Annotated in this window: 100 protein-coding genes, 1 tRNA gene, 3 pseudogenes and 2 riboswitches (1 of these 106 cut by a window edge); of the genes and pseudogenes, 62 read left to right on the forward strand and 42 right to left on the reverse strand. The window is 71.0% G+C overall.

Annotated elements, in window-relative coordinates; translation table 11 throughout:
• From A3Q37_RS11335 to A3Q37_RS11345, 3 genes and pseudogenes are all read left to right on the forward strand, one after another.
• Positions 1-1,325: pseudogene (locus A3Q37_RS11335) on the forward strand (hypothetical protein); the annotation flags it as partial.
• Entirely contained in the window at positions 1,322-3,376 is a 2,055-nt protein-coding gene (locus tag A3Q37_RS11340; protein WP_255311782.1) for a hypothetical protein, read from the forward strand. The pseudogene A3Q37_RS11335 and the gene A3Q37_RS11340, both read left to right, overlap by 4 nt.
• On the forward strand, positions 3,373-5,382 hold the full coding sequence (locus tag A3Q37_RS11345; RefSeq protein WP_065481857.1) for a hypothetical protein: 2,010 nt from the start codon (positions 3,373-3,375) through the stop codon (positions 5,380-5,382). The genes A3Q37_RS11340 and A3Q37_RS11345 overlap by 4 nt, the downstream gene beginning before the upstream one ends.
• Positions 5,383-5,442: 60 nt before the next feature.
• On the opposite strand, the gene cobN is transcribed toward A3Q37_RS11345, so the two are convergent.
• The gene (gene cobN, locus A3Q37_RS11350; protein ID WP_065481858.1) at positions 5,443-9,048 is read right to left on the reverse strand and encodes a cobaltochelatase subunit CobN; all 3,606 of its coding nucleotides are present in this window, start codon (positions 9,046-9,048) and stop codon (positions 5,443-5,445) included.
• A 94-nt stretch (positions 9,049-9,142) separates the two neighbouring features.
• Positions 9,143-9,228: riboswitch (cobalamin riboswitch) on the reverse strand.
• A gap of 268 nt (positions 9,229-9,496) precedes the next feature.
• Here cobN and A3Q37_RS11355 point away from each other — a divergent pair.
• The 3 genes from A3Q37_RS11355 to A3Q37_RS11365 are packed head-to-tail and all read left to right on the forward strand — an operon-like array spanning position 9,497 to position 12,993.
• Positions 9,497-10,795: a cobalamin biosynthesis protein CobG gene (locus tag A3Q37_RS11355; RefSeq protein WP_065481861.1), complete on the forward strand. Its 1,299-nt coding sequence runs from the start codon at positions 9,497-9,499 to the stop codon at positions 10,793-10,795.
• Between the two features lie 42 nt (positions 10,796-10,837).
• A complete protein-coding gene (locus A3Q37_RS11360) occupies positions 10,838-11,464 on the forward strand; it encodes a precorrin-8X methylmutase (protein WP_065481865.1) in 627 nt (208 codons plus the stop codon).
• Positions 11,464-12,993: a precorrin-2 C(20)-methyltransferase gene (locus A3Q37_RS11365; RefSeq protein ID WP_176711396.1), complete on the forward strand. Its 1,530-nt coding sequence runs from the start codon at positions 11,464-11,466 to the stop codon at positions 12,991-12,993. The genes A3Q37_RS11360 and A3Q37_RS11365 overlap by 1 nt, the downstream gene beginning before the upstream one ends.
• A gap of 103 nt (positions 12,994-13,096) precedes the next feature.
• On the opposite strand, the gene A3Q37_RS11370 is transcribed toward A3Q37_RS11365, so the two are convergent.
• The gene (locus A3Q37_RS11370; protein ID WP_065481871.1) at positions 13,097-13,864 is read right to left on the reverse strand and encodes a cobalt-precorrin-6A reductase; all 768 of its coding nucleotides are present in this window, start codon (positions 13,862-13,864) and stop codon (positions 13,097-13,099) included.
• A gap of 26 nt (positions 13,865-13,890) precedes the next feature.
• On the opposite strand from A3Q37_RS11370, the gene A3Q37_RS11375 reads away from it, so the two are divergent.
• The 3 genes from A3Q37_RS11375 to A3Q37_RS37205 all read left to right on the forward strand — a co-directional run bounded on the left by A3Q37_RS11375 (position 13,891) and on the right by A3Q37_RS37205 (position 16,228).
• A complete protein-coding gene (locus A3Q37_RS11375; RefSeq protein ID WP_065481878.1) occupies positions 13,891-15,000 on the forward strand; it encodes a cobalt-precorrin-5B (C(1))-methyltransferase in 1,110 nt (369 codons plus the stop codon).
• Between the two features lie 57 nt (positions 15,001-15,057).
• Positions 15,058-15,993: a MerR family transcriptional regulator gene (locus A3Q37_RS11380; protein WP_065481883.1), complete on the forward strand. Its 936-nt coding sequence runs from the start codon at positions 15,058-15,060 to the stop codon at positions 15,991-15,993.
• An 85-nt stretch (positions 15,994-16,078) separates the two neighbouring features.
• Positions 16,079-16,228, forward strand: coding sequence for a hypothetical protein (locus A3Q37_RS37205; RefSeq protein WP_176711397.1), 150 nt, complete (start codon positions 16,079-16,081; stop codon positions 16,226-16,228).
• Positions 16,229-16,238: 10 nt separating this feature from the next.
• Here the strand turns inward: A3Q37_RS37205 and A3Q37_RS11385 are convergent, their stop codons facing one another.
• Both A3Q37_RS11385 and A3Q37_RS11390 read right to left on the reverse strand, forming a co-directional pair.
• The gene (locus tag A3Q37_RS11385) at positions 16,239-16,853 is read right to left on the reverse strand and encodes a hypothetical protein (RefSeq protein WP_065481887.1); all 615 of its coding nucleotides are present in this window, start codon (positions 16,851-16,853) and stop codon (positions 16,239-16,241) included.
• Positions 16,854-16,911: 58 nt separating this feature from the next.
• Positions 16,912-17,279 (reverse strand): annotated as a pseudogene (locus tag A3Q37_RS11390) (NUDIX domain-containing protein).
• Between the two features lie 66 nt (positions 17,280-17,345).
• On the opposite strand from A3Q37_RS11390, the gene A3Q37_RS11395 reads away from it, so the two are divergent.
• The 3 genes from A3Q37_RS11395 (at position 17,346) to A3Q37_RS11400 (ending at position 18,824) form a co-directional block, all read left to right on the forward strand.
• The gene (locus A3Q37_RS11395) at positions 17,346-17,759 is read left to right on the forward strand and encodes a hypothetical protein (RefSeq protein ID WP_065481892.1); all 414 of its coding nucleotides are present in this window, start codon (positions 17,346-17,348) and stop codon (positions 17,757-17,759) included.
• Positions 17,756-17,893, forward strand: coding sequence for a hypothetical protein (locus A3Q37_RS37210; protein WP_176711398.1), 138 nt, complete (start codon positions 17,756-17,758; stop codon positions 17,891-17,893). Before A3Q37_RS11395 ends, A3Q37_RS37210 begins: the two co-directional genes overlap by 4 nt.
• Before the next feature lie 109 nt (positions 17,894-18,002).
• Positions 18,003-18,824 carry an aminoglycoside phosphotransferase gene (locus tag A3Q37_RS11400; RefSeq protein WP_065481896.1) on the forward strand — a complete coding sequence of 274 codons (822 nt, stop codon included), beginning with the start codon at positions 18,003-18,005 and terminating at the stop codon, positions 18,822-18,824.
• A gap of 163 nt (positions 18,825-18,987) precedes the next feature.
• Here the strand turns inward: A3Q37_RS11400 and A3Q37_RS11405 are convergent, their stop codons facing one another.
• Positions 18,988-19,476, reverse strand: a complete 489-nt coding sequence (locus A3Q37_RS11405) for a hypothetical protein (RefSeq protein WP_065481903.1) — start codon at positions 19,474-19,476, stop codon at positions 18,988-18,990.
• A 120-nt stretch (positions 19,477-19,596) separates the two neighbouring features.
• A complete protein-coding gene (locus tag A3Q37_RS11410; protein WP_369691448.1) occupies positions 19,597-20,046 on the reverse strand; it encodes a tyrosine-type recombinase/integrase in 450 nt (149 codons plus the stop codon).
• Between A3Q37_RS11410 and A3Q37_RS11415 the strand changes: the two genes are divergently transcribed.
• Complete coding sequence (locus A3Q37_RS11415; RefSeq protein ID WP_141693560.1) at positions 19,982-20,473, forward strand: hypothetical protein; 492 nt, start codon at positions 19,982-19,984, stop codon at positions 20,471-20,473. The genes A3Q37_RS11410 and A3Q37_RS11415 overlap by 65 nt on opposite strands.
• A gap of 68 nt (positions 20,474-20,541) precedes the next feature.
• Positions 20,542-20,717: pseudogene (locus A3Q37_RS35570) on the forward strand (GntR family transcriptional regulator); the annotation flags it as partial.
• Between the two features lie 79 nt (positions 20,718-20,796).
• Here A3Q37_RS35570 and A3Q37_RS11420 read toward each other — a convergent pair.
• Positions 20,797-20,883, reverse strand: a tRNA-Ser gene (locus A3Q37_RS11420).
• A gap of 471 nt (positions 20,884-21,354) precedes the next feature.
• On the opposite strand from A3Q37_RS11420, the gene A3Q37_RS11425 reads away from it, so the two are divergent.
• Both A3Q37_RS11425 and A3Q37_RS11430 read left to right on the forward strand, forming a co-directional pair.
• Positions 21,355-22,008, forward strand: a complete 654-nt coding sequence (locus A3Q37_RS11425; RefSeq protein ID WP_255311783.1) for a hypothetical protein — start codon at positions 21,355-21,357, stop codon at positions 22,006-22,008.
• Positions 22,005-22,541 (forward strand): hypothetical protein, encoded by a 537-nt coding sequence (locus A3Q37_RS11430; RefSeq protein WP_065481918.1) that lies wholly within the window; start codon positions 22,005-22,007, stop codon positions 22,539-22,541. Before A3Q37_RS11425 ends, A3Q37_RS11430 begins: the two co-directional genes overlap by 4 nt.
• Before the next feature lie 83 nt (positions 22,542-22,624).
• Here the strand turns inward: A3Q37_RS11430 and A3Q37_RS11435 are convergent, their stop codons facing one another.
• A complete protein-coding gene (locus A3Q37_RS11435; RefSeq protein ID WP_065481922.1) occupies positions 22,625-24,412 on the reverse strand; it encodes a S1C family serine protease in 1,788 nt (595 codons plus the stop codon).
• 203 nt (positions 24,413-24,615) lie between these two features.
• Between A3Q37_RS11435 and A3Q37_RS11440 the strand changes: the two genes are divergently transcribed.
• The 3 genes from A3Q37_RS11440 to A3Q37_RS11450 all read left to right on the forward strand — a co-directional run bounded on the left by A3Q37_RS11440 (position 24,616) and on the right by A3Q37_RS11450 (position 27,345).
• Positions 24,616-25,452, forward strand: a complete 837-nt coding sequence (locus tag A3Q37_RS11440) for a glycerophosphodiester phosphodiesterase (RefSeq protein ID WP_176711399.1) — start codon at positions 24,616-24,618, stop codon at positions 25,450-25,452.
• 84 nt (positions 25,453-25,536) lie between these two features.
• Positions 25,537-26,214: an ATP-binding protein gene (locus A3Q37_RS11445; protein WP_079137747.1), complete on the forward strand. Its 678-nt coding sequence runs from the start codon at positions 25,537-25,539 to the stop codon at positions 26,212-26,214.
• Between the two features lie 165 nt (positions 26,215-26,379).
• Positions 26,380-27,345 (forward strand): DUF5926 family protein, encoded by a 966-nt coding sequence (locus A3Q37_RS11450; RefSeq protein ID WP_065481926.1) that lies wholly within the window; start codon positions 26,380-26,382, stop codon positions 27,343-27,345.
• Between the two features lie 1,023 nt (positions 27,346-28,368).
• On the opposite strand, the gene A3Q37_RS11455 is transcribed toward A3Q37_RS11450, so the two are convergent.
• Positions 28,369-29,070 (reverse strand): bifunctional DNA primase/polymerase, encoded by a 702-nt coding sequence (locus A3Q37_RS11455; RefSeq protein ID WP_065481928.1) that lies wholly within the window; start codon positions 29,068-29,070, stop codon positions 28,369-28,371.
• A gap of 554 nt (positions 29,071-29,624) precedes the next feature.
• Here A3Q37_RS11455 and A3Q37_RS11460 point away from each other — a divergent pair.
• Complete coding sequence (locus A3Q37_RS11460) at positions 29,625-31,112, forward strand: PP2C family protein-serine/threonine phosphatase (protein WP_176711400.1); 1,488 nt, start codon at positions 29,625-29,627, stop codon at positions 31,110-31,112.
• A 115-nt stretch (positions 31,113-31,227) separates the two neighbouring features.
• Complete coding sequence (locus A3Q37_RS11465) at positions 31,228-32,709, forward strand: aminopeptidase P family protein (RefSeq protein WP_065481932.1); 1,482 nt, start codon at positions 31,228-31,230, stop codon at positions 32,707-32,709.
• Between the two features lie 49 nt (positions 32,710-32,758).
• Here the strand turns inward: A3Q37_RS11465 and A3Q37_RS11470 are convergent, their stop codons facing one another.
• Positions 32,759-33,253 carry an ATP-binding protein gene (locus A3Q37_RS11470; RefSeq protein ID WP_079137749.1) on the reverse strand — a complete coding sequence of 165 codons (495 nt, stop codon included), beginning with the start codon at positions 33,251-33,253 and terminating at the stop codon, positions 32,759-32,761.
• A 294-nt stretch (positions 33,254-33,547) separates the two neighbouring features.
• Here A3Q37_RS11470 and A3Q37_RS11475 point away from each other — a divergent pair, with 294 nt between their 5' ends.
• The 9 genes from A3Q37_RS11475 (at position 33,548) to A3Q37_RS11515 (ending at position 43,536) form a co-directional block, all read left to right on the forward strand.
• A complete protein-coding gene (locus tag A3Q37_RS11475; RefSeq protein ID WP_065481938.1) occupies positions 33,548-34,414 on the forward strand; it encodes a hypothetical protein in 867 nt (288 codons plus the stop codon).
• 150 nt (positions 34,415-34,564) lie between these two features.
• Positions 34,565-35,329: a YcnI family protein gene (locus A3Q37_RS11480; RefSeq protein ID WP_065481941.1), complete on the forward strand. Its 765-nt coding sequence runs from the start codon at positions 34,565-34,567 to the stop codon at positions 35,327-35,329.
• A 44-nt stretch (positions 35,330-35,373) separates the two neighbouring features.
• Positions 35,374-36,033 (forward strand): SCO family protein, encoded by a 660-nt coding sequence (locus A3Q37_RS11485; RefSeq protein WP_065481943.1) that lies wholly within the window; start codon positions 35,374-35,376, stop codon positions 36,031-36,033.
• Positions 36,030-36,491: a copper chaperone PCu(A)C gene (locus A3Q37_RS11490; protein WP_065481946.1), complete on the forward strand. Its 462-nt coding sequence runs from the start codon at positions 36,030-36,032 to the stop codon at positions 36,489-36,491. Before A3Q37_RS11485 ends, A3Q37_RS11490 begins: the two co-directional genes overlap by 4 nt.
• Positions 36,492-36,505: 14 nt before the next feature.
• A complete protein-coding gene (locus A3Q37_RS11495; RefSeq protein WP_065481951.1) occupies positions 36,506-38,434 on the forward strand; it encodes a copper resistance CopC/CopD family protein in 1,929 nt (642 codons plus the stop codon).
• Positions 38,435-38,438: 4 nt separating this feature from the next.
• The gene (efeB, locus tag A3Q37_RS11500) at positions 38,439-39,779 is read left to right on the forward strand and encodes an iron uptake transporter deferrochelatase/peroxidase subunit (protein WP_065481954.1); all 1,341 of its coding nucleotides are present in this window, start codon (positions 38,439-38,441) and stop codon (positions 39,777-39,779) included.
• 79 nt (positions 39,780-39,858) lie between these two features.
• Positions 39,859-40,794 (forward strand): prephenate dehydratase, encoded by a 936-nt coding sequence (pheA, locus tag A3Q37_RS11505; RefSeq protein WP_065481957.1) that lies wholly within the window; start codon positions 39,859-39,861, stop codon positions 40,792-40,794.
• Positions 40,795-41,437: 643 nt separating this feature from the next.
• The gene (gene serS, locus A3Q37_RS11510; protein WP_065481963.1) at positions 41,438-42,715 is read left to right on the forward strand and encodes a serine--tRNA ligase; all 1,278 of its coding nucleotides are present in this window, start codon (positions 41,438-41,440) and stop codon (positions 42,713-42,715) included.
• Complete coding sequence (locus tag A3Q37_RS11515) at positions 42,712-43,536, forward strand: HAD family hydrolase (RefSeq protein ID WP_065481966.1); 825 nt, start codon at positions 42,712-42,714, stop codon at positions 43,534-43,536. The genes serS and A3Q37_RS11515 overlap by 4 nt, the downstream gene beginning before the upstream one ends.
• Before the next feature lie 69 nt (positions 43,537-43,605).
• Here A3Q37_RS11515 and A3Q37_RS11520 read toward each other — a convergent pair whose 3' ends face one another.
• The 5 genes from A3Q37_RS11520 to A3Q37_RS11540 form a co-directional block, all read right to left on the reverse strand.
• The gene (locus A3Q37_RS11520; protein ID WP_065481969.1) at positions 43,606-44,301 is read right to left on the reverse strand and encodes a hypothetical protein; all 696 of its coding nucleotides are present in this window, start codon (positions 44,299-44,301) and stop codon (positions 43,606-43,608) included.
• Positions 44,302-44,609: 308 nt separating this feature from the next.
• The gene (locus A3Q37_RS11525) at positions 44,610-45,329 is read right to left on the reverse strand and encodes an ABC transporter permease (RefSeq protein WP_065481976.1); all 720 of its coding nucleotides are present in this window, start codon (positions 45,327-45,329) and stop codon (positions 44,610-44,612) included.
• A 30-nt stretch (positions 45,330-45,359) separates the two neighbouring features.
• Positions 45,360-46,271 (reverse strand): ABC transporter ATP-binding protein, encoded by a 912-nt coding sequence (locus A3Q37_RS11530; RefSeq protein WP_065481980.1) that lies wholly within the window; start codon positions 46,269-46,271, stop codon positions 45,360-45,362.
• Complete coding sequence (locus A3Q37_RS11535) at positions 46,268-47,176, reverse strand: ABC transporter permease (protein WP_065481983.1); 909 nt, start codon at positions 47,174-47,176, stop codon at positions 46,268-46,270. The genes A3Q37_RS11530 and A3Q37_RS11535 overlap by 4 nt, the downstream gene beginning before the upstream one ends.
• A complete protein-coding gene (locus A3Q37_RS11540; RefSeq protein WP_065481984.1) occupies positions 47,166-48,170 on the reverse strand; it encodes an ABC transporter ATP-binding protein in 1,005 nt (334 codons plus the stop codon). The genes A3Q37_RS11535 and A3Q37_RS11540 overlap by 11 nt, the downstream gene beginning before the upstream one ends.
• A 260-nt stretch (positions 48,171-48,430) precedes the next feature.
• Here A3Q37_RS11540 and A3Q37_RS11545 point away from each other — a divergent pair, with 260 nt between their 5' ends.
• The 4 genes from A3Q37_RS11545 (at position 48,431) to A3Q37_RS11560 (ending at position 52,821) form a co-directional block, all read left to right on the forward strand.
• Positions 48,431-49,291 (forward strand): M24 family metallopeptidase, encoded by an 861-nt coding sequence (locus A3Q37_RS11545; protein ID WP_065481990.1) that lies wholly within the window; start codon positions 48,431-48,433, stop codon positions 49,289-49,291.
• Positions 49,288-51,060 carry an SDR family oxidoreductase gene (locus tag A3Q37_RS11550; protein WP_065481992.1) on the forward strand — a complete coding sequence of 591 codons (1,773 nt, stop codon included), beginning with the start codon at positions 49,288-49,290 and terminating at the stop codon, positions 51,058-51,060. The genes A3Q37_RS11545 and A3Q37_RS11550 overlap by 4 nt, the downstream gene beginning before the upstream one ends.
• 158 nt (positions 51,061-51,218) lie before the next feature.
• Entirely contained in the window at positions 51,219-52,130 is a 912-nt protein-coding gene (locus tag A3Q37_RS11555; RefSeq protein WP_065482538.1) for a MerR family transcriptional regulator, read from the forward strand.
• A 148-nt stretch (positions 52,131-52,278) separates the two neighbouring features.
• Entirely contained in the window at positions 52,279-52,821 is a 543-nt protein-coding gene (locus tag A3Q37_RS11560) for an RNA 2'-phosphotransferase (protein WP_065481994.1), read from the forward strand.
• Positions 52,822-52,880: 59 nt separating this feature from the next.
• On the opposite strand, the gene A3Q37_RS11565 is transcribed toward A3Q37_RS11560, so the two are convergent.
• Positions 52,881-53,783: an LLM class flavin-dependent oxidoreductase gene (locus A3Q37_RS11565; RefSeq protein WP_065481996.1), complete on the reverse strand. Its 903-nt coding sequence runs from the start codon at positions 53,781-53,783 to the stop codon at positions 52,881-52,883.
• 151 nt (positions 53,784-53,934) lie between these two features.
• On the opposite strand from A3Q37_RS11565, the gene A3Q37_RS11570 reads away from it, so the two are divergent.
• Positions 53,935-54,804 (forward strand): Cof-type HAD-IIB family hydrolase, encoded by an 870-nt coding sequence (locus A3Q37_RS11570; RefSeq protein WP_065482544.1) that lies wholly within the window; start codon positions 53,935-53,937, stop codon positions 54,802-54,804.
• 60 nt (positions 54,805-54,864) lie between these two features.
• On the opposite strand, the gene A3Q37_RS11575 is transcribed toward A3Q37_RS11570, so the two are convergent.
• The 5 genes from A3Q37_RS11575 to hisC all read right to left on the reverse strand — a co-directional run bounded on the left by A3Q37_RS11575 (position 54,865) and on the right by hisC (position 64,167).
• Positions 54,865-56,571: a GAF domain-containing sensor histidine kinase gene (locus tag A3Q37_RS11575; protein WP_065481998.1), complete on the reverse strand. Its 1,707-nt coding sequence runs from the start codon at positions 56,569-56,571 to the stop codon at positions 54,865-54,867.
• A gap of 88 nt (positions 56,572-56,659) precedes the next feature.
• Positions 56,660-60,184 carry a thiol reductant ABC exporter subunit CydD gene (cydD, locus tag A3Q37_RS11580; protein ID WP_065482001.1) on the reverse strand — a complete coding sequence of 1,175 codons (3,525 nt, stop codon included), beginning with the start codon at positions 60,182-60,184 and terminating at the stop codon, positions 56,660-56,662.
• A gap of 87 nt (positions 60,185-60,271) precedes the next feature.
• Complete coding sequence (gene cydB / locus A3Q37_RS11585) at positions 60,272-61,273, reverse strand: cytochrome d ubiquinol oxidase subunit II (protein WP_065482009.1); 1,002 nt, start codon at positions 61,271-61,273, stop codon at positions 60,272-60,274.
• 16 nt (positions 61,274-61,289) lie between these two features.
• The gene (locus A3Q37_RS11590) at positions 61,290-62,801 is read right to left on the reverse strand and encodes a cytochrome ubiquinol oxidase subunit I (protein WP_065482014.1); all 1,512 of its coding nucleotides are present in this window, start codon (positions 62,799-62,801) and stop codon (positions 61,290-61,292) included.
• A gap of 286 nt (positions 62,802-63,087) precedes the next feature.
• The gene (gene hisC / locus A3Q37_RS11595) at positions 63,088-64,167 is read right to left on the reverse strand and encodes a histidinol-phosphate transaminase (RefSeq protein WP_065482017.1); all 1,080 of its coding nucleotides are present in this window, start codon (positions 64,165-64,167) and stop codon (positions 63,088-63,090) included.
• Between the two features lie 404 nt (positions 64,168-64,571).
• Between hisC and A3Q37_RS11600 the strand changes: the two genes are divergently transcribed.
• From A3Q37_RS11600 to A3Q37_RS11610, 3 genes are all read left to right on the forward strand, one after another.
• Entirely contained in the window at positions 64,572-65,684 is a 1,113-nt protein-coding gene (locus tag A3Q37_RS11600; protein ID WP_006126041.1) for a LacI family DNA-binding transcriptional regulator, read from the forward strand.
• A 174-nt stretch (positions 65,685-65,858) separates the two neighbouring features.
• A complete protein-coding gene (locus tag A3Q37_RS11605; RefSeq protein WP_304364739.1) occupies positions 65,859-67,040 on the forward strand; it encodes a metallophosphoesterase in 1,182 nt (393 codons plus the stop codon).
• Positions 67,041-67,244: 204 nt separating this feature from the next.
• Positions 67,245-68,075: a hypothetical protein gene (locus A3Q37_RS11610; RefSeq protein ID WP_065482027.1), complete on the forward strand. Its 831-nt coding sequence runs from the start codon at positions 67,245-67,247 to the stop codon at positions 68,073-68,075.
• Positions 68,076-68,163: 88 nt separating this feature from the next.
• Here A3Q37_RS11610 and A3Q37_RS11615 read toward each other — a convergent pair whose 3' ends face one another.
• Positions 68,164-68,520, reverse strand: coding sequence for a DUF805 domain-containing protein (locus A3Q37_RS11615; RefSeq protein WP_065482032.1), 357 nt, complete (start codon positions 68,518-68,520; stop codon positions 68,164-68,166).
• Positions 68,521-68,761: 241 nt separating this feature from the next.
• Positions 68,762-69,190 (reverse strand): helix-turn-helix domain-containing protein, encoded by a 429-nt coding sequence (locus A3Q37_RS11620; protein ID WP_255311784.1) that lies wholly within the window; start codon positions 69,188-69,190, stop codon positions 68,762-68,764.
• Here A3Q37_RS11620 and A3Q37_RS11625 point away from each other — a divergent pair.
• A complete protein-coding gene (locus tag A3Q37_RS11625) occupies positions 69,182-69,646 on the forward strand; it encodes a DUF4440 domain-containing protein (RefSeq protein WP_065482550.1) in 465 nt (154 codons plus the stop codon). The genes A3Q37_RS11620 and A3Q37_RS11625 overlap by 9 nt on opposite strands.
• A 14-nt stretch (positions 69,647-69,660) precedes the next feature.
• Here the strand turns inward: A3Q37_RS11625 and thiC are convergent, their stop codons facing one another.
• Entirely contained in the window at positions 69,661-71,451 is a 1,791-nt protein-coding gene (gene thiC, locus A3Q37_RS11630) for a phosphomethylpyrimidine synthase ThiC (RefSeq protein WP_065482036.1), read from the reverse strand.
• Positions 71,444-71,578: riboswitch (TPP riboswitch) on the reverse strand. It overlaps the preceding gene by 8 nt.
• 70 nt (positions 71,579-71,648) lie before the next feature.
• Here thiC and A3Q37_RS11635 point away from each other — a divergent pair.
• Entirely contained in the window at positions 71,649-73,001 is a 1,353-nt protein-coding gene (locus A3Q37_RS11635) for a YibE/F family protein (RefSeq protein WP_065482039.1), read from the forward strand.
• Positions 73,002-73,066: 65 nt separating this feature from the next.
• Here the strand turns inward: A3Q37_RS11635 and A3Q37_RS11640 are convergent, their stop codons facing one another.
• The 4 genes from A3Q37_RS11640 to A3Q37_RS11655 form a co-directional block, all read right to left on the reverse strand.
• Complete coding sequence (locus A3Q37_RS11640; RefSeq protein ID WP_024263706.1) at positions 73,067-73,504, reverse strand: SsgA family sporulation/cell division regulator; 438 nt, start codon at positions 73,502-73,504, stop codon at positions 73,067-73,069.
• Positions 73,505-73,605: 101 nt separating this feature from the next.
• Positions 73,606-74,382 (reverse strand): IclR family transcriptional regulator, encoded by a 777-nt coding sequence (locus A3Q37_RS11645; RefSeq protein ID WP_304364740.1) that lies wholly within the window; start codon positions 74,380-74,382, stop codon positions 73,606-73,608.
• A gap of 371 nt (positions 74,383-74,753) precedes the next feature.
• Entirely contained in the window at positions 74,754-74,963 is a 210-nt protein-coding gene (locus A3Q37_RS11650; protein WP_065482553.1) for a DUF5326 family protein, read from the reverse strand.
• 178 nt (positions 74,964-75,141) lie between these two features.
• Positions 75,142-75,459 carry a cupin domain-containing protein gene (locus A3Q37_RS11655; RefSeq protein WP_065482047.1) on the reverse strand — a complete coding sequence of 106 codons (318 nt, stop codon included), beginning with the start codon at positions 75,457-75,459 and terminating at the stop codon, positions 75,142-75,144.
• An 87-nt stretch (positions 75,460-75,546) separates the two neighbouring features.
• On the opposite strand from A3Q37_RS11655, the gene A3Q37_RS11660 reads away from it, so the two are divergent.
• From A3Q37_RS11660 to A3Q37_RS11680, 5 genes are all read left to right on the forward strand, one after another.
• The gene (locus A3Q37_RS11660; protein WP_065482049.1) at positions 75,547-75,924 is read left to right on the forward strand and encodes a phage holin family protein; all 378 of its coding nucleotides are present in this window, start codon (positions 75,547-75,549) and stop codon (positions 75,922-75,924) included.
• Between the two features lie 138 nt (positions 75,925-76,062).
• Complete coding sequence (locus tag A3Q37_RS11665) at positions 76,063-77,199, forward strand: cystathionine gamma-lyase (RefSeq protein ID WP_065482052.1); 1,137 nt, start codon at positions 76,063-76,065, stop codon at positions 77,197-77,199.
• A 63-nt stretch (positions 77,200-77,262) separates the two neighbouring features.
• Positions 77,263-77,742, forward strand: a complete 480-nt coding sequence (locus A3Q37_RS11670) for an NUDIX domain-containing protein (protein WP_065482055.1) — start codon at positions 77,263-77,265, stop codon at positions 77,740-77,742.
• 119 nt (positions 77,743-77,861) lie between these two features.
• Complete coding sequence (locus A3Q37_RS11675; protein WP_065482058.1) at positions 77,862-78,413, forward strand: DUF2269 domain-containing protein; 552 nt, start codon at positions 77,862-77,864, stop codon at positions 78,411-78,413.
• A 4-nt stretch (positions 78,414-78,417) separates the two neighbouring features.
• The gene (locus A3Q37_RS11680) at positions 78,418-79,347 is read left to right on the forward strand and encodes a GNAT family N-acetyltransferase (RefSeq protein ID WP_065482061.1); all 930 of its coding nucleotides are present in this window, start codon (positions 78,418-78,420) and stop codon (positions 79,345-79,347) included.
• A gap of 103 nt (positions 79,348-79,450) precedes the next feature.
• On the opposite strand, the gene A3Q37_RS11685 is transcribed toward A3Q37_RS11680, so the two are convergent.
• On the reverse strand, positions 79,451-80,662 hold the full coding sequence (locus A3Q37_RS11685; RefSeq protein ID WP_065482064.1) for an MFS transporter: 1,212 nt from the start codon (positions 80,660-80,662) through the stop codon (positions 79,451-79,453).
• Between the two features lie 140 nt (positions 80,663-80,802).
• On the opposite strand from A3Q37_RS11685, the gene A3Q37_RS11690 reads away from it, so the two are divergent.
• Positions 80,803-81,261: a MarR family winged helix-turn-helix transcriptional regulator gene (locus A3Q37_RS11690; protein ID WP_030707398.1), complete on the forward strand. Its 459-nt coding sequence runs from the start codon at positions 80,803-80,805 to the stop codon at positions 81,259-81,261.
• A 76-nt stretch (positions 81,262-81,337) separates the two neighbouring features.
• Positions 81,338-81,790, forward strand: a complete 453-nt coding sequence (locus tag A3Q37_RS11695; protein WP_065482556.1) for a GNAT family N-acetyltransferase — start codon at positions 81,338-81,340, stop codon at positions 81,788-81,790.
• A 72-nt stretch (positions 81,791-81,862) separates the two neighbouring features.
• On the opposite strand, the gene A3Q37_RS11700 is transcribed toward A3Q37_RS11695, so the two are convergent.
• Together A3Q37_RS11700 and A3Q37_RS11705 are read right to left on the reverse strand one after the other, a co-directional pair.
• On the reverse strand, positions 81,863-83,239 hold the full coding sequence (locus tag A3Q37_RS11700; protein ID WP_065482067.1) for a serine hydrolase: 1,377 nt from the start codon (positions 83,237-83,239) through the stop codon (positions 81,863-81,865).
• Positions 83,240-83,303: 64 nt separating this feature from the next.
• Positions 83,304-84,089, reverse strand: coding sequence for an alpha/beta fold hydrolase (locus tag A3Q37_RS11705; RefSeq protein ID WP_065482559.1), 786 nt, complete (start codon positions 84,087-84,089; stop codon positions 83,304-83,306).
• A gap of 143 nt (positions 84,090-84,232) precedes the next feature.
• Here A3Q37_RS11705 and A3Q37_RS11710 point away from each other — a divergent pair, with 143 nt between their 5' ends.
• Positions 84,233-84,952 (forward strand): dienelactone hydrolase family protein, encoded by a 720-nt coding sequence (locus A3Q37_RS11710; RefSeq protein ID WP_079137750.1) that lies wholly within the window; start codon positions 84,233-84,235, stop codon positions 84,950-84,952.
• 31 nt (positions 84,953-84,983) lie between these two features.
• On the opposite strand, the gene A3Q37_RS11715 is transcribed toward A3Q37_RS11710, so the two are convergent.
• From A3Q37_RS11715 to dnaB, 3 genes are all read right to left on the reverse strand, one after another.
• Positions 84,984-85,826, reverse strand: coding sequence for an alpha/beta fold hydrolase (locus tag A3Q37_RS11715; protein ID WP_065482071.1), 843 nt, complete (start codon positions 85,824-85,826; stop codon positions 84,984-84,986).
• Entirely contained in the window at positions 85,819-86,415 is a 597-nt protein-coding gene (locus A3Q37_RS11720) for a TetR/AcrR family transcriptional regulator (protein WP_065482073.1), read from the reverse strand. Before A3Q37_RS11720 ends, A3Q37_RS11715 begins: the two co-directional genes overlap by 8 nt.
• 134 nt (positions 86,416-86,549) lie before the next feature.
• Positions 86,550-88,025, reverse strand: a complete 1,476-nt coding sequence (gene dnaB, locus A3Q37_RS11725) for a replicative DNA helicase (RefSeq protein ID WP_006126016.1) — start codon at positions 88,023-88,025, stop codon at positions 86,550-86,552.
• Between the two features lie 457 nt (positions 88,026-88,482).
• Between dnaB and A3Q37_RS11730 the strand changes: the two genes are divergently transcribed.
• Entirely contained in the window at positions 88,483-89,820 is a 1,338-nt protein-coding gene (locus tag A3Q37_RS11730) for an MATE family efflux transporter (protein WP_065482075.1), read from the forward strand.
• A gap of 189 nt (positions 89,821-90,009) precedes the next feature.
• On the opposite strand, the gene rplI is transcribed toward A3Q37_RS11730, so the two are convergent.
• From rplI to rpsF, 4 genes are all read right to left on the reverse strand, one after another.
• Positions 90,010-90,456: a 50S ribosomal protein L9 gene (gene rplI / locus A3Q37_RS11735; RefSeq protein ID WP_030576021.1), complete on the reverse strand. Its 447-nt coding sequence runs from the start codon at positions 90,454-90,456 to the stop codon at positions 90,010-90,012.
• Between the two features lie 18 nt (positions 90,457-90,474).
• Positions 90,475-90,711 carry a 30S ribosomal protein S18 gene (gene rpsR, locus A3Q37_RS11740; protein WP_003967857.1) on the reverse strand — a complete coding sequence of 79 codons (237 nt, stop codon included), beginning with the start codon at positions 90,709-90,711 and terminating at the stop codon, positions 90,475-90,477.
• Between the two features lie 43 nt (positions 90,712-90,754).
• The gene (locus A3Q37_RS11745; RefSeq protein WP_065482077.1) at positions 90,755-91,357 is read right to left on the reverse strand and encodes a single-stranded DNA-binding protein; all 603 of its coding nucleotides are present in this window, start codon (positions 91,355-91,357) and stop codon (positions 90,755-90,757) included.
• 74 nt (positions 91,358-91,431) lie between these two features.
• A complete protein-coding gene (rpsF, locus tag A3Q37_RS11750) occupies positions 91,432-91,722 on the reverse strand; it encodes a 30S ribosomal protein S6 (RefSeq protein WP_006126011.1) in 291 nt (96 codons plus the stop codon).
• Positions 91,723-92,055: 333 nt separating this feature from the next.
• On the opposite strand from rpsF, the gene A3Q37_RS11755 reads away from it, so the two are divergent.
• From A3Q37_RS11755 to A3Q37_RS11765, 3 genes are all read left to right on the forward strand, one after another.
• Complete coding sequence (locus tag A3Q37_RS11755) at positions 92,056-92,367, forward strand: hypothetical protein (protein WP_006126010.1); 312 nt, start codon at positions 92,056-92,058, stop codon at positions 92,365-92,367.
• Positions 92,368-92,539: 172 nt separating this feature from the next.
• Entirely contained in the window at positions 92,540-93,658 is a 1,119-nt protein-coding gene (locus tag A3Q37_RS11760) for a peptidoglycan bridge formation glycyltransferase FemA/FemB family protein (RefSeq protein WP_006126009.1), read from the forward strand.
• A gap of 78 nt (positions 93,659-93,736) precedes the next feature.
• Entirely contained in the window at positions 93,737-94,768 is a 1,032-nt protein-coding gene (locus tag A3Q37_RS11765; RefSeq protein WP_065482078.1) for an alanine racemase, read from the forward strand.
• A gap of 22 nt (positions 94,769-94,790) precedes the next feature.
• Here A3Q37_RS11765 and A3Q37_RS11770 read toward each other — a convergent pair whose 3' ends face one another.
• Positions 94,791-96,302, reverse strand: a complete 1,512-nt coding sequence (locus A3Q37_RS11770) for a glycosyltransferase family 87 protein (RefSeq protein WP_176711402.1) — start codon at positions 96,300-96,302, stop codon at positions 94,791-94,793.
• 169 nt (positions 96,303-96,471) lie between these two features.
• Entirely contained in the window at positions 96,472-98,895 is a 2,424-nt protein-coding gene (locus tag A3Q37_RS11775) for a transglycosylase domain-containing protein (RefSeq protein ID WP_065482082.1), read from the reverse strand.
• 676 nt (positions 98,896-99,571) lie between these two features.
• Here A3Q37_RS11775 and A3Q37_RS11780 point away from each other — a divergent pair.
• The 3 genes from A3Q37_RS11780 (at position 99,572) to A3Q37_RS11790 (ending at position 102,857) form a co-directional block, all read left to right on the forward strand.
• A complete protein-coding gene (locus A3Q37_RS11780) occupies positions 99,572-100,279 on the forward strand; it encodes a PadR family transcriptional regulator (protein ID WP_065482083.1) in 708 nt (235 codons plus the stop codon).
• Positions 100,280-100,338: 59 nt separating this feature from the next.
• A complete protein-coding gene (locus A3Q37_RS11785) occupies positions 100,339-101,421 on the forward strand; it encodes an inositol-3-phosphate synthase (RefSeq protein ID WP_065482086.1) in 1,083 nt (360 codons plus the stop codon).
• A 167-nt stretch (positions 101,422-101,588) separates the two neighbouring features.
• The gene (locus tag A3Q37_RS11790; RefSeq protein WP_065482089.1) at positions 101,589-102,857 is read left to right on the forward strand and encodes an MFS transporter; all 1,269 of its coding nucleotides are present in this window, start codon (positions 101,589-101,591) and stop codon (positions 102,855-102,857) included.
• A gap of 114 nt (positions 102,858-102,971) precedes the next feature.
• On the opposite strand, the gene A3Q37_RS11795 is transcribed toward A3Q37_RS11790, so the two are convergent.
• A complete protein-coding gene (locus A3Q37_RS11795) occupies positions 102,972-104,414 on the reverse strand; it encodes a CCA tRNA nucleotidyltransferase (protein ID WP_065482092.1) in 1,443 nt (480 codons plus the stop codon).
• A 180-nt stretch (positions 104,415-104,594) separates the two neighbouring features.
• Between A3Q37_RS11795 and A3Q37_RS11800 the strand changes: the two genes are divergently transcribed.
• The 7 genes from A3Q37_RS11800 (at position 104,595) to trxA (ending at position 114,337) form a co-directional block, all read left to right on the forward strand.
• Positions 104,595-106,895, forward strand: coding sequence for a DUF6049 family protein (locus A3Q37_RS11800; protein ID WP_065482095.1), 2,301 nt, complete (start codon positions 104,595-104,597; stop codon positions 106,893-106,895).
• Between the two features lie 50 nt (positions 106,896-106,945).
• Positions 106,946-109,111, forward strand: a complete 2,166-nt coding sequence (murJ, locus tag A3Q37_RS11805; protein WP_065482102.1) for a murein biosynthesis integral membrane protein MurJ — start codon at positions 106,946-106,948, stop codon at positions 109,109-109,111.
• A 129-nt stretch (positions 109,112-109,240) separates the two neighbouring features.
• Positions 109,241-110,971 carry a protein kinase family protein gene (locus tag A3Q37_RS11810; RefSeq protein ID WP_065482105.1) on the forward strand — a complete coding sequence of 577 codons (1,731 nt, stop codon included), beginning with the start codon at positions 109,241-109,243 and terminating at the stop codon, positions 110,969-110,971.
• 208 nt (positions 110,972-111,179) lie between these two features.
• Complete coding sequence (gene sigM / locus A3Q37_RS11815) at positions 111,180-111,896, forward strand: RNA polymerase sigma factor SigM (protein ID WP_065482108.1); 717 nt, start codon at positions 111,180-111,182, stop codon at positions 111,894-111,896.
• Positions 111,893-112,861 carry a hypothetical protein gene (locus A3Q37_RS11820; protein WP_065482111.1) on the forward strand — a complete coding sequence of 323 codons (969 nt, stop codon included), beginning with the start codon at positions 111,893-111,895 and terminating at the stop codon, positions 112,859-112,861. Before sigM ends, A3Q37_RS11820 begins: the two co-directional genes overlap by 4 nt.
• Before the next feature lie 125 nt (positions 112,862-112,986).
• Entirely contained in the window at positions 112,987-113,958 is a 972-nt protein-coding gene (gene trxB, locus A3Q37_RS11825) for a thioredoxin-disulfide reductase (RefSeq protein ID WP_065482114.1), read from the forward strand.
• Between the two features lie 46 nt (positions 113,959-114,004).
• A complete protein-coding gene (gene trxA / locus A3Q37_RS11830) occupies positions 114,005-114,337 on the forward strand; it encodes a thioredoxin (RefSeq protein WP_018957328.1) in 333 nt (110 codons plus the stop codon).
• 97 nt (positions 114,338-114,434) lie between these two features.
• Here trxA and A3Q37_RS11835 read toward each other — a convergent pair whose 3' ends face one another.
• Positions 114,435-114,493, reverse strand: partial view of a GNAT family N-acetyltransferase gene (locus A3Q37_RS11835; protein WP_065482117.1) — the 3' portion only. 559 nt of this gene lie beyond the right edge of the window; 59 of the gene's 618 nt are visible here — the last part of the coding sequence; its start codon lies off the right edge, out of view — the gene reads right to left on this strand; the stop codon is at positions 114,435-114,437.

Raw genomic sequence — 114,493 nt, forward strand, 5'->3', positions numbered from 1 at the left:
CGGTCGCGTACGCCGCCGAACCGCCGCTCTGGCTCGGCGGGGCCGGGCTGCTGGTCGGTCTCGGGCTCACCGCCGAGGCGGTCCGCAGGCTCTGGCGGGACGCGGCGGACTCCTGGGCCGCCGGGCGCGGCACGACGGCGCTGCGTACCGCGCTGGACGGGCTCGACGCCCTGCTGGCGGAGCTGGTCCGCGAGCATTGGGCGGCCGAGGAGCGGCTGTACTGCGCCGACGCCGCCCGCTCGGTGGCCGGGATGCTGCGGGCGACCGCGGCGGCCGCCGACGCCCAGGCCGCGCCGGAGCCCATCGCCCCGGCGGGGGCGGGCGGTTCCGATCCGTACGGGGACGACGACTGGCTCTCCGCGCCCTCCGCGCTGGAGACCCTGGAGTCCGGCACCGCCGACGGGGGCGCGGACGACGGCGACTGGGCCGCCGCCTACGCCTGGGACAACAGCCCGCTCCAGAACGGCGAACGGGCCGACGGCCGCCCGGATGACCGGCCCGCCGACCGGGGCGGGGACGGGTCCGGCTACGGCGATCGATACGGGAACGGAGACGCGTACGGCGAGGACCCCGGCCCGTACGGCGCACCCGCCCCGGCCGCGTACCCCGCCGGTCCCGACGACGCCCCGTGGGCCGACGGCGGGAGCGACCGCGCACCGCGCTGGCTCGAACGGGAGATCGGCGAGGGCGGCCCGGACCTGGTCGCCACCCTCGCCGGGGACCTCCGCAACACCGCGATGGCCGCGATGGCCCCCTACTGGGGCGCCGTCGAACGCGGTCAGGCCGGGGCGCTCGCCGTCGCGCGGACCGAGGAGCGGGTCCGCGAACTGCTGTCGGCCGCCCGCCACCACCTGTGGCGCTACGGAGTGCTGGCCCCGCCGCCGTACCCGGCCGAGCACCGGGCCCGCACCACGGCCGCCGGGCTGCTGGGCACCGATTCGCTGCGGGTCGCCGAGCTGGTGGGGCGCGAGGCCGACCGGGGAGCCGTCGTGCAGTTGTCCTCGCCGGAACAGGGGGCGCTCCTCAGCCGTGATCCGGAGGCCGCCCTGTGGATCCGGTTCGCCCCGGCGACCCTCCAGGGCGAGGTCGAGGCCGCCTGGCGCAAGAGCGGTTCGCCGCCGGTCGAGGACGCCCTGTGGACCTCCTCCGGCCGGTACGCCGGGCTGATCCGGCTCACCCCGCTGCGGATGGGCGTGGTCGACACGGTCCTGCCCCGGCAGAGCACCGGCACCCCCCGGACCGGTACTTCCCGGACCGGCGGCGGCGACACCGACCGCGCCGAGACCACCGTCCACGCCGAGTTCAGGGAGGACGACCGGTGGTGAGCACCACGCCGCTGAGTCGGCCCACGTCACCGGGGGCACCGCGTCCCCATCTCGTCTTCACCGACCCCACCGGGCGGCGGCGCACGGCCCCGGCCCGCTTCGGCCGCCCTTCGCGCCGCGATCCGGCGCTGCCGCAGCAGATCCGCAACGGGCTGCTCGACGACCAGGGGCAGCAGTGCGTCCAGGTGTTCCTGTCGGCGGCCGACGCCGCCCACCCGGCGGCCCGGGCCCTGCTGGACACCGAGGCGGGCACCGCGCTCCACCTCGACCGGACCCTGGAGAACACCCCGTACGCGTATCTGTTCCCGACCGTCATCGGCTACGAACTGGACACCGCCGAGCCGTTCCTGCTGTACGCCGCCCCGCGCGGCACCGCCGCCGGGCGGACCCATGTGATGTCCGCGACCGACCAGCGGGTGTTCGCCCGGGATCTGACGCTGGCCCTGTGCCTGCTGGACGGCCAGGGTCTCGTACCGCGCGGGATCTCCCCCGCGACGGTGCTCTGGGACGGAACGTCAGTGCAGCTCTGGGGACTTGAGGGCGTCGCCCGCGCCGGACGGCCCCGGACGCCGTGGGGCCGCGCCCCGTTCGCCTCGCCCGAGCAGCACCGGGGCGAGGGCATCGTCGACTCCCGGGACGCCGTGTGGAGCGCCGCCCAGGTGCTCTACCAGCTGGTGACCGGCCACCCCGGCCCCGCCGACCGGGCCCCGGCCGACCTCGACCGGCACCGGGTGCTCGCCGGGACGCTGCCCCGCGCGTTCGCCCCCACGGCGGCCGGACGGCCCACCCCCGGGACGCTGCTGGAGCTGCTGGCCCCGGAGGAGGCGCGACGGCTGAGGCCCGCGGCCCCCGGTGACGGAACCCGTCCGCACCAGGAGGCGTTCGCCCGGGCGGTGGACGCCAAACGGCGAGCGCCCGCCCCCGCCGAGGACGCGGCGGACGGGTCGTCCGACGGCCGGGCGCCCGGCGAGGTGCTCTGCCCGTACTGCCTGGAGAGCATCCAACTCGACCTGGAAAAGCTGTATGTGACGGACGACCAGATGCAGTACCGCTCCCTGGACCTGTCCCGGATCGGCAACCCGGTGCGGCGCGAGGACGTCATGCGGGGCGCGGTCCAGCAGTGCACGGCCGATCCGGACTTCCCCGAGCACCACATCCCGGTGCCCTACCTCACCCACGGCCGCCCGCTGACGGTCGCCATGATCGGCCAGTCCAGCACCGGCAAGAGCCATCTGCTGACCCAGATGATCGCCGAGATCACCGACGGTGGCCTGGAGCGGTACGGGGTGGGCTGGCAGTCCGTCAACCCGGAACAGCACAGCCGCTTCGTCCGCGAGCGCGTGCAGCCGCTGCGCAGCGGCAAGGTGCTCGACCACACCAGCGGGGTCGGCCTGGACGGCTTCGCCCGGTTCGTCGAATCGCTGCTGCTCACCGACGCGCGCGGACGGGTCCGCCCGGTCGCCTTCTTCGATCTCGGCGGCGAGGATCTCGTGCGCACCGACGGGGCGTTGCGCTTCCTGCTCGGCATCGACGCCCTGGTCTTCGTCGTCGACCCGGCGCTCGCGCTGCCGCTGCCCCAGCTCGACGAGGTGCGCAAGCGGTGGGGCACCGAGGTGGACCGGGACGGCGACGCGGCGTTCAGCACGGTGCTCGACCGGCTGCCGCGCACGGGCCCCTATCTGGAGACCCCGGCGGCGATGGTGCTCGGCAAGTCCGATCTGCTCCGGTTCCAGCCGCCGGTGGACCGCTGGCTGGGCGAGGGGCCGCCCGCCGCGATCGGCCCGGACCAGTTCCTGGAGGAGAGCGGGGACGTCTACGCGCTGCTGCGGCAGCACGCCGGAGCTGCCTGGCTGCGCCCCTTCGAAGCGTTCCGCCGCTGCACCCTGCACATCGCCTCGGCCACCGGTGGCCAGGAGAGCCAGGGCCGCTACCCGGCGGGCACCGGCCCGCGCCGGGTGCTGGAACCCCTGGTGTCGCTGCTGGCGATGCACGGGATCATCGAGGCGCCCGGGAGCGCCGCATCATTCGGCGTGGGAAGGGAAACGCAGTGAACGACGACGCCCTCGACCGGCGCCCGGAGAGCGACCGGCCCGGCCGACCCGACGGCTTCGACCGGCCCGGCCCTTCCGACCGGCTCGATCAGGTGGTCTTCCGCTGGGACGGAAACCAGGGCCGCTCCAGTACGGGCATGGCGGCGGTGGCACACTCCTGCTCCGCCGAGCGCGCGGAATCCCTCCGCTATGAACTGGGCCCGCTCCTCTGGGTTCCGGGCCACGGCCCGGAACCCCGCCCGAGCAGCGTCCGCGTCCCGTCCCGGACCGGCGGAACCGTGCTCCTCCAGCGGTGGCCCACCCTGGACCGGGGCGGCCGGCCCAGCACGGCCTGCCACGCGGTGTTCGGCGACCCGGACACCCTGACACCGCTGCACTGCCTGGGCCTCGGCGGCAGCGCCTGGAGCGACCGCGCCGTCGCCAAGACGGTCTCGGGGACCCTGCCGCCGCTGGACGGGGCGGTACTACGGGCGACGGCGACCGAGCGGCTGCGCACGATGACCCACGAACTCCCGGCGGTGAAGAAGCCGTTGATGGTGGTCACCGCCGAGTGGCTGCGCGACCCCTCGCGGCGGCTCTCGCTCCTCGCCGAGGAGCACGAACTGCCCGGCTGGCCACGCCTCAACACCGCGCCCCTGCTCTATCTCGGGCTGCTCTCGGTCTTCGGCGACTGGTTCGGTACGGAGTGGAGCTACGCGACGTACGACACGGTGGACACCCACCCGTTGCGCCTCACCTGTGTGCCGCGGTGGACGTCCCAGGCGGCGGGGGCCCGGTCGCTGGCCCGTATCCGGCTGCGGCTGCCCGCCGAGGGGGACGTCGAGATGGCCGCGGCGAAGGAGATGGTCGAGTACGTGCTCGACCGGCCCGACGCGCCTCCGGGCGTGCCCCACCTGACCGGCGAACTCCTCTCCGGGGCCCGTATGTCCGGGCAGGAGCGGCGCGATGCCCTGCGCCGGATGCTGAACACCCGGCATGCGCCGTCTCCGGCGTATCAGGACGGACACGAACGGGAGAACCGGGCGGAACACCGGAACGACGACCACCACCAGAAGCAGCAGCACCAACAGGAGCACCGCCAACAGGAGCACCGCCAACAGGACCGCCAGCAGCAGGAACTCCGGCTGCTGCACGACGACCTACTGGCCCACCAGACCGCCGACACCGCCCGGTCCGCACAGCTGGCCGCCCGGCTCCAGAACCTCCGGGACTCCCAGCTGCTCCCCCTCCTGCGCTCCGACCGGCTGCCGTGGGCCTCCCGCGATCTCGTCCTCGCCGAGCTGGGCCACCCCGACCGGCTGCGGTCCCGGGACCCGGAGACCGCGCACGCGCTGTGCACCGAAATGCTGCGGCACAACCTGTACTTCAGGCCCGCCCGGCCCGAACCGGGCAGTCCGTCCACCGCCGAGGTGCGGGAGCGTGCAGCGGATCTCTTCTCCTGGGCCGTCGCCCCGCTCGTACGGGACCCTCACCAGGCCCCCGATCTCCGGCCGCTGTTCAACATCTTCCTCAAGGACGGTCGCGGCACCGGCATGGAGTGGCTGCGCCGCGTCCTGGTCGCGCCCCCGGGCGGCCGGGCGCCGGACCTGCCCCCGGAGCTGTGGCAGCAGATCGTGACGGACCTCCTCGCCCACCCGACCCAGACCGCCGCCCCACCCACGGCCCCGGCCCCGGCCTCCGCGCCCGCACCCGCACGGCCCGCCACCGTCCCCGCCCAGGCGAAGCCCCCGGTCCCGCTCCCGCCCTCGTACGCGGCGGCGTCGGCCACCACCACACCGCCCCCACCACAGGCGCCTCGGACGACGACCGTGTCCCCGCCCCGGCCGGCACCGTCCGGCCCGTCCGCCCCGACGGCCCCGGCGTCGCCGCAGACGGCACAAGGCGGGCACGCCCGGTCCTCGTCCGGCTTCTCCGACCTCCTCTACAAGACCTGGTTCGTGCCCACGTTCGCCGGGGTGGTCGGCGTCGGGATCCTCGGCATCCTGCTGATGATCGCCCTCAACTGACCACCGCGGTACGTCACTCCAGCGCGTCGACCTCGGTCCGCACGGCCCCCGGCCGCCGCCTCAGTCCTCGCCCTCCAGGTTGCCTTCCGTCTCCAGGTACACCTGGCGCAGCGCTTCCAGGACCGCCGGGTCCGGCTTGGCCCACATGCCGCGGGACTCGGCCTCCAGGAGGCGTTCCGCGATGCCGTGGAGAGCCCAGGGGTTGGCCTCCTGGAGGAACTGCTTGTTCTCCGGGTCCAGGACGTACGTCTGGGTGAGCTTGTCGTACATCCAGTCGGCCACCACGCCGGTCGTGGCGTCGTAGCCGAAGAGGTAGTCCACCGTGGCGGCCAGCTCGAACGCTCCCTTGTAGCCGTGGCGGCGCATCGCCTCGATCCACTTGGGGTTGACGACCCGGGCGCGGAAGACACGGGACGTCTCCTCGACGAGCGTGCGCGTGCGGACCGTTTCGGGGCGGGTGGAGTCGCCGATGTACGCCTCCGGGGCCGTGCCCTTCAGCGCGCGTACCGTGGCCACCATGCCGCCGTGGTACTGGAAGTAGTCGTCGGAGTCCGCGATGTCGTGCTCGCGGGTGTCGGTGTTCTTCGCGGCGACCTCGATGCGCTTGTAGGCGCTCTCCATCTCCTCGCGGGCCGGGCGGCCGTCGAGTTCGCGGCCGTAGGCGTAGCCGCCCCAGACCGTGTAGACCTCGGCGAGGTCGGCGTCGGTGCGCCAGTCGCGGGAGTCGATGAGCTGGAGGAGGCCGGCGCCGTACGTGCCGGGGCGCGAGCCGAAGATGCGGGTGGTGGCGCGGCGTTCGTCGCCGTGTTCGGCCAGGTCGGCCTGGGTGTGCGCCCGTACGTAGTTCTGCTCGGCCGGTTCGTCGAGCGAGGCGGCCAGGCGTACGGCGTCGTCGAGGAGGCCGACCGTGTGCGGGAAGGCATCGCGGAAGAAGCCCGAGATGCGGAGCGTGACGTCGATGCGAGGGCGGCCCAACTCGGCGTACGGGATGGGCTCCAGGCCCGTCACACGACGTGAGGCGTCGTCCCAGACGGGGCGGATGCCGAGCAGCGCGAACGCCTCCGCGATGTCGTCGCCCGCCGTGCGCATCGCGCTGGTGCCCCAGAGGGAGAGGCCGACCGAGGTGGGCCAGTCGCCGTTGTCGGTGCGGTAGCGGGTCAGGAGGGAGTCGGCCAGGGCCTGGCCCGTCTCCCACGCCAGCTTCGAGGGGACCGCCTTCGGGTCCACCGAGTAGAAGTTGCGGCCCGTCGGGAGCACGTTGACCAGGCCGCGGAGCGGGGAGCCGGAGGGGCCCGCCGGGACGAAGCCACCGTTCAACGCGTGGACGGCGTGGGTGAGTTCGTCCGTTGTCGCCGCCATGCGCGGGACCACCTCGGTGGCCGCGAAGGTCAGGATGTCCGCCACGGCGTCGGGGAGGCCTGCGGCGACCCCGGCCACTGCCTCCGGGTTCCAGTCCGCGTCGTCCATCGCCTGGACCAGGGCGCGCGCCTGCTCCTCGATCGCGTCCGCGTCCGTGCGGGTGGCCGCCGACTCGTCCAGGCCCAGCGCCTCGCGGAGGCCCGGGAGGGATGCCGTACCGCCCCAGATCTGGCGGGCGCGGAGAACGGCCAGGACCAGGTTGACCCGGTCGTTCCCGGCGGGCGGGTTGCCGAGGACGTGCAGGCCGTCGCGGATCTGGACGTCCTTGATCTCGCAGAGCCAGCCGTCCAGATGCATGATGAAGTCGTCGAAGCCCTCGTCCTCCGGGCGGTCCTCCACCCCGAGGTCGTGGTCGAGCTTCGCGGCCTGGATCAGCGTCCAGATCTGGGCGCGGATCGCGGGCAGCTTCGCCGGGTCCATCGCGGCGATCTGCGCGTGCTCGTCGAGGAGTTGCTCCAGGCGCGCGATGTCGCCGTAGCTGTCGGCGCGGGCCATCGGGGGGACCAGGTGGTCGATGAGGGTGGCGTGGACGCGGCGCTTGGCCTGCGTGCCCTCGCCCGGGTCGTTCACCAGGAACGGGTAGACGAGAGGAAGGTCGCCGAGGGCCGCGTCGGGGCCGCAGGCGGCGGAGAGGCCCGCGTTCTTGCCGGGCAGCCACTCCAGGTTGCCGTGCTTGCCCAGGTGGATCATCGCGTCCGCGCCGAACCCGTTGTCCTCGGCGGAGGCGGCGATCCAGCGGTAGGCGGCCAAGTAGTGGTGGGACGGCGGGAGATCGGGGTCGTGGTAGATCGCGATCGGGTTCTCGCCGAAGCCGCGCGGCGGCTGGATCAGGATGAGGAGGTTCCCGCGCCGCAGGGCCGCGAGGACGATGTCGCCCTCCGGGTTGGCGGAGCGGTCGACGAACATCTCGCCGGGGGCCGGGCCCCAGTGCTCCTCCACCGACTCCCGGAGTTCCTGGGGGAGTTGGGCGAACCAGCGGCGGTAGTCGGCGGCCGGGATGCGGACCGGGTTCTTCGCCAGCTGCTCCTCGGTCAGCCACTCCTGGTCGTGGCCGCCCGCCTCGATGAGGGCGTAGATCAGCTCGTCGCCGTCGCCGGAGACCAGGCCCGGGATCTCCTCCTCGGGCCCGAAGTCGTAGCCCTCGGCGCGCAGTCGGCGCAGCAGGGCCACGGCGCTGGCGGGGGTGTCGAGGCCGACCGCGTTGCCGATGCGGGAGTGCTTGGTCGGGTAGGCGGAGAGGACCAGCGCGATCTTCTTCTCCGCGTTGGGGATCGAGCGGAGCTTCGCGTGGCGTACGGCGATGCCCGCGACCCGGGCCGCGCGCTCGGCGTCGGGGACGTACGCCGGGAGCCCGTCCTCGTCGATCTCCTTGAAGGAGAAGGGGACCGTGATCAGGCGGCCGTCGAACTCCGGCACCGCGATCTGGGTGGCCGCGTCCAGCGGGGAGACGCCCTCGTCGTTCTCCTCCCAGGCGCTGCGCGGGCTGGTGAGGCAGAGCGCCTGGAGGATCGGCACGTCGAGCTGGGTCAGCGCGCCCGCGTCCCACGACTCGTCGTCGCCCCCGGCCGAGGCCTCGGCGGGCTTGGTGCCGCCCGCCGCGAGGACGGTGGTCACGATGGCGTCGGCGGCGCGAAGCTGGTCGATGAGGTCGGCCTCCGGGGTACGGAGAGACGCGACGTACAGCGGGAGCGGGCGGCCTCCGGCGTCCTCGACCGCCGTGCACAGCGCCTCCACGAACGCGGTGTTCCCGCTCATGTGGTGGGCGCGGTAGTAGAGGACGGCGACGGTCGGCGCGCCCTCGGGCACCTCGCGGGCCTCCCGCTCCAGCGGGCCCCACGCGGGGGCCGGGGCGGGCGGCTCGAAGCCGTGGCCGGTCAGCAGCACGGTGTCGGAGAGGAACCGGGCCAGCTGCTCCAGGTTGGCGGGACCGCCGTGCGCGAGGTAGGCGTGCGCCTCGGCCGCGATGCCGATCGGCACGGTGGACGCGGCCATCAGCTGCGCGTCCGGGGCCTGCTCACCGGTCAGCACGACGACCGGGCGGCCGGTGGCCAGCACCGCGTCGAGCCCCTCCTGCCATGCCCGTACGCCGCCGAGAAGCCGTACGACGACGAGGTCGACGCCGTCCAGCAGCTCCGGCAGTCCGTCCAGGTCGACGCGGGAGGGGTTGGCGTACCGGTAGCTGACGGGTCCCTCGGAGGCGCGGGCGCTCAGGAGGTCGGTGTCGGACGTCGACAGGAGCAGGATCATGCTGCGTCAGGCCTTCCTCGGGGTGTCCACGCCCCGGGCGGGTGTCGGAGGGTCTCCCCGGGCGGACCGGCGGCTACCGGGTGCTCGGAGAAGGGAGTTCCTGACTCGTCCGGCAGCCGGTGGCGGCGGCGACCGGACTCACAGTGGCGGGACCGCGCCGGAATCGCACCGGGCTTCCTCCCCTGTCGCCGTCTGGCGATGGCGGCCTGAACGGACCACCGCCTGCATCCTAAGCGGCGGGGGTGGGGGCGGGGCAGGGGGCGTGGGTGCGGTGGTGATCACTGTTTGGGGGGTGGCGGCGCGGGGTGTGGTGGCCTCCGCCCGGTGCGCTGTGGTGGCCTCCGCCCGGTGCGCTGTGGTTCCTGTCGCGAGGCGGGCCGTTCCCCCCGTGACCCGCTGTCCCGCAGGTCACAGCCGCGGGCCCACCGCCGGGACCGGCCCGGTCGGTATGCTCGCCGCCATGCCCGATTCCGCCCCCTCGCCCCTTTCCGCGGGCGGCCCAGCCCTCCGCGGCGGCGGCGACGCCTGCCCGGGGACGCTGCGGCTGCACCGGGCCGACGACGGTGCGCTGGCCCGGGTCCGGGTGCCCGGCGGGGTGCTGAGCGCGGACCGGGCGGACGCGCTGCTCACGGCGGCCGGGCGGTTCGGGGACGGTGAGCTGCATCTCACCTCGCGGGGCAACGTCCAGCTGCGCGGCCTCGACGCGGCGTGCGCGGGCGCTCTCGCCGAGCTGCTCACCGCCGCCGGGCTGCTGCCGTCCGCCGCGCACGAGCGGGCCCGCAACATCGTGGCCTCGCCGCTCGCCGGGCTGGACGGTTCGCCCGCGCTCGGCCATCGGCTGGCCGAACTGGACGGCCTGGTCTGCGGATCGGCCGCCGCCGCCTCGCTCTCCGGCCGCTTCCTGTTCGCCCTGGACGACGGCCGCGGTGACGTGGACGCGCTGGGCGCGGATGTGACCCTGATCGCGGCGGGCGACAGCTGCCTCCTGCGGATCGGGGCCGAGGACGAGGTGTTCCGGGTGCCGGGCGGGGAAGGCCCGCGCGCCGCGCTCCTGGCCGCCGAGGCGTTCCTCCGCGCCGCCCGGGACTCCGGCGCGTGGCGCGTGAAGGACCTGCCCGACGGCGTACGGGCCGGAGTGCGCGCCGACGTACGGGCCGAGCTGGTCCGGACCGTCGGGGCGGCGGCCGGTCCGGCCATGCGCCGGCCCCGGCCGCGTACGGCGACTCCCCCCGCCCCGGGACCGTACGGCTCCACGAACGCGATCGGCGTCGACGTACCCCTGGGGCGGCTCACCCTTGCCCAGTGGCGGCTGCTCACCGAAACGGCCCGGCGGTACGGGAACGAGCTGCGGCTCACCCCGTGGCGCGGGATCGTCGTCCCCGGGCCCTTCGCGCGCGACGAGGCGGCGGAGGCACTCCGCACGCTGGGCGCGGCCGGGCTGATCATCGCCCCCGACTCCCCGTGGACCGGCGTCGGCGCGTGCATCGGCCACCCCGGCTGCGCGAAGTCGCTGTCCGACGTGCGGGCCGAAGCGGGGACCGCCGTCGGGCCGGTCGGGCGGCTCCCTGTGTACTGGTCCGGGTGCGAACGCCGCTGCGGCCACCCCCACGGGGAGTGGATCGACGTGGTCGTCACGCCCGACGGGCACCGGATCTCGCATGTGCGGGGCGAACGCCGGGACCCCCAGGCGACGGTCCGGAACGGCCCGGCGGCACTCGCGGCGGCGGTGGCCGCGGCCCGCGCCTGAGCACGCCCCCCACCACCAACGGCAGAAGAAAGCGACAGCACAGTGCACCAGTACGAGAAGGACGGACCGGCGATCTACCGCCAGTCCTTCGCCACCATCCGCGCGGAGGCGGATCTCGCCGGGCTGCCCGCCGATGTCAGCCAGGTCGCCGTCCGGATGATCCACGCCTGCGGCATGGTCGACCTCGTAACGGACCTCGCCTTCTCGCCGAACGCCGTGGCCGACGCCCGCGCCGCCCTGCGCGCCGGCGCACCGATCCTCTGCGACGTGGCGATGGTGGCCAGCGGGGTCACCCGCAAGCGGCTGCCCGCGGACAACGACGTGGTGTGCACGCTGTCCGACCCGTCCGTGCCCGGGCTGGCCGCGAAGATGGGGACGACGCGGAGCGCGGCGGCGCTGGAGCTGTGGCGGGACCGGATGGAAGGGGCGGTGGTCGCGGTCGGCAACGCCCCGACGGCCCTGTTCCGGCTGCTGGAAATGATAGAGGAGGGCGCCCCACGCCCGGCCGCCGTGATCGGCGTCCCGGTCGGCTTCGTCGGCGCGATGGAGTCCAAGGAGGCCCTGGCCGCGCACCCGTCGGGCCTGGAGCACCTGATCGTCCGCGGCCGGCGCGGCGGCAGCGCGATAGCGGCGGCGGCGCTCAACGCCATCGCGAGCGAGGAAGAGTAGTGAACTCTCCAGTGACTTCCCCGGTGAAGGACGCCGGCACCGGCCGCCTCTACGGCGTCGGGCTCGGCCCCGGCGACCCGAACCTCATGACCCTGCGGGCCGTCCAGGCCATCGGCGAGGCGGACGTGATCGCGTACCACAGCGCCCGGCACGGCCGCTCGATCGCCCGCTCCATCGCCGCCGCGCACCTGCGGCCCGACCACATCGAGGAGGCCCTGGTCTACCCCGTCACGACGGAGACCACGGACCATCCGGGCGGCTACCGGGGCGCGTTGGAGGAGTTCTACGAGAAGGCCGCGGCCCGGCTCGCGGCGCATCTGGACGCGGGGCGGACGGTGGCGGTCCTCGCCGAGGGCGACCCGATGTTCTACGGCTCGTACATGCACATGCACAAGCGGCTGGCCGACCGGTACGCCACCGAGGTCATCCCGGGCGTCACGTCGGTGAGCGCGGCGGCGGCCCGCCTGGGCACGCCCCTCGTGGAGGGCGAGGAGATCCTCACGATCCTGCCCGGCACGCTGCCCGAGGAGGAGCTGACGGCCCGTCTCGCCGCCACCGACACGGCGGTCGTGATGAAGCTGGGGCGTACGTTCCCGGCGGTGCGCGGCGCGTTCGAGGCGTCGGGCCGGCTGGCGGAGGCACGGTACGTGGAGCGGGCCACGATGGCCGGGGAGCGTACGGGCGAACTGGCGGACATCGACCCGGAGTCGGTGCCGTACTTCTCGGTGGCGGTGCTGCCGAGCCGGGTCGACGCGCCGCGCCCCACGCCTTCGGCCTCCGGCGAAGTGGTCGTGGTCGGCACCGGCCCGGCGGGCCCGCTGTGGCTGACGCCGGAGACGCGGGGCGCGCTGGCGGCGGCGGACGCGGTGGTCGGCTACACCACCTACCTGGACCGCGTCCCGGTCCGCCCCGGCCAGGCGCGGCACGGCTCGGACAACAAGGTGGAGTCGGAGCGGGCGGAGTTCGCGCTGGACCTGGCCCGGCGGGGCCACCGCGTCGCGGTCGTCTCGGGCGGCGACCCCGGGGTCTTCGCGATGGCGACGGCGGTGCTGGAGGTGGCCTCGCAGGAGGAGTACGCGGAGATTCCCGTACGGGTCCTGCCCGGGGTCACCGCGGCCAACGCGGCGGCGGCGCGCGCCGGCGCACCGCTCGGCCACGACTACGCCACGATCTCCCTCTCGGACCGGCTCAAGCCGTGGGAGGTCATCGCGGAACGCCTGCGCGCGGCGGCCTCGGCGGACCTGGTGCTGGCGTTGTACAACCCGGGCTCCAAGTCCCGTACGTGGCAGGTCGGCAAGGCCCGTGATCTGCTTCTGGAGCACCGCTCTCCGGACACGCCGGTGGTGCTGGCGAGGGACGTCGGCGGCGCGACGGAGTCCGTCCGTACGGTGCGGCTGGCCGATCTCGACCCGGCGGAGGTGGACATGCGGACGCTGCTGATCGTGGGCTCGTCGCAGACGCGGTGGGTGAAGCGGGGCGAGGACGGCAGGTCCATCGTGTGGACACCGCGTCGCTACCCGGAGGCGTAGAGCTTCCGGGACCGCTAGCTGGAGCCACGGAGGCGACGCCCGGCGGGCCGCTCCCAGGAGGCGCTGGCCCGCCGGCCGGAAGCGCAGAGCTCCCGGGCACCCGCTACCCGGAGGCGTGGAGGCGGCGTACCCAGCGCGCGGCCTCGTCGGGCGTACGGGCCACCGGCACCCCTTCCGGCACCGGTGGCCGCCGCACCACGACGACGGGAATCCCGGCCTCGCGGGCAGCGGTGAGCTTGGGGGCGGTGGCGTCCCCGCCGCTGTCCTTGGTGACGAGGACGTCGATGCGGTGGCGCCGGATGATCTCCCGCTCCCCGTCGAGGCCGAACGGCCCCCGGTCGAGGAGGATTTCCATCCGGGCCGGGCAGGGCGGCTCCGGCGCGTCGACGGACCGTACGAGGAACCACAGCGCGTCCAGGTCCGCCCCCGCGAAGGCGGCGAGTCCCATCCGCCCGGTGGTGAGGAAGACCCGCTCGCCGAGCGCGGGCAGCAGCCCGGCGGCCTCGGCGAGCGATCCGGCGGAGTGCCAGCGGTCACCGTCCTGGGCCACCCAGCCGGGCCGGCGGAGGGCGAGGAGGGGAACATGGGCCAGGGCGGCGGCCTCGGCGGCGTTCCGGCTCATGGCGGCGGCGAAGGGGTGGGTGGCGTCGACGAGGGCGTCCACGTCGTGCTCACGTACCCAGGCGGCGAGCCCCTCGGGTCCTCCGAACCCACCGACGCGGACCTCGCCCGGCGGCAGCCGGGGGGCGGCGACGCGACCGGCGAGCGAGGTGGTGACCCGGACTCCCCGGTCACCGGCAAGGCTCTCGGCCAGCCGGCGCGCCTCGGTCGTACCCCCCAGAACAAGAACATGCACGGCAGACGCGGGCATCGCAGGCATCGGAACGGACTCTTCTCATGAACGCTGAGGCGCAGGGCGGTCGCAGTGCACAACTCAAGCACACCGGTCTGCGCCCCGGCTGGACGACCGGCGCCTGCGCGACGGCGGCGACGACGGCCGCGTACACGGCGCTGCTGACCGGCGACTTCCCGGACCCGGTGTCCATCACGCTGCCGAAGGGCCAGACACCGGCGTTCGCGCTGGCGGTGGAGGAGCTGACGGCACAGGGGGCGTGCGCCGGGGTGGTGAAGGACGCGGGCGACGACCCGGACGTGACGCACGGGGCGCTCGTGCGGTCGACCGTACGGAAGCTGCCGCCCGGCTCCGGCGTGGTGTTCCGGGCCGGCCCGGGCGTGGGTACGGTGACGCTCCCCGGTCTGCCGCTGGACGTCGGGGAGCCCGCGGTGAACCCGGTGCCGCGCCGGCTGATGCGGGAGCACGTGGAGCGGGTGGCGGCGGAGCACGGTGCGGCGGGCGACGTGGAGATCACGGTGTCGGTCGACCACGGCGAGGAGATCGCCCGCTCGACGTGGAACGGCCGCCTGGGCATCCTGGGCGGGCTGTCGATCCTCGGCACGACGGGCGTGGTCGTCCCCTACTCCTGCTCGGCCTGGATCGACTCGATCCGCCGGGGCGTGGACGTGGCGCGGGCGGCGGGCCTGACGCATGTGGCGGGCTGCACGGGTTCGACGTCGGAGAAGACGATGGTCGCGGAGTACGGCCTGCCGGACATAGCCCTCCTGGACATGGGCGACTTCGCGGGCGCGGTCCTCAAATACGTACGCCGCCACCCGGTCGACCGCCTCACGATCTGCGGCGGTTTCGCCAAGCTCTCCAAGCTCGCGGCGGGCCATCTGGACCTCCACTCGGCCCGCTCCCAGGTGAACAAGCCGTTCCTGGCCGACCTGGCCCGGACGGGCGGCGCGACCGAGGCCCTGGCCTCCCGGATCGCCACCGCCAACACGGGCCTGGAGGCCCTGCGCCTGTGCGAGGCGGCGGGCGTCCCCCTGGGCGACCTGGTCGCGGCCCGCGCCCGGGACGAGGCCCTGTCCGTGCTGCGGGGCGCGCCGGTCGCGGTGGACGTGCTGTGCATCGACCGGGCGGGAGCGGTGGTGGGGCGGGGTTAGAGCGTGTCCGCCCTGAGGGCTTGAGTCTCCCGCAGGGGGAGACCCAAGGATGGGGGCATGGAAGGCGACACGCTTCACTCGATCGGCGAGCTCGCTCGGCGGACCGGTCTCACGGTCAAGACCATCCGGTTCTACTCCGATCGCGGCATCGTGACGCCGACGGACCGCAGCCCGGCCGGCTACCGCCTGTACAGCACCGACGCCGTCGCACGCCTGGGCCTCGTACGCACGCTGCGCGAACTGGGCCTGGACCTCCCCACGATCCGCAGGGTCGTGGACCGGGAGCTCTCACTCCCCGAGGTCGCCGCGGCGCACGCCGAGGCGCTGGCCGTGCAGATCCGCGTCCTGCGCCTGCGGCGCGCGGTGCTGACCGCGGTGGCCGAGCGCGGGTCCACACCGGAGGAGACGGAACTCATGCACCGGCTGGCCCAGCTCTCCGAGGACGAGCGCCGACGTCTGATCGGCGATTTCCTCGACGCCGTCTTCGGCGGCCTCGACGCGGCTCCCGCGTTCGCGGCCGCCATGCGCTCGATGACCCCCGAACTGCCCGACAACCCCGAGGCCGAGCAGGTCCGGGCGTGGGTGGAGCTGGCCGAGCTGTCCCAGGATCCGGATTTCCGCGCGGGCGTGCGGCGGCTGGCCGAGGACCACGCGGCCGAGCAGGCCGGGAGCGGCACGGTGGGCCCGCGCCGCGACCTCGCCGCGATCGTCCATGACCAGGTCGCCCCGGCCCTGGCCGCCGGTATCGACCCGGTCGCACCCCACGCCGAACCGATCGTCGCGGTGCTCACAGCGCACTACGCGCACCTGCTCGGCCGCCCCGACGACACCGGGCTCCGCCACCAACTGGCGACGCGGCTCGAGAACATGAACGACCCCCGCAGAGAGCGCTACGGCCGGTTGCTCGCGGTGGTGAACGGCTGGCCGGCCCCTGAGAGCCTGGCCCCGGAGTTCGACTGGTCCGTCCGGGCCCTGCGAGCCCGGGCGGAGTGACGACGGTGCGGCACTGAAGCTCATCCCGAGGTCGGCCCTGCCGACGACCCTGCCGGGCGAGGAACCACCCGCGCTCCCGGCTCCGGTGGCGTACATCGTAACGGTGCGCGACCTGGCCCCGGCCCGGGACCTGCTCCACCGCAACGACGTCCCGGTACGGGAAACACCGTCCGGCGACCTCTTCGTACCGGCGAGGGCGCCACTGGGCACGGCGGTCGTCTTCCGCGCGGGGTAAGACGCCCCGCTCAACCACCGCTGAGGGGCAAGCCCCAGCCGGAATCGTGCAGGGCCCGCCGCTCCAGATGGCCGAGCAGATGACCGGCCGCGCGCCCGACGGTGCCCTCGGGTGCCCCGACCGCGACCAGAGCGGCAACGATCCGCTCCCGGACCACCTCACCCGACCACTCTCCACTCAGGAGAGGCAGAAGCAACAGGAAGCGACCGGAGACGTCCCCGACACCGTCGGCCGGAGGCTCGGGGCAGTCGGCGACCCGAATCAGCTCACGCCAAGAAAGCCCCGAGACCGGGCCCGAGCTCAAGCCCGCGCCCGTGCCCGGAGCGCCGGGGAGGTAGTCGACCCCGAACTCGTCGACCAGATTGCGGTAGACGACGACAACACCGAGAACAGGGTGCCCGTCCGGTACCAAGACGCGGAACACCGGCCACTGTTCGGGATCGAAGAGCACCTCGGCGAGGGCGTCGGCATCGGCCCCGTCCCCACCGAACCACTCGGGAACGGCCCGCTCGACACACGTCCCGTCACCGCACATGGCCAACAGATGGCTGGCCCAGAAGCCACGCCGCCCCACGAGCGACTCCCCCGCCACGACCGGCCCGTGGCCGTACCCCTCGATCAGCACCCGTGGATTCTGTCAGCGGCCACTAACACGGCCGGCTCCGAAACCAGCGGTTCATGCATCACGCGAGCCTTCGACCGTCATGGGTACGCACGCGGGGCGCACCGTCCAGCAGGGCATCGGTGACCCGAACCGCATAGACCTCGGCCATGCGGCTGGTCACCTCGTCCGGGGTCAGCCATTCAACTGCCGATGCCTCGTCCGTCAGTTGCTCGTGACCGCCTTCGATGCGACAGCGGAAGACCAGGGCGACGATGCCTCGGGAGGTGTTCTTGTAGACGCCGGTCAGCCGGTCCACCTGGACCTTGACGCCGGTCTCCTCGTAGACCTCGCGCCGGACGCCGTCCTCGGGGGCTCGGCGAGTTCGACGCGCTCACCCGGAAGCCGGGGGCGTTCAAGCTGGTCGAGAAGGGGCTCGTCGCGACACACGGGGCGGGCATCGCACTGGAGCTGGCGCTGATCATCACCCGACTCAACGCCCATGAGCTGGACGCCATGCGCGCCCTCGCCAAGCGGTATGGGGCAGGCCGCCAGGAGTACGGCACGATCTCCCCCACCTACACCGGCACCCCCGAACCGCTGGCCGCGCAGGCCCCCGGCTTCCTGGACAAGACCAGCGTCTTCAAGGGCTGCCCCGCCGGCCGCGCCTTCTTCCACGTCGACCCGCACGGCCTGGCGACCATGTGCAAAGTCGGCCGCGAGCACCCCATCGACCTCATGACCGAGGTCCTGGACGGACTCCTCCGTCTGCCCGGCATCGCCGATGCCCAGATGCTTCGCACCGGCGGCTGCGGCGACTGTCAGCTCTCCGGCACCTGCCGGGTCTGCCGACCGCTCGCCAAGGCCTACCAGGAGGCGAAGGCACCACTGAACACCTACTGCCAACACGGAAGCGAGGAAGCGTCATGACCGCTGTCATGGTGGAGATCGGCCCCCGGCCGCAGGCCCAGGAAGAGCCCGAGGGAGTGATCCTCCTGGAGGACCTGGAGGTGCTGACCGAAGGCGCCACCCCCGGCTGCAACGACGACAACCCCTACCGATAGACACCCGGCCTCACAGAACGGCGGGGGTTCCCGAACATTCTTCCGTCCGGAAGCCCCCGCACCACTGCCCACCCACACCCGCACCCGCCTCCGTGGAGGAGTGAAGCCCATGGCAACCACCCGCATCGGCCTCGACCGACTGCCGCCCGCCTCCCGCGCCGCCGTCGAGAAGCACACCGGCCCCCTCCTCACAGTCAAGGAGACAACCGAGGGCTTCAACAGCGAGATCGCCGCCCACGTCACCTCCGCCACGGGCACCTGGCACATCAAGGGACTACGTACCAACCACCCCCGAGCCTGGACCCAACGCCGCGAAGCCACCGTCGCCCCCTTCCTCACCGACCTGGCCCCCACCCTCGACTGGCACGTCGAAACAGCAGGCTGGGACCTCCTCGGCTTCGAAGCCCTCGACGGCCACCACGCCGACTACACCCCCAACTCCCCCGACCTGCCCGAAGTCGCCGCCCTCCTGCGCCGCCTCGGCGAAACCCCCTGCCCCGGCATCGAACTCCGCCACGCCGAACAACGCCTGGCGCACTACGCCACCCACCCCGCCGACCTCCACCACTTCTCCGGGCCCCATCTCCTCCACACCGACCTGAACAACACCAACATCCTCATCAACGACCAAGCCCCCCAGGGAAATCGCGCCCGCCTGGTCGACTGGGCCTGGGCAACCCGCGGCGCGGCCTGGCTCGACGCCGGCTACTGGACCATCTGGCTCATCGCCGCCGGACACACCCCCGCATCCGCCGAACACTGGGCCGCCGAAATCCCCTCCTGGCACACCGCCCACACCGAAGGCATCACCGCCTTCGCCACCGCCAACTCCAACCTCTGGTCCGAGATCAGCACCGCCGACCCCGCCCCGTGGACCCTGCGCCTCGCAACAGCTGCTGAGTGCTGGCACACACACCGGATGAGCCTTTAGTCGCGCCTCTTCCCGTCCAGGACGCGAACGGCCCCCGACCGAAACTCCTGGCCGAGGCCGTACGCCTGGCGGTGGGTGCGGGATGTGAACCCACGGTGACATCGCTGCCACGACGGTCCTCAAAACCTTTTGGCAGTCCGGCGGCCTCTGCTCTCCGTCCCGGTCAGAGGCTTGTGGACGCCGAGCTCCGACCGTCCTCCTCGGCGTCGTGCCCGCTACGTGCCCCAGCGTTCGACCGGCTCTCTCGTCGCACTCGGCGCACCTCTCTGAGAGCCAAGGCCCCAGTTACGGCTCCCCCCAGGATGGGAAGCACTGGCATCAGCACGTGGACGCCCCATGAGACGAAGCTGCGATCCACCGGCGTGTAACCACCCCAGGGTGTCCGGACAGCCTTGACGATCTCTCCTTCGCGACCGTCGTACCTGATCTTGAGCGTGTGCGCCTCGTTACCCACCTGCGGTCCGCTGCACACGGAGTAACTGCCGCCGCGTCCTCCGCCCTTGCTGTGGCACTCCACGATGCGGACCTGAACCACGTCCCCCACCAAATCCAGCCGCGCGAGCCCGCTCATCAGAGCCCAGGCTGTGGCTGCCGCGGCCATCAGTGTGAGCGTGCAGTAGCCGGCAATGGCGCGTTTACTCCCCCTGGTCATGGCCCCAGCATCCCTTGCGTGCAACCAAGTCGGTAGTCGCAGCTGGCCGTCCACAAGACGAATGCCCCCAAACCGATTTCGGCCTGAGGGCAATCCGGGCGCAGGGGGGTTGACGCCAGATCATGTACGAGCAGGCACCGCAGCGGAGCCGTCGTCATCGTCTTCGGGGCCACTGAGCCAGGAGTCCGCCGCTTCGGCGACCTGTTCGTCACGGCCGACAACCGGCCGGGCGTAGTGCCGGGTCGTAACGCTCGCGTTCGAGTGCCTGAGGCGGTGAGCAGCGGTCATCACGCCGTGCCGGTCCGCGACCCACGTCCCGTGCGAGGCGCGGAGATCGTGCGGCGTGACGTCGGTGAGCCCGGCCGTCGCCACAGCGGGGTTGAAGTAGGCCTCGCGCCACTGGTTGTAGCCCCGCGGCTTGCCACCAGGCGTGACGAAGAGGAGAGCGTCCTCCCTGCCGGGCAGCGTCTCCAGGCGTGAGGGTGCGTCCTGGCATTCTGTGCGGATGAGCGAGACCATTGAGCGATGGGACATCCCGAAGGACCGTTGGGTCTTTGGTCTGGAGGAGATTCCTGCGTCCGAGAGAGGCGAGGACGGAGCAGTCCAACATGTTGCCCCCGCCTTTGGTACCACCGTCATCAGCGCGCCCGAAGGCACTCCCAAGGCGCTGTGCTGGGCGGCGGAGGAGATCGTCTCCCAGTGCGGACCGGACTGGGCAGTGTCGTCGGCCCTCCTGCAGTGGCTGAGGATCGAGGCCGGCGATGAACTTCGGCTGGGGGTGGAGAGCTGTGAGCTGGAGCGCGTCTCCCACGATCGGATCTGCCTGAAGGCCCATTACAACCAGTGGGACGAGCTGGTGGTGCCCATCGCAGACGTTCGCCGCATGCTGATCGACATGATGGACTTCCTCACCGGGGAAGCCCGTCACCCCCTGCCGAGCTGGCGAATCCGGCGCCTCGGGGAACGGAGCTGGACGCAGAAGCGCATCGTCGAGTAGCTGAGATTCGGCCGCCAGCCCCGTACAGGCCGTTAGCGCCCTTGGTGGCTACGCAGTCGCTCTTCTGCCAAGGCGTGCTGGAAGGCGGGGCCGGATAAGGACCTACGTCGCCGAGTCCCGGGAGCGCGTGAGAGTCGTCCGGTCGTCGGCGCGTGAGCGGCCCAGTGGATCCCCGTTCCGCCATGACATGAAGGCCCTTCGCCGACAGGGCGACTGGGAGAGCCGGACCGACGCGAAGGTGCCGGGGGAACAGCGGTGCCCGGCGGGCAACGGACAAGGCAGAGGCCCCCGACCATACGTACGGGTCAGGGGCCTCTCGCCTGCGGTGGGTGTGGGATTTGAACCCACGGTGACATCGCTGCCACGACGGTTTTCAAGACCGTTCCCTTAGGCCGCTCGGGCAACCCACCCTCCGCCCCGCTTCACCTGCTGCGGAGCGGGCTACAGCCTACCGGCTCGGCGCCTCGTGCTGGGCAGTCCGGCCACAGGTTGGTCGGGGTCGGTGGAGTCGACCGTGGACGTGGCCCCGACGAGTCCGTCAGGTCGTGTTCCGGGGGCTGCTCGCCGGGCGTGAGGGCAAAGGCGGGCGAAAGGCTTTCCGTTGGTCACGTACGGCGACCGGGGGCTTCATTTCCCCTTGGTGGGCAGAGCCGTCCCACCCTGAGGTTCTCTTGAGCTAACTCCCTTCCCGTGGCGGACCATTCGGACCTCGTGCGTGATCTGCGCCACTCAGCGATTGCTCTTCTCGACCGCAGCGCGGTAGGAACGGCGCAAGAAGATCACCCAGAGCATCCAGAGCCTTCTCTGAAAACATCGCTCAGCGTGACGGGTCTTGGCTCCCTGACCAGGAGCCCTTTCGGCCCACTAAGAAACGGGGACACTTGAACCGCATCGTCATACGTACCGCATTGCCTCTCATCACCGCCGGCGCCGTCCTGCTCGCCGGAGCCGGCATCACGGCCGCCGCTCCGGCCGACGAGCCGGTTCCGGCTGACGGGGTGACGATCGTTCTGAACGACGGACGTGTTGTCGGCGTCGACGACACCGTCACCTTCAGCTTCGAAGGGGAGAAGCCCAAGGCGGGCAAGGGCGAGTTCAGCGCGATGGCCTGCCCGGAGGTGAACGACCCGCCGAAGTACACCGTCAAGGGGTCGCCCCACTTCATGCCCGACAAGAAGAAGCCGCAGTCGACCTGGCTGCTGCCCCGTCAGACCGTGTCGTGGGCCGTGTCCGGCAGCCACACCTTCACCTGGGAGATAGGCGCCGGCGCCGAGGCGGAGGCAGGCGCGATCCTGGCCAAGGCCAAGGTCAGCGTCGACACCTCGATCAGCAACTCGTGGACGTGGAACGGGACGCAGACCGTCACCGACACGAACACCACCTCGAAGGGGTACCGCGCGGTGCTCGGTCAGGTCGGCTGGAAGCTCACGGGCGTGAAGACCTGGATCGCCGCGCCCTGCAACGTAAAGAAGAAGACCATCACCGTCGTGGCCCCGCGGAAGGGTGACATGTCGATCGGTCGGCAGAACTCATGACGGGCGCCAGGGGTACGGGCGGCCGGGCGGCTGTCCGGCGCGTCGCCGTCGTCCTGTCCGTGGCGGCGCTGCTCGGTGCGGGGGCGTGCGGCTCGGGCGACCAGTCCGGATCGCCCTCGGAGAGTCCGAGCGTTACGGGGGCGGCCTCGGCCACTCCGGACCCGTCCGGCGCCGAAGCGGCGAAGGCCGTGCTGGACAAGGGCATCGTGAACATGGAGTCCCTCGGCGAGGGGGACGGTGAGCTGCGGAAGCAGTTCGGCAACACCCTGGCCTCCGTGCCCGAGGACGTGCTGAGCGTGTCGTTCGCGTTCACCTGCACGGGTGGCGCCGAGGTGGCACTGGCCTTCCGCCTCGGGGGCAAGGAGGTGGCGTCGGCCGCAGGCACCCACGTGTGCGACGGCTCCACCATCTTCCAGCGGAGTATCGAGACGGCCGGGGCAGATCATCCTCTTGGCTTCTCTGCCGTCGCCACCGGTGTGGGCAGTGGCGGTTACGCCTATGCCTTCTACTCCGAGAAGAAGCAGCTTCCGTAGGCAGCCTTGTCAACCAGTCGACGGAGCCCCCGCAGCTCTGTGCGGGGGCTCCGTCGAGGCCGGAACCGGAGCAGCCCAGTCCGTCAGCTGTCGCCCTCGCGCTGGCCCAGCGTGACGTCCGCCGTGGCCTCCTTGCCGTCGCGTTCGTACGTCAAGGTCACCTTCTCGCCCGGCTTGCGGGTCCAGATCTCGCCGATCAGGGTCGGGCCGCTGTCGATCACGGTGTTGTTGAACTTCGTGATCACGTCGCCCGCCTTCAGGCCCGCCTTGGCCGCCGGGCCGTTCGGGGTGACGGCGGGGGTGCCGCCCGCGCCCTCGGCGGAGATCGCCGCGCCGCCCGTCTTCTCCTCCATCGTCACCGTCGCACCGATCACCGGGTAGACCGGCTTCCCGGTCTTGATCAGCTGCTCGGCGACGTTCTTGGCCTGGTTGATCGGGATCGCGAAGCCGAGGCCGATCGAGCCGGCCTGGGACTGGCCGAGGCCGCCGCCGGTCGACTGGATCGCCGAGTTGATGCCGATGACCGCACCCGTCGCGTCCAGCAGCGGGCCGCCGGAGTTGCCCGGGTTGATCGAGGCGTCGGTCTGGAGCGCGCTCATGTACGAGTTCTTGTTGCTCGACCCGTCCCCGGACGCCACCGGGCGGTTCTTCGCGCTGATGATGCCCGTGGTCACCGTGTTCGACAGGCCGAAGGGCGCGCCGATCGCGATCGTCGAGTCGCCCACCGCGACGCTCTCCGAGTTGCCCAGGGGGAGAGGGGCCAAGCCCTGCGGCGGGTTCTTCAGCTTCAGGACCGCCACGTCGTAGCCCTGCGCCCGGCCGACCACCTCGGCGGCGTACTTCTTGCCGTCGGAGAAGGTCGCCGACAGTTCGCCGGACTCCGCGGCGGAGGCCACCACGTGGTTGTTGGTGAGGATGTGGCCTTCCTTGTCGTACACGAAGCCCGTGCCCGTGCCGCCCTCGCCGTCGCCGCCCTGTGCGTCGATCGTGACCACGCTGGGGAGCGCCTTCGCCGCGACCCCGGCCACCGTGCCCGCCGGGCGCTTCAGGTCCCTCGGGGTGTCCGACGCCGAGACCGTGGTCGAGCTGCCGGAGGTGCCGTTGTCGTTGCGGTCGGCCGCCCAGTAGCCGAGGGCTCCGCCGATGCCGCCCGCGACGAGCGCCGCCACGGCAACGGCCGCCACCAGGCCGCCGGCCCGGCCCCTGCCGTTCTTGCCGCCCGCGGGGTCGGTGCCGGGCGGGACCGGAGCGCCCCAGACCGGGCCGTGGCCGCCGCCGTTGCCGATACCGCCGGACGCGTGACCGGACCCGTGACCGGATGCGTGGCCGGACGCGTGACCGGCGTCCCCGCCGGCGTACGACGGGACGGCCGGCGGAGGAGGCGGCCAGGAAGCGGCGCTCGCGGGGAGGTCGGGCTCCGATCCGTATCCGGGGGCCGTGCCGTGGCCGCCGGGGGCCGTTCCGTAGTCGGGACCCGTTCCGTACGGGGAGGGCTGCGGCGGCTGCGACGGCTGAGGCGGCTGGTTCGAGGCCGGGTGGGCGGCGCCCTGGCCGTACGCGGGCGCGCCCGAGGATCCCTGGTGCGCCGGAGCGCCCTGATGCGTCGGGTTGTGGCGCGGTGCCTCCACGTGCGCCGGAGTTTCCGCGTGCGCCGGAGCGGCAGCCGTGGCCCCCGCGCCGGACTCGTCGGACGCGCCGGACACGCCCTCAGCCCCCGAAGCGGCAGCAGCGCCCGAAGCGCCCTCCGTCACGTCGCCGGTAACCGGTCCAGTGGCCGGTTCAGGAGTGTCGGCCGGCACGGGAGGTGCGGACGGAACGGCCGGCACGGCCGGTACCGCGCGGTCCTCGTTGCCCTCGTTCTCGGTGCTCACAGCTCTTTTGCTCCTCGGTTCCACTCGGCATCCAGTCGGCATTCGGCAAGAAAATCCGCTGTGCACGTGTCTGCGGTCAGCTTTTCCCACAACACGTCGGGCCACTGTAAGCAGGACCTGTGCATCCGCACACCAATCTTTACATCCGACAAAACAGACCTCCAGGGTGACATGTGCTCAGCCATCCCCGCGGCGGTGACACCATGGCGCGGGTGACCCACGCACGGCAGCGCAGCGCGCACACCTCCATCCAGGTCATCGCCCATCGCGGGGCCTCCGACGACGCCCCCGAGCACACCCTCGCCGCCTACCGCAAGGCGATCGAGGACGGTGCCGACGCCTTGGAATGCGATGTCCGGCTCACCGCCGACGGCCATCTCGTCTGCGTCCACGACCGGCGGGTGAACCGCACGTCCAACGGGCGCGGTGCCGTGTCCGCCCTGGAGCTCGCCGACCTCGCCGCCCTCGACTTCGGCTCCTGGAAGGACCGCGAGGAGTCGCCCGACTGGGATCCGGTGCCGGGCGAGCTCACCTCCGTACTCACCCTGGAACGGCTCCTGGAGCTCTTCACCGAGGTACGGGCCACCGGACGGAATCTCCAGCTGGCCATCGAGACGAAGCACCCCACCCGCTGGGCCGGGCAGGTCGAGGAGCGGCTCCTCCAGCTGCTGAAGCGCTTCGGGCTGGCCGATCCGCCCGTCGATGAGCCCTCGCCCCTCCGCATCATGAGCTTCTCCGCCCGCTCCCTCCACCGCGTCCAGGCAGCCGCGCCCACCCTGCCCACGGTCTATCTGATGCAGTTCGTCTCGCCCCGGATGCGCGACGGGCGGCTGCCCGCCGGGGCCCGGATCGCGGGGCCCGGCATGCGGATCGTGCGCAGCCACCCCGGATACATCGAGCGGCTGCACCGCGCCGGGCACCGGGTGCACGTGTGGACCGTGAACGAACCGGCCGACGTCGAGCTGTGCGCCGAACTCGGCGTCGAGGCGATCATCACCAACCGCCCGAAGCAGGTTCTGTCCCAACTCGGCCGCATTTAGTACGGATAAGACCCCGCCAGGCCTCCGACCTCGGCCGTTACGGGGTGTGCTCCGGCGCATTCGCTGCGCGTCCGATCGTTACGAGTGCGTCACCGGCAGCGCATCGGCCGGTTTCCGGTCCAGCCCAGTGGGGCATCCAACCCGTGGCGTGGGGCAAAGGAGGTCTCGGGGGTGGCGTTGGTGATGGCACAAGAGGTGCCCGCGTCGTCGAGCATGGCCGTTCCTCATGGTCCTGCCGGCGTGGGGCAGGCACGACACCGGATGCGTGAGCAGTTGCGCGGCAACGGGGTGTCGGACGCGGTCGTCGACGACGCTGTTCTGATCCTTTCCGAACTTCTCAGCAACGCCTGCCGGCACGGCAGGCCGCTCGGACGGCACACCGACGTCGGCGACGGGGACATCCGCGCCGCCTGGCGGGTGGACACCGGCGGCGGGCTCACGGTGGAGGTCACGGACGGCGGCGGACCGACCCGCCCGGTTCCGGCCACCCCTTCGGTGACGGCACGCGGCGGCCGCGGCCTCAACATCATCAGCGCCCTGGCCCAGGACTGGGGCGTACGGGACGACGCGCCCGGCGAGGTCACCGTCTGGGCCCTGGTCTCCTCGACGAAGCCGCCCGGCATCGGAGGCAACGGCTCCGCCGCGAACGGCGGGAACGGCGGGAACGGCCGCGGTACGAACGGTGTCTCCGCGAACGGGGTCGGCGGGCTCACCGGATTCGAGGGCCTGGACTTCTCCGACGTCCTCGACGACGTGGGCTGAGAGCGGGAGCGAAGAGGCTTCGCCCGTACGTCGGCGGGGCCGGGCCGAAGGGCGGCGCCGAAAGGCCTCCTCAACGGGCTTCTCGCGCACGTGGGCAAGGCAGGGCTCCCCGGGCCGCTAGGCTCGCGCCGAGTCCGCACTGTCGCAATCGGGAGAATGCCCACCATGGCCAAGAAGCGCCCTCAGTCCAAGGCCGGGAAGCAGCAGCTCAAGGACGGTGAGATCCCGGTCGTCGGGGCCCGTGAGCCCTGCCCGTGCGGATCGGGCCGCCGTTACAAGGCGTGTCACGGGCGCGCCGCCGCCCAGGCCGTGACCGAGCTCGTGCATCGCCCCTTCGAGGGACTGGCGGGCGAGTGCGACTGGGTCGCGCTGCGCGAGCTGGTGCCCGCCGCCACGGTCGAGCTGACCCTCAAGGACGGGCTGCCCGAAGGGGTTCCGTCGGTGAAGCTCGCGACGGTCCTGCCGATGGCCTGGCCGGCGCTGCGCCGCGACGACGGTTCCGTCCTGCTCGCCCTTCAGAACGACACCTCCTCCGGCGACCTCAGCCGCGACCTCGCGGACACCCTCCAGCGCGCCCTGGAGGCCGAGCCCGGCTCCCCGGTCGCCGCCCGCCGCGTACCGGCCGACGGTCCGCGCCTCCAGGACCTCCTCGCCCCGGACGCCACCTTCGAGCCGGAGGTGCACTCCGGGTTCGAGTTCTGGGTGCCGGACGCGGAGAACGCCACCTCCGAGGTGTCCGCGTCGCTGGAGCGCGCGAACGCCGCCGCGATCCCGACGACGCTGTTGTCCGGCGTCGACGCCGCGTACTGGTGCGAGACCCCGGAGAAGAACCACCTGCGCTGGGTCATGCCGCACCCCGAGGAACAGCTCCTCGACGCGCTCGCCCGGCTGCACGCCGCGGGCACCTCCTCGCTCGGCGACGACACCCGGCTCGTCGGGTCGTTCCGGGCGCACGGTCTCGTGGTGCCCGTCTGGGACCTGCCGAGCTCGATGGGGGCCGAGGCGTGCGAGAAGCCCGCCGTCGCGTTCGCCGAGCGACTGACCGCGGCGCTCGCGTCCGACGCCCCGCTCACCGCCGAGGAACGCCGCGCCCGGGGCGGTCTCACCAACCGTCAGGTCACCCTCAGCTGACGGTGACGACGAGGTGCCGCAGAGGGTGACCCGCGTCACAACTCACCGTACTCGTAAGTAAATACGCGTCCCTACAGGCGAGATCGAATTTGCGAACAGCAGATCTCTTGTTACGGTTCTAGAAGCTCGGTCGCTGGTGCATCCCCCGTCGCCAGCGACCGGGCGTCCTCGTTTCCGGCTGCGGCCCGCCCCGTGACACCCCCGGGCGCGGCCCTCAGCCCCCCCGGCGACCGGTGCCCGTTCCGATCCGGCGCGCAGCAGCAGCGGCGCCTCCTCCGCCGGCCCCGCGCCCGTGAACTCCGCGACCGCCGTGGCGGTTCCGGGAGCGCCCGACGAGGGAACGCCCGGCGTCTCGCAGCTGCCCGGCTCGTCGTGCGCGGCCGGTGCGCAGTGCAGCTCCACGGTCCGCCCGCCCGGCCCCAGCAGCGTGAGCACGGAGCGGAGTTCCTCGCCGGTCGTGTTCCGGAAGTAGACGCGCGCCCACACCGTGCCGCTCCGGGTCATGACACAGGTCTGGGCTTCGACCCCCTCCGGTGCGACCAGCTCGGGTCCGCACCGGGCCGCAGCACCCGACCGCCCCAACGCCGCCTCGCCCGAACGGTCAGACTCGGGCAGGGAACCGGCTTCCGCGCTCATTCCCGATGGCGATTTCGGCAATCCCGAAGAAAGGGCGGCGCCATCTTCTCCGGACAGCCGATCAGAAACCTTTGGCCTATGACTTTCTGTCGGTCCGACAGATGATTTCCCGGCGAACGGATCGGCCGATACGGCATCCGGAGCAACGGCGGGGTGCGCGGAAGCAACCAGGGGAACAAGACATCCGCACACCACGGCTGCCGTGAGACCGATCATGCGGAGATTCATGGTGGCCCCACCTGGCAACTGCGCGGAATTCCTGACGACGGCCGACGATATCGACGGAATGCGTGCCACCGGGGCGCCCGGCACCCGATTACCTCGGATCCTGCCCGGCTCACACCCGTTCGAGTGAGCCGGACGCCGGGCCTCCCCCCGCGAGAGGCGTCAGTACGCGAGCCGGCTGCCCCCGCCCGGCGCACCGGTGCTCGCCTCGACCAGAGCGTCCAGGACCGCTTCGACATCCGGAAGCCAGGGAGCCGCGGCGGAAGCGGACGTTCCGAGCGGCGCCCCGCGCCGCTCCCAGCGGACCTGGCCCGCGCCGGTCCGGGACGGCGGCAGGAGAAGATAGCCGCCCTCGCCGTGGAACCGGAGCGAGCTGGGCACCCAGTCCTTCGCGTACAGCAGTTCGCCGAGCCGTTCCAGGCTGTACGGGGCCACCAGCAGCGACCACCGGGTGGGCGTCGCCACGACGGGGCCGAGCCGCATGCCCAGCGCGTCGAGGGCGCTCAGCGCTCTGGCGCCGGCCACGGCGGGCAGGCTCACCGCGCAGGGCGCGCGGCCGCCGGTCGCCAGCAGCACAGGGGCGGCGGGGCGGTTGGTCCACCACCAGCGCACCATGCGCTCGTCCGTGGTGGCCGCCAGCAGGCCGGGGTCGAAGGGATGTGCGCCCGGTACGGCGCAGTCCGGTTCGGGGCAGGCGCAGCCGGGGCCGACGCTCTCGCCGTACGGGGACGCCTGCGCCGTCCCCACTCCGGGAAGCACGGGCCATTGCCAAACAGTGGCGCAGGTCAGGGCCGCGTCGAGCCGGGCGGTCGCCTCCTTGCGCCGGAGCCGGAGCCTGCGTCGCCTTCCGAGGATCTCGCGCATGAGCGCTCGTTCCTTTCCGTTGAACGCCGAGTCCACATGACACCACGCGTGCGTGACACCACGTGCGTATCTCTTCGCTGTGCGTACATGCTCGTCAGTTCCGCGGTACGGGCGTGCCGTCGATCACCGAGCGTGAGCCGAGCCGAGCGTGAGCCGAGTGGAATCGAATCGATCCGAGGAGAACCGATCCGGGATGGAACAGAGATCTGGGTCGAACCGAGCGGTCGAGCCGGGCCGGCGTGCGCCGGGCGAGGGTGGCCTGCGCCTCGCCTGCCGTCCCTGGTGCGAACCCCGCCGTCCGGGGCGGGGGCGTCACGTTCACGGGGTAGGACGCCGGAACCCGCTGCCGGGTTCCTGGGCGATCACAACTGCACCCGCGCATCACCGTTTACGTACCCAGCATGCCCGGGATGACGCTCCTCCGGCGACCTGACCCCGGAGGTACCCCCTGTCGAGCAGCCCCAGTCGATCGCAAATAGCGTCCATAGGGTGCATTTTTTGGCCAAGTTAACCGACACTGGGATAGCACGAATCGTCCGAGGCCCGAAGGGACAATGCTGGACATCGGGTTACTTGTGCGTGTACATGTGGATGCACTGATAGTGGCGCAGAATCACATGGGGGTTTGCGATGCTATTCGACGAATCGCACCGGTCGGAAAGCTGGCTGCCATGAGCGCCCCACACCTGCCGAAAGTGGCTGGAATCGATCCAGAGGTTCCGGTTTCAACGCACACTCGCTCGCCTCTGACGGAGGTCCCGGGACCGCCCGGAGCCTTCATCCAGGACCGCCTGGCGGGCTGGGTCTCGGACCTCACGACCCTGCACGAACTCACCGAGCGGCTGGCCGCGACGAGCGCCCTCGACACCGCCCTCGACGAGCTGCTGCACGCCGGAGCTGCCCTCGTCGGAGCCCGCCGCGGACTTCTCGTTCTGGAACCGGCGAACGGCGAAGGCCCCTCCGCCACGCTCGGCCTCGGGCTCACCCACTCCGAGCTCGGGCACCTCGAGACCGTGCCGCGCGCCGCCACGGCGCTCGGCCGCGTCCTCGACGGGCTGCCGGACACGGCCGACGGGATCGCCAGCCCCGACCTGCTCGGCGAGCCGGACCTCGACCCCCGGCACCGCGACGTCGCCACCCGGCTCGGCTACGCCGCGAGCTACGCCCTCCCCCTCGCCTCCGAGGCGTCCGGCCGGCTCGGCGCGGCGCTCTGGCTCTACGACGAACCGGCCGAGCCCGCGCAGAAGCAGCGCCATCTCGCCGGCCTCTACGCGCGCTACGCCACCGAGCACCTGGCCCGCCTGATCGAGCTGGAGCGCGCCCGGGCGGACGTCGCCGCCGTCGCCGAGGAACTGCTGCCCAGCCGGCTCCCCCGGATCCCCGGCGTCCAGCTCGCCGCCCGGCACCGCACCGGACCCCGCGGCGGCGGCGACTGGTACGACGCGCTGCCGCTGCCCGACCGCACGCTCGGCCTCTCCGTCGGCTCCGTGGGCGGGTCCGGGCCGAGCGCGATGGCCGCGATGGGCCGGCTCCGCGCCGGCCTGCGGGCGTACGCGGTGATGGAGGGCGAGGACCCCGTCGCCGTACTCTCCGACCTGGAACTGCTGCTGCGGCTCACCGAGCCCGCGCGCACCGCGACCGCCCTGTTCGCCTACTGCGAGCCCGCCGCCCGCAAGGTCGTGCTGGCCGGGGCCGGGCACACCCCGCCGCTGGTCCTCGGCGAGCGGCGCTGCGAGTACGTCGAGACGACGCTCTCCGCCCCGCTCGGGATGCTCGCCTGCTGGGAGGCGCCGAGCGTGGAGTTCAGCCCCGCGCCCGGCGAAACGGTGCTTCTCTACACGGACGGGCTGCTGCGCCGCACCGGGGACGCGATGGACCGCGCCTTCGCCCGGCTGCACTCCGCCGCCGCCTCCGTACCGAAGGCCGGCCGGCACGATCCGGCGGCCGTGGCCGACCACGTCCTGCGCACGATGCTCCCCGACGGCCTCGACCGGAGCGACTCCACCGAGGACGTCGTGATCCTCGCCGCCCACTTCGACTGACCACCGGCCGACGTCCGGCGGCTCTCCCCGGTAACAGGTCCTTCGGCCCTGGGCCCCCTTCCGTACGCCCGTACGATGGGTGATGGTCCAGTGTCGTATCAAGGAGAGACAAATCGTGTCTGAGGAGCTCATTCCGGAGACCCCGGAGCAGGAGACCGAAGAGAACGACGCCGCGGAGGCGATCAAGCAGCGGAAGAACGGCCTCTACCCGGCCGTCTCCGACGAGCTCGCCGAGAACATGAAGTCGGGCTGGGCCGACACCGAGCTGCACGACCTCCGGCCGATCCCCCAGGCCGAGCACACGGCGAACCGCCGCGCCGCGCTCTCCGCCCGCTTCCCCGGCGAGCGCCTGGTCATTCCCGCGGGCAACCTGAAGACCCGCTCCAACGACACCGAGTACGCCTTCCGCGCCTCCACCGAGTACGCGTACCTCACCGGTGACCAGACCCAGGACGGCGTCCTCGTCCTGGAGCCGACGGGCGACACCGGCCACGAGGCCACGATCTACCTGCTGCCGCGCTCCAACCGGGAGAACGGCGAGTTCTGGCTCGACGGCCAGGGCGAGCTGTGGGTCGGCCGCCGCAACTCCCTCACCGAGGCCGAGCAGCTGCTGGGCATCCCCGCGAAGGACGTCCGCGAGCTGCCCGCCGCGCTGGCCGAGGCCACCGGCCCCGTCCGCAACGTCCGCGGGCACGACGCCTCCATCGAGGCCGCCCTCACCGACAAGGTCACCGCGGAGCGCGACGAGGAGCTGCGCGTCCACCTCTCCGAGGCCCGCCTGGTGAAGGACGCCTTCGAGATCGCCGAGCTGCAAAAGGCGTGCGACGCCACCGCGCGCGGCTTCGAGGACGTCGTGAAGAGCCTCGACAAGGCCGAGGCGACCAGCGAGCGCTTCATCGAGGGCACGTTCTTCCTGCGCGCCCGCATCGAGGGCAACGACATCGGCTACGGCTCGATCTGCGCCGCCGGCCCGCACGCCACCACCCTGCACTGGGTCCGCAACGACGGCGCGGTCCGCGCGGGCGAGCTGCTGCTCCTGGACGCCGGGGTCGAGACCAACGACCTCTACACCGCCGACGTGACGCGCACGCTGCCGATCAACGGCACGTTCTCGCCGCTCCAGCGCAAGATCTACGACGCGGTGTACGCGGCCCAGGAGGCGGGCATCGCCGCCGTGAAGCCCGGCGCCGCCTACCGCGACTTCCACGACGCCGCGCAGCGCGTGCTCGCCGAGAAGCTCGTCGAGTGGGGTCTGCTCGGCGACCTGTCCGTGGACAAGGTCCTGGAGCTGGGCCTCCAGCGCCGCTGGACCCTGCACGGCACCGGCCACATGCTCGGCATGGACGTCCACGACTGCGCCGCCGCGCGCACCGAGACGTACGTCGACGGCACCCTGGAGCCGGGCGTCTGCCTGACGGTCGAGCCCGGTCTGTACTTCCAGGCCGACGACCTGACCGTGCCCGAGGAGTACCGGGGCATCGGCGTCCGGATCGAGGACGACATCCTCGTCACCGAGGACGGCAACCGGAACCTCTCCGACAAGCTGCCCCGCCAGGCGGACGAGGTCGAGGCCTGGATGGCACAGCTGAAGGGCTGACCCCGGCCGCGTATCCGCACGTGCCACAGCGCCGAGGGCGCGCCGCTCACTACACCGTGAGCAGCGCGCCCTCGCGCCATTTCAGGACCTTGTCGAAGCTCACCACCGCGCCGCGGCCCGGCCGGTTGCCGAACTGGACGTGGTCGGAGAGCTGCTGGATCAGGTCGAGGCCCCGGCCGCTCTCGGCCTCGGCCCCGGCCCGGGGGGAATGCGCGGCTGGGCGAAGCGCGCGCCGGGCGGGAAATCCCGGCCCCGAGTCGCTGACCTCGATACGGCATTTCTCGCCGTCCAGATAGGCCGTGACCCGGTACTGCCCGGAGTCCGCGGAAGGGCGTCCGGTCCCGGAGTCCCCGGGCTCCCCGAGCGCCGTCCGGTCGCCGCCGTGCTCGACGGCGTTCGCACAGGCTTCGCTGAGCGCGACCGACAGGTCGAAGGAGATGTCCGGATCCACCCCCGCGGTTTCCATGGTGCCGAGCAGAAAACGACGGGCGAGCGGAACGCTCGCAGCTTCGCGCCGCAAATGGAGAGACCACCAGATGCTCATCTTTCAGCCTCCTGGCTGCGGCTCGACGTATCGATACGTATTGCCGCCCTGGGCACTTCGTAAGCACGGATCGGGTGGGAGAGCCCTCGTTCGGCGGATGCGGATATTCGGCCGCCCGGTGTATGGACCGGCCCGGTCGCAGGTCACCGGGGTCCCGTCCCGGTGACCTGGAGTGCGCGCCCCCGGTCCGTACATCCCCCGCGAACAGGCGCAACAAGCACGGTTGGGGACGGAGGCTGATCTTCCGGACCTGCCGTACGGGGCACGGGGGCGCAGTGCGATGATGTCCCGGCCATGTCCACGCCTCGCGCACGCGCCGGAGCCGGTCTGCGGCTCATGAGGGCCGCGGTGTTCACCGCGGTCTGCGTCGTGCTGTCCGCGGCCGGACACACGCTCGCCGCCGGTACGGCGGTTCCCGCGTGGACGCTGCTCGCCGGATTCCTCGGCGTCCTCGCCGTCGCCGCCCTCCTCGCCGGACGGGAACGTTCCCTTCCGGGCATCGTGGGCGCGCTGGCCGGCGGGCAGATCCTTCTGCACGTGCTCTTCGCGAACGGCAGCCACGGCGGCGCCCGGGCCGGTGCCGGGACCACGGGCGGCGACAACCTGCTCATCCGGTTCGCCTCCGGGCTCGTGTGCGGCGAGGGGCCGGGCCGGCTGAACGCGGCCGAGGCCCACCGCATCGTCTCCTCCGCGGGCATCGACCCGTCGACGCTCCCGGGGGGCCACGTCCATCCCGGGGCGGGCGGCGCGTCCGGAGCGGCCCAGGCCGCGGCTTCGGCGGGACCGGACGGCGCCTCGGGCATCGCCCAGGTCTGCGCCGCGGTCACCGCGATGCTGCCGAGCCTGCCGATGTTCCTGGCGCACGTCCTCGTCGCGCTCGCCACCGGCTGGCTGCTGCGCCGCGGCGAGATCGCCCTCTTCGCGCTGGCCCGGCTCTCCGCCCACAGCGCCCAGGCGCTGGCGGCCGGGGCCCGGCTCCGGTCCCTGCGCGCCGCGCTCGCCCTCGTCCGCGCGCTGCGGGCCGGGGAGCGGGAGCGGCTGGTGGCCGGACCGCGCGCCCCCCGGCACTCCGACGACGTACCCGTGCCGACGGCCGGGGATCCTCTTCAGCACCTGGTGATCAGGCGCGGGCCTCCGGCCCCGTACGCCCTCGCAGCCTGACGCGACGCCTCCACCGGGCCCCGCGGGCCGCTCGCGCACGTCCCTGTGCGCGCGACCGTCCGCATGGAACCGCACCCCGAGGTGTCGTGATGCCGCCGCGCACCCGCGCGCCGGACCACCGCGTTCCGTTTCCCTGTGGAGATTCCTGCCATGAAGCTTTCCCGTATCGCCCTCGCCGGCGGCGTCGCCGCGTCCACCGTTCTGCTGATCGCCGGCCCGGCCGCCGCACATGTCAGCGTCCAGCCGGTGGGCGAGGCCGCCAAGGGCGGATACGCCACGCTCAACTTCAAGGTCCCCAACGAGCGCGACCAGGCCTCGACGGTGAAGCTCGAAGTCAACTTCCCGGCCGACCACCCGCTCTCCTCCGTCACCCCGCAGGCCGTCCCCGGCTGGAAGATCAAGATCGACAAGAGCAAGCTCGACAAGCCTCTCGAGGTGCACGGCCGGAAGATCACCGAGGCCGTCTCCAAGGTGACCTGGACCGCGGACGACAGCGAGATCGCCCCCGGCTACTTCCAGCAGTTCCCGGTCTCCGTCGGCGCGCTCCCCGAGGACGCCGACCAGCTCGTCTTCAAGGCGATCCAGACGTACGACAACAAGGAAGTCGTCCGCTGGATCGAGGAGCCCACCGAGGGCGGCGACGAGCCCGACAGCCCCGCCCCGGTCCTGAAGCTGTCCGCCGCGGCCGACGGCCACCACGGCGGCGCGGCCGACGACGCGAAGAAGACCGACAGTGCCGAGGAGGCCGACGACCACAAGGCCGACGGCACCGACGCGTCGGCCAAGGAGAGCAGCACCGCCGCGTCCTCCTCCTCCAGCGACACCACCGCCCGCACCCTGGGCATCATCGGCATCGTCATCGGTGTCGCAGGTGTCGCGTTCGGCGTGCTCGCCGGACGCCGCCGCTCGGCCTGACCGGCCGGTTCCCACACCCGCACCACGTTCAGGACATCTCTTTCATGCGCAACAACAAAGCAGTGACGGCCGTGGCGTTCGCCGCCGCGGCCGCACTGGCCCTCTCCGCCTGCGGCACCGGTGACGACAAGGCGGGCTCCTCGGCCGTCGCCGACATCAGCGCCGCGCCGAAGGACAAGGCCGCGACCGTTCTCGACCAGCCGTTCACCAAGCCGAACCTCGTCCTCACCGACACCCACGGCAAGGAGTACGACCTGCGCGAGGCGACCAAGGGCAAGCCGACGCTCATCTACTTCGGCTACACCAACTGCCCCGACGTCTGCCCGCTGACCATGAGCAACATCTCCCTCGCCAAGCGGGAGCTGCCCAAGGCCGACCAGGAGAAGCTCCAGGTCGTCTTCGTCACCACCGACCCCGAGCGCGACACCCCCGCCTCGCTCGGCAAGTGGCTCGCCGCCCAGGACCCCACCTTCACCGGCCTCACCGGCGACTTCCCGACCATCCAGGCCGGGGCCCGGCAGATCGGCATCGGGATCGACGCGCCGAAGAAGGAGAAGGACGGGACCGTCGTCTCGATGCACGGCGCCCAGGTCATCGCCTTCTCCCCGAAGACCGACGAGGGCTATGTGCTCTACGGCGAGAACACCTCCGCCGAGGAGTACGCGAAGGACCTCCCCAAGCTGATCAAGGGGGAGACCCCGTGAACCGCCGCCGTACGGCTCTCGCCGGCGTCCTCGCCCTCACTACGGGGCTGACGCTGGCCGGGTGCTCGTCGGACAGCGGGCCGGGCGGCGCGCCGGAGCTCAAGGTCGTCGGCGCGTTCATGCCGCAGCCGGTCAGCGACATGGCCGCCGGATTCCTCGTCGTACGGAACAGCGGCGGCGTCGCGGACCGGCTCACCTCGGTGACCAGCCCGCTCTCCGACGACGTCACGATCCACGAGACGAAGAACCAGAAGATGCGCGAGGTCTCCTCGTTCGAGGTGCCCGCGAACGGCGAGCTCGATCTCGAACGCGGTGGCAACCACATCATGTTCATGAAGCTCAAGCAGAAGCCCCAGCAGGGCGAGAAGGTCTCCGTCGAGCTGCACTTCGAGAAGGCCGACCCCATCACGGTCGACCTGCCGGTGAAGGAAACCACCCACAACCCGAAGAAGCAGTGAGGGACTGAATCCAGATGTCTGCCACCGCCCCTGCCGCCGGGCCCTCCCCGATACGACGGCCGCTCGCCGCCGCCGCGCTCCTCGCCGCGCTGCTCAGCCTGGTGGTCGGGCTGCTGCTGGCCGGCGCGGGCCCGGCGTCCGCGCACGCCGCCCTCACCGGGAGCGACCCGGCGGACGGGGCGGTGGTGGACACCGCGCCCAAGGAGGTCACCCTCAGCTTCTCCGAGGCGATCGCCGTGGGCGACGACTCCATCCGGGTCCTCGACCCGAGCGGCAAACGCGCCGACACCGGGGCCGAGCCGAAGAACCTGACCGAGGGCTCCACCGTCCGCTACGGCGTATCCCTCCACTCCGGACTGCCGGACGGCACCTACACGGTGGCCTGGCAGGCGATCTCCGCCGACAGCCACCCGATCTCCGGCGCGTTCACGTTCTCCATCGGCGCCCCCTCGGAAACCACGGTGGCGCTGCCCTCCCGGGAGGCGGGCGGCGGCCCGGTCGGCGTCGCCTACGACATCGCGCGCTACGCGGCGTACGGCGGATTCGTCCTGCTCGTCGGCGGCAGCGCGTTCGTCCTGGTCTGCTGGCGGGGCGGCGCGACCGCCCTGCCGATGCAGCGGCTCGTGGTCCGCGGCTGGCTCACCCTGACGGCGGCGACCCTGGCCATGCTGCTCCTGCGCCACCCGTACACCGGCAGCGGGAAGTTCGCCGACGCCTTCGACCTCGCCGGACTCCAGTCCGTCCTGGACACCAAGCCCGGCGCCGCCCTCGTCTCCCGGCTGCTGCTGCTCGGGGCCGCCGCCCTGTTCATCGCCGTGCTGTTCGGTACGTACGCGCGGCGCGAGGACGAACGCGAGAAGAAGGACCTCACCTTCGGGCTGGCCGTCGGGGGCGGGGTCGTCGCGACCGGTATCGCCGCCACCTGGGCGATGTCCGAGCACGCCTCCACCGGCATCCAGGCGAACATCGCCATGCCGGTGGACGTCCTGCACCTGCTGGCCGTCGCCGCCTGGCTCGGCGGGCTCGCCTCGCTCCTGGTCGCCCTGTACCGGACGCCGGACATCGGGAGCGCGGCGGTACGGCGGTTCTCCACGGTCGCGTTCAGCAGTGTCGTGGTGCTGGCGGCGACCGGGATCTACCAGTCCTGGCGGCAGGTCGGCTCCTGGTCGGCGCTGACCGGTACGCGCTACGGGCAGCTGCTGATCCTGAAGGTGGCGCTGATCGCCGTCCTGCTCGCGGTCGGCTGGTACTCCCGGCGCTGGACGGGACGGCTGACGGACCCGGCGGCCGCTTCGGAAGAGGCTGCCGAGGACGAGGCTCCCGAGGAAGCGGCCGGGGAGGCCGACGACGTAACGGAAGACGCCGACCCCGAACGTGCCGCGCAACTGGCCCGGCAGCGGGCCCTCCTGACCGCGACCAGGAAGAAGCGGATACGGGACGCCGACCCGGAGCGCTCCGGGCTGCGCCGCTCGGTCCTGGCCGAGGCCGCCGTCGCCGTCGTCCTGCTGGCCGTCACCACCATGCTGACGTCCACCGAGCCGGGCCGTACGGAGGAGGAGGCCGCGAACGGCACCCCGGCGGCGAGCGCTCCCGCCGCGGGCGGCCCGGTCAACCTGAAGATGCCGTTCGACACCGGTGGCCAGAACGGCAAGGGCACCGTCCGCATCGACATCGAACCCGGGCGGACCGGCTCCAACGATCTGCACGTGTGGATCGACGGCAGCGACGGCAAGCCCATGGACGTCCCCGAGCTGAAGCTCGCCCTCACCCTGGAGGCGAAGGACATCGGCCCGCTGCCGGTCATCCCGGACCGGCTGGCCGAGGGGCACTGGTCGGCGAGTGCTGTACAGATTCCGATGGCCGGGGACTGGAAGATCGACGTGACGGTACGGACGTCGGACATCGACCAGGTCACCATCGACAAGAACGCGAAGATCGGCTGAGCACGTGAGCAAGACCAGGAAGCAGGGACCGGCCGGGGCGGCCACGGCCGTCGCCCCGGGCGGCGGCGGGGGGGCCGCCGAGGACCGTGCCGCCCCCGCCGGCGTCTCGCGGCGGCGGCTGCTGGGTGCGGCGGGCGCCGCCGGTGCCACCGGGCTGGTGCTGGGCGTCGGAGGCGGGGCCGCCGGGTATGCCGCCACCCGCCCCGAGGAGCCGGCCGCACTGACGACAGTGGGGGCGACCGAGGCAATGTTTCACGGGAAACATCAACCGGGGATCACCACTCCGCTTCAGGCCCGGGGCCATCTCACCGCCTTCGACCTGGTGGCGGGCGCGGGACGCAAGGAAGCGGCGGCGCTGCTGCGGCGCTGGTCCGCGGTGGCGAAGGAGCTGATGGCGGGCCGCCCGGCGGCCGGTGCGGCCGACGGCCCCGGGCACGACACCGGGATCGCCCTGGACGCGGGCCCGTCGTCCCTGACCGTCACCTTCGGCTTCGGCCGTACGTTCTTCGCCCGCACGGGCCTGACCGACCGCCTGCCCGCCGCGCTCGACCCGCTGCCCGCGTTCTCCGCCGACGCCCTCGACGCCAAGCGGTCCAACGGCGATCTGTGGGTGCAGATCGGCGCGGACGACGCGCTGGTCGCCTTCCACGCGCTGCGGGCGCTCCAGAAGGAGGCCGCCGGAACGGCACGGGTGCGGTGGCAGATGAACGGCTTCAACCGCACCCCGGGCGCGACCGCCCGGCCGATGACCGCCCGCAATCTGATGGGCCAGATCGACGGGACCGGCAACCCGAAACCGTCCGACGAGGACTTCGACCGGCGCGTCTTCGTGCCCGCGTCCCCGGGGAAGCCGCAGGAGTGGATGGAGGGCGGTTCGTACGCCGTCGTCCGCCGGATCCGGATGCTCCTGGACGACTGGGAGAAGCTTCCGGTGGAGCGCCAGGAGCGGGTCATCGGACGGCGGAAGGCGGACGGGGCGCCGCTGAGCGGGGGGACCGAGACCACGGAGATGGACCTCGACAAGGCGGGCCCGGACGGCAGGCTCGTGATCCCCGACAACGCGCACGCCCGGATCTCCTCGCCCGAGAAGAACGGCGGGGCCGCCATGCTGCGCCGCCCGTTCTCGTACCACGACGGCATCGCGGAGGACGGCACTCCGGACGCCGGGCTGCTGTTCATCTGCTGGCAGGCGGACCCGTTCCGGGGCTTCGTGCCGGTGCAGCGCAAGCTCGACCGGGGCGACGCGCTGTCGCCGTTCCTGCGGCACGAGGCGAGCGGGGTGTTCGCGGTCCCGGGCGGGGCGGCGGAGGACGAGTACGTGGGACAGCGGCTTCTGGAGTCGTAGGCGCGCGTACGGTCCAGGGGCGCTCGACCGCATTCTGAGACAGCGCGGCGGGCCTCGCGGGGCGCATTAAGGTGACCGTATGTCAGCCACGCGCTACGCCTATCTCGGCCCCGAAGGCACCTTCACCGAGGTCGCCCTCCGTACGCTCCCGGAGGCCGCCACCCGGGAACTCGTCCCGATGCTGTCCGTCCCGGCCGCCCTGGACGCCGTACGCAACGGGGAGGCGGCGGCAGCGCTCGTACCGATCGAGAACTCCGTCGAGGGCGGTATCACCGCGACGCTGGACGAGCTGGCCGGCGGGGAACCGCTGATGATCTACCGCGAGGTGCTGCTCTCCATCACCTTCGCGCTGCTGGTGCGCCCCGGGACCAAGCTGTCGGACATCAAGACGGTCACCGCTCATCCGGCCGCCCAGCCGCAGGTGCGCAACTGGATGGCGGAGAACCTCCCGGGGGCTCTGTGGGAGTCGGCCGCGTCCAACGCGGACGGGGCCCGGCTGGTCCAGGAGGGGCGGTACGACGCCGCGTTCGCCGGGGAGTTCGCTGCCGCCACCTACGGCCTGGAGTCGCTGGTGACGGAGATCCACGACGCGGAGAACGCCCAGACCCGCTTCGTCCTGGTGGGCCGGCCCGCCCGGCCCTCCGCACCGACCGGCGCGGACAAGACCTCCGTGGTGATCTGGCTCGGCGACGACCACCCCGGCGCCCTGCTCGAACTGCTCCAGGAGTTCGCGGTGCGCGGTGTCAACCTGATGCTGATCCAGTCCCGCCCGACCGGTGAGGGCATCGGCAACTACTGCTTCGCCGTGGACGCGGAGGGGCACATCGCGGACCGGCGGGTCGGGGAGGCGCTGATGGGGCTGAAGCGGATCAGCCCGAAGGTGCGGTTCCTCGGCTCGTACCCGCGGGCGGGGGTCTCGCCGGACGAGGTGCGGCCGCTGCGGGCGGGTACATCGGACGCGGCGTTCACGGAAGCCTCCGACTGGCTGGCGCGCAGCCAGGACGGCCGGATCTGACGGAAGAGCGGGGAGCGGCCCGGCACGAAGGCTGCCGGGGGCCTCCTCGCGCGCTCCGCAGCGGTGCGATCTACAGATAGTCACGCACTCCGGAGAGTTATCCACAGGAGCCACTCTCGACCTGGGGACAAGTCGACACCCCAATGCGACATCGTCGACAAATCAATCCAGTCACCCCAGAGCCGTCCACAGAAGCGCGAGGGGGCACAAGGCATCGCCTGTCACCTCAATTCCCTTGATCAACTCTTCGAGGGGATGAAATACCCTCCGAATGAGTGCGCGGGACAGGTTTGAGCGGAGATTCCACGGGACTTCGTCCAGCTTCCGGAACAATGCCCTCCGGCATCCACAGAACTTCCACACAGCCTGTGGATAACCATTCGGACACCGACCCTCCTGTGGACAACGGCGACCAGGCCATCCCCAACTCCCGCTCCGTCCAAGGTCGGTACGTCAAGGCGAGCCGCACCTTCTGCCCTGTTCAGGGGAGTTAACCGCCGTTATTGACGCCTCCTCTCCGCACTCCGGCTCCATCGCCGTCCACGATTCCCCCCAGAAATATCAATTCCGGCAATTCGGTCATAGAGACACGCTCGGCAATATCGGTTCGAGTGCCAGAACCGCGCACCGGTAGCCTGGTGGGGTGATTGACCTTCGCCTGCTCCGTGAGGACCCCGACCGTGTTCGCGCCTCCCAGCGCGCCCGTGGAGAGGACGTCGACCTCGTCGACGCCCTGCTCTCCGCCGACGAGCTGCGCAGGTCGTCCGGCGTCCGCTTCGACGAACTCCGCAACGAACAGAAGTCGCTCGGCAAGCTGATCCCCAAGGCCACTCCCGAGGAGCGCGCCGAGCTCCTCAAGAGGGCCGAGCAGCTCAAGACCGACGTCAAGGCGGCCGACGCCGCCCAGGACGAGGCCGACGCCGAAGCCAAGCGGCTACTGCTCCAGCTCGGCAACATCGTCCACGAGGACGTGCCGGTCGGCGGCGAGGAGGACTTCGTCGTCCTGGAGACGCACGGCACCATCCGCGACTTCGGCGCCGAGGGCTTCGAGCCCAAGGACCACCTGGAGCTCGGCGAGGCGCTCGGCGCCATCGACATGGAGCGCGGGGCGAAGGTCTCCGGCTCGCGGTTCTACTACCTCACGGGCGTCGGCGCGCTCCTGGAGCTCGCCCTCGTCAACGCGGCGATCGCGCAGGCCACCGAGGCCGGCTTCACCCCGATGCTGACCCCGGCGCTGGTCCGCCCCCGCGCCATGGAGGGCACCGGCTTCCTCGGCCAGGCCGCGGAGAACGTGTACCACCTGGAGAAGGACGACTACTACCTGGTCGGCACCTCCGAGGTCCCGCTCGCCGCGTACCACATGGACGAGATCATCGACGCCGACAAGCTGCCCCTGCGGTACGCCGGGTTCTCCCCGTGCTTCCGCCGCGAGGCCGGCACGTACGGCAAGGACACGCGCGGCATCTTCCGCGTCCACCAGTTCGACAAGGTCGAGATGTTCTCGTACGTCGACCCGGCGGACGCCGAGGCCGAGCACCGCAGGCTCCTGGAGTGGGAGAAGCAGTGGCTCACCGGTCTCGAACTGCCCTTCCAGGTGATCGACGTCGCCACCGGTGACCTCGGCGCCTCGGCCTCGCGGAAGTTCGACTGCGAGGCGTGGATCCCGACCCAGGGCAAGTACCGCGAGCTGACCTCCGCGTCGAACTGCGACGGCTTCCAGGCCCGCCGCCTGTCCGTCCGGATGCGCGACGGCAAGAAGGTCCAGCCGCTGGCCACGCTGAACGGCACGCTCTGCGCCGTACCGCGCACGATCGTGGCGCTCCTGGAGAACCACCAGCTCCCGGACGGTTCGGTCCGCGTTCCCGAGGTGCTCCGTCCGTACCTGGGCGGGCGCGAGGTCCTGGAACCGGTCGCCAAGTGACCTTCCCGTACAAGCTCGTCGCGACCGACCTCGACGGCACACTGCTGCGCGGGGACGAGACGGTCTCCGAGCGCACCCGCGAGGCCCTGGCCGCCGTCACGGCGGCCGGTGCCGCGCACATCATCGTCACCGGACGCGCGGTCCCCTGGACCCGGCACATCCTGGACGACCTCGGTTACGAGGGGCTCGCCGTCTGCGGTCAGGGCGCGCAGGTCTACCACGCGGGCGAGCACAAGCTGCTGACCTCGCTGACCCTGGACCGGCAGCTCGCCGGTCTCGCCCTGTCCAAGATCGAGGCGGAGGTCGGCCCGCTGCACCTGGCGGCCAGCCGCGACGGTCTTGAGGGCGAAGTGCTGGTCGGCCCCGGCTACCAGGTGCAGGAGGGGCCGCTTCCGTATCTCTTCGTGGACGACGCCAGCGAGATGTGGACGGCTCCGCTCAACAAGGTCTACATACAGCACCCGGAGCTGGACGACGACGCGCTGGCCTTCGCCGCGCGGGCGGCCGTGGGCAGCCTGGTCGACGTGGTCATGGCCGGGGCCGGTGTGGTCGAGATCCTGCCGCTGGGCCTGAGCAAGGCGACCGGCCTCTCGCTGGCCGCCCGCCGGCTCGGGGTGAAGGCGGCCGACACGATCGCCTTTGGCGACATGCCGAACGACATCCCGATGTTCGGCTGGGCCCAGCACGGCGTGGCCATGGCCAACGCCCATGACGACCTGAAGGCCGTCGCCCACGAGATCACGGCGTCCAACGAGGCCGACGGCATCGCGGTGGTGCTGGAGGAACTGCTCCGCTCGGCGCCTGTACAGCCCGTGCGGTAGGACGCCCCCGTACCCCGGAAAGCGCGACAGCGGCCCGGCACCGTTTCCCACGGTGCCGGGCCGCTTCACTCAGCGCTGCCCGTTACGGCGGCGCAGATCCTTCAGCTGCCCGGCGAAGGTGTCCATCCGCCCGTCGAGCCGCACGACGTCCTGCTGCACATCCGTCAGCCGCAGACTCATCGCGCCGACCACCTGGTGCGTCATCTCCACCTTCCGGTCCAGGCTGTCGAGCCGCTCGGACATCCGCACCAGCACCGGCCCGAGCTCCTGCAACGCACTGCCGACTCCGGTGAGGCAGCTCTCGATGCGCGTGACGCGGTGGTCGAGGGAGGCGTACTGCGTGCGGAGCGACTCCTCGGCGTCGAGGAGGTACGTGCGCACGCAGCGGGCGATGTCGCTGTCGCGAAGGAGCATCGCGACGTTGAGGACGGTGCGGCGGGTGTAGAGCCGCAGTTGAGTGGCCGCCTGTGGATAACTTTCCACCCCGTCGCCTGCCCATAGCGACATCATGTCGCTATGGAAGGACCGCAGGTCAGCGCCGCGCAGCACGCGCATGCCGTTCTCGGTGAACTCCTCCTGATGCCGGTCGGTCAGCCTCCTGACCGCCCCTGTGGATACTTCGAAGTAACGAGCCACGTCCTCTGTGCGAACGTGAATTCCGTCCGGGAGCATGACAAGGCTCTTCACCTTGTCGAGGACATCGACGCGCCCCATCTGCTCGCCGCGCAGCGCGCGCGATTCGAGCAGGGCGACTTCCGTGGGCATGGGTGTGCCTTTCGTACGAGGGAATGACGAGGACGGCCCATACCCCGGGCTTCAGGGGTGGAGGACGCTCACGGTTGCCACTCACTCGATGACCGGTCCGGTGGGCTGAGCCTCACCCGGTGCCGGCATTCCCCGATTTCACGATCGCTACGACGCCACGGATTCCAGTTGCCCCCACGCACCCTGCCCAACGACCCGATAAACGTATGGTTACGCGGACGTCTGTCCGGTCATACGACGACCTCCGCCCTTGTCCAGAACAAGGGCGGAGGTCGTCGGGGCGCGGCACGGGGCTCAGGCCGGAAGCCTCACTCCTCGCCCGCCAGCTTCAGGGCCCGCAGCTTCTGGCCCGCGTACCAGGTGGCGGCCACCGTGACCACGACCAGCAGGACCGTGGCGAGCGGCAGGCCGACCTCCGAGGTCACCGCGCCGTCGCCCGCGGTCTTCTCGGCGACCGCCAGGGCCCACTGCCGGACGCTGAGCGTCCGCGCACCGGCCACCATGCTGCTGAAGAGGGCCTCCCAGACCAGCGCGTAGACCAGGCCGAGGACGACCGCGTGCCGGCTGACCGTGCCGAGCAGAAGGAACAGGGCGCTGTACGCGATCGAGGCGACCAGCGCCGCGACCGTGTAGGCGACGGCGATCTGCTGGCCGTTGCCGTTGAGGATCAGGCCCGCGACCAGCGTCGGCAGGGCCGAGAACACCATGGTCACCGCGATGGCCACGATCAGCTTGGTGAAGATGATCGTCGGCCGCTTCACCGGCTTGGCGAGCAGGTAGACGATCGAGCCGTCGTCGATCTCGGGGCCGATCGCCCCGGTGCCCGCGATCACGCCGATCAGCGGCACCATCGTGGCGATGGCGAAACCGCCGAGGACGTTCGAGGCGATCTGGTCATCGGCCCCCGCGAACGCGCGCACGGCCACGGCGATGAGCAGCAGCAGTGCGGGCAGGACGAACAGGATGGCGGCACGGCGCCGGCCGAGCAGGGCCCGGTAGGTGAGCCGGGCGACTGTGGGGTCGTACATGACGGTGCACAGCTCCTTTCAGGCCACTACTCAGGCCGCTACGAGATAGGAAAAGACCGATTCGAGGGACTCGTCGGACGGCGAGACGGTGAGCAGCCGGATGCCCTGCTCCCGGGCGACCCTCGGCAGCAGTTCGGTGAACCGCCCGAAGTCGACTGCCTGGATGCGCAGCGCCTTCTCGGTCAGGTCGACCTCGATGCCCGCCGTGGAGGGGTCGGCGATGAGCGCGGCCGCGAGGGCCCGGTCGTCGCTGGAGCGCACCAGATAGCGGTGCGGCCGGTCCTTCATGAGCCGGCGGATCTTGCGGAAGTCGCCGGAGGCGGCGTGCCGGCCCGCCACGATCACCTCGATGTGCGAGGCCAGCTGCTCGACCTCTTCGAGGATGTGCGAGGAGAACAGGACCGTACGGCCCTCGGCGCCCATCCGCCGCAGCAGCTCCATCAGCTGCATCCGCTGGCGCGGGTCCATGCCGTTGAACGGTTCGTCCAGCAGCAGCACCGAGGGCTCGTGGACCAGCGCGGAGGCCATCTTCACGCGCTGGCGCATGCCCTTGCTGTACGTGGAGATCTTGCGGTCCTGCGCGTACTCCATCTGGACCGTGGCGAGCGCCCTCTGTGCCTCGGCCCCTCCCAAACCCTGGAGTTCGGCGTTGGCGACGACGAATTCCTTGCCGGTGAGGAAGTCGTACATCCCTTCCCGCTCCGGGACGATGCCGATCTCCTTGTAGACGGCCTCGTTGCGCCAGATCGTCCGGCCGTCGAGCGTGACCTTCCCCGTCGAGGGGGCGAGGAATCCGCCCATCATGTTGATGAGGGTGGACTTTCCGGCGCCGTTCGGGCCGAGGAGTCCGGTGACGCCGGGGCCCACGGTCATGGAGACGTCGTTGACGGCGACCACGTTGCCGAACCAGCGCGAGGTGTGGTCGATCTCGATGGTGGTCACAGCCCGGCCCTCCGGTAACGGCGCATCAGGACGGCGTACGAGCCGGCGACGAGCGCGAGAACAACGATCAGGTAGACCACACCGGCGCCGGCGCCCGGGCCCGCTTCCCCGGGGAAGGCGGAGGTCGCGCCGAGGAACGCGGTCTGGACGCCGTCGATCAGGGTGATCGGCGAGAAGAGGCCGAGCCACCGCACGGCCTCCTCCGACCCGGTCTCCCAGGCGATGGCCTGGACCGTGGAGACGGCACCGTAGGTGATGGTCAGGAGGGCGATCACCGCGGCGACGCCGAAGCCGCGCCGCGGGGTCAGGGCGGCCATCACCAGGCCGAGCCCGGCGAACAGCACGGACAGCAGCGCCACCGAAACCAGTCCCTGGCCGAACCACTTGGTCTGATCGGCGAAGTCGAACTTCGCGAGCAGAGAGCCCACATAGAGGATGAGCAGCGGCGCACCGGTGAGGATGAAGAGCGCGGAGGCGGTGGCCGCGAATTTCGCGATCACGTAGTCGGCGCGTTCGATCGGCCGCGAGAAGTACAGGGGGACGGTCTTGAACCGGAGGTCCCTGGACACCGCCTGCGGGGCCTGGGCGGCGATGAAGAGGCCGATCACGGCCTGGAGGTAGATCGCGTACGAGGTGTACTTGACCACCAGTTTGGTGGCGTCCGGCGCGGCCATGGAGACCGCCACCAGGATCGCCGCGACCAGCGCCATCACGCCGAACAGCAGCATGGGCAGCACCTTGGACTTGGCGGAACGGCCCAGTCCGAAGGAGCCCCGCAGGGTCTGCGAGAACAGCGAGCGGCGGGCGTAGGCCCGGCCGAGCCGCGGTCCGTCGTAGGAGCGGTAGCCGATGTTGTGGATCCGGGAGGCGTCGCGCCCGGCCGCGGCCTTGGTCTCAGTGCTCATCGCGACCGCTTCCCTTCTGCTGGACGACCCCGGCGGTGCCGGCCGCGGCCGGGACGGCGGCTGTCTGCCCCGCGCCCTGTTCGGTACGGAAGACCTCGGCGATCTGGTGGCGCCGCTGTTCCATGCGGACCAGGCCGAGCCCGAGCCCGGCGACGCTGTCGCGGACCACGTCGTAGGTGTCCTCGCCGGTCGCCTCGATCAGCAGGATGTGGCCCGCGCCCGGCAGCCCCTCCGCGTCGATCCCGTCGTGGCCGATGAGCGTGACCCCGGCGTCGGTGAGGACCTTGCGCAGCGCGCCGGTGCCGTCGGGGTGGGTGTCGCTGTCGGTGACCTCGACCGCGAGGGTCGCGGTGGTCTGGGTGAAGTCGCTGGTGGAGCTGGAGCGCAGGAGCGTTCCGCCGTCGATGACGACGACGTGGTCGCAGGTGCGTTCCAGCTCGCCCAGGAGATGCGACGTCACCAGCACGGAGATGCCGAAGTCGGTGTGGATCCGCCGGATCAGGCCGAGCATCTCGTCCCGGCCGACCGGGTCGAGGCCGTTGGTCGGCTCGTCGAGCAGGACCAGCCGGGGGTCGTGGACGAGGGCCTGGGCCAGCTTCACCCGCTGCTTCATGCCGGTCGAGTAGCCGCCGATGGGGCGGTAGCGCTCCTCGTAGAGGCCGACGTGGCGCAGGGTGTCGGCCGTGCGCTCGCGGGCCGCCGTGGGCGGCAGCCCCGACATGCGCGCCATGTGCACGACGAACTCGGTCGCCGAGACGTCGGGCGGCAGGCAGTCGTGCTCGGGCATGTACCCCACCCGTTCCCGGATGGCGGCGCCGCTGGTCGCGACGTCGAGCCCGAGCACCGCGGCCCGGCCTTCGGTGGCGGGGGAAAGACCCAGCAGGATCTTGATCAGTGTGGACTTGCCGGCTCCGTTGGAACCCACCAGACCGGTCACACCCGGTCCGATGTCCAACGTGAGCCGGTCAAGCGCGGTCACCCGGGGGAACCGCATGCTCAGGGCTTCGGTAGCGATTACGGCTGTCACGGAAAAGACGTTAGTGGCGCGGACCACAGGGGTCGTCAGCCCTGACGGTTGGATCCGCGTCAGACTCCAGACGTACACGCCCGTAGGGGGGTGCACCGTGGATCCACAGCGGAGCCAGGGTTTTCCACAGGCCGTGCACACCTCTTGACGCAGCCGCCGGACATTGTCACATTCATCAGTGTCACGTTACGGGCACGTACCGCACACGGCAGGGAACGGACGGTGGCATGACCGGCTTGGCCAAGGCAGTGCAGGACACCAACACCCCGGAGCTGCGGGGGTTCAGAGAGGTTCAGCGTCTCGCCTATGCCTGCGCGGAGGCGGTCGCGGGCCAGCTGCGCTCCGGTGTGACCGAGCGCGAGGCGGCCCGGATGCAGCGGATGTGGCTGCGCGAGCGCGGTGTGCGCGACTGGTTCCACCTGCCGTTCGCCTGGTTCGGGGACCGTACGGCGTTCGCCGGGTTCAAGGTGCCGCTGCAATTCTTCCCGACCGACCGGAAGCTGGAGCCGGGGATGCCGTTCATCCTCGACATGGCCCCGGTGTACAAGGGGTTCACCGCCGATGTCGGGTACGCGGGGTGCCTCGGCCTCAATCCGCTGCACGACAGGCTGCTGGCCGATCTGGAGGCCCACCGCGAGCTGATCCTGCGGGAGGTGCGCGAGCGCTGCTCCTTGCGCGAGATCTACGAGGACGTCGAACGCCTCATGACCGCCCAGGGATACGCGAACCGGCACCGGGCCTACCCCTTCGGCGTGATCGCCCACAAGGTCGACCGTGTCGCCGAACGCCGTTGGTCCCCGCAGGTCTTCGGCTTCGGCACCCAGGCCCTCAAGGGGCTCGTGAGCGACGCGCTGCACGGCCACCGGGAGGGCTGGTCGCCCCTGTGGAGCCCCTACCGCTTCTCCGACCACCCGCCGCAGCCGGGGCTGTGGGCGGTCGAACCCCACCTCGGATTCAGGGGTACGGGCGCGAAGTTCGAGGAGATCCTGGTCGTCACCGACTCCAAGGACCCCGAGCAGAGCGCTTTCTGGCTGGACGACGATCTGCCGCATGTGCGGCGCTGGGCCGAGGAGAAGGTGGCGGCGTGAATCTGTCTCGGGCGCGTGAGCGGACCGTGCGTACGGGAGGCGTCGAGCTGTGCGTCGCCGAGCTGGGCGACGCGGGCCGGCCGACCGTGGTGCTGGTCCACGGCTATCCGGACAGCAAGGAGGTCTGGTCGGACGTCGCCGTGCGGCTGGCCGAGCAGTGGCACGTGGTGCTGTACGACGTGCGGGGGCACGGCGGGTCCACCGCCCCGAAGCCGCTGCGCGGCGGCTTCACCCTGGAGAAACTGACCGACGACTTCCTCGCCGTGATCGACACGGTCAGCCCGGACCGGCCGGTGCACGTGGTCGGCCACGACTGGGGGTCCGTCCAGTCCTGGGAGTTCGTCACGGTCGGCAGGACCGAGGGCCGGATCGCCTCCTTCACCTCGATGTCGGGGCCGTCCCTCGACCACTTCGGGCACTGGATCAAACGCCGGATGACCCGCCCCACCCCGCGCAAGGTGGGCCAACTCCTCGGCCAGGGCGCGAAATCCTGGTACGTGTACATGCTCCACACGCCCGTCCTGCCGGAGCTCGCCTGGCGCGGGCCGCTCGGCAAGCGCTGGCCGGGGATCCTGGAGCGGCTGGAGAAGGTGCCCGCGGGCGACTACCCCACCGCCTCCCTCCCGAACGACGCGGCGCACGGCGCCTGGCTCTACCGCGACAACGTCCGTGCCCGGCTGCGCAGGCCCCGCCCGGACGCCTACGCCCACGCACCGGTCCAGCTGATCACCCCGACCGGGGACTCCTTCCTCTCCGAGCGGCTCTACGACGGTCTTGAGGACTGGGTCCCCACGCTGGTACGCCGCTCGCTGCCGGCCAAGCACTGGGTGCCCCGCACCCGGCCGGACCAGCTCGCCTCCTGGATCGACGAGTTCGTCACCGCGAACGAGTCCGCCGCGCGGGACGGCGGACCCGTGCAGCAGACGGTGGCGCAGGGCCCCTACGCGCAGCGGTTCGGCGGTCAGCTGGTCCTGGTGACGGGAGCGGCCTCCGGGATCGGGCGGGCCACGGCGTTCGCGTTCGCCGAGGCGGGCGCCCGGATCGTGGCCGTGGACCGGGACGCGGAGGGCGCCGCCCGCACCGCGGAGATGGCGAAGCTGATCGGGGCCCCCGCGGCCTGGGGCGAGGCCGTGGACGTCAGCGACGAGGCCGAGATGGAGAAGCTCGCCGCCCGGGTCGCCGCCGAGTACGGCATCGTCGACATCCTGGTCAACAACGCCGGGATCGGGCTCTCCGGCTCCTTCCTGGAGACCACGAGCGAGGAGTGGAAGAAGGTCCTCGACGTCAATCTGTGGGGGGTCATCCACGGTTGCCGGATCTTCGGCAAGCAGATGGCGGACCGCGGCCAGGGCGGCCACATCGTCAACACGGCGTCGGCCGCGGCCTTCCAGCCCTCCCGGGTGCTGTCCGCGTACAGCACGTCGAAGGCGGCCGTGCTGATGCTCAGCGAGTGCCTGCGGGCCGAGTTGGCGGAGAAGTCGATCGGGGTGAGCGCGATATGCCCCGGCATCGTCAACACCAACATCACCTCCACCACGCGGTTCGCCGGGGCCGACGCGGCCGAGGAGGAGCGGCTACAGAAGCGGACGAGCCGGCTCTACGGCCGGCGCAACTATCCGCCGGAGAAGGTCGCCGACGCGATCCTGCGGGCGGTCGTGCGCAACCAGGCCGTGGTCCCGGTGACCCCGGAGGCGCGCGGCGCCCGGCTGCTGTCCCGGCTGAGCCCGGGGACGCTGCGCTCCGTCGCCCGGCTGAAGCCGCCGCTGTGACCGGGGCCGGGGCGGAAGCGGGGGCCAGGACGGGTGCGGGGAGCGGAGCCGGGGTCGGTGCGGGGGCGGGGGTCGGAACCAGGTCCGGGGCGGGGGCGGGGGCCGGTGCGGGGGCCGGAACCAGGTCCGGTGCCAGGGCCGGGGCCGCCGAATACCGGATCGAGGACCTGGCCCACGCCAGCGGGGCCACGGTGCGCACGATCCGCGCCTACCAGGACCGGGGGCTGCTCCCGACGCCCGAGCGGCGCGGACGGGCCAACGTGTACCGGGAGGCCCATCTCGCCCGGCTGCGGCAGATCGCGGACCTGCTCGACCGGGGCTACACCCTGGCCAGCATCAAGGAGTTGCTGGAGGCGTGGGACGCGGGGCGGGGGCTCGGCGGGGTGCTCGGGCTCGTCGCGGAGGTGCAGGGGCCGTGGACGGACGAGGAGGCCGACCGGATCAGCCGCCGCGAGCTGGACGAGCGGTTCGGCGGCCGGCAGGACGACGAGGCCATCGCGGAGGCGGTGGAGCTCGGCGTGCTGGAGCGCGTGCCCGGCCGGGACGACGAGTTCCTCGTCCCCAGTCCGCAAGAGCTTTCCGTGGCAGCCGAGTTGCACGCGGCCGGGGTGCCGCTGACGGCAATCTCCGGTCATCTGCGGGAACTTCGCGGCCAGGTGGAGCACATAGCCTCCCGTTTCCTGGAGTTCACCACCGAGCACGTCTTCGCCCGCTACCTCGGCCACCTGCCGCCGACCGACGCCGACGCGGCCGAGGCGGCGGCCCTGGTCCGGCGGCTGCGGCCGCTCGCCCAGCAGACGGTCGACGCCGAACTGGCGCGCGCCATGAGGACGTTCGCCACCCGGCATCTGCATCACCACCTCGGCGCGGAGGAGAGTGCGATCACCGAGAACACGACCCGTCCCGTGCTGCTGCCCGCCCGGACAACACAGGCCGTGCAGGACCTGGTTGGCGCGGAGCGCGTGGCGGCGTTCGTCGCGGCAGCAGCTGAACGCGAGGTGCAGGCACGCACCTTGGACGCACTCGCTTCATCTCACGCAATAGCCAATGAAGTTGACCAAAAGGGTTAAATCGCCCACCAGTTGTCCACAGAGTCGTCAAATAGCCTGTGGATAAGTCGAGTTGGCTGTGGATCAAACATCGGTGCGGAGAAAGACGAAAAGAAGCCTGTAAGAAATCCGGATGCACCGATGAACCGCGCACGGGCACTCTGGCGGGATGGACGAACGACGCACCGTCAAGGTGTCCAAGTACCTCTCGAAACATCTGCGGCACCAGCCGGAACGCATCGGCATCACCCTCGACGAGAACGGCTGGGTGCCGGTCGACGATGTGCTGCGTGCCGCGGCCCGGCACGGCTTCGCCCTCACCCGCGCCGAGCTCGACCACGCGGTCGCCACCAACGACAAGCGCCGCTTCACGGTGGACGGCGACCGCATCCGCGCCAATCAGGGCCACACCGTCGCCGTGGACCTGGACCTGCCGCCGGCCGAGCCGCCCGCGTACCTCTACCACGGCACGGTCGCCCGGGTGATGGACGCGATCCGGGCGGAGGGCCTGCGCCCCATGACCCGCCACCATGTGCACCTGTCGCCCGACCGGGAGACGGCCACCCGGGTCGGCGCCCGCCGCGGCCGCCCCCTCGTCCTCACCGTGGACGCGGGCGCGATGCACCGCGCCGGCCACGTCTTCCGGGTCAGCGCCAACGGCGTCTGGCTCGCCGACGCCGTACCGCCGGAGTTCCTGCTCCTGCGCGACTGAGGGCCGCAGCAGCAGGAACCGCGCGGCTGAGGCCCCGGCCGGGCAGGAAACCCGCAGGCTCACGCCAGCTGCGCGGGCGCCTCCGTGGCGATGCGCTCGAAGACCTTCGGGTCGACGTCGAAGACCGAGTCCGGGATCGGGGCGTGGATGACGATCTCGGTGAAGCCCAGCTCCGCATGGCGCCCCGCGAAGTCGACGAACGCGTCCACGGACTCCAGCGGGGCGGTGCGGTCCGGGGTGAAGCCGGTCAGCAGGACCCGGTCCGGCTCCGAGGCGTCCCGGCCGATCTCCGCGCAGGCCGCCGTGAACTTCTCGCTCTGCGCCCGCAGCGCGGCCCGCGACTCCTCCGGGGTGCCGTTCTCGTACAGCTTCGGGTCGCCGGTGGTGACCCACGCCTGCCCGTGGCGGGCGGCGAGCTTCAGCCCGCGCGGCCCGGTCGCGGCGACCGCGAAGGGCAGCCGGGGGCGCTGGACACAGCCGGGGATGTTGCGGGCCTCGTCCGCGGCGTAGTAGGTGCCACGCTCGGTCACCGCGTCCTCGGTGAGCAGGCGGTCCAGGAGCGGTACGAACTCGGCGAGCCGGTCGGCGCGTTCGCGCGGGGTCCAGGCCTCCTGGCCCAGGGCGGTGGCGTCGAAGCCGCTGCCCCCGGCGCCGATGCCGAGCGTGATCCGGCCGCCCGAGATGTCGTCCAGGGAGATGAGCTCCTTGGCCAGCGTGACCGGGTGGCGGAAGTTCGGCGAGGTCACGAGGGTGCCGAGCCGCAGCCGTTCGGTGGCCGTCGCCGCGGCGGTGAGCGTGGGCAGCGCCCCGAACCACGGGCCGTCCCGGAAGGTCCGCCAGGACAGGTGGTCATAGGTGTACGCGGTGTGGAAGCCCAGCTCCTCCGCGCGCTGCCAGCGGTCGCGGCCGCCCTCGTTCCAGCGGTCGACGGGAAGAATCACGGTGCTCAGACGGGGGCTCATGCCCCTGAGCCTACGGCCGTGCCCACACTCCGCGACCACCCCCGATGGCGTTGGCATATGCCAGAGGACTTTTCCGCAGATCAGCGCCCTCACCCACTCAAATGTGCGCCCCTTCGCACGCCCGTGCACCCTCGTGGGCGAGAATGACCCGGTGACCTCAGTGACCGATACGCCTCTTCCCGCCGTGACCCGGCTGATCGCCACCGACCTCGACGGCACCCTGCTGCGCGACGACAAGACACTGTCCGCGCGCACCGTCGCGGCCCTCGCGGCGGCCGAGGAGGCCGGGATCGAGGTCTTCTTCGTCACCGGCCGGCCGACCCGCTGGATGGACGTCGTACGCAACCACGTCCAGAGCCACGGCACGGCGATCTGCGCCAACGGCGCCGTGGTCACCGATCTGCGGACGGACGGCGACCTCCTCGCCGTACGGGCGCTGGAGCGCGACGCCGCCCTCCACGTCGTGCGCACCCTGCGCGAGGCGGCCCCCGGCACCTCCTTCGCCGTCGAGATGACCACCGGCATCAACTACGAACCGGCCTACCCGCCGTTCCACCTGGACCCGGGAGCCTCGGTCGCCGTCGCCGAGAAGCTGCTGCACGAGGACGCCCCGGGCGTTGGCGCGCCCGTGCTCAAGCTGCTGGCCCACCACACCGAGCTGGCACCCGACGCCTTCCTGGACCTGGCCCGTACGGCGGCCGGCGACCGGGCGTCCATCACCCGCTCCAGCCCGTCCGCGCTGCTGGAGGTCAGCGGGCTCGGCGTCTCCAAGGCCACGACCCTGGCCGCCTGTTGTGCCGAGCGCGGCATCGCTCCCGCCGAGGTGGTCGCCTTCGGCGACATGCCCAACGACATCGAGATGCTCGGCTGGGCCGGCGCCTCCTTCGCCATGGGCAACGCCCACCCGAACGTGCTGGCCGCCGCCACGGGCCGGACCGCGACCAACGAGGAGGACGGGGTGGCGATCGTCATCGAGCGGATCCTCGCCGCCCGCGCGGAGGGCCGCGCAGACGCCTGCTGAAACCTTTCGGCAGAACGGGGAGACGACCGCTCACAGCCGGCACAACGGGAAGGCGCCCCCTCACAGCGGCGCCTCCCACACCACCGTCGTACCGCCGCCGCCCTCCCCGATGCCCGGCTCGATCCGGCTGGACCCGCCCAGGGACTCGGCCCGGCGGGCCAGGTTGCGCAGCCCGCTGCGCCGACCGCCCTCCGGGATGCCCACCCCGTCGTCGGCGACCGAGAGCCGGACCGCGGCCCGCCCGTCCGGCAGCGTCACCGTCGCGTCGACGACCACATCGATCAGCGACGCCTCCGCGTGCCGGAACGCGTTGGAGAGCGCCTCGCGCAACGCGGCGACCAGGTTCTTGCCGGTCAGCTCGCCGACGAGCGAGTCCACCGGGCCCAGGAAGCGGTGCGAGGGCTTGAAACCGAGCGGGACGGCCGCCATGTTGATCTCCCGCAGGACACGGGTCCGCAGCCCCGAGGGGGCCTCGGCCGGCTCCTGCTGGAGCGCGAAGATCGCCGTCCGGATCTCCTGGATCGTCACGTCCAGTTCGTCGACCGCCCGGCCGACGCCGGTCCGCACCTCGGGCACCACCGATCTGCGCTGGGCGCTCTCCAGCATCATCCCCGTGGCGAACAGCCGCTGGATGACCAGGTCGTGGAGGTCGCGGGCGATCCGGTCGCGGTCCTCGTACACCGCGAGCCGCTCCCGGTCCCGCTGCGCCTCGGCCATCATCAGCGCGAGCGCCGCCTGGGAGGCGAACTGTGTGGCGAGCGTCCGCTCGGCCTCCGTGAACGGGCGCGCGCCCCGGGAGCGGGGGGTGGCCAGCGCACCGAGCACCCGGCCGCCGCTCTGGAGCGGCAGCAGCATGCTGGGGCCGAACCGGTCGGCCAGCCGGGTCACCATCCGGGCGTCGGAGGCCGAGTCCTCGATGAACACCGCCTCGCCCGCGAGGAGTCTCGCCACCACCGCGCTCCGGGCCGGGATGATCACCCCGAGCGAGGACGAGGGGTCCTCGGACGACACGGCGACGATCTCCAGACCGCCCCCCTCGGCGGGCAGCAGCACGATCCCGGCGGCGGCGTCGGCGAGCCGGCGGGCCTGTTCGGCGACCACGGACAGGGCCTCGTCGGCGTCCCCGCCCGACAGGAGGGCCGTCGTGACCGCGACCGAACCGTCGATCCAGTGCTCCCGCTGCCGCGCCGCCTCGTACAGCCGGGCGTTGCCGATGGCGATGCCGGCCTCCGTGGCGAGCACCCGGACCATGTGGAGGTCGTAGTCGCTGAACTCCGCGCCGCCGTGCTTCTCGGTGAGGTAGAGGTTGCCGAAGATCTCCCCCTGGACCCGGATGGGCACCCCGAGGAAGGACCGCATCCGAGGGTGTCCCGGCGGGAACCCGGCGGACCGCGGGTCGGCGGACAGATCGGCCAGCCGGACCGGGGCGGGGTCGTGGATCAGCGCGCCGAGCAGCCCCCGGTGCCCGTCGGGCCGTCGCCCGATCTCCTCGGCCACGTCCTGCGGAACGCCGTAGGTGACGAAGTCCGAAAGACCCTCGCCCAGCTCGTCGACGACGCCGATGGCCGCGTACCGGGCGTGGGCCAGTTCGGCGGCCGTCTCGCAGATCCGGTCCAGGGTGGAGTGCAGTTCCAGCCCCGCGCCGACGGACCGCATCGCCTCCAGGAGCTGCGGCACCCGCGCGGTCAGCTCGGTGGACAGCCCCTGGAGGCTGCGGGTGGCCCGGGTGGCGGCGTCCAGGGAGTCCTTCGGGTCGGGCTCTGCCATGGCCCGAGCCTAATTAGTGCCGATACAGGGCGAAAGTCGGGAATGTATGTGCTGACCGCCCGACGTCGAGCCTGTGTCCCCCACCGCTCTACACCCCCGCCCCCGCCGTCTCGCGTTCGCGCTCCAGCATGCGACGCAGCGGCCCGTCCTGGGCGGCCAGTTCGGCGTACGGTCCGCGCTGCACGACCCGGCCCGCGTCCAGCACCAGCACCTCGTCGACCGCCTCCAGGCCGGTCAGCCGGTGGGTGATGAGGACGGTCGCACAGCCCCGGGTCGCAGCCAGCAGGTCGGCCGTGAGGGCGTCGGCGGTCGGCAGGTCGAGGTGTTCGGCGGGCTCGTCCAGGACGAGTACGGGGAAGTCGGCGAGCAGCGCGCGGGCCAGGGCGAGGCGCTGGCGCTGGCCTCCGGAGAGCCGGGCGCCGTGCTCGCCGACGGCCGTGTCGAGGCCTTCCGGCAGGGCCCGCACCCAGTCCAGGAGCCGGGCCCGGGCGAGCGCGTCGCCCAGTTCGGCGTCGGTCGCCCCGGGCCGGGCCAGGCGCAGGTTCTCGCGGATCGTGCTGTCGAAGACGTGGGCGTCCTGGGCGCACAGCCCGACCGAGCGCCGGACCGTGTCCGAGTCCAGGGCGGACGCCTCGACGCCGCCGAGCCGGTACGTCCCCGACGAGACGTCCAGGAAGCGCAGGAGGACCTGGGCCAGCGTCGTCTTGCCCGAGCCGGAGGGGCCCACGACCGCGATGCGCCGCCCGCGCGTGAGCGTCAGGTCCAGCGAGGCCAGCGCGTCCTGCCCGGCCCCCGGGTAGCGGGCGCTCAGCCCCCGTACCTCCAGCGGGAAGGGCGAGCCGGGCTCCTCGGCCGGAGTCCGCGGCTCCTGTACGGGGACGGGGGCGTCCAGCACCTCGAACACCCGCTCCGCGCTCCGGGCGACCCGCCGGCGGTACTGCACGGCGAGCGGCAGCCCGGCGACGGCCTCGAAGGCGGCGAGCGGGGTCAGCACCACCACGGCGAGCGCGACCCCGGACAGCCGTCCGTCGTTGACGGCGGGGACGCCGACGGCCGCGGCGGCCACCACGGTGAGCCCGCAGACCAGGGCGGAGAGACCGCCGCCCAGCGCCGTCGCGGCGGCCGCCCGGGAGGCGATCCGGGTCAGGAGGGTGTCGGCCGCGCGCAACTGCTCCTGCCGGGCGGGCAGGGCGCCCGCGACGGTCAGTTCGGCGGTGCCGCCGAGCAGATCGGTGACCCGGGTCGCCAGGGTGGCGCGGGCGGGAGCGAGCTGACGCTCCGTACGGCGGGCACAGGCGCCGCTGACGAGCGGGACGCCGACCCCGGCGAGCAGCAGACCGGCCGCGAGGATCACGCCCGCTTCCGGCAGCAGCCGGCCCGTGAACCCGGCGGCGGCGGTCCCCACCACGACGGCGGTGGAGGCGGGCAGCAGCCAGCGCAGCCAGTAGTCCTGGAGCGCGTCCACATCGGCGACGAGGCGGGACAGCAGGTCGCCGCGCCGGGTGGTGCGCAGACCGGCGGGAGCGATGCGTTCGAGGCCCCGGTAGACGGCGACGCGCAGGCTCGCCAGGAGCTTCAGTACGGCGTCGTGCGAGACGAGCCGCTCGGCGTAGCGGAAGACGGCCCGCCCGATGCCGAAGGCGCGGGTCGCGGTGACCGCCATCATCAAGTACATGACCGGCGGCTCTTCGGAGGCGCGGGAGATCAGCCAGCCGGAGACCGCCATGAGCCCCACGGCCGACCCGACGGCCAGGCTGCCCAGCAGCAGGGCCAGGGTCAGTTGTCCGCGCTGCGCCCCGGCCGACGCGCGGACCCGGGCGAGCACCCGGCCCGGGCGGGTCCCGGCCGGCGCGGGGGAGTCGGGGGACTCCGCGGACCGGGCGGTCGGCAGTTCGCCGCCGGCGAGAGGCTCCGGTACGGCGGGCCCCGGGGCCGCGAGGCCTGCGACGGGCTTCCCGTACGTCTCCGTACGGGCATCGGTGCGCGGCTCCAGCGCCACCACACGATCGGCGACCGCCAGCAGCGCCGGGCGGTGGACGACCAGCAGCACGGTCCGCCCGGCGGCCAGCCTCCGTACGGCGTCGACGATGCCCTCCTCGCTCTCACCGTCCAGGCTCGCGGTCGGCTCGTCCAGCAGCAGGAGCGGCCGGTCGGCGAGGAACGCCCGGGCGAGGGCAAGGCGCTGACGCTGGCCCGCGGAGAGCCCGGCGCCGTCCTCGCCGAGCGCGGTCAGCATCCCGTCCGGCAGCGCGGCGACGAAGTCGTACGCGCCCGCGTCCCGCAGCGCCGCGACGACCGCCTCGTCGTCGGCGTCGGGCCGGGCGAGGCGGACGTTCTCGGCGATCGTGCCCGCGAAGAGATGGGGGCGCTGGGGGACCCAGGCGATACGGCTCCGCCAGCGTTCCGGGTCCAGCTCCGCGAGGTCCCTCTCCCCGACCCGTACGTGCCCCTCGTCGGGCCGGGCGAAGCCCAGGATCACGTTCAGCAGGGTGGACTTGCCGACGCCGCTCGGGCCGACCAGGGCGACGGTCTCCCCCGGCTCCACGGTGAGCGACGCGGCGTCCAACGACGGTGCGGCGCGGCCCTCGTGGCGTACGGTCACGTCCGCCAGCTCCAGGCGCAGCGTGTCCGGGACGTCCTCGGTGCCCGAAGCCCGGGGTTCGGTCTCCAGGACCGCGAAGATCTCCTCGGCGGCCGAGAGCCCCTCGGCCGCAGCGTGGTACTGCGCCCCGACCTGGCGGATCGGCAGATACGCCTCCGGGGCCAGGATCAGGACCACCAGGCCGGTGTAGAGGTCGAGTTCACCGTGGACAAGCCGCATGCCGATGGTGACGGCGACCAGCGCCACCGACAGGGTCGCCAGCAGCTCCAGGGCGAACGAGGAGAGGAAGGCGATCCGCAGGGTGCGCAGGGTGGCCCGGCGGTAGTCGGAGGTGATCGTGCGGATCGAGGCGGCCTGGGCCTTGGCCCGCCCGAAGACCTTCAGGGTCGGCAGCCCGGCGACGACGTCCAGGAAGTGCCCGGAGAGCCGGGACAGCAGCTGCCACTGACGGTCCATCCGCGACTGGGTGGCCCAGCCGATCAGGATCATGAACAGCGGGATGAGCGGCAGCGTGACGACGATGATCGCCGCCGAGACCCAGTCCTCCGTGACGATCCGGGCCAGCACCGCCACCGGCACGACCACCGCGAGGCCGAGCTGCGGGAGATAGCGGGCGAAGTAGTCGTCGAGCGCGTCGATCCCCCGGGTCGCCAGCGCGACCAGCGAACCGGTGCGCTGTCCGCTCAGCCAAGTGGGGCCCAGCCGCGTGGCCCGCTCCAGGAGCCGGCCACGCAGTTCGGACTTGACGGCCGCGCTGGCGCGATGGGCGGCCAGCTCGGTGAGCCAGGCGACCAGGGCCCGGCCCAGCGCGACCGCCGCGAGCAGCAGGAGAGGGGTCCGCAGCTCGGTGACCGTGAGCCCGTCCTCGAAACCGCCCACCACGATCTCGGCGATGAGCATCGCCTGAGCGATCACCAACAGGGCGCCGACCAGGCCGAGCGCCACCACGGCCGCCAGGAAGAGGCGGGTGGCCCGTGCGTGGTGGAGCAGACGCGGATCGATCGGTTTCACGTGAAACATCCCCCCGGCGGGGTCGGTGAGCTCTGCGGGATCGGGAGCCGCTGCGGGCCTCACGGGGCCCGCAGCGGCTCACCGGAATCAGTGCGCGTCGGCGATGTGCTGGGTGCCGATGCGCTTGCGGAAGACCCAGTAGGTCCAGCTCTGGTAGAGCAGCACGACGGGCGTGGCGATGCCCGCGCACCAGGTCATGATCTTGAGCGTGTACGGGCTGGACGAGGCGTTGGTGACGGTGAGGTTCCAGGCGTCGTTCAGCGAGGACGGCATGACGTTCGGGAAGAGCGTCAGGAAGAGCATCGCGACCGCCGCCGCGATCGTCACGCCCGAGAACGCGAACGACCAGCCCTCCCGTCCCTTGGCGACGGCTCCGATCGCAGCCAGCAGCGACACCACCGCCACGATCAGGGCCCCTAGGCTCCAGCCGTCCCCGTTGTCGGCCTGGGTCCAGAGCAGGAAGCCCAGCGCGAGGAGCGCGGTGACGGGTCCCAGCTTCAGTGCCAGGGCGCGGGCCCTCACCCGGATGTCGCCCGCCGTCTTGAGACCGGCGAACACCGCTCCGTGGAAGGTGAAGAGGGTGAGCGTGACGAGGCCGCCGAGGATCGCGTACGGGTTGAGGAGATCCCAGAAGTTACCGACGTACTCCATGTCGGCGTCGATCTTCACGCCCCGGACGATGTTCCCGAACGCCACCCCCCACAGCACGGCGGGGATCAGCGAGGTCCAGAAGATCGCGGTCTCCCAGTTCGTCTGCCACCGCTCCTCGGGCCGCTTGGCGCGGTACTCGAAGGCGACGCCCCGCACGATCAGGCAGAACAGGATGATCAGCAGCGGCAGATAGAAGCCGGAGAAGAGGGTGGCGTACCACTCGGGGAAGGCGGCGAAGGTCGCGCCGCCCGCGGTGAGCAGCCAGACCTCGTTGCCGTCCCAGACGGGCCCGATCGTGTTGATCAGGACCCGCTTCTCCTTGCGGTCGCGGGCCAGCAGTTTGGTGAGGACCCCGATGCCGAAGTCGAAACCCTCCAGGAAGAAGTAGCCGGTCCAGAGGACGGCGATGAGCACGAACCAGACGTCGTGGAGTTCCATCTCTCAGCTCCTGTGCTCAGTACGAGAAGGCCATCGGCCGGTCGGCGTCTTCGTCGTCGTGGCCGCCGATCTTCGTGGGCGGGTTGAGGTCGTCCTCGGTCAGCTCCGGCGGCCCGGCCTTGATGTACTTCACGAGCAGCTTCACCTCGATCACGGCGAGCACCGCGTACAGCAGGGTGAAGACGATCATCGAGGTGAGCACCTCGCCCTGCGAGACACCGGGGGAGACCCCGGCACGCGTCTCCAGCACTCCGTAGACCACCCAGGGCTGGCGGCCCATCTCGGTGAAGATCCAGCCCCAGGAGTTGGCGATCAGCGGGAAGAGCAGCGTCCAGAGCGCGACGAGCCAGTAGAGCTTGGTGAGCCTCGGGCTCAGTGCCTTGTTCCGGAACAGGACCAGATGCGGCACCTCGTCCTCACCGGTCCGCAGCGCCGGTGGCAGCAGGAACTTCTTCCGGGTCAGCCAGAGCCCCAGGAGGCCGAGGCCGAAGGAGGCCATCCCGAAGCCGATCATCCACCGGAAGCTCCAGAACGCGACCGGGATGTTGGGCCGGTAGTCGCCGGGACCGTACTTCTCCTGGGAGTCCTTGTTGATGTCGTTGATGCCCGGGACATAGGAGTTCGGGTCGTTGTTGGCGAGGAAGGACAGTATCCCGGGAAGCGAGATCTCCACGGAGTTGTGGCCCTTGCTGACGTCCCCGTACGCGAAGATCGAGAAGGGCGCCCGTTCCTGACCGTCCCACAGGGCCTCGGCGGCGGCCATCTTCATCGGCTGCTGCCGGAACATGACCTTCGCGAGGCTGTCGCCGCTCACGGCGGTGAGCAGTCCGGCGACCACGACGGTGATCAGCCCCAGGCGCAGCGAGGTCCGCATCACCGGGATGTGCTTCTTGCGCGCCAGGTGGAACGCGGCGATGCCGACCATGAAGGCCCCGCCGACCAGGAACGCCGCCGTGATGGTGTGGAAGAACTGGGTGACGGCGGTGTCCTGGGTGAGCACCCGCCAGAAGTCGGTGAGCTCGGCGCGGCCGCGCTCCTCGTTGATCCGGTAGCCGACCGGGTGCTGCATCCAGGAGTTGGCGGCCAGGATGAAGTAGGCGGAGAGGATCGTGCCGATCGAGACCATCCACATGCAGGCCAGGTGGATCTTCTTCGGGAGCTTGTCCCAGCCGAAGATCCACAGACCGATGAAGGTGGACTCGAAGAAGAAGGCGATCAGCGCCTCGAAGGCGAGCGGAGCGCCGAAGATGTCGCCGACGAAGCGCGAGTAGTCGGACCAGTTCATCCCGAACTGGAACTCCTGGACGATGCCCGTGACGACGCCCATGGCGATGTTGATCAGGAACAGCTTGCCCCAGAACTTGGTCGCCCTGAGGTACTTCTCCTTCTCCGTCCGCACCCAGGCGGTCTGCAAGCCGGCGGTGAGCGCGGCGAGCGAGATCGTCAGGGGGACGAAGAGGAAGTGGTAGACGGTGGTGATGCCGAACTGCCATCGCGCCAGGGTCTCCGGCGCCAGAGCTAGGTCCACGTCGTCAGTCTCCTTACATCGCCGTGGTCACACCGGCACTATGCCCCTTTGATTCCCCCGATTACGGGAGGAAGCGGGGCACGCTTGTGAACGCGTTCACATTCACAAGCAATTATGGCGCACACACTTTCGGACCCTTCGCCGGGGGTACCCCTTTTCGGGCTCCGCCCCGTGCTGTCGGGCTCTCGGCTCCTTGCTGCCGACCTCGGCGCACACAAAGGGCCCCGGACCTCGTCGATCGAGGTCCGGGGCCCACCCGGTCGTAACGGCGGCGCGCCGAGAAGCCCTACAGCTCCGCGCGGAACGCCTCCGCCGCCTTGAGGAACAGGTCGTTGCCCTCGGTCTCGCCGATCGTGATCCGTACGCCCTCGCCCGCGAACGGGCGGACGACCACACCGGCCCGCTCACAGGCCTTCGCGAAGTCGACGGTCCGCTCGCCGAGCCGCAGCCAGACGAAGTTCGCCTGCGACTCCGGCACCGTCCAGCCCTGGCGCGCCAGCTCCGCGCTCACCCGGGCGCGCTCGGCGACCAGCGAACCGACCCGGCCCAGCAGCTCGTCCTCCGCGCGGAGCGAGGCCACCGCCGCGTCCTGGGCCAGCTGGCTCACACCGAAGGGGACGGCGGTCTTCCGCAGCGCCGCGGCCACCGGCTCGTGCGCCACGGCGAACCCGACCCGCAGCCCGGCCAGGCCGTACGCCTTGGAGAAGGTCCGCAGCACGGCCACATTGGGCCGGTCACGGTAGATCTCGATGCCGTCGGGCACATCGGCGTCGCGGATGAACTCCTTGTACGCCTCGTCCAGCACCACCAGCACATCGCTCGGCACCCGGTCGAGGAACCGTTCCAGCTCGGCCCGGCGCACCACCGTGCCGGTGGGGTTGTTGGGGTTGCAGACGAAGATCAGCCGGGTCCGGTCGGTGATCGCCGCCGCCATCGCGTCGAGGTCGTGCACATCGCCCTCGGTCAGCGGCACCCGGACCGAGGTCGCGCCGCTGACCTGGGTGATGATCGGGTACGCCTCGAAGGACCGCCAGGCGTAGATGACCTCGTCACCGGGGCCCGACGTGGCCTGGAGCAGCTGCTGGGCCACCCCCACCGAGCCCGTTCCGGTGGCGAGGTGCGACAGAGGCACACCGAAACGCTCGGCCAGCTCGTTCACCAGGCCGGTGCACGCCAGGTCCGGGTAGCGGTTGAAGTTCCCCGCGGCCGTGAGCGCCGACTCCAGGACGCCCGGCAGCGGCGGATAGGGATTCTCGTTGGAGGACAGCTTGTACGCGACCGGTCCGCCGGCCGCCGCCGGCTTGCCCGGCACATAGGCGGGAACGCCGTCCAGCTCGGCGCGCAGCTTGGGGCTCGTCTCGCTCACCGCAGGTCCTCCTCGACCGTCCGTTCACAGCAATACTGCACACCTTATGAGGATTGGCCCTCGCTGCGAATGGCCTGAGCGGGAAATCGACCGCAGTGCCCGGGAATGGGACCCCGCCCGGGGCGGTCCGGGGGCTCCGCCCGGGGGAGCGTTTCCGGTTCCGGCGCGCGCCGGTGGCTCGCGCCGTGGCGCGCGTCCCCCGAAGTGGTGAGTTGAGACCTCTTCGAGACATCGCACATTCAGCAGGCTGCCACCCTTCGATACCTGATAGATGCATGCAATAACGTTCAACTGCCTTGCATTGAAAGGAATCTGATGGGCCGTGACCTTGCAGAAACGTGCCTGTCAACGTGTGCATATGCGACCGGACCGACCACCCCTCGGAGCCCTACTATCGGCTCGCCATGACAGCAGCAGGGAAGCACCAGGTGAGCCGGACGGAGACCCCCCGGCGCAGCGGCCGGCCGGGACGGGCGGGGATCCGTGACGTGGCCGCCGCGGCCGGAGTCTCGATCACGACCGTCTCCGACGCGCTCAACGGCAAGGGCAGGCTCCCGGACGCCACCCGCCGCCATGTCCGTGAGGTCGCCGAGCGCCTGGGCTACCGCCCGTCCGCCGCGGCCCGAACTCTCCGTACGGGCAAGTCGGGACTGATCGGCCTGACCGTGACCACGTACGGGAATGAACCTTTCACCTTCACCGAATTCGCCTACTTCGCGGAGATGGCGAGAGCCGCGACCTCCGCGGCGCTGGCCCGCGGCTACGCCCTCGTCATCCTCCCCGCCACCTCCCGGCACGACGTCTGGTCGAACGTCGCGCTCGACGGCACCGTCGTCATCGACCCCTCCGACCAGGACCCGGTCGTCACCGAACTCGTCCGCCAGGGACTGCCCGTCGTCTCCGACGGCCGCCCGGCCGGGACGCTCCCCGTCACCGCCTGGGTCGACAACGACCACCGGGCCGCCGTGCTCGACCTCCTCGACCATCTCGCCGCCGCCGGGGCCCGCCGCATCGGCCTGCTGACCGGCAACACCACCGACACGTACACCCGGCTGTCCACCACCGCCTACCTCCACTGGTGCGAGCGGGTCGGCCAGGACCCCGTCTACGAGTCCTACCCGGCCCACGACCCCTGCGCGGGGGCCGTCGCCGCCGACCGGCTGCTCGCCCGCCCGGACCGCCCCGACGCGGTATACGGGCTCTTCGACCCCAACGGGACCGACCTCCTCGCGGCGGCCCGCCGCTACGGGCTGCGCGTCCCCGAGGACCTGCTGCTGGTCTGTTGCAGCGAGTCCACCGTGTACGCGGCCACCGAGCCGCCCATCACCACGCTCTCGCTGAAGCCCCGCCGGATCGGCACGGCCGTCGTCCAGCTCCTCATCGACGCCATCGAAGGGGTCGAGCACGACGGGCCGGTCGAGCAGGTCATACCGACGGAGCTCATCGTCCGGACCTCCTCGCAACGCCGCCCACCGCGCACCACGGTCAGCGCGCCGCGCTCCCCCAGCGGGGATTGATCGTCTCTTTTCGGACCAATCGGCCGGTGAACCGTGCGTGCGCCCGGATTCACCACCCCTGGTGCGTCACACAGATCGATCCGCATTCCTATGATGGGCGCACGACACCGCGGACCACCTCTACCAGGCAGGGCCCGTCAGGTGTACGGCGGCGCGACGGTGGTGGAGGGGTCGATGACTCAGGGGGCCGGTCAGGAACCCGTGGTGCGGACGGCGACGTTGCGTGACTTCCGGGTTCCGCCGTACGCGCAGACACCCGTGCCACCGCAGGCTCAGGGGGCGCCCCCTTCCGCGGTGCCGCCACGTGCGCCGGATCCGCAGCCTCCGGCACCGGGCGCGCCCGTGCCACCGCCCGCCGCGTCCGTCCCGCCGCACACCCCCGCACCGCCCCGCCCGCCGCATCCCGGAAACGCCGTCGTGGGCGACGAGCAGCCGGAGGGCTACACCCCGACCGAGCGGGACCTCCCGGTCATCCGCCGCGGCGACACGGTCCAGGTGCGGACGGTCGCCGAGCCGCGCCCCGCGGCCGACGACGGCCGCGGCCCGCTCTTCGTCGTCGGCGACGTCCACGGCTATCTGGACGAGCTGCTGGCCGCCCTCGGCGAACAGGGCCTCATCGACGCCGACGGGAACTGGGCCGCGGGCAACGCCCGGCTCTGGTTCCTCGGCGACTTCACCGACCGCGGCCCCGACGGCATCGGTGTCATCGACCTCGTCATGCGGCTCTCCGCCGAGGCGGCGGCGGCCGGCGGCTACTGCAAGGCCCTGATGGGCAACCACGAACTGCTGCTGATCGGCGCCAAGCGCTTCGCCGACACCCCCGTCAACTCCGGAGCGGGCACCGCCACCTTCCAGGCGGCCTGGCTGCTCAACGGCGGCCAGAAGACCGACATGGAGCGCCTCCAGGACGTCCACCTCCAGTGGATGTCCCGGCTCGACGCGGTCGTCGAGGAGGACGGGCATCTGCTGATGCACTCCGACACGACGGCCTACCTCGACTACGGGTCCACCATCGAGGACGTCAACGACACGATCACGGCCATTCTCACGCGTAACGACGCCGACGAGTGCTGGGACCTCTTCCGCAAGCTCACCAAGCGGTTCGCCTTCCGGGACGAGGGCGGCTCCGAGGCGGTGCGCGAGCTGCTGACGACGTACGGCGGACAGCGCGTCGTCCATGGTCACAGCCCCATTCCGTATCTCCTCGGCGAGGTCGGAACGGAGGAGGGCGAGGACAGCTCGGGACCCGTGATCAACGGCCCGCACGTGTACGCGGACAACCTCGCCATCGCCATGGACGGCGGCGTGACCATGGCCGGAAAGCTGCTGGTGGTCCAACTCCCGCTGCATGACTGACCGTCGGCGGGGAAGGCGCTTCAGGTTCAGCCCGCGCCGACCTCGCCGATCGCCGGGCCCGTCACCGGGCCCAATTCTGGAAACACCCTGTCACCCCTTGCCGTGAGCGCTCTACCATCGGCCTATCAGTGGCAGGCTCTCCTCCGTTTCCGCCCGATCGCCCGGTCCACCGCGGGCAGCCGGGCACCGACGGAGCATCGGGGGATGCAGATGACAAGCGCTCCGCACCTGCTGGCCGAGGACGGACCCGAGTACGAGCGGATCCTGGGCGACGCACTGCGCCACGCTCATGAACGCCCGGACCTGGAAGGCGTCGGGGACCGGCTCAACACCGAACAGCTGCGCACCATGGCGCAAGGCGCCACGGCGCTGATCACCGCGGCCGCGGCCGCCGAGTACGAGCACTACGTCAAGGCCCGCGGCGAACTGCGCCGGACGCCGGCCGGCGAAGGCGCCGACGGGCTCCCGGGCCTGGACGGACCGCAGAGCACATCGTCCGGATCGGGCGCCGGCATAGGCGCGGTCGTCACGGTCCTGACCCCCCTGCTGGCCGGCACCGCGGCGCTCATCTTCCTGCTCGTCGGCTATCTGCTGAAGGCGGTCAGCCCGTCGCTGACGTTCGGCCGCTCCATGGTCACGGCCGGATGGTTCTTCGCCTGCGTCGCCGCCGCCGCGATCCTGGTCGCCGCCGTCGGACTGCTCGTCACCGCGCTGCGCAACGGCGCGACCTCCCTGGCCGCCGAGGAGGAGGAACAGGAGCTTCCGGAGGAGGTCGCACGGGCCAGGGAGGCGTGGCGCCACGCCCTGCTCGAGCGCGGCATCCTCCCGTTCTTCCGGGACGCCCTGGCCGACCCCACCGCGGGGCCCGCCGCGCGGACCCCGCACCGTTCGCCCAACCGCATCCCGAAGATCGGCTACAGCAGGCCGGACTTCTCGGGGCCGGACGACGGCCCGGCGGCCGGCCCCCGGCCGACCTTCACCAGCCCCGACTTCACGAGCCCGGACTTCGGCGGCCCGGAACACCAGCCGGACTGAGACCGGCGCGGGCCCGGACACACCGCGGGCCGGGGCGGCAAGTGCCGCGCCCGGCCCGGGGACGCTCCGGACGGACCGGAGCGGTGGATCAGATGCCCTGCGGGGCCAGCTTCGGGTTGACGCCGTGCTCGTTCGTCTCCGGCTTACCCTCCGAGGCGAGGAAGACGATCAGGATGATGGCGCCGACCAGGGGGACCAGCGCGATCAGCAGCCACCAGCCCGAACGGCCGGTGTCGTGCAGACGGCGCACGCCGACCGCGAGCGACGGGATGAGGATCGCGAGGGTGTAGATGTAGGACAGGAAGCTCGCGTCGATCGCGCCACCGATGATCGAAAGCACCAGGCTGATGCCGAAGCTGATGAGCGTGAACATCCAGTACTCCTTGCGGCGCGCGCGTCCGCTGAAGCCTGCGTAGTTCTTGAGTACGGCCAGGTACCAGTTCATTGTGATTCCCCTCCCCGGGCCCCGTTCCGGGGCCGCTAACTTTCAGCCAAGCAAGCCGGAAAGTAAGCCACAGATAAGGAACGGGTCAAGTCTGGTTGACCCATTGCCTCAACGTACATACAGCTGCCACACGACCGTGTCCATACTGTCGCTTAACAAACCCAGCAACCATGCCAAATAACCGCGAACCACCTGTAGTTACTCGTAAGGCATGGAACGCCCGAAGTCTTCCAGCCCCGGATCAGGCCCTCGGACGGCCGGCCGCGAGCAGGGCCTCGCCCGTCGCGTAGAGCTCGATCAGCAGCGGCCGGAGCGCCCGGCCGGCTCCGGTCAGGGTGTAGCTCGTCCGCACGGGAAACCCACGTCGGCGCTCCACCGACACCAGGCCTCGCCCGCAGAGCTCCCTGAGCCGCTGGCTGAGCACCTTCGCCGACAGCTCCGGCAGCCGCTCCCTCAGCTCGGAGAACCCGAGCGGACCGCCCATGAGCTCGCGCAGCACCAGGGTGGTCCAGCGCCCCGAGACCGCGGCGAGGGCCACCTCGACGGGACAGTCCGGCTCCGGACGTGCCGTACGGCCACGGGCGGTCGGCGTCAGTTCCCGGTCGTCGGCCGCGTGGGTTTCCGTTGGGTGACTCTCGTCGACGGGCTGTTCACTGACGGCATGACGCATTCCACCAGTGTGCATCCGACCACCGTCGCCACCCAGCACCCGTACGTCCTGGAGCGGGCGTTCAACACCTTCGACGCCGAGGCCGTCGACCGGCTGTACGAGCCCGACGCACTGTTCGTACCCCGGCCCGGCCACCCCACCACCGGCCCCGGCCGCATACCGGCCCACCGGGATTTCCTCGCGCTGCGCGTCCCGATCCGGGTGACACCGCGCCACACCTACGTCTCCGGCGACCTGGCACTCCTGATCGTCGACTGGGTCGTGGCGGGCAGGGCGGCACACGGCGAACAGGTCCGGATCGCGGGCACGGCGACCGACATCGCCCGCCGGGGATCCGACGGGTTCTGGCGGTACGTCGTCGACAACCCGTTCGGGACGGCGGACGGCCCGGAGCGGACCGGCCGCCCGACCCCGACGGAGGTGGGCCCGACGGACTCGGCCGCCGGGCCCACCTGAGCTGCCGGGACGGGTCAGTCCGCGATCGGCAGGTAGACCCGGTTTCCCGCGGCCGCGAACTCCTTCGACTTCTCGGCCATGCCCTCCTCGATCTCCTCCTGCGAACCGCCGTGCTGACGGCGGATGTCCTGGGAGATCTTCATCGAGCAGAACTTCGGCCCGCACATCGAGCAGAAGTGCGCCGTCTTCGCCGGCTCGGCGGGCAGCGTCTCGTCGTGGAACTCGCGTGCCGTGTCCGGGTCGAGGGCCAGGTTGAACTGGTCCTCCCAGCGGAACTCGAACCGCGCGTCGGAGAGCGCGTCGTCCCATTCCTGCGCGCCCGGGTGCCCCTTGGCCAGGTCGGCCGCGTGGGCGGCGATCTTGTAGGTGATCACGCCCGTCTTCACGTCGTCCCGGTTCGGCAGCCCCAGGTGCTCCTTGGGCGTGACGTAACAGAGCATCGCCGTGCCCCACCAGGCGATCATCGCGGCGCCGATGCCCGAGGTGATGTGGTCGTAGGCGGGCGCGACATCCGTGGTCAGCGGGCCGAGCGTGTAGAACGGCGCCTCCTCGCAGATCTCCTGCTGGAGGTCGATGTTCTCCTTGATCTTGTGCATCGGGACATGCCCGGGGCCCTCGATCATGGTCTGTACGCCGAACCGCTTGGCGATCGTGTTCAGCTCGCCCAGCGTGCGCAGCTCGGCGAACTGCGCCTCGTCGTTGGCGTCCGCGATCGAGCCGGGGCGCAGCCCGTCACCGAGCGAGTACGTGACGTCGTACGTCGCGAGGATCTCGCAGAGCTCCTCGAAGTGCTCGTAGAGGAACGACTCCTTGTGGTGCGCGAGGCACCAGGCCGCCATGATCGAGCCGCCGCGCGAGACGATCCCGGTCTTGCGGCGGGCCGTCAGCGGGACGTACGGCAGGCGCACTCCGGCGTGGACCGTCATGTAGTCCACGCCCTGTTCGGCCTGTTCGATGACGGTGTCCTTGTAGATCTCCCAGGTCAGCTCCTCCGCTCGGCCGTCCACCTTCTCCAACGCCTGGTAGAGCGGCACCGTTCCGATCGGTACGGGGGAGTTGCGCAGCACCCATTCGCGGGTGGTGTGGATGTTGCGGCCGGTGGACAGGTCCATGACCGTGTCGGCGCCCCACTGGGTCGCCCAGGTCATCTTGTCCACCTCCTCCTCGATGGAGGAGGTGACGGCCGAGTTGCCGATGTTGGCGTTGACCTTCACCAGGAACCGCTTGCCGATGATCATCGGCTCGATCTCGGGGTGGTTGACGTTGGCCGGCAGCACCGCCCGGCCCGCCGCGATCTCCTCCCGTACGACCTCGGCCTCGACGTTCTCCCGGATCGCCACGTACTCCATCTCCGGGGTGATCTCCCCCCGTCGGGCGTACGCGAGCTGGGTGACGGGACGCCCGTCGCGGCTGCGGCGCGGCTGGCGCGGGCGGCCGGGGAAGACGGCGTCGAGGTTGCGCAGTCCGCCGCGCGGCGAGGTGTGCTTGACCCCGTCGTCCTCGGGGCGGACCGGACGGCCCGCGTACTCCTCGGTGTCGCCGCGGGCGATGATCCAGTTCTCCCGCAGGGGCGCGAGGCCGCGGCGGACATCGGTGTCGATGGCGGGATCGGTGTACGGCCCCGACGTGTCGTACAGCGTCACGTCCTTGCCGTTGGTGAGGTGCACCTGTCGGACCGGCACCCGGAGGTCCGGGCGCGAGCCCTGGACGTACCCCTTGTGCCAGCCGATGGACTTCCCGGCCTCGTCGCCCTCGTTCCCGGCGTTCTGTTTCGAGGCAGGCGTGCGTGCGTCCGATGTGGTCATGAGACCTACTCCCTACGCCGGCATTACCCGGTAACAGGTTCGGCGGTCGGCGCAGCCTTGTCCCGTACGGATGTACGGCGATCAGCGCCCTCTCAGCCCGGTGCTCCGAGCTCCCGCGTGTGCAAAGGTGCCTCCACGCTAGCGTCCTTTCCGGCGAGCTGACCAGAGGGCCCTCCCGTTCTTGCGATGATCGCCCCGTGACCTCCCCTCAAAACGACCCCGCACCCCGGCCGCCCCAGGGCCACACCCACACCCACGCCCACACGCACAGCCACGGGCCGGCCGCCCCGGTCTCCCGGCATCTGCGCAAGGTCATCGCCGCCGTCCTGATCCCGTTCGCGACGGCGGTCGTCGTCGGCCTGATCGCGTTCTGGCCCGGCGGCGTGCCCGAACACGAGCGCACCGGTGTCGGATTCGACCGGCAGACCCAGTCCGGCAAGGTCGTCAAGGTCGTCAAGGTCGACTGCGCGGACGTCAACGCCGCGCAGGTGCCGCCGACCGGTGACACCTCCACGCCCTCGGGGCGGGAGGCCGTCAACGAGCAGGAGGGGGAGTGCGCGAAGGCCACCATCGAGGTGACCAGCGGCGACGACAAGGGCCGCAGATTCGTCGAGGTGGTCCAGCCGGACGCGCCGCGCCAGCTGAAGGAGGGTCAGGGCGTGGTCGTCGCGTACGCCCCCGACGCGCCGCGCGACCTCCAGTACTCGGTGACCGATGTGAACCGGAAGGTCCCGCTGGCACTGCTGGCCGGGATCTTCGCCCTGGCGGTGGTCCTGGTGGGCCGGATGCGCGGGGTGATGGCCCTGGTGGCGCTGGCCGTTTCGTTCGCCGTGCTGACGCTGTTCATCCTGCCGGCGATCCTCCAGGGCTCGAATCCGCTGGTCGTGGCGGTGATCGGGGCCAGTGCGATCATGCTGGCGGCCCTCTATCTGTGCCACGGGGTGACGGCCCGTACGTCGGTCGCGGTCATCGGCACGCTGATCTCGCTGCTGCTGATCGGGCTGCTGGGCTCGCTGTTCATCGGCTGGGCGAGCCTGAGCGGCAACACCGACGACAACACCGGCCTCATCCACGGCCTCTACCCGGACATCGACATGAGCGGTCTGCTGCTGGCGGGCGTCATCATCGGTTCGCTCGGCGTGCTCGACGATGTGACGGTCACCCAGACCTCCGCCGTCTGGGAACTGCACCAGGCCGACCCGGAGATGGGTTGGAAGGGGCTGTACCGGGCAGGGATCAGAATCGGGAGGGACCACATCGCCTCGGTGGTCAACACCCTGGTGCTGGCGTACGCGGGCGCGGCGCTGCCGCTGCTGCTGCTCTTCTCCATCGCCCAGAGCAGTGTGGGGACGGTGGCCAACAGCGAGCTGGTCGCCGAGGAGATCGTCCGCACGCTGGTCGGGTCGATCGGACTGGTCGCCTCGGTGCCGGTGACCACGGTGCTCGCCGCGCTGGTCGTCTCCGCGGACCGCGCGGGGCCGGGCGGCGCATCGGCGGCTACGGCCGCACCCGCGCGGACCGGCCGGGGCCGTCGCCGTAAGACGGGGTGACGGGCCGCCGGGTGCGCCGGGACGCGGGGGCGAGCCGCGGGGACGAGCGGGCGGGGTGCGACCGGTCAGCCGGCGTTCTGCTCCTCGGCGAGGATGCGGCCGAGCGCGTCCTCCAGGTTCCCGTCGAAATCACCCAGCGTGTGCTCCTGGCCGAGCGGCACGAGCTTGTCCGTCCGGTCGAGAAACGCCACCAGCGGCGCCGTCCCCGCCCGGAACAGCGCGCGATCCGCGCCGACCTGAAGCCGGATGTGCACATCGCCGAGCCCCTCGGGCTCGGTCGGGCCGATGTGCACATCTCCGTCGCCGCTCGGGCTGTTGAGCCCGTCCAGCAGCAGTTCGCGGCCGAACGCCCAGGTCACAGGGGCATCGCCGGGCAGGTGGAACGTCATCCGGATGGCGTACGGATCGCCGACCTCGTACCGGAGCTCCACCGGAATACGGAACGAGAGCTCCTCGGAGACGAGGAAGCTCATCATGACCTCTGCTTGAACCGACTCGCGCATCGTTCAACCCCGCAGTAGATGAAACTGGCCAGGAATGATCCCCCATGGCCCTATTGACGCCATCGTGGTGCACGCGATAGCAGATCACAAGGAGTGATTTTTCAGATACTGATAGAGAACACGAACGAACGCAAGAGGCTGGCGACTTCGCCACGTAGCTGTTCGACTGCGGGCAGCAACCGATCTTCCCGGTCCAGGGGTACGGAAATGGCCATCGCCGCAATGGTGGCACCGGCCGTGACCGGAATCGCGGCACAGACGGTCCCCAGTGCGTACTCCTGGCGTTCGATGACCGGTTCACCTCGTCGGAGGGTGCGCAGCCGTTCCAGAAGCGTGGCGCGATCTCGCACTGAGTAACGGGTGAGGGGCCGAACGGGGTGCCGGTCGAGATGGTCCTCGCGGGCCCTCTCGTCGAGTTGGGCGAGCAGACACTGCCCGATGGCGTGCGCGTGGCCGGTCTCCCGGAACGAGGCCCACTCCTCCACCGCCGGGGTGTCGGGGGCGTCCGCGACCGCGATGAGGTCGATCTCGCCGTCGCAGTAGACGGCGCAGTACACCGGCGCTCCGATGGCGTCCCGCCAGTGGCCGAGGGAGTCGGCGACGGAGACGGGGCGCGGGCGGCTCCTGACCCCGGACGCCGCGGTCAGGTTCTCGGCGGCCGCGCCGAAGAGGAAGACCCCGTTCTCACGGCGGAGATAGCCCTCATGCGTGAGGGTGCGCAGCAAGTGGTACGCGGTCGGAAGCGGAAGCCCCGCCTCGCGCGCCAGTTGCTTGGCGGGCGCCCCGTCCCGATGAGCACCCACAGCCTCCAGCAGCCTCAACGCCCGCTGAACCGAACCGATCAACGTCGGGACAGCGGTGCTCGATGCCGTGGTCAAAGGTCACCCCCAGGCATGGTGACGGGCCGTCGGCCCTCCCGTGGGGGCCGCCCCCACGGGCCTGCCGCGATCCCGAGGACCGGAGGGGACCGGAGATCCGGTGACCATGACCGGTGAGGACCGGTCCGGGCGCCGGCGATCGGAGGCCAACGACCGGACTGTCGTACCCGGAAGCGATCAGGCGATCGACAAGGTGACGGAAGGTCACATTCCGGATGGCGGCAGCGGTTTGCCACTGTATCGGCCACCTGCGGCAGACGGGTGGTTTCCTCCGGGACTTAGCTCTGCTGGGCTAATCCCGCCGGTACGGACGGGACGGGCCGGCCCCCCGCGCCGACCCGTGGTCCGTGGCTTACCGGTCGCCCCGTCGGCTACCAGTCACCGCGCGAGGACGACGACATGAACTTACGGACGACGAAGATCAGACCGCCGACCAGCACGACGAAGATCAGCGCCTTGAAGAGCAGGCTGATCACGAAGCCGACCACGCTGGCGATCAGACCGCCGAACACGAAGATCGCAATGACGGGCACCGCGATCCACTTCACCCACCAGGGCATTCCCGCGTATATCTCCCGCACGGCCATCGCCTCTACCTCGTCTCTCTGAGTCCTTGCCCTCGATGCTAAAGGCGCGAGGGCCCCCGGCGGGGCGCGTGCAGCCCTTGAAGACCCCTGATCGAGCCCCTAGGGATCCCTGAGGGGAGACACCCACTCCCGGCGTGACCGGGCAGGCGGGTCCCGGGGCCCTGGGGGCGGCTCAGCCCTCCGGCGGGGAGAAGACGACCATCACCCTCAGATCCTCGGTGATGTGGTGGAACTTGTGGGCCACGCCCGCGGGCACGTACACGACGCTCCCCCTGCCGACCTGGGTCGTCTCCATCCCCACCGTGATCGACGCACGTCCGCTGACGACGAAGTAGACCTCGTCCTGCTGGTGGGGCTGCTGCGGATCGAGCTCTCCCGCGTTCAGGGCGTACAGACCGACCGACATGTTGCGCTCCCGCACGAACTGCAAATACGCGCCGTCGTTGGCGGCCCGCTCCGCCTCCAGCTCGTCCAGTCTGAATGCCTTCATGGCCCGTTCCGCCCCTTGTGCCCGCGCTGTCGGCTGTCCCTGCACTGCCGGTGTCCACCACCGATCATGTCTGCCACGATCAGACACATGAAGAATTTCGTAGTCAAGACGATCGCCAACGCGGGTGCGCTGGCCGTTGCCATCTGGCTGATCGGCAACATCACCCTGGAGGGCGGCAGCACCGGCCGCAAGGTCCTCACCCTGATCCTGGTGGCGCTGATCTTCGGACTGGTGAACTCGGTGGTGAAGCCGGTGGTCCAGCTCCTGACCTTTCCGTTGTTCATCCTGACGCTGGGGTTGATCACCCTGGTGGTCAACGCCCTGATGCTGCTGCTGACCTCCTGGCTGGCCGGCGTGGTCGATCTCAGCTTCCATGTCGAAGGGTTCTGGACGGCGGTGCTCGGCGGACTGATCATCTCGGTCGTGTCCTGGGCGCTCAATGTCGTCCTGCCCGACGAGAACTGACGCGGGGATTCACGGGGCTGCGGCATCGCGGATCCCAGCATTCGGGATTCCGGGACGCGGCGGAAGGCCGCTCCCGGACCCTCTGGAAGAGTGCAGGGGACACCGGTCTCCACCGGGGAGAACAGCGAAGGAGCAGGCATGAGCACCATGGGCGACGGAACACGTGCGGTACGCGCCGGGCTTCCGGAACCGGAGCAGTTCGAACCCACGCTGCCCGGCCCCGTCTTCGCCGCGCACTTCCACCTCTCCGGCGAACCGGTGGGCCCGTACACCTACGGCCGGGACACCAACCCGACCTGGACCCACCTGGAGCGGGCCATCGGTGAGCTGGAGGCTCCCGGCGAGGAGGTGGGCACGACGGTGTTCGCCTCGGGCATGGCGGCGATCACCGCGGTGCTGCTCTCCCAGGTCCGCTCCGGCGACGCCGTGGTCCTGCCCGACGACGGCTACCAGGCGCTCCCCCTCGTACGGGAGCAGCTGGCGGCGTACGGGGTCGAGGTCCGGACCGCGCCGACCGGCGGCGACGCCCAGCTGGCCCTGCTGACCGGGGCGAAGCTGCTGTGGATCGAGAGCCCGTCCAACCCGGGGCTGGACGTCTGCGACATCCGGCGGCTGGTGGAGGCCGCGCACGCGGCGGGCGCCCTGGTCGCCGTCGACAACACCCTGGCCACCCCGATCGGCCAGCGCCCGCTGGAGCTGGGCGCCGACTTCTCGGTCGCCAGTGACACCAAGGGCATGACCGGCCACGGCGACATCCTGCTCGGCCATGTGACCTGCCGCGACCCCCGGCTGACGGCGGACGTACGGCGCTGGCGCAAGGTCGTCGGGGCGATCCCCGGGCCGATGGAGGCCTGGCTCGCCCACCGCTCGCTCTCCACCCTCCAGCTGCGCATCGACCGGCAGTGCACCACGGCCCTCGCCCTCGCCGAGGTGCTGGCCAAGCGGGCCGAGGTGACGGGCCTGCGGTATCCGGGGCTGCCCACCGACCCCTCGTACGCCGTCGCTGCCCGCCAGATGCGGCGCTTCGGGTCCGTCGTCTCCTTCGAGCTGGCTGACCGGGACACCGCGGAACGCTTCCTGACCGCGCTGCGCCTGGTCGATGACGCGACGAGCTTCGGCGGCGTCCGGTCCACCGCCGAGCGCCGGGGCCGCTGGGGCGGCGACGCCGTCGCGGAGGGCTTCATCCGCTTCTCGGTCGGTGCGGAAGACCCGGAGGACCTGCTCGCCGACGTCGAACAGGCGCTGAACGCGGCGGTCCGGCAGGACCGGGCCTAGAGCCTTTCGTCTCGATCAGGCCGGGGGAGTTTCAGACGGCCCTCCACGGGCCACTCTCTTGCCATGACCGAACGTCCTGTGGTCAAGCGCACCGCACGCGCCGTCCTGCTCGACGGCAACGATCTCATCCTGATCAAGCGCACCAAGCCGGGAGTCGATCCGTACTGGCTCACGCCCGGCGGCGGGGTCGAGCCGGAGGACGCCACCGTCGTCGACGCGCTGCACCGCGAGGTCGACGAGGAGCTCGGCGCCAAGATCGTCGATGTGGTCCCGTGCTTCGTCGACACCGTGGAGCACATCGCGGACGGCGGCGTGACGGGGGTGAAGGTCCAGCACTTCTTCGTCTGCCGGCTGGCGTCGATGGACGTCTCCCTGCGGCACGGCCCGGAGATCGACGAGCCCACCGGGGAGTACGAGATCGTCCGGGTGCCGTTCAGCCGGGTCGGGATCGCGGCCGTGCACCTCGTTCCGCTGTCCCTGCGGCACTACCTGGACGGCAACATCGAGGGCGTACGCGCGATGCACGCCCCCGACCTGGGCTGACGTCCCCGCGGCGAGTCCACGCCCCGGTATCGGCCGCGGCGTCTACTCCCCGGCCGGTACCCGTGGATACTCCCGCTGCGGGACGCCCCGGGGCGGTCGGGCTCGGCATCGTGTTTCACGTGAAACCACTCAAGCGCCCCGTACGCCGAGGGCTCCTCGTCGCCCATGTCGCCGTCTCCGTCAGCTGGCTCGGCCTGGCCGTCGGCCTGCTGGCGCTCGGCATCACCGCGTTCACGACCGGAGATCCCGCCACCGTGGGGGCCGCCACCCGGGCCATGAAGATCTTCGGGGACTGGCTGGTGATCCCGGTGGCGCTGCTCGCCCTGGTCAGCGGCCTGGTGCTGGCACTGGGCACACCGTGGGGTCTGGCCCGGCATCGCTGGGTGTGGACCAAGTTCTGGCTGACCCTGATCACGACGGGGCTGTCGATCTTCTCCCTGCGCCCCGGAATCAACGCGGCGGCCGCCGATGGGGCCGCTGCCGGGGCTGCCGCTGGGGTCGTTGACATCAACCTGGTGATCGCCCCGTCGGTGGCCACCGCCACCTATCTCTTCATCACCGCGATCTCGATCCTCAAGCCCTGGGGGCTCACCCGGCGCGGCAGGCGGCTGCGGATCTCGGCCAGTTCCGCGAAATCGGTGGACGCGCGATCACCCCGTCAGACAGCCTGACCCCATGCACAGCCCTTCACCCCGCTCCCTCGTCGACCTGCCGATCCGACGTCTGAACCGGGGAGACCTGGTCCCCTGCGCCGATCTCTGCGAGGACCGCGGCTGGCCGCGCGACGAACACCGGTGGGGGCTGCTCCTCTCGGCCGGCACCGGGTACGGGATCGACGCCCCGGACGGCAAGGGCCTGGCGGCGACCTGCCTGACCATGCCGTACGGATCCGGCTTCACCGCGGTCGGCATGATGCTCGTCGCCGGACGCTACGCACGTCGGGGGATCGCCCGCCGGCTCATGCGGCATGTGATGGAGACGGCGGGGGACACCCCGCTCGCCCTGTACGCCACGGAGCAGGGCCGGCCGCTCTACGAAGACCTCGGCTTCTCCCCCGTGGGCCGGGCCGAACGCGTCGGCGGCCGTTTCGAAGCGACCGGCTCGGGCGGCTCGGGCTCCGCCGCCCACGCCTCGTCGGCTCTCCCGGCATCGGCGCCTCCGTCGTCGGTCCCGTCCGTGACCACCCGGCCGGCCGCGGCGGACGATCTTCAGGCGATGGTCCGGCTCGACCTCCCCGTGTTCGGCACCGACCGGACCCATCTCCTCGCCCGGCTGCCCGCCTTCGCCGACCGGCTCCAGGTCGCCGAGGACCACGGCGAGCTGGTCGGCTACGCGGCGCTCTGGCCGAGCGGGCAGGCCGAGGTGGTGGGGCCGCTGATCGCCCGGGACACGGCAACCGCTCAGGCCCTGGTCGCGGCCCTGGCCGCCACGACGGACCGGCCGCTGCGGGCCGATGTCGACGACCGGCACAAGGAACTGCTCGGCTGGCTGACGGAACACGGCCTGGAGCCCCTGTCCTGGACCACCGTGATGACGTACGGCATTCCGGAGCTGCCCGGTGACGCCGCCCGCAGGTTCGCCCCGCTCACCGTCGCGACGGGCTGACACGGAAACAGCCGCACCGTCACGAGGGCGGTGCGGCTGAATCGCAGGACGGCTGAGCCTCCGTTCCTCCGGTCGCGGTGCGCGGGAGCGGAGGCTCCGGGGTTCAGTGCCGGGCAGCCGCCACGGGGGCCGGCTCGGGGCTGCTCCCGGCGATGATCCGGCCCTTGCCGCTCTCCCGGCGCTCCAGGAGGCTGGAGAGCACGGCCAGGACCAGCGCCGAGGCGGCGAGCGCGGCGCCGACCCAGTTGGGGGCCGTGTAGCCGAGACCGGCCGCGATGACGAGGCCGCCGAGCCAGGCGGACAGGGCGTTGCCGAGGTTGAAGGCCCCGATGTTGACCGCGGAGGCCAGCGTCGGCGCACCCGCGGCCTGGTCGAGGACTCGCTTCTGCAACGGCGGCACGGTCGCGAAGCCGAGGGCGCCGATCAGGACGATGGTGACGGCCGCGGCGACCTTGTTGTGGGCGGTCACGGTGAACAGGCCGAGGACCACGGAGAGCGCGCCGAGCGAGACGTACAGCAGGGGCATCAGACGGCGGTCGGCGAGCTTCCCGCCGATCAGGTTGCCGCCCACCATGCCGAGGCCGAAGAGGACCAGCAGCCAGGTGACGGACGAGGCCGAGTAGCCGGCGATCTCGGTCATCATCGGGGTGATGTAGGTGATCGCGGCGAAGACTCCGCCGAAGCCCAGGACGGTCATGGCCATCGCCAGCAGGACCTGGACGTTGCGGAACGCGGCCAGCTCGTGGCGGATGCGTACGCCTTCCGCCCTGGGCTGCTCCGGTACGAGCTTCGCGACGCCGAGCAGTCCCACGACACCGAGGGCGGCGACGGCGAGGAACGTGGTCCGCCAGCCCGCGGTCTGTCCGAGATACGTGCCGAGCGGAACGCCGACGACGTTGGCGACGGTGAGTCCGGTGAACATCATGGCGATGGCCCCGGCCTTCTTCTGCGGGGCGACCAGATCGGCCGCGACCACCGAGCCGATGCCGAAGAAGGCGCCGTGCGCGAGGGAGGCGATCACGCGTCCGGCGAGCATGACGCCGAAGACCGGGGCGAGCGCGGACACCACGTTGCCCACGACGAACAGCCCCATGAGCAGCATCAGCATGCGCTTACGGGTGACGCGGGTGCCCAGCAGCGTCATCAGCGGGGCTCCGATGACCACACCGAGCGCGTAGCCGGTCACCAGGAAGCCCGCGGTCGGGATCGAGACCTGGAAATCACCGGCGACCTCGGGGAGCAACCCCATGATCACGAACTCGGTCGTTCCGATCCCGAATGCCCCGATGGCGAGAGCGAGGAGCGCTAGCGGCATGGGTTTGACCTTCCCTGAAGATTGCGTCTGCGCCTTACGAGCGTCCACAATAATTGCAGACGCTGGTTAATTGCAAGCGCGGGCTATTGCGGATGTCCCCTATCCTGGAGTCACGCCGCTCCCGTACGGAGGAGAGAGACATGACAGCGACCGACCCCGCCCTGACCGCCATCGCCCAGAGCTGGTGCACGCTCTCGCTGCTCCACGGGAAGATCGAGGCCCGGATCGAGCGGGCTCTCCAGGCCGGCCACGGGCTCAGCGCACGCGAGTACTCCCTGCTCGACGTGTTGAGCCGGCAGCACAACGGCGTCGGCGGGCATCTCCAGATGAAGCAGGTCGCCGACGCCGTCGTCCTCAGCCAGAGCGCCACCACCCGGCTCGTCACCCGGCTCGAGGACCGCGGGCTGCTGACCCGGTATCTGTGCGACACCGACCGCCGGGGCATCTACACCGACGTCACCGAAGCCGGGCTCGCGCTGCTGGAGGCCGCCAGGCCGACGAACGACAGCGCGCTGCGGGCGGCCCTGGACGAGGCGGCGGAGAACCCGGAGCTCGCGCCGCTGGTCAGGGCGGTCGAAGAGCTGAAGGCCCCAGCCTGACCGGCTCCGCTCCGCAGGCTCCGGTCTACGCCTTCGCTCCACCGGATGCCCCGGTGCCCGGCCTAGGATGCCGATCATGAGTGATCTCGAAATACGCCGTGCCGTACCGGACGACCTGCCCGCGATTGTGGCGATGCTCGCCGACGACCCTCTGGGCGCGCAGCGCGAATCGCCGGACGATCTCACCCCGTACCAGGAGGCGCTCCAGCGGCTGGCCGACGACCCGAACCAGCACGTGATCGTCGCCGTTCGCGAGGACCGGGTCGTCGGCACCCTCCAGCTGACCATCGTCCCGGGGCTGTCCCGCCGGGGCTCGACACGCTCGATCATCGAGGGCGTCCGCATCCACGGCGACGAGCGCGGCAGCGGCCTCGGCACCCAGCTCATCCAGTGGGCGGTGGACGAATCCCGCCGCCAGAACTGCCAGTTGGTGCAGCTGACCTCGGATGTCACCCGCGAGGACGCGCACCGCTTCTACGAGCGGCTCGGCTTCACGGCCAGCCATGTGGGCTTCAAGCTGGCGCTCTGACCGACAGGGAACGGGGTGTGTTTCACGTGAAACACACCCCGTTCCCTGCGTCCTGCGCCCCGGGTCCGGAGCTCAGCCGCCGAGCCCGCGCCAGCCCTCCGCGTCCACGCCGCCGGGCACGGTCGCCCCCGCCTCGTACGGCTCACGCGTGAAGACGAACGAGCCGAGGTCGAGGTGGTCCACCGAGCCGTCGTCCTTGCGTACGACGCGCAGGGTCTCCCCCGCGTAGTAGTCGTTCTGGCCCGTCCAGGTGCCGTCCGGCCGGTACGTGAAGGCCGCTCCGCGCCCCTTGCCGCCGAGCGGCGTCAGCTGGAGGCCCCGGTCCCCGGTGAGGCTCAGCGTGAACGTGCTGGTGCCCCAGTGCCAGACACCGGTCAGCGCGAGCAGCTCGTCGTCCACCTCGGGCAGCGGACGCCAGGGCTCCGGGATCCGCGGCTCGGCCTCGACGACGATGCCGAGGAGTTCGGCGGCCACCGTCGCGGCGGGCAGCCCGGAGGTGACATTGGCGAGGGCGACCGCCGCCACGTCCTCCTCCTCGCACACCCAGAGGCCGGCGACGAATCCGGGAAGCGATCCCGAGTGCCCGAAGAGCACGCGCCCTTCGCCCCCGACGATCTGGAGCCCGAGACCGTAACCGCTGCCGCCCTTCTCCACCGGTACGGCGGGCGTCCGCATCTCCCGTGCGGAGGAGGCCGACAGGACCCGGTCGTCGCCCTCGGTCAGGAAAGCGGCGAACCGCAGCAGATCCTCCGCGGTGGACCAGAGCTGCCCGGCGGGCGCCATGATCCCGAGGTCCTCGGCGGGCTCGCTGAGCATGACGTCGGCCCAGGGGTGGACGGCCCAGCCGCCCGCGTGCGGCGCCACGGGCGCCCTCGTCGTACGGCGCATGCCCAGCGGTTCCAGGATCTCGCGGCGCAACGCCTCTTCCCAGGAGACACCGCGGACCGCTTCCACCAGCGAACCGAGCAGGGTGTAACCCGGGTTGGAGTAGTGGTGGCGACGCCCGGCCGGATGCATCTGCGGCCGTTCCCCCAGCACATCGGCGATCTCCGGCCGCAGCCCGCCGGGCGTCCGCTCCCACCAGGGGGCCGGAGTCTCGGCACCCAACCCCGCGCTGTGGCACAGCAGCTGAAAGACGGTCACCCCACCCACTCCCGTACCGGGGAGGTGCTTCTCCAGAGGGTCGTCCAGATCGATCAGGCCCTCGTCCCGCAGCCGCAGAACCAGAACGGCCGTGAACGTCTTGGTGATCGAGCCGATCCGGTACTGCGTATCGCCGTCGGGAGCATGCCCGTCGACACACGTACGCGCCCCGCTCCAGGCCGTACGCCCCTGCCGTCTCACTGCGGCCACGAGAGACGGCGCACGCCCGTCCCGTTGCGCGACGGCGATGCGGTGCAGCAGGGCGCGCCGGGTACTGGGAAGCAGGTCTTCACCGAGAGAAGTCATGGTCCAACCCTTATCCGACCGGCCGCTCCTTGACGAACCCATTTCCGGGAAAGCCTCGGCGCGCTCACAGCGAGTCGAGGAATCCCCGGACAGCACCGGCGAATTCCCCCGGCACGGTGTCGTGCACGGTGTGCCCGGCGGGAAGCTCGACCAGGCTGGTACGAGCACGCCGTGCGGCCATTTTCCTCGCATGCTCGGCGTGCAGAACCGTGCTGCGGCTGCCGCGGACGAGCAGGGCCGGGCAGTCCGCGCCCAGCCAGTCGTCCCAGTGGTCTCCGTTGAGGAGCTGCTGCGAGGCGTTCATGTCCTGCGGGTCGAAGGCCAGGCCCCAACCGTCCGGATACTCGCGCACGGCGTCCACGAGGTAGGCGGCCGACGTGCCGAGCCCGTCCAGCAGCCCGGACCGTGTCGAGGCACGGTGCGGCCAGGACAGGGCGAAGGACAGATCGTCGTCGACCTCGGCCCCGATGTCCTCGACGATCAGCGCGTCCACCAGCCCGGTCCGCCGGGCAGCGAGCTGGTAGGCGTTGACACCGCCGAGGGAGTGCCCGAGCACGACCGCGCCACGGATTCCCAGATGCTCCAGCACGGCGGCGGCATCCTCGACGTAACCGGACCGGGAGTAGTCGGCGGAACGGTCGGAACGACCGTGGCCACGCTGGTCGAGGGCGATCACCCGCCAGGAGTCGCCCAGTTCACCGGCGAGGCGCGTGAACGTGCACCCCTCCCCGAAGTGCCCGTGCAGGGCCAGCAGAGGACGCCCCGGGCCGCCGAAGTCGAGGAAGGAGAGCCGCCGCCCGGCCAGGTTCAGGGCGCCACGCTCGGGCTCGGGTGGTGTCAGCGGGGTCATGACCGCCAGTATGGGCCGTACGAGGCCGTGCTCGGCCAACTCATCCGGCACGCACCTTTGTTGAACACACCGAACCCGTCGCTCCGGCGGACGCCGGAGCGCGACGAACTCCGTAAGGAAGATCCGCCATTCCCACCAAGACCGTGCAGATCCCCACCGCGGACGGCCTGGCCGACGCCTTCGCCGCCCACCCCGATCACGGCGAGCGGCATCCCGGGGTGCTGATGTACCCGGACGCCTTCGGTATCCGGCCCACCATCCGGGACATGGCTCGCGAACTGGCCGGGCACGGGTACTACGTGCTCGTCCCCAACTTCTTCTATCGGGAAGGGCCCACACCGGTCATCGACCTCCCTGAACACATCGGAGAAGCGGACCGGTCCGCGCTCATCGCCCGGCTGATGCCCCTGATCAAGGGCCTCACCCCCGAACTCGTCCTGAGCGACGCCGACGCCTACCTGGGCTTTCTCGCGGACCAGCCCGAGGTCGGCGCCGGACCGGTCGCGGTGACGGGCTACTGCATCGGCGGCCCCCTGGCGACCCGCACCGCCGCGGCCCACCCCGATCAGGTGGCCGCCCTCGCCGCGTTCCACGCTCCTGTCGCCGCCGACGGGCCCGAGAGCCTGCTCCGTATCGGCGCCGACATCCACTTCGGCCATGCCGCGACGGACATCACCCCCGAGGCACTCGGCGAACTCAACCGGTCCCTGGACGCCGCGGGGGTCGATTACACCTCGGAGATCTACCCCGGCACCGTCCACGGCTTCACCATGTCGGACACCGACGCCTTCGACCCGGCCGGCCTGCGGCTCCACTGGGACCGCCTGCTCCCGCTCCTCGCCCGCGCCCTCGCGAAGGGCTGAGCCGCAGCAACGGAGTCGACCAACGCGCGATTCAGATCGAGGCTTTGAGGGCCTTCCCCAGGGCCTCGCCGAACTCCGCCGGGTGCGTGGTCAGTCCGATGTGCCCGCCGGGGAAGTGCTGGAGCTCCGTGCCGAGGCGCTCGGCCAGACAGGCCGCCGAGCGGTAGGGCAGCTCACCGCGTGAGTCCTGGCCGCCGGCGATCACGAGCCGGTCCGAAAGCCCCTCCAGCCGGCGGATGTCCGGCGCGTAGGACATGAAGCCGGGCACGATCCGCCCGACGAAGTACGGCAGGTCGGCCATCGTCTGCTCGGCGCGTGCCGCCGCTCGGGGTGGAAGCTGGGGTTCGGCCCTCGGCTCGGTGGTGTCGCCGTCCTTCTTGAGGCCCGCGGCGAACACGGCCATCGCCGGCATGAGCCCCTGGGTGCGGAACGTGTCCCGCACGCGTGCGATGAGTGCGCGATGTTCCGCCGCGTCCGGCAGGACCTCCACCACCGGCGGCTCGTGCGCCACCACGCGTGCGACGCGTTCGGGATGGGCGGTGAGCAGGTGCACGGCAACGATCGCGCCCGAACTCGCGCCGAATACCCGGGCGGGTTCGCCGGGCGCCAGCAGTTCCAGTATCCGGAACGCGTCATCGGCGTGCTCGACCACGTGCTGCTCGGCATCGGGGTCGTCCAGCGTGCTGCGGGACATGCCGCGCGGGTCGTAGGTCGCGACGGTGTATTCGGCGGCCAGGTCGTCGGCGATGGCATCGAAGGAGGCCGCGCCGCCCGTCCCTCCGGGCATCAGCAGCAGGAGCGGTCCCTGGCCGCGCACTTCGTAGTGCAAGGTCGCGCCGTCCGTCCGCAGGCTGCCGATGGTCGGATCAGTCATGAGAAGTCTCCTCCTGGGATGGGGGCCAGTGCTCCAGGAGGGTGTGCAGAGCATCGAGGGAACGGGCCCAGGACTGCTGCGGCGCACGCGCGTGCGCGAACCCGCCCATGGCCTCCAGGGCGACGAACCCGTGGAATGTGCTGCGCAGCAGCCGGACCGCGTCGGTCAGGTCGGGCTCGGCCAGCCCGTAGCCGCGCAGCATGCCGTAGGTCAGCTCGACCGCGCGCCGCGGTCCGGGCGCCTTCGCGGTCAGCTCGGGGTCGATCCGGATCGGTGCCTGCGTCGCCGCGTAGCGGCCCGGATGCTGGTGGGCGTACTCCCGCCAGGCGTTCGCGTAGGCCACCAGGGCGTCTCTTCCCGACCGGCCGGCGGTCGCCTCCGCGATACGGATGGTCTTCTCGTCCGCCGCCAGCAGCGCGATCCGGCCGCGCAGATCCTCCAGGCTCCGGACGTGCGTGTAGAGGCTCGCGTCCTTCACGCCCAGCCGCCGCGCCACGCGCGACATGGTCACCTGGTCGAGCCCGGCCTCATCCGCCAGCTCCGCGCCCGCGATCGTCACCCGCTCCGCTGTCAGCCCGGCCCGGACCATGCACCCTCCTAGAATCCTTGAGACCCTAGTTTTAATCTAGGGGTCCTAGGCAGGCAATCGAGATACGGCCCCAACAGGTCGTGGCCACGGCCGCATACGCACGAGCGACCGTCACGACCTGCGCGTCTTCAGCGTCAGGTCTGCGCCATGTCCACGAAGCGGGAGTAGTGGCCCTGGAAGGCCACCGTGATCGTCGCCGTCGGGCCGTTACGGTGCTTGCCGACGATGATGTCGGCCTCGCCCGCGCGCGGTGACTCCTTCTCGTACGCGTCCTCGCGGTGGAGCAGGATGACCATGTCGGCGTCCTGCTCGATGGAGCCGGACTCACGCAGGTCGGAGACCATCGGCTTCTTGTCCGTACGCTGCTCGGGGCCACGGTTCAGCTGCGAGAGCGCGATCACCGGAACCTCCAGCTCCTTCGCCAGCAGCTTCAGGTTTCGCGACATGTCCGAAACCTCCTGCTGACGGCTCTCGGACCGCTTCGACCCGCCGGCCTGCATCAGCTGCAAATAGTCGATGATCACGAGCTTGATGTCGTTGCGCTGCTTGAGGCGACGGCACTTCGCACGGATCTCCATCATCGACAGGTTGGGGGAGTCGTCGATGTAGAGCGGAGCGGCCGATACCTCGGGCATCCGGCGCGCGAGCCGCGTCCAGTCCTCGTCCGTCATCGTGCCGGACCGCATGTGGTGCAGGGCTACCCGCGCCTCGGCCGACAGCAGACGCATCGCGATCTCGTTGCGCCCCATTTCGAGGGAGAAGATGACGCTGGGCAGGTTGTTCTTGATCGACGCGGCGCGCGCGAAGTCCAGCGCGAGCGTGGACTTGCCCATCGCGGGGCGGGCCGCGATGACGATCATCTGGCCGGGGTGCATGCCGTTCGTCAGGGCGTCGAGGTCCGTGAAACCCGTCGGCACACCGGTCATCTCGCCGCTGCGCGAGCCGATGGCCTCGATCTCGTCGAGCGCGCCCTCCATGATGTCGCCGAGGGGGAGGTAGTCCTCGCTGGTGCGCTGCTCGGTGACCGCGTAGATCTCGGCCTGCGCGGAGTTGACGATCTCGTCGACGTCCCCGTCCGCCGCGTATCCCATCTGCGTGATCTTCGTGCCTGCCTCGACCAGCCGCCGCAGCACCGCCCGCTCATGGACGATCTCGGCGTAGTACGAGGCGTTGGCCGCGGTGGGCACGGACTGCACCAGGGTGTGCAGATACGGCGCTCCGCCGACCTTGGTGATCTCTCCGCGCTTCACCAGCTCGGCGGCGACCGTGATCGGGTCGGCCGGCTCGCCCTTGGCGTAGAGGTCGAGGATCGCCGTGAAGACGGTCTCGTGGGCGGGGCGGTAGAAGTCGTGGCCCTTGATGACCTCGACGACCTCGGCGATCGCGTCCTTGGACAGCAGCATGCCGCCGAGGACCGACTGCTCGGCGTCGACGTCCTGGGGCGGGACCCGTTCGAAGCTGGGGGCACCGCTGTCCCAGGCCTCGTCCGAGCCCCGGTCGTGGCGGTCCTCGCGCCCCTTGCGGTCCCCACGGCGCTGGCGGGAGACAGGCAGACGGTCCCCGGGACCGGTCTCGGTCCAGGGGTCGTCCAAAGGCTCGGGAATGCTCACCGGGCCGCCTCCTCCCGTCCGCATCGCGGACCTAGCCGTGCCACTCTTTCTTACGGCACGGCACCGACAAACAGGTCGCCCGACTCCACTTCCGGCGCGTCTGGTTCGGAGGATTCCGGTGCCGGAACGGAGTGCGGGCGCCGCACCACGGTAGGCCCCTCCGCACCGTCAGCCAATCTGGTTATCCACAGGGCATGTGGACGACGGACCAGATGCTGTGGAGAACCCTGCCGATCCTGTGCACGGACCGGGGGACAGCACTGTGGACAAACTCATAGCGCCACTACCGCAACCACCCTGACCTGCATGTTCTCCGTCCACTGACTGTGGGGGAGAAAAACTTCCGCGCTCATTTCAAGATCACCGCAAACGACGCGAGGGGGTTGGCCCCAGCCGGGCGCCAGTAAGGACCACTCAGCAATTGCATCTCTTACCTGTGGAAGATTAGATTGACCCCATGACCCAGGCCTCCGCGACCCCGAAGACCGGCCGCCGACGACACGACCGCGAGATCATCGCCCTTGCCGTCCCGGCGTTCGGCGCACTCGTCGCCGAGCCCCTGTTCGTGATGGTCGACAGCGCCGTCGTCGGCCACCTCGGCACCCCGCAGCTGGCCGGCCTCGGCATCGCCGCAGCCCTCCTGATGACGGCCGTGAGCATCTTCGTCTTCCTCGCCTACGCGACCACGGCGGCCGTCGCCCGCCGCGTGGGGGCGGGCGATCTGCCCGCCGCCATCCGTCAGGGCATGGACGGCATCTGGCTCGCCCTTCTGCTCGGAGCCGCCGTCGTCGCCCTCGCGATGCCGACGGCCCCCTGGCTCGTCGACGTCTTCGGCGCCTCCGACACCGCGGCCCCGTACGCCATCACGTATCTGAGGATCTCCATCCTCGGCATCCCGGCCATGCTCGTCGTGCTCGCCGCCACCGGCGTACTGCGCGGCCTCCAGGACACCCGCACCCCGCTGTACGTCGCCGTCGGCGGCTTCTCGGCGAACGCCGTCCTCAACGTGACCCTCGTCTACGGCGCCGGGCTCGGCATCGCCGGATCCGCGTGGGGAACGGTGATCGCCCAGGCAGGCATGGCCGCCGCCTATCTCGTCGTGGTGATCCGCGGCGCACGCAGGCACGGCGCGTCCCTGCGCCCCGACGCGGCCGGGATCAGGGCCAGCGCGCGGGCCGGCGTACCCCTGCTGATCCGGACCCTGTCCCTGCGCGCCGTCCTGATGATCGCCACCGCCGTCGCCGCCCGCCTCGGGGACGTCGACATCGCCGCGCACCAGATCATCCTCTCCCTCTGGAGCCTCACCGCTTTCGCGCTCGACGCCATCGCCATCGCGGGTCAGGCGATCATCGGCCGGTACCTCGGGGCGGACGACGAGAAGGGCGCGCGCGAGGCCTGCCGTCGCATGGTCGAGTGGGGTATCGGCTGCGGCATCGTGCTCGGCGTCCTCATTGTGCTCGCCCGGCCCCTGTTCATCCCGCTCTTCACGAGCGACCCCTCCGTGAAGGACACCCTGCTTCCCGCGCTCCTGGTCGTGGCGGTCTCCCAGCCGATCGCCGGCGTGGTCTTCGTCCTGGACGGCGTCCTGATGGGAGCCGGTGACGGGCGCTATCTGGCCTGGGCGATGCTGGTGACGCTCGCCGTCTTCGCTCCCGTCGCGCTCCTGGTGCCCTCACTCGGCGGCGGGCTCACCGCGCTCTGGTGGGCGATGACACTGATGATGACCGTCCGCCTGATCACGCTCTGGCTGCGGACCCGGTCGGGCCGATGGGTCGTGACCGGGGCTACACGCTGATCAGCCCGATCCGCCGTCTGTCCCGAGGGGGCTGTTTCACGTGAAACAGCCCCCTCCTTGAACAGCCCCTCGTTTCACGTGAAACACCGTGCGCCCGAACACCGCGCCTCCGACACAACGCGTCCGGACAACAGCGAAGGGCCGCACCCAGAGGGTGCGGCCCTTCAGTGGCTCTGCTGAGCTCTGCCCTTAGGCAGCAACGACCTCGACGCCGAGCTTCGCTGCGACCTCGGGGTGCAGACGGACGGACACCTGGTGTCCGCCCAGCGTCTTGATCGGCGAGCCGAGCTCGACGCGACGCTTGTCGACGTCGGGACCACCGGCAGCCTTGATCGCCGAGGCGATGTCGGCCGGGGTCACGGAGCCGAAGAGACGGCCGGCGTCGCCGGAGCGAACAGCCAGACGGACCTTCACGCCCTCGAGCTTGGCCTTGATCTCGTTGGCCTGCTCGATCGTCGCGATCTCGTGGATCTTGCGGGCGCGGCGGATCTGCGCCACGTCCTTCTCGCCGCCCTTGGTCCAGCGAATGGCGAAGCCACGCGGAACCAGGTAGTTGCGGGCGTACCCGTCCTTGACGTCGACGACGTCGCCGGCGGCACCGAGGCCGGAGACCTCGTGGGTGAGGATGATCTTCATGCTGTTGTCACCCTTCCCTTATCGCGCGGTGGACGTGTAGGGCAGCAGCGCCATCTCACGGCTGTTCTTGACTGCCGTGGCGACGTCACGCTGGTGCTGCGTGCAGTTGCCGGTGACGCGGCGGGCACGGATCTTGCCGCGGTCGGAAATGAACTTCCGCAGCATGTTCGTGTCCTTGTAGTCCACGTACTGGGTCTTGTCCTTGCAGAACGCGCAGACCTTCTTCTTAGGCTTGCGCACAGGCGGCTTCGCCATGGTGTTTCTCCTGTGTGATCAAGAAGTGGGGGTACGAGCAGCCCTAGAAGGGAGGCTCGTCCGAGTAGCCGCCGCCGGAGGAGCCGCCGGAACCGCCGGAGCTTCCGCCCCAGCCGCCTCCGCCGCCCTGCTGTCCCCCGCCCTGGCCGCCGGTCGCCCACGGGTCGTCGGCGGGTGCACCGCCGCCGCCCTGCTGGCCGCCGCCACCGGGACCGCCGCCCCAGTTGCCGCCGCCCTGCTGGCCACCGCCGTATCCACCCTGGCCACCCTGGCCACCGCGACCGGTGGTCTTGGTGACCTTGGCCGTGGCGTTCTTGAGGCTGGGGCCGACTTCCTCGACGTCCAGCTCGTAGACCGTGCGCTTGACGCCCTCACGGTCCTCGTAGGACCGCTGCTTCAGCCGGCCCTGCACGACGACGCGCATGCCTCGCTGGAGCGATTCCGCGACGTTCTCCGCCGCCTGACGCCAGACCGAGCAGGTGAGGAACAGGCCTTCGCCGTCCTTCCACTCATTGGTCTGCCGGTCGAAGATGCGGGGAGTGGACGCGACACGGAACTTCGCGACCGCCGCACCGGACGGGGTGAAGCGCAGCTCGGGGTCGTCGACGAGATTGCCGACGACCGTGATGACGGTCTCGCCTGCCATGGGTGAACCTCTCGGCGGGGATTGCTTCTGGCTGCTTGCTGCTACTCGGACCCGAAAACCGCTGAGCTAGATGCTCAGTGGACTTCGGGACGGAGGACCTTGGTCCGGAGGACCGACTCGTTCAGGTTCATCTGGCGGTCGAGCTCCTTGACGACCGCAGGCTCGGCCTGCAGGTCGATGACCGAGTAGATGCCCTCGGGCTTCTTCTTGATCTCGTAGGCGAGCCGACGACGGCCCCAGGTGTCGACCTTCTCCACCTTTCCGTTGCCCTCACGGACGACGGAGAGGAAGTTCTCGATCAGCGGGGAGACTGCTCGCTCCTCGAGATCGGGGTCGAGGATGACCATCACCTCGTAGTGACGCATGTGGAACCCACCTCCTTTGGACTCAGCGGCCACGGTCGTTCCGTGGCAGGAGGGTCGTGATGCGTGATGCAACGGCGTCCCCGAGGAGAACACCCGGCACGGACAATCCGCTCCCGAACGATCCCGTGGAGGAGGTTCGGGGAGAGGCTCGCCGTGCTGGCCTGGGCAGACACCGGTGCAGACCGTACAGACTACCCGTAGACCGGCTTCCGGTTGAAATCAGGAGCTCAGAGGGCACAATCGAGACAGATGCGGTGTGAGAGGCGCTACACCCGCCGCAGCGGCAGAGGCGTCGGATCCACCCGCCCCACCTGTCCGGCCAGGAGGTACTCCATGGCACAGACCATCCGCCCCGCCACCGGTTCGCTCTTCGCGACGGACGGCAAGCCGCACCCGCTCCAGGACACCCTGCTCGCCGTGACTCTCGTGCTGGGCGCCCTCGCCTTCGTGACGGCGATGTTCCACCACCTCCACCTGATCAGCTCGTGGGCCGGGCTGGTCGGCATCCTGACCGGTGGATACGGGATGTACGTCTCCAGGACCACCGGCGAACGGTTCGGCCTGATCATCGGGCTCGGCGCGTCCGCCGTCGGCTTCTTCCTCGGCATGGCCCACGGCGGCCTCTTCGGCGGCGTGATCACCTGACCGGAGCACCGGCCGGAACGCGGACCGGTGCGGGTGCCCGGGCGCCCGCACCGGTCCGCGTCACGTTCCGTCCCCCCGGGGCCAGGCCGGGCGCCCCTCGGTCACAGTAGGCTTCGGCGCGAGAGCCGGAGCCCCTGACCGATGGGGACACACCTGCCGAGGAGCGCCCCGCATGAGCCTGACCCTGAGGACCATCAGCCGAGAGCAGCATCTGGCGTACATCCAGAGCCTGCCTTCGGCCAGTCACTGCCAGGTCCCGGCGTGGGCTGACGTGAAGACCGAATGGCGCTCGGAGAACCTGGGCTGGTTCGACCGGGACGGCCAGATCGTCGGCGCGGGCCTCGTCCTGTACCGCCAGCTGCCCAAGATCAAGCGCTACCTGGCGTACCTCCCCGAGGGCCCGGTCATCAACTGGTACGCGCCGAACCTGGACGACTGGCTCCAGCCGATGCTCGCCCACCTCAAGCAGCAGGGCGCCTTCTCCGTGAAGATGGGCCCGCCGGTGGTCATCCGCCGCTGGGACTCCGCGGCCATCAAGTCCGGCATCCAGGACCCGGACGTGAAGCGCCTGCGCGACGTCGAGGCCACGCACATCGAGCCGCGCGCCTTCGAGGTCGCGGACCGGCTGCGGAAGATGGGCTGGCAGCAGGGCGAGGACGGCGGCGCCGGATTCGGTGACGTACAGCCCCGCTACGTCTTCCAGGTGCCGCTGGCCAACCGCTCCCTGGAGGACGTCCTCAAGGGCTTCAACCAGCTGTGGCGCCGCAACATCAAGAAGGCCGACAAGGCCGGCGTCGAGGTCGTCCAGGGCGGCTACGAGGACCTGGCCGAGTGGCAGCGGCTGTACGAGATCACCGCCGTGCGCGACCACTTCCGGCCGCGCCCGCTCTCGTACTTCCAGCGGATGTGGACCGTCCTCAACTCCGAGGACCCCAACCGGATGCGGCTCTACTTCGCCCGGCACAACGGCGTGAACCTCTCCGCGGCCACGATGCTCGTCGTCGGCGGACACGTCTGGTACTCCTACGGCGCCTCCGACAACATCGGGCGCGAGGTCCGGCCGTCGAACGCGATGCAGTGGCGCATGCTGCGCGACAGCTACGCGATGGGCGCGACCGTCTACGACCTGCGTGGCATCAGCGACTCGCTGGACGAGACCGACCACCTCTTCGGCCTGATCCAGTTCAAGGTCGGCACCGGCGGTGAGGCCGTCGAGTACGTCGGCGAGTGGGACTTCCCGCTCAACAAGCTGCTCCACAAGGCGCTCGACATCTATATGTCCCGCCGCTGACCGGCTTCAATACCTCTCGCGGCACCACCCGTTCGTTCCCTGATTCACCGCAGCCACCAGAAAGGTTCCGGGCCGGCCATGGCGCTCTCCCTCTACGTCGACACCGCGCGCTGGCGGGCGCACCAGAAGTCCGTGATCGACCAGTTCCCCGGTCTCGTACCCGTCTGCAAGGGCAACGGCTACGGCTTCGGCCATGAGCGCCTCGCCGACGAGACGATCCGCTTCGGGTCCGACACCCTCGCCGTCGGGACGACCTACGAGGCGGCCCGGATCAAGGACTGGTTCAGCGGCGATCTGCTCGTCCTGACCCCGTTCCGGCGCGGTGAGGAGCCCGTACCGCTGCCGGACCGCGTCATCCGGTCCGTCTCCTCCGTCGACGGGGTGCACGCCCTGGTGGGCGCCCGGGTCGTCATCGAGTGCATGAGCTCGATGAAGCGCCACGGCGTCAAGGAGGAGGAGCTGGGGCTGCTGCACGCGGCGATCGAGGACGTACGGCTCGAAGGCTTCGCGCTGCACCTGCCGCTGGACCGCACCGACGGCTCCGACGCCGTCGAGGAGGTCATCGGCTGGATGGACCGGCTGCGCGCGGCCCGGCTGCCGCTGCACACCATGTTCGTCAGCCATCTGCGCGCCGAGGAGCTGGCCCGGCTCCAGCAGCAGTTCCCGCAGACCCGCTTCCGCGCCCGGATCGGCACCCGGCTCTGGCTCGGCGACCACGAGGCCACCGAGTACAGGGGGGCCGTCCTGGACGTCACCCCCGTCGTCAAGGGCGACCGGTTCGGCTACCGCCAGCAGAAGGCCGCCTCCGACGGCTGGCTGGTCGTCGTGGCCGGCGGTACGTCCCACGGGGTCGGCCTGGAGGCGCCCAAGGCGCTGCACGGCGTGATGCCGAGGGCCAAGGGCGTCGCCCGCGCGGGCCTGGCCACGGTCAACCGCAACCTCTCACCGTTCGTCTGGGCGGGCAAGCAGCGGTGGTTCGCCGAGCCGCCGCACATGCAGGTGTCGATCCTGTTCGTCCCCTCGGACGCCCAGGAGCCGCGGGTCGGCGACGAACTGGTCGCGCATCTGCGCCACACGACCACCCAGTACGACCGGCTCGTCGACCGCTGAGCCACCCGTTCCGGGATCCCGCTCAGCCGTTCCGGGTGGGCGTCGCGCCCCACTCCACCCGAGGCCCTTCCATCCGAGCCGCGTGCCCGGACGAACGGGCCTCGGGCGCGAGTACGAACGTGTCCGGTGCCCCGTCGAGCACCCCGCCCGACGGGTCGTCCGACCCGTCCCCGCGCACCGGGTCCTTCTCCGGCAGCAGGATGTCCCGGACGACCAGCGCGCACAGGTACAGCGTGCCCAGCAGATGCAGCGCGATCGCGACTTGGTAGCCCTCCTGCGGCAGCCCCTGGTGCTTGTCCCCGCCGCTGGTGTAGGCGAGGTAGAACCAGATCCCCAGGAAGTACATGACCTCGCAGGCCTGCCAGATGAGGAAGTCGCGCCAGCGCGGCCGCGCCAGGACGGCCAGCGGAATCAGCCAGAGCACGTACTGCGGTGAGTAGACCTTGTTCGTCAGGATGAACGCGGCCACCACCAGGAACGCCAGCTGGGCGAAGCGCGGCCTGCGCGCCGCGGAGAGCGCCAGACCGGCGATGCCCGCGCAGAAGACGACCATGAGGACGACCGAGGCGGTGTTGACCGTCTCCACGTCGATGGGCTTGCCGGTGCGCTGCGTGATGATCAGCCAGAACGAACCGAAGTCGATCGGCCGCTCCTGGCTGAACGTGTAGAACTTCCGCCACCCCTCGGGGGCGAAGATCATCACCGGCAGGTTCACCACCAGCCAGGCCGTGCCCGCGCCCAGCAAGGCCGTCCCGAACTCGCGCCACCGGCCCGCGCGCCAGCAGAGCACCAAGAGCGGGCCGAGCAGGAGGACGGGGTAGAGCTTGGCGGCCGTGGCCAGGCCGATGAGGATCCCGAAGGCGAGCACCCGGCCCCGGGACCACATGAGCATCGCCGCGGCCGTCAGGGCGACGGCCAGCAGGTCCCAGTTGATGGTCGCGGTGAGGGCGAACGCGGGCGCCAGCGCGACCAGCAGACCGTCCCAGGGGCGACGCCGGTGCGTGCGGACGGTGCACACGGCGATGACGACCGCGCAGATCATCAGCATGCCCGCGTTGACCATCCAGTACATCTGCTCGCGCTGCTGGAGGGGGTCGCTGTCGGGCGTCAGCGTCAGCCAGGCCGCCACCTGCATGAACACCCCGGTCAGCACGGGGTACTCCAGGTACTGCATGTCGCCGCTCAGCCGGTCGAAGTACGGCACGAGGCCGTCGGCGAACCCGCGTCCCAGGAAGAGGTGCGGAATGTCCGAGTAGCAGGCGTGCGTGTACTGCGAGGTGGCGCCGCGGAACCAGGCCCACTCGTAGCAGGGGATCTTCTGCACCATGCCGAGGGCGAACATCCCGATCATCACCAGCGCGACGACGCGCACGGGCGTGAGCGGACCGTCGCCCAGCCGCGCCCAGCGCCCCACCCGGCCACCGAACAGCTCGCTGCCGGCCGCCGCGACCTCGTCCTGATCGGTGGGCCGCACGACGGGCGGTTCCTGGTGCACGCTCGTGTCTTCTGCGCTGGGGCTTGGCATGCCGCACATCCTGCCGTACGGGGCTGTGTCCGGGGCAAGGGCCGCTCGGGGGACACGGGACGGGCACGCGGGGGCCGTGTGCCGCCGGGAACGCGGCGAGGGCCGCCGTACCGGGTGGGTACGGCGGCCCTCGCCGCTGTGCCGAACCGCCCCGTGAGGGTCACGGCCGACGGTCCGGCTATCCGGAGTTGCCCCAGATCGAGCCGGTTCCGCCGCCGGGGTTGCCGTTGGCTCCCTGGGATCCGCCGTTCTCTCCACCGTCGGTCGTTCCGGAGTTGTCGCCGCCGCCGTCGGCTCCACCGCTGTCGCCGCCGCCGTCCGCGCCGCCGTTCTGGCCGCCGCCGTCCGCCCCCGCGTTCGCCCCGCCGTTGGCCGCCTGGCAGTTCGGGTCGAAGATGCTGCACGTCCTGGTGGGCGTCGGGGTCGGGCTCGGGGTGGTCTGGGTGGGCGTCGGGGTCGGGCTCGGCTCCTCGGAGGGCGTCTCCGAGGGCGTGGGGCTGGGCGTCGGGCTGGGGCTGACCGCGCCGCCGCCCCACACGATGTCGCCCGGATCCTGCGGCTCGGGGAAGGCGATGGCCTTCTTGCCCTTCATCGCCACGGTCATGTAGTCGTGCCAGATGGAGGCCGGGAACGAGTTTCCGTGGATCTTCGCCTCGCCACCCGTGCCGAACATCTTCTCGAACTCGCGCGTCTTGTTCGTCTCGTCGTCGTCGAACCGGAACATGCTGATGGCGGTCGAGATCTGCGGGGTGTACCCGACGAACCAGGCGGACCGGTTGCCGTCCGTCGTACCGGTCTTGCCCGCGGCCTCACGGCCCTCCAGACGGGCGGGCTGGCCCGTCCCGTTCTCCACGACGTTCTTCAGCACGTCCGTGACATTGTCGGCGATCATCGGGCTGAAGGCGCGCTTGGACCTCTTCTTGTGCTGGAAGACGACCACGCCTCCCTGCTTCACCTCGGTCACCGAGTAGGTGTTGTTCTGCTGACCACTCGTGGCGAAGGTGGCGTAGGCCCCCGCCATGCGGATGGCGCTGGGCGACGAGGTACCGATGGAGAACGAGGGAACGGTCGCGTCCGCCATGAACTCGTCGTCCTTCAGACCGGCGGCGACGGCGACGGCCTTGACCTTGTCCGTACCGACATCCATGCCGAGCTGCACGAACGGGGAGTTGGCAGACTTCTCCATGGCCGTCCGCAGGTCGATCTCACCGTAGTCGTAGTTGCCGTCGTTGGTCTGGCGCCATTCCTCGTCGTCCTGGTTCAGCCAGATCTTGCCCGTGTAGTCCTTGATCCGCAGGCCGTCGTCGCCGTTGTAGACGCTCTTCGGCGAGATCTGGGTGCGCTGGGACTCGCTCTGCTCCCTGGGGCCGGCAGGGTCCCTCACCCCGTACTGCATGGCCGCCGTCAGCACGAAGGGCTTCCACGTCGAACCGACCTGGGCGCCGGTGGCGTCGGCGTTGTTCGTGAAGTGCGTGGTGGCGTCCTGACCGCCGTACGTGGCGATGATGGCGCCGGTCTTCGCGTCCACGGACGCCCCGCCGAACTCGACGTGCGTGTCCGTCTTGGGGCGCTCCTTGGGCCGGATCTTGGCCTTGTAGACCTTCTTCACCGCGGCTTCGAGCTGTTCCACCCGCTTCTTCTGGAAGGTGGTGTGGATCTCGAAGCCGCCCAGCTCGAGAGCCTTGGCGTCGATGCCCTTGTCGTTGTTGGCGAGGAAGTACTGCTTGGCGAGCTCCACCAGGTAGCCGGTCTGGCCGCCCAGCTTGGCGTCCTTCTTCGGCGGCAGCGGGTCCGGGAACTTGGTGTACTTGGCGCGCTCCGCCGCCGTCATCCGCTTGTCCTTGACCTGCTCGTCAAGGATCCACGCCCAGCGCTCCTTGGCACGCTTGGTGTTCTTCACCTTGGTCGCGTTGACCTTGTCGATGTCGGGGGCGCCCGCGGGGTCGTAGTAGCTCGCGCCCTTGAGCAGGGTGGCCAGGAAGGCGCACTCGCTCGCGTCCAGCTCGTCGGCGTCCTTGTTGTAGTAGGTGCGGGCGGCTGCCTGTAGACCGGAGGCCCCACGTCCGTAGTAGGAGACGTTGAGGTAGCCCGCCATCACGTCTTCCTTCGACTCCTCACCGGCGACCTTGAGCGTGATGAAGAGTTCCTGGAACTTCCGCTTGAGGGTCTGGTCCTGGGAGAGCATCGAGTTCTTCACGTACTGCTGGGTGATGGTCGACCCGCCCTGGGTCTCACCGCCCGTGGCCATGTTGAACACCGCGCGGCCGATGCCCATCGGGTCGATACCGCGGTCCGTCTCGAAACTCTTGTTCTCGGCGGAGATCACGGCGTTGCGCATCGCCTCCGGAATCTGCTCGTACTTGAGGATCTGGCGGTTGACCGCACCACCGGTCGCGACCATCTGGGTACCGTCGGCCCAGTAGTAGACGTTGTTCTGGGCCTTGGCCGTTTCGTTGATGTTCGGCTTGCTCACCACGGCGTACGAGATGCCCGCCACGCCCATCAGTGCGCCGAGGAACGCCAGGCAGAGCCCCGAGACCAGCTTCCACGAGGGCACCCAGCGACGGAACCCGTACTTGCCGTAGCGCGGGTAGTCGATCATCCGCTTCTTGCCGGGGCCACCGTTGTCGCGCCCACGGCCTCCGGGGCCGTCGCCACCGCGTCGGCGGCCGCCGCGCTGTGCCGCGCGGCGGGCCTCGGCGCGACTGCCGTACTGGCGCTCCTCGCCGTACGACTCGGACGGCGATTCGGAAGGTGATACGGAAGTGGCTCTGCGTGACGGAGCCGCTCGGCGTCCGCTCGACTGCTGGGCGGCTCGTCTGGCCGCGGCACGCCCGCCACCCTGTGGCTGCGGCGATTTGCGACGGTGCTCGCTCATGGAACGACTACTCCTCGGGCAGGCGAGAGCGCCTGGAAGCGGCAGTTGAGATCCGGTCCCCCCGAATTACGGACAAGCCACTGCGGAAGGCTCATCCGCAGTACATCCGGCAGTCCGCGATGACTGACGCGCGTCAGCGCTCCGCGGTTCCCGGTGGTCTGCATGCCGCACAGACTACGCACGGTCAAAACCCGCCTAGGGCCGAACTTCACCCCAAACAACGCAAGTCGAACCCTGGGAATTGTCGATGTGACACCGCTCACGAAGGTCACCCTTGTCGAACACGACCGACCGATCTATCGTGCTGATGTATCGAGTCGATACATCAGCACGGCATAAGTACGCCGGTGATTCCGGTGGACCGTGCCGACCGAAGCAGCGGGAGAAGGAGGAGGCACCGGTGAGCCGACGCTCCGGCATCCTCGAGTTCGCCGTTCTCGGCCTGCTCCGCGAATCGCCGATGCACGGCTATGAGCTGCGTAAACGCCTCAACACCTCGCTGGGGATCTTCCGTGCGTTCAGTTACGGGACCCTCTACCCCTGCCTCAAGACGCTGGTCGCCAGCGGCTGGTTGATCGAGGAGCCCGCCGGTGACTCGGCGGACACCGCGCCGGTCACCGGACGCTCGGCCGCTTCCTCGTCCTCGCTGACCGGACGCCGGGCGAAGATCGTCTACCGGCTGACGGCAGAAGGTAAGGAGCACTTCGAGGAGCTGCTGTCGCACACCGGTCCGGACGCCTGGGAGGACGAGCACTTCGCAGCGCGCTTCGCCTTCTTCGGCCAGACCGAACGCGATGTGCGGATGCGGGTTCTCGAAGGCCGGCGCAGCCGGCTGGAGGAGCGCCTGGAGAAGATGCGCGCCTCTCTCGCCCGCACCCGTGAACGACTCGACGACTACACACTTGAGCTACAGCGGCACGGCATGGAGTCCGTGGAGCGCGAAGTGCGCTGGCTGAACGAGCTCATCGAGAGCGAGCGGTCGGGACGGGATCGGCGACGATCCTCGCCCGAGGGCTCTGCTCAGCAGGACACACCTGGAGAGACGGGCGGCCTGCCCCGGCACCGGGACAACACCCCGCCGGATCCGTCCGACGACACCGCCAAGTGAAGTCATCGCACTCCGCGGCGACTTCATCGGAAACACCGATTACACAGGGAGCAACCGGAATGGGTTCGGTTCGCGTAGCCATCGTAGGCGTGGGTAACTGCGCCGCCTCGCTGGTGCAGGGCGTCGAGTACTACAAGGACGCCGATCCGGCCGGCAAGGTGCCCGGTCTGATGCACGTCCAGTTCGGCGATTACCACGTCAGCGACGTCGAGTTCGTCGCCGCCTTCGACGTCGACGCGAAGAAGGTCGGCCTCGACCTCGCGGACGCCATCGGCGCCAGCGAGAACAACACCATCAAGATCGCGGACGTGCCGAACACGGGCGTGACCGTCCAGCGCGGCCACACCCACGACGGTCTGGGCAAGTACTACCGCGAGACGATCGAGGAGTCCACGGACGCCCCGGTCGACGTCGTCCAGGTCCTCAAGGACAAGCAGGTCGACGTTCTCGTCTGCTACCTGCCCGTCGGTTCCGAGGTCGCCGCGAAGTTCTACGCGCAGTGCGCCATCGACGCCAAGGTCGCGTTCGTCAACGCCCTCCCGGTCTTCATCGCCGGCACCAAGGAGTGGGCGGACAAGTTCACCGAGGCCGGTGTCCCGATCGTCGGCGACGACATCAAGTCCCAGGTGGGCGCCACCATCACGCACCGCGTGATGGCGAAGCTCTTCGAGGACCGCGGTGTCATCCTGGACCGCACCATGCAGCTGAACGTCGGCGGCAACATGGACTTCAAGAACATGCTCGAGCGTGAGCGCCTGGAGTCCAAGAAGATCTCGAAGACGCAGGCCGTCACCTCGCAGATCCGTGACCGCGAGCTCGGCGACGGCAACGTCCACATCGGTCCCTCGGACTACGTGGCCTGGCTGGACGACCGCAAGTGGGCGTACGTGCGCCTCGAGGGCCGCGCGTTCGGCGACGTTCCGCTGAACCTGGAGTACAAGCTCGAGGTGTGGGACTCCCCGAACTCGGCCGGTGTCATCATCGACGCCGTCCGCGCCGCGAAGATCGCCAAGGACCGCGGCATCGGCGGCCCCATCCTCTCCGCGAGCAGCTACTTCATGAAGTCGCCGCCGGTCCAGTACTTCGACGACGAGGCCCGCGAGAACGTCGAGAAGTTCATCAAGGGCGAGACGGAGCGCTGAACCAGCCCTCTCGGCTGACAGCTCCACCGAAGCGCCGGCAGCGTTCGCCGAAGCGCTGACCGCCTCACCGGGAGTACTGAGCTAAGACGCTCATCTCTTCCTGCCGCACGTCGGGGGTCCCCGGGCAATCCGCCCGCGGACCCCCGACGTGTGTGACGCTTGCTCCCATGTCTGTCGCGCGTGATCTGCGCACCCTGCTGCGCCTGCGGAACTTCCGCCGCCTGCTCACCGTGCGGCTCCTGTCCCAGTCCGCCGACGGCGTCTACCAGGTCGCCCTCGCCACATACGTCGTCTTCTCCCCGGAGAAGCAGACGTCGGCCGCCGCCATCGCCTCCGCCATGGCCGTGCTCCTCCTGCCCTACTCCTTGATCGGGCCCTTCGCGGGGGTGCTGCTGGACCGCTGGCCCCGACGCCAGGTCTTCCTCTACGGGAACCTCCTGCGGGCCGCCCTGGCCTGCTCCACGGCCCTGCTGATTCTCGCCTCGGTGCCCGACTGGCTCTTCTACGCCTCGGCCCTCTGCGTCACCGCCGTCAACCGCTTCGTGCTGGCCGGTCTCTCCGCCGCCCTGCCCCGGGTCGTCGACACCGACCGCCTCGTCGTCGCGAATTCCCTCTCCCCGACCGCCGGCACCCTGGCGGCCACCGCGGGAGGCGGCCTCGCCTTCGTCGTACGGCTGCTGGCCGACGATTCCGACGCGGCGGTCGTCCTGCTGGGCGCGATGCTCTATCTGCTCTCCGCGCTGGCCTCTCTGAGCCTCCCCCGCACCCTGCTGGGGCCGGATCTCGACGAGAGCCCGATGCGGCTGCGGGCCGCTCTCGCCGTCACCGCCCGGGGGCTCGTCGCCGGGCTGCGCCATCTGGCGCAGCGGAGCCATGCGGCCAAGGCCCTGGCCGCCATGACCGTGATCCGCTTCTGCTACGGCGCGCTCACCGTGATGGTGCTCATGCTGTGCCGTTACGCCTGGTCCGACACCGAGTCCGACGGGCTGGCCCTGCTCGGCCTGGCGGTCGCGGTCTCCGGTGCGGGGTTCTTCGTCGCCGCCGTTCTCACCCCGTGGGCGGTGAGCCGGCTCGGCCGGTACGGGTGGATCGTGGGCTGTGCCGGGGCGGCAGCGATCCTGGTGCCTACCCTGGGCCTCTCCTTCGCTCCCGCCCCGATGCTGATCGCCGCGTTCGTGCTCGGCGTCGTGACGCAGGGCTCGAAGATCGCGACCGACACCGTCGTACAGACCTCGGTCGACGATTCCTTCCGCGGCCGGGTCTTCTCGCTCTACGACGTGCTCTTCAACGTCGCGTTCGTGAGCGCTGCGGGGGTGGCGGCGTTGATGCTCCCGCCGGACGGCAGATCGGTCACCGTCGTGGCGGTCGTTTCGGTGCTGTACGCGGTGGTCGCGGTGACGATGTTCCGCTGGCGACGTACCGATGCCCGGCAGTAGCCGGTCAGGGATGTGCTGAGGGGCGTTGTTTCACGTGAAACAACGCCCCTCAGCACATCCAGTCGGCGATACGTCCAGCGGCGATGTTTCACGTGAAACATCGCCCTCCCGGGCTCAGTCCTGCCGCGCCCACCACTCCTTGAGCGCCGCCACCGCGGCGTCCCGTTCCATGGGCCCGTGCTCCAGGCGCTGCTCCAGCAGGAAGCCGTACGCCTTGCCGATCACCGGTCCGGGTCCGACCCCGAGGATCTGCATGATCTCGTTGCCGTCCAGATCGGGGCGGATCGAGTCCAGCTCCTCCTGCTCCTGGAGCAGAGCGATGCGTTCCTCCAGCCCGTCGTAGGTACGGGAGAGCGCGTTGGCCTTCCGCTTGTTCCGGGTCGTGCAGTCCGACCGGGTCAGCTTGTGGAGCCTTTCCAGCAGCGGCCCGGCGTCGCGCACATACCGGCGCACCGCGGAGTCGGTCCACTCGCCGTCGCCGTACCCGTGGAAGCGCAGGTGCAGCTCCACCAGCCGCGACACGTCCTTGACCAGCTCGTTGGAGTATTTGAGCTCGGTCATGCGCTTCTTCGTCATCTTCGCGCCCACCACCTCGTGGTGGTGGAAGGAGACCCGGCCGTCCTTCTCGAAGCGGCGGGTCCGCGGCTTCCCGATGTCATGGAGCAGCGCGGCCAGCCGCAGGACGAGGTCGGGACCGTCCTCCTCCAGATCGATGGCCTGCTCCAGGACGGTCAGCGAGTGCTCGTAGACGTCCTTGTGGCGGTGATGCTCGTCACTCTCCAGGCGCAGCGCCGGAAGCTCCGGCAGCACATGAGCGGCCAGCCCGGTGTCGACCAGAAGCCCCAGGCCCTTGCGCGGGTGCTGGGAGAGCAGCAGCTTGTTGAGTTCGTCGCGGACCCGCTCCGCGGAGACGATGTCGATCCGCGCGGCCATCTCCGTCATGGCGGTGACGACCTCGGGGGCGACCTCGAAGTCGAGCTGCGCGGCGAAGCGCGCCGCACGCAGCATGCGCAGCGGGTCGTCGGAGAAGGACGCCTCGGGCGTGCCCGGGGTGCGCAGCACCCGGTCGGCGAGGTCCTTCAGCCCTCCGTACGGATCGACGAACTCCTTCTCCGGCAGCGCCACGGCCATCGCGTTGACCGTGAAGTCGCGGCGCACGAGGTCGTCCTCGATGGAGTCGCCGTAGGAGACCTCCGGCTTGCGCGAGGTCCGGTCGTAGGCCTCGGACCGGTAGGTCGTGACCTCGATCTGGTAGCCGTCCTTCTGGGAGCCGACGGTGCCGAAGGCGATCCCGACCTCCCACACCGAGTCGGCCCAGGGGCGGACGATCTTGAGTACGTCCTCGGGGCGGGCATCGGTGGTGAAGTCCAGGTCGTTCCCGAGCCGGCCCAGCAGAGCGTCACGGACCGATCCGCCGACCAGCGCGAGACCGAATCCGGCCTCCTGGAATCGGCGGGCGAGGTCGTCGGCGACCGGGGACACCCGCAGCAGCTCACTCACCGCGCGGTGCTGCACCTGGCTCAGTGCACTGGCGTTCTCTTCGTTGGCGTTCGGCACAACAGAAAAGGGTACGTGCACGGGCCGGTCGCGACGTCATCGTTTACGTCGTCCCTGCGGGATGCCCGCGATCATGTGCGACGGACCCCAGCACTTGGGCCCGCCGCATCTCGTTACCATGCGGGGACGCAGAACCGCACGATCGACAGCAGCTGACGACGACAAGGGACGGACAGGCGCGTGGCCGAGGCGGCAGACATCCAGGGGACTCGTCCCTCTCCTGCCCGCCGGTGGCTCCGGCGCACGGCCTCGGCAGTGCTCGGAGCGCCGCTGCTGGCCGGTCTCCTGGCCGTTCCCGCCGCCGGTGCCGCCCCGGCCGCCGAACCCGCCAAGGCCCCCACGGGCTCCCGCACGGTCGATGTGTCCCTGAACACGCTCACCCCGAGCGTTCCCTCGGAGGACGACACCCTGACCGTCTCCGGAACGGTCACCAACAGGGGCAAGGAGACGATCAGCAGCGCCGAGGTCGACCTCCGGGTCGGACCGCGGCTCACCGGGCGCGGAGAGGTCGACGACGCCGCGAAGCGCTCCGGGTACGTTCCCGGCGCCGACCCGGTCACCGTCGGGGACAAGTACACGGTGAAGTTCCCCAAGCTCGCCAGGGGCATCAGCCAGGACTTCACGCTCACCGTCCCCGTCGACAAGCTCGGCCTGGACGACCCGGGCGTCTACCAGCTCGGCGTCTCGGTCTCCGGCCGGACCACCACCGCCCCCTACGAGCAGGTACTGGGCATCAAGCGCTCGTTCCTGCCCTGGCAGCCCGAGGAGAGCGACAAGAGGACGAAGCTCACCTTCCTCTGGCCGCTGATCGCGTCTCCCCATGTCACGGCGGAGACCCGCTCGGACGAACAGCAGACCCCCGTGTTCACCGACGACGACCTCGCCGAGGAACTGGCGCCCGGCGGCCGGCTGGAGCAGATGGTGGCCCTGGGCAGCCGCCTCCCGGTGACCTGGGTCATCGACCCGGACCTCCTGGCGAGCGTCGCGGCGATGGCCGGGAAGTACGAGGTCCAGTCGGGCGACACGACCGTCCCGGGCAAGAACCAGGCCGCCGCCAGGCAGTGGCTCACCGCTCTGGAGAAGGTCGTCGAGGACGGCAAGGTGATCGCGCTGCCGTTCGCCGACCCCGATCTGGCCTCCATCGCGCACCGCGGCAAATCCGTCTCCGGAACGCTCAGCCATCTACAGAACGCCTCCACGGTGGCCGCGACCACGGTGGAGACCATCCTCCACGTGAAACCGTCCACCGACTTCGCCTGGCCCGTGAACGGCGCCGTGGACTCCTCCATCGTCGATGTGGCGACGTCGGCGGGCGCCCACAACGTGATCGCCCGCAGCGACAGCTTCCAGGAGACCGCGGCGCTTCCCTACACGCCGACCGCGGCGCGGCCGATCGGCGGCGGAACCACCGCGGTCGTCGCGGACGCCCGGCTGTCGACCCTGTTCGACGGCGACATGTCGAGGGCGGGCGCCTCCACCCTCGCCGTCCAGAGGTTCCTCGCCCAGACCCTCGCGCTGACCGAGCAGGCGCCGGACAACGAGCGCAGCATCGTCGTGGCCCCGCCGCGCATGCCCACCGCCGCGCAGGCCCAGACGATGGCCCGCGCCCTGGAGGGGCTGTCCGGCGACCGGTGGACGCAGCCTCTCGACCTCGTCGCCGCCGCCGAGGTGAAGCCCGACCCGAGCGCGACCACCAAGGTCCCCCCGGCCTCCGCGTACCCGAAGAAGCTCCGCGCCCGGGAACTGCCCACCCAGGCGTTCCAGGACATCCGCACCACCCAGGGCTCCCTCGACAGCTTCGAGACGATCCTGACCCAGCCCGAGCGCGTGGTGACGCCCTTCGGCAACGCCGTCAACCGCTCGATGTCGACGGCGTGGCGCGGGCGGTCCCTGGAGGCGCAGCAGTACCGGGACGCGGTCCGCGACTACCTCCAGAGCCTCACCTCCGAGGTGCAGCTCATCGAGAAGTCCGACGTCACCCTCTCCGGGCGCAGCGCGACCATCCCGGTCACCGTGCAGAACAAGCTGGTGCAGGGCGTGGACCGGCTGGTTCTCCAGCTGACCTCGGACAACATCCGGCTCAAGTTCAACGACGACGGGTCCACGGCCAGACTGCCGGTCAGCATCGCGGGCGGGCACAGCCAGTCCGTGAAGTTCGACTTCGACACGGCGACCAGCGCCAACGGCCGTGCCCAGGTGACCGCCCGGCTGTTCACCGAGGACGGCACGCCGTACGGCAAGGAGATGACCTTCACCGTGAAGGTCTCCGAGGTGACGCCCACCGTTCTGCTCGTGATCGCCGGCGGACTGTTGCTGCTGGTGCTGGCCGGCATCAGGATGTACAGCCACCGCAAGCGCGCCGTGGCGAGCGACACGGCGGACGGCGACGGCGGTGGCCCCGAGCAGCCGAGTGACCCGGCTCCGGACACCGGACCGGAAAGCGGGGCCCCGTCGGGAACGGGTGAGAAAGTGGACCGTTGAGCGATGTCTGTCGTGGCCGGTCGGCCGGGGACGATGAGGTAGGGGTTTCGATGAACGCGCCGTACGACGGTGACCGCGGGCAGGGCGCGGGCGGAGCAGCGTCTCCGGGCGGGCCTCCGGTTCCTCCGGGCGCGGGCCAGGACGGCACCGTGCCGCCGGACCCGTACCTCCAGCACGCCTACGACGACGATCCCTACCGGGCGCAGGACCTGACCGCCCAGGACCCGGTGGGTGAGGCGCTCTACGACCGCGCCGCCCACCCGCCGCCGCCTCCCGGCACCTACCAGGAGCCGGCGCCGCTCTACCAGCAGCCGCCGCCCGCTCCGCACGCCCCGGACCCGCGCATCTGGGCCCAGACCCCGCCCCCCGAGCCGGCGGGGCCCTCCCGGCACCTGCCGTACGGGGACCGCCCGGCGACCACACAGTTCGTCGGCGTCGACGACCTCGTGACCCAGGCCTCGGACGACCGGCAGGAGCCGGACGCCTTCGCCCATCTCTTCCGGGACCAGGAGGGATCGGGGAAGCCGCCGGTACCGCCCCAGCCCGAACCGGCTCCCGCGCCCGCGCCCGCGCCCGCCAAGGGCGGCGGCAAAGTCTCCGGACTCCTCAAGTCCAGCGCGGTCATGGCCGCCGGCACCCTGGTCTCCCGGCTCACCGGATTCGTCCGGTCCCTGGTGATCACCGCCGCGCTCGGCGCCGCGATGCTCGGCGACAGCTTCACCATCGCCTACACCCTGCCGACGATGATCTACATCCTCACCGTCGGCGGCGGTCTCAACTCGGTCTTCGTCCCGCAGCTCGTCCGTGCCATGAAGGACGACGAGGACGGCGGCGAGGCCTTCGCCAACCGGCTCCTGACGCTGGTGATGGTCGCGCTCGGTCTGATCGTCGCCGCCGCGGTCCTCGTCGCACCGGTCCTGATCAAGCTGATGTCCAGCACGATCGCCGACGACGTGGCCGCCAACAGCGTCGCCGTCACCTTCGCCCGGTACTGCCTGCCCACCATCTTCTTCATGGGTGTGCACGTGGTGATGGGTCAGATCCTCAACGCCCGCGGCAAGTTCGGCGCGATGATGTGGACCCCGGTCCTCAACAACATCGTCATGATCATCACGTTCGGGCTGTTCATCTGGGTCTACGGCACCTCCGCCGAATCGCGGATGGGCGTCGACACCATCCCGCCGGAGGGCGTCCGCCTGCTCGGCATCGGCACCCTGCTCGGACTCGTCGTCCAGTCCCTGGCGATGATCCCCTACCTGCGCGAGACGGGCTTCCGTTTCCGCCCCCGCTTCGACTGGAAGGGCCACGGCCTCGGCAAGACCGTCAAGCTGGCCAAGTGGACCGTGCTCTTCGTCCTGGCCAACCAGGCGGGCGTCCTGGTCGTCACCCAGCTCGCCACGGCGGCGGGCAAGCTCTCGGGCAAGGACGGCACCGGCTTCCTGGCCTACTCCAACGCCCAGCTGATCTGGGGCATGCCGCAGGCCATCATCACCGTCTCCGTCATGGCCGCCCTGCTGCCCCGCATCTCCCGGGCCGCCCACGACAACGACCCCGGCGCGGTCCGCGACGACATCTCGCAGGGACTGCGCAACTCGGCCGTCGCCATCGTGCCGGTGGCCTTCACCTTCCTCGCGCTCGGCCTGCCGATGTGCACCCTGCTGTACGCCTCCAGCGGCACCGAGGCCTCCCGCTCCATGGGCTTCATCCTCATGGCCTTCGCGCTCGGCCTGATCCCGTACTCCGTGCAGTACGTCGTGCTGCGCGGGTTCTACGCCTACGAGGACACCCGAACCCCCTTCTACAACACGGTCATCGTGGCCGCCGTGAACGCCGCGGCCTCCGCTCTCTGCTACGTCGTCCTGCCCGCCCGCTGGGCGGTCGTCGGCATGGCCTTCTCCTACGGTCTGGCCTACGCGGTCGGTGTCGGCGTCGCCTGGCGCCGGCTGCGCAACCGGCTGGGCGGCGACCTGGACGGCGCGCACATCGTGCGGACCTACGCCCGCCTCTGCATGGCCGCGGTGCCCGCCGCGCTGGTCGGCGGCGCCGTCGGATTCGGGATCCTGGAACTGGTCGGCACCGGCGCCGCCGGCTCCCTGGCCGCACTGATCTGCGGTGGCGTCCTCCTCCTGGGCATTTTCTTCGTCGCGGCGAAGAAGATGCGCATCGAGGAGGTCAACGGCCTGGTCGGCATGGTCCGTGGACGGCTCGGACGCTGAATGAGCACCCGCCCGCACAACCATCGCCGCACTCCGCGTGTCGTGCATAGCGCCGGAGTGTGGGCACAATTGGCGTGACTGTGCAGAGCTGGCTGGCATCGCGCAACGGATGGGGAGGCAGGAACGACGGTGGCGGAACGTAGCACGGCTGCCGTCGACGTGGCCGACAACAGCGGCGACGAGCCGCCGGCCGCCAAGGCGGACGAGGCCACGACCGACGGGACGGCGCAAGCCGAGGACACCAAGGGCGCGAGCCCCAAGGACACCGAGAACACGGACGGTGGGCGGAAGCGTTCCGAGGCCATTCCGGCGTCACCCGATCTGCACAGCGGTCACAAACTCGCCGGGCGCTACCGCCTGGAGGAGTGCGTCACCCGTCTGGACGGCTTCAGCAGCTGGCGCGCGGTCGACGAGAAGCTGCGCCGGGCGGTGGGCGTCCACCTGCTCCCCGCCGACCACCCGCGGGCCCGCTCGGTGCTGGCCGCCGCCCGTTCCTCGGCCCTGCTCGGCGACCCCCGCTTCGTCCAGGTCCTGGACGCCGTCGAGGAGAACGACCTCGTCTACGTGGTCCACGAATGGCTGCCGGACGCCACCGAGCTCACCGCTCTGCTGGCCGCCGGGCCGATGGAGGCCCACGACGCCTACCAGCTCGTCAGCCAGCTCTCCCAGGCGATGGCCGCCGCCCACCGCGAGGGCCTCTCCCATCTGCGCCTCACCCCCGGCGCGGTCCTGCGCAGCTCCACCGGGCAGTACCGCATCCGCGGCCTCGCCGTGAACGCCGCCCTGCGCGGCATCACCGCCGAGCGCCCCCTCCGTACGGACACCGAGGCCATCGGCGCCCTCCTGTACGCCGCCCTGACCCACCGCTGGCCGTACGGGGACGATGCCCACGGACTCGCCGGGCTGCCCAAGGGCCTGGGGCTCATCGCCCCCGACCAGGTACGGGCCGGCGTCCACCGCGGCCTCTCCGAGCTCGCCATGCGGGCGCTCGCCAACGACGGTGCCACCGCCTCCCGGCAGGAACCGCCCTGCACCACCCCGGACGAGCTGGCCAAGGCCGTCGCGGCCATGCCGCGCATCCTGCCGCCGGAGCCCACGTTCGCAGCCCCGCCGGCCTACCAGCGCACGACCTATCAGCAGGGCACGTACGGACGCCCGTCCTCCCACCCGTCCGCCGTCACACAGCCCGTGATGCCGGCCCCTCCGGCGCCCCTCCAGAGCCGCACGGGCCGCGTACTCAAGTGGACCGTGTCCGCTCTCCTCATCGCCGCCCTGGGCCTCGGCAGCTGGCAGCTCGCGGAAGCGCTGCTCGACCGGACCAAGGGCTCCGACGACACCGGCGTCACCGAGCCGAACGAGGACGACAAGAACAAGGGCGACAAGCCCGCACCGTCCGCCGAACCCCTGGACATCGCGGGGGCCACGGAGTTCATGCCCGACGGCTCCGGAATCAAGCAGCGGGAGGTGGCGAACACCGTGGACGGCGACCGGGGAACGCACTGGGTCACCCCGCGCTACGAGGGCTTCGCCAACTTCGGCAATCTCCCCCAGCGCAAGCAGGGCAGCGGCATCATCGTCGACCTCGGCAAGGTGCGGGACGTCTCCGGCATCGATGTGTCCATGTACCGGAGCGGGCAGACGACGACCGTCTCCGCCGCGTCCCCGGACGCCTCGTCCCCCTCCACGACGGCCGACTTCGACCAGCAGATCGTCAAGCGGACGGTCGCCGGGCCGACGCTCAAGGAAACGCTCGACAAGCCCGTCCGCACCCGCTACGTCCTCATCCACATCACGGAGCTCCCGGCGGACGGCACGGGCGGATACCGCGGCGGCATCACCGACATCTCCGTCCTCGGCTGATCACAGGCCGGTGCGGCATCACCCGTACCGGCCGTGATCACCGACCCGACCCGCCCGCTACTGTGGGGCGGACCGTCCGGCCCCGCCGAGCACCCGCGACGACAAGGGTTGCGGCCGTCACGCCCGTGACGGCAGGCTTCTCCCGTCGCACCGCTGCACCGGGCGCGGCCCACATGTGACATCGGATCCGGTTCGGAGGGGGAGCACGGTGGATTCCGTTCCACCAGAGGCACCGAGCGACTCGGACCTGCTCGCCCAGCATGTGGCGGGCGACCCCGACGCCTTCGGTGAACTCGTACGCCGTCACCGCGACCGGCTCTGGGCCGTGGCGCTGCGGACCCTGGGGGACCGCGAGGAAGCGGCCGATGCCGTCCAGGACGCCCTCGTCAAGGCCTTTCGCGCCGCCCACACCTTCCGCGGCCAGTCCGCCGTCACCACCTGGCTCCACCGGATCACCGTCAACGCCTGCCTCGACCGGGTACGCAAGGCCGCCTCCCGCAAGACGTCCCCCGTGGACGACGCCGAACGGCTCGATCAGCTTCTGGAGCCCCACGAATCCGCCGAGGCCCCCGCCGTACGGCAGGACCTCCACCGCCAGCTCCAGAAGGCCCTGGACACGCTGCCCGCCGAACAGCGGGCGGCCCTGGTCCTCGTCGATATGCAGGGCTACCCCGTGGCGGAGGCCGCCGACATTCTGGACGTCCCGACGGGCACCGTGAAGAGCCGGTGCGCCCGGGGCCGGGCGAGACTGGCCCCCCTGGTCCGCCATCTGCGCGCGGAAACCGGGGGACAAACCCCCGGCGAGGAGAACAGCGCGGGCGGAAGGAACCAGACGCACGAAGCATCCGTCCCACCTGCGTCAGGCCCCAGAGACGCAGGAGCAAGCGATCCTGCCGCCACGAAGGGAGGAGGTGGGCGCCCATGACACCCACGGCCGACACGGCTCAGCACCCGGAGGTCTCCGAGATCTCCGATCTCACCGAGGGACTGCTCACTCCTTCCCGGACCGCGGAAGTCCAGCAGCACCTCGCGGAGTGCGACCTCTGCGCAGAGGTCCGGGACTCCCTGGAGGAGATCCGCGGACTGCTCGGGACGATGCCCGCCCCCGAGCCGATGCCCGAGGACATCGCCGCCCGCATCGACGCGGCTCTCGCGGCGGAAGGCCGCCCCACCCCCTCCACCGAGGACGAGCCGGTCGTTGTTTCACGTGAAACAACGGCCGCCGAAAGCGCGACGACCAGCAGGCCGGCGACCGGATCCGCTTCCGTGACCGGTAGCACCCCTGCCCCGGACCGCCCCGCGGGCCGTTCCTCTGCCGCGACCGGACCGGGCCGACGTCCCACCCGCCGCCGCCGGCGCACCGTGGTCCTCGGCACCGCCTTCGGCGCCGCGGTCATCGGGATGAGTGTCTTCTTCCTCCAGTCCCTCACCCCGTCCGGCGACGCGGCCAAGCCGGCCACCGACAGCGGAGTCAGCGCCGCGGACAGCAGCGCGCCCGCCTACGCGGACAGCACACTCGAAGCCCAGGTGCGCGACCTCCTCGGCGACGAGGCGAGCCAGGAGAGCCCCGGCGCCAAGAAGGTGGAGCCGGAGGCCGACACCAAGTCGTCGAGCGAAGCCTTCACGCCCGAAGCCGAGCCGTCCAAGAGCCCCATGAGGGCTCCCGCCGTCGCCGTGCCGGCCTGTGTGCAGCAGGCCACCGGCCGCACCACGCCGGCCCTCGCCCTCGACGAGGGAACGTACCGGGGAACGGACGCCTATCTCGTCGTCCTGCCGCACGCGAGCGACCCCGCACGCGTACAGGCCTACGTCGTGGCCTCCGCCTGCGTGGACACCGCCCCGGAGTCCCCCGGCCAACTCCTGCTCACGCGCTCCTACAACCGCCCCTGAAGGCCGTCGGCGACCGCCGCGGCGTGTCCGGGAATGCATCAGCCGTAGGATCCGTTGGGTGGGGTGAGAGTCGATGACCGACCCCGTAGGCAGTTAGGCAGTCTGCAGAAACGAGGAAGAAACCCGTGAGCGACGTCCGTAATGTGATCATCATCGGCTCCGGACCGGCCGGGTACACCGCCGCGCTGTACACCGCCCGTGCCTCGCTGAACCCGTTGGTCTTCGAGGGCGCCGTCACGGCCGGTGGTGCGCTGATGAACACCACCGACGTGGAGAACTTCCCCGGCTTCCAGGACGGCATCATGGGCCCCGAGCTCATGGACAACATGCGGGCCCAGGCCGAGCGCTTCGGCGCCGAGCTGGTTCCCGACGACGTCGTCGCCGTCGACCTCACCGGCGAGATCAAGACCGTCACCGACACCGCGGGCACCGTCCACCGCGCCAAGTCGGTCATCGTCACCACCGGTTCCCAGCACCGCAAACTCGGACTGCCCAACGAGGACGCCCTCTCCGGACGCGGCGTCTCCTGGTGCGCGACCTGCGACGGCTTCTTCTTCAAGGACCACGACATCGCCGTGATCGGCGGCGGCGACACCGCGATGGAAGAGGCGACCTTCCTCTCCCGCTTCGCCAAGTCCGTCACGATCGTCCACCGCCGTGACACCCTGCGCGCCTCCAAGGCCATGCAGGACCGTGCCTTCGCCGACCCGAAGATCAAGTTCGCCTGGGACAGCGAGGTCGCCGAGATCAAGGGCGACCAGAAGCTCTCCGGTCTGACCCTGCGCAACACCAAAACCGGCGAGACCTCCGACCTCCCCGTGACCGGCCTCTTCATCGCCGTCGGCCACGACCCGCGCACCGAGCTCTTCAAGGGCCAGCTGGAGCTCGACGACGAGGGCTACCTGAAGGTCGAGGCACCCTCCACGCGTACCAACCTCACCGGCGTCTTCGGCGCCGGCGACGTGGTCGACCACACCTACCGTCAGGCCATCACGGCAGCGGGCACCGGCTGCTCCGCCGCCCTGGACGCCGAGCGCTTCCTTGCGGCCCTGGCCGACGCCGAGCCCGCCGAGCCGGAGAAGACCCCGGCCGTCTGAACGTCCGCACCACACCCCACCACCCCGAGAGACTAAGGAGGCCGCCGTGGCCGGCGACCTGAAGCACGTTACGGATGACACCTTCGACGAGGTCGTCCTCAAGAGCGACAAGCCGGTTCTGGTGGACTTCTGGGCTGCCTGGTGCGGCCCGTGCCGCCAGATCGCCCCCTCGCTGGAGGCGATCGCGGCCGAGCATGGCGACCAGATCGAGATCGTCAAGCTCAACATCGACGAGAACCCGGCCACCGCCGCCAAGTACGGCGTGATGTCCATCCCGACCCTGAACGTGTACCAGGGCGGCGAGGTCGCCAAGACCATCGTCGGCGCCAAGCCGAAGGCCGCGATCCTCCGCGACCTCGAAGGCTTCATCAGCGCCTGACCGCGCACCAGCGCCCCGGCGCGATGTTTCACGTGAAACGGGCCCACCCCTTGAAGGGGCGGGCCCGTTTCGTATGTCAGGAGGAAGCGGCATCGCCTCACAACGGCCGCAGCACCGGCTCCTTCTGGACCGCCCCCAGAAGCCGGTCGAGCGCCA

The sequence above is a fragment of the Streptomyces sp. PTY087I2 genome, assembly GCF_001687325.1.
GTDB lineage: Bacteria > Actinomycetota > Actinomycetes > Streptomycetales > Streptomycetaceae > Streptomyces.

What these genes read in the sequence shown, in the direction of transcription:
- A3Q37_RS11545 (WP_065481990.1), top strand. Translation starts at nt 48,431, where the DNA reads ATGACCGGCTTGGCCAAGGCAGTGCAGGACACCAACACCCCGGAGCTG.
- A3Q37_RS11700 (WP_065482067.1), bottom strand. Translation starts at nt 83,239, where the DNA reads ATGACTTCTCTCGGTGAAGACCTGCTTCCCAGTACCCGGCGCGCCCTG.
- A3Q37_RS11670 (WP_065482055.1), top strand. Translation starts at nt 77,263, where the DNA reads ATGACCGAACGTCCTGTGGTCAAGCGCACCGCACGCGCCGTCCTGCTC.
- A3Q37_RS11745 (WP_065482077.1), bottom strand. Translation starts at nt 91,357, where the DNA reads ATGGCAGGCGAGACCGTCATCACGGTCGTCGGCAATCTCGTCGACGAC.
- A3Q37_RS11375 (WP_065481878.1), top strand. Translation starts at nt 13,891, where the DNA reads ATGAACGCTGAGGCGCAGGGCGGTCGCAGTGCACAACTCAAGCACACC.
- A3Q37_RS11475 (WP_065481938.1), top strand. Translation starts at nt 33,548, where the DNA reads ATGTCCACGCCTCGCGCACGCGCCGGAGCCGGTCTGCGGCTCATGAGG.
- A3Q37_RS11395 (WP_065481892.1), top strand. Translation starts at nt 17,346, where the DNA reads ATGCGCGCCCTCGCCAAGCGGTATGGGGCAGGCCGCCAGGAGTACGGC.
- A3Q37_RS11440 (WP_176711399.1), top strand. Translation starts at nt 24,616, where the DNA reads ATGGCGCGGGTGACCCACGCACGGCAGCGCAGCGCGCACACCTCCATC.
- A3Q37_RS11470 (WP_079137749.1), bottom strand. Translation starts at nt 33,253, where the DNA reads ATGAGCATCTGGTGGTCTCTCCATTTGCGGCGCGAAGCTGCGAGCGTT.
- A3Q37_RS11400 (WP_065481896.1), top strand. Translation starts at nt 18,003, where the DNA reads ATGGCAACCACCCGCATCGGCCTCGACCGACTGCCGCCCGCCTCCCGC.
- A3Q37_RS11625 (WP_065482550.1), top strand. Translation starts at nt 69,182, where the DNA reads ATGACGCATTCCACCAGTGTGCATCCGACCACCGTCGCCACCCAGCAC.
- A3Q37_RS11405 (WP_065481903.1), bottom strand. Translation starts at nt 19,476, where the DNA reads ATGACCAGGGGGAGTAAACGCGCCATTGCCGGCTACTGCACGCTCACA.
- A3Q37_RS11655 (WP_065482047.1), bottom strand. Translation starts at nt 75,459, where the DNA reads ATGAAGGCATTCAGACTGGACGAGCTGGAGGCGGAGCGGGCCGCCAAC.
- A3Q37_RS11775 (WP_065482082.1), bottom strand. Translation starts at nt 98,895, where the DNA reads ATGATCGACTACCCGCGCTACGGCAAGTACGGGTTCCGTCGCTGGGTG.
- A3Q37_RS11690 (WP_030707398.1), top strand. Translation starts at nt 80,803, where the DNA reads ATGACAGCGACCGACCCCGCCCTGACCGCCATCGCCCAGAGCTGGTGC.
- A3Q37_RS11460 (WP_176711400.1), top strand. Translation starts at nt 29,625, where the DNA reads ATGCTGGACATCGGGTTACTTGTGCGTGTACATGTGGATGCACTGATA.
- A3Q37_RS11610 (WP_065482027.1), top strand. Translation starts at nt 67,245, where the DNA reads ATGCAGATGACAAGCGCTCCGCACCTGCTGGCCGAGGACGGACCCGAG.
- A3Q37_RS11695 (WP_065482556.1), top strand. Translation starts at nt 81,338, where the DNA reads ATGAGTGATCTCGAAATACGCCGTGCCGTACCGGACGACCTGCCCGCG.
- A3Q37_RS11485 (WP_065481943.1), top strand. Translation starts at nt 35,374, where the DNA reads ATGCGCAACAACAAAGCAGTGACGGCCGTGGCGTTCGCCGCCGCGGCC.
- A3Q37_RS11715 (WP_065482071.1), bottom strand. Translation starts at nt 85,826, where the DNA reads ATGACTGATCCGACCATCGGCAGCCTGCGGACGGACGGCGCGACCTTG.
- A3Q37_RS11495 (WP_065481951.1), top strand. Translation starts at nt 36,506, where the DNA reads ATGTCTGCCACCGCCCCTGCCGCCGGGCCCTCCCCGATACGACGGCCG.
- A3Q37_RS11660 (WP_065482049.1), top strand. Translation starts at nt 75,547, where the DNA reads ATGAAGAATTTCGTAGTCAAGACGATCGCCAACGCGGGTGCGCTGGCC.
- A3Q37_RS11565 (WP_065481996.1), bottom strand. Translation starts at nt 53,783, where the DNA reads ATGAGCCCCCGTCTGAGCACCGTGATTCTTCCCGTCGACCGCTGGAAC.
- A3Q37_RS11685 (WP_065482064.1), bottom strand. Translation starts at nt 80,662, where the DNA reads ATGCCGCTAGCGCTCCTCGCTCTCGCCATCGGGGCATTCGGGATCGGA.
- A3Q37_RS11705 (WP_065482559.1), bottom strand. Translation starts at nt 84,089, where the DNA reads ATGACCCCGCTGACACCACCCGAGCCCGAGCGTGGCGCCCTGAACCTG.
- A3Q37_RS11535 (WP_065481983.1), bottom strand. Translation starts at nt 47,176, where the DNA reads ATGAGCACTGAGACCAAGGCCGCGGCCGGGCGCGACGCCTCCCGGATC.
- A3Q37_RS11430 (WP_065481918.1), top strand. Translation starts at nt 22,005, where the DNA reads ATGACGGGCGCCAGGGGTACGGGCGGCCGGGCGGCTGTCCGGCGCGTC.
- A3Q37_RS11380 (WP_065481883.1), top strand. Translation starts at nt 15,058, where the DNA reads ATGGAAGGCGACACGCTTCACTCGATCGGCGAGCTCGCTCGGCGGACC.
- thiC (WP_065482036.1), bottom strand. Translation starts at nt 71,451, where the DNA reads ATGACCACATCGGACGCACGCACGCCTGCCTCGAAACAGAACGCCGGG.
- A3Q37_RS11605 (WP_304364739.1), top strand. Translation starts at nt 65,859, where the DNA reads ATGACTCAGGGGGCCGGTCAGGAACCCGTGGTGCGGACGGCGACGTTG.
- A3Q37_RS11615 (WP_065482032.1), bottom strand. Translation starts at nt 68,520, where the DNA reads ATGAACTGGTACCTGGCCGTACTCAAGAACTACGCAGGCTTCAGCGGA.
- A3Q37_RS11560 (WP_065481994.1), top strand. Translation starts at nt 52,279, where the DNA reads ATGGACGAACGACGCACCGTCAAGGTGTCCAAGTACCTCTCGAAACAT.
- A3Q37_RS11355 (WP_065481861.1), top strand. Translation starts at nt 9,497, where the DNA reads ATGCTCGCCGCCATGCCCGATTCCGCCCCCTCGCCCCTTTCCGCGGGC.
- A3Q37_RS11450 (WP_065481926.1), top strand. Translation starts at nt 26,380, where the DNA reads ATGGCCAAGAAGCGCCCTCAGTCCAAGGCCGGGAAGCAGCAGCTCAAG.
- A3Q37_RS11640 (WP_024263706.1), bottom strand. Translation starts at nt 73,504, where the DNA reads ATGCGCGAGTCGGTTCAAGCAGAGGTCATGATGAGCTTCCTCGTCTCC.
- pheA (WP_065481957.1), top strand. Translation starts at nt 39,859, where the DNA reads ATGTCAGCCACGCGCTACGCCTATCTCGGCCCCGAAGGCACCTTCACC.
- cobN (WP_065481858.1), bottom strand. Translation starts at nt 9,048, where the DNA reads ATGATCCTGCTCCTGTCGACGTCCGACACCGACCTCCTGAGCGCCCGC.
- A3Q37_RS11730 (WP_065482075.1), top strand. Translation starts at nt 88,483, where the DNA reads ATGACCCAGGCCTCCGCGACCCCGAAGACCGGCCGCCGACGACACGAC.
- A3Q37_RS11820 (WP_065482111.1), top strand. Translation starts at nt 111,893, where the DNA reads ATGACACCCACGGCCGACACGGCTCAGCACCCGGAGGTCTCCGAGATC.
- A3Q37_RS11520 (WP_065481969.1), bottom strand. Translation starts at nt 44,301, where the DNA reads ATGCCCACGGAAGTCGCCCTGCTCGAATCGCGCGCGCTGCGCGGCGAG.
- A3Q37_RS11790 (WP_065482089.1), top strand. Translation starts at nt 101,589, where the DNA reads ATGTCTGTCGCGCGTGATCTGCGCACCCTGCTGCGCCTGCGGAACTTC.
- A3Q37_RS11755 (WP_006126010.1), top strand. Translation starts at nt 92,056, where the DNA reads ATGGCACAGACCATCCGCCCCGCCACCGGTTCGCTCTTCGCGACGGAC.
- rpsR (WP_003967857.1), bottom strand. Translation starts at nt 90,711, where the DNA reads ATGGCGAAGCCGCCTGTGCGCAAGCCTAAGAAGAAGGTCTGCGCGTTC.
- A3Q37_RS11760 (WP_006126009.1), top strand. Translation starts at nt 92,540, where the DNA reads ATGAGCCTGACCCTGAGGACCATCAGCCGAGAGCAGCATCTGGCGTAC.
- A3Q37_RS11680 (WP_065482061.1), top strand. Translation starts at nt 78,418, where the DNA reads ATGCACAGCCCTTCACCCCGCTCCCTCGTCGACCTGCCGATCCGACGT.
- A3Q37_RS11480 (WP_065481941.1), top strand. Translation starts at nt 34,565, where the DNA reads ATGAAGCTTTCCCGTATCGCCCTCGCCGGCGGCGTCGCCGCGTCCACC.
- A3Q37_RS11785 (WP_065482086.1), top strand. Translation starts at nt 100,339, where the DNA reads ATGGGTTCGGTTCGCGTAGCCATCGTAGGCGTGGGTAACTGCGCCGCC.
- A3Q37_RS11540 (WP_065481984.1), bottom strand. Translation starts at nt 48,170, where the DNA reads ATGCGGTTCCCCCGGGTGACCGCGCTTGACCGGCTCACGTTGGACATC.
- A3Q37_RS11415 (WP_141693560.1), top strand. Translation starts at nt 19,982, where the DNA reads ATGAGCGAGACCATTGAGCGATGGGACATCCCGAAGGACCGTTGGGTC.
- A3Q37_RS37210 (WP_176711398.1), top strand. Translation starts at nt 17,756, where the DNA reads ATGACCGCTGTCATGGTGGAGATCGGCCCCCGGCCGCAGGCCCAGGAA.
- A3Q37_RS11720 (WP_065482073.1), bottom strand. Translation starts at nt 86,415, where the DNA reads ATGGTCCGGGCCGGGCTGACAGCGGAGCGGGTGACGATCGCGGGCGCG.
- A3Q37_RS11575 (WP_065481998.1), bottom strand. Translation starts at nt 56,571, where the DNA reads ATGGCAGAGCCCGACCCGAAGGACTCCCTGGACGCCGCCACCCGGGCC.
- A3Q37_RS11665 (WP_065482052.1), top strand. Translation starts at nt 76,063, where the DNA reads ATGAGCACCATGGGCGACGGAACACGTGCGGTACGCGCCGGGCTTCCG.
- A3Q37_RS11525 (WP_065481976.1), bottom strand. Translation starts at nt 45,329, where the DNA reads ATGTACGACCCCACAGTCGCCCGGCTCACCTACCGGGCCCTGCTCGGC.
- A3Q37_RS11765 (WP_065482078.1), top strand. Translation starts at nt 93,737, where the DNA reads ATGGCGCTCTCCCTCTACGTCGACACCGCGCGCTGGCGGGCGCACCAG.
- A3Q37_RS11600 (WP_006126041.1), top strand. Translation starts at nt 64,572, where the DNA reads ATGACAGCAGCAGGGAAGCACCAGGTGAGCCGGACGGAGACCCCCCGG.
- rplI (WP_030576021.1), bottom strand. Translation starts at nt 90,456, where the DNA reads ATGAAGATCATCCTCACCCACGAGGTCTCCGGCCTCGGTGCCGCCGGC.
- A3Q37_RS11370 (WP_065481871.1), bottom strand. Translation starts at nt 13,864, where the DNA reads ATGCCCGCGTCTGCCGTGCATGTTCTTGTTCTGGGGGGTACGACCGAG.
- A3Q37_RS11770 (WP_176711402.1), bottom strand. Translation starts at nt 96,302, where the DNA reads ATGTGCGGCATGCCAAGCCCCAGCGCAGAAGACACGAGCGTGCACCAG.
- murJ (WP_065482102.1), top strand. Translation starts at nt 106,946, where the DNA reads ATGAACGCGCCGTACGACGGTGACCGCGGGCAGGGCGCGGGCGGAGCA.
- cydB (WP_065482009.1), bottom strand. Translation starts at nt 61,273, where the DNA reads ATGGAACTCCACGACGTCTGGTTCGTGCTCATCGCCGTCCTCTGGACC.
- A3Q37_RS11620 (WP_255311784.1), bottom strand. Translation starts at nt 69,190, where the DNA reads ATGCGTCATGCCGTCAGTGAACAGCCCGTCGACGAGAGTCACCCAACG.
- rpsF (WP_006126011.1), bottom strand. Translation starts at nt 91,722, where the DNA reads ATGCGTCACTACGAGGTGATGGTCATCCTCGACCCCGATCTCGAGGAG.
- A3Q37_RS11455 (WP_065481928.1), bottom strand. Translation starts at nt 29,070, where the DNA reads ATGCGCGAGATCCTCGGAAGGCGACGCAGGCTCCGGCTCCGGCGCAAG.